This is a genomic window from Sphingomonas yantingensis, from assembly GCF_014199325.1.
GTDB classification, from domain to species: domain Bacteria; phylum Pseudomonadota; class Alphaproteobacteria; order Sphingomonadales; family Sphingomonadaceae; genus Sphingomonas; species Sphingomonas yantingensis.
On the sequence record NZ_JACIJJ010000005.1, the window covers coordinates 1 to 115,343 of the forward strand.

Annotated in this window: 87 protein-coding genes, 2 tRNA genes, 1 other RNA gene and 1 pseudogene (1 of these 91 running past the window's edge); 46 read left to right on the plus strand and 45 right to left on the minus strand. The window is 67.8% G+C overall.

What is annotated here, in order from left to right; all coding sequences use genetic code 11:
* Nucleotides 1-170 precede the first annotated feature (170 nt).
* The gene (locus tag FHR19_RS15250) at nucleotides 171-1,076 is read left to right on the plus strand and encodes a helix-turn-helix transcriptional regulator (protein ID WP_246359578.1); all 906 of its coding nucleotides are present in this window, start codon (nucleotides 171-173) and stop codon (nucleotides 1,074-1,076) included.
* Nucleotides 1,077-1,111: 35 nt separating this feature from the next.
* On the opposite strand, the gene FHR19_RS15255 is transcribed toward FHR19_RS15250, so the two are convergent.
* The 3 genes from FHR19_RS15255 to FHR19_RS15265 form a co-directional block, all read right to left on the minus strand.
* A complete protein-coding gene (locus FHR19_RS15255; protein ID WP_221228580.1) occupies nucleotides 1,112-1,615 on the minus strand; it encodes a VOC family protein in 504 nt (167 codons plus the stop codon).
* A gap of 84 nt (nucleotides 1,616-1,699) precedes the next feature.
* Nucleotides 1,700-2,869: a DUF1214 domain-containing protein gene (locus FHR19_RS15260; RefSeq protein ID WP_184030239.1), complete on the minus strand. Its 1,170-nt coding sequence runs from the start codon at nucleotides 2,867-2,869 to the stop codon at nucleotides 1,700-1,702.
* Between the two features lie 11 nt (nucleotides 2,870-2,880).
* On the minus strand, nucleotides 2,881-4,035 hold the full coding sequence (locus FHR19_RS15265; protein ID WP_184030241.1) for a sulfotransferase family protein: 1,155 nt from the start codon (nucleotides 4,033-4,035) through the stop codon (nucleotides 2,881-2,883).
* Here FHR19_RS15265 and FHR19_RS15270 point away from each other — a divergent pair.
* Both FHR19_RS15270 and FHR19_RS15275 read left to right on the plus strand, forming a co-directional pair.
* Nucleotides 4,006-5,655: an MFS transporter gene (locus FHR19_RS15270; RefSeq protein ID WP_184030243.1), complete on the plus strand. Its 1,650-nt coding sequence runs from the start codon at nucleotides 4,006-4,008 to the stop codon at nucleotides 5,653-5,655. The two genes, FHR19_RS15265 and FHR19_RS15270, sit on opposite strands and share 30 nt — an antisense overlap.
* A 174-nt stretch (nucleotides 5,656-5,829) precedes the next feature.
* The gene (locus FHR19_RS15275; RefSeq protein ID WP_184030245.1) at nucleotides 5,830-6,837 is read left to right on the plus strand and encodes an alcohol dehydrogenase catalytic domain-containing protein; all 1,008 of its coding nucleotides are present in this window, start codon (nucleotides 5,830-5,832) and stop codon (nucleotides 6,835-6,837) included.
* 706 nt (nucleotides 6,838-7,543) lie between these two features.
* Here FHR19_RS15275 and FHR19_RS15280 read toward each other — a convergent pair.
* The 5 genes from FHR19_RS15280 to FHR19_RS15300 all read right to left on the minus strand — a co-directional run bounded on the left by FHR19_RS15280 (nucleotide 7,544) and on the right by FHR19_RS15300 (nucleotide 13,124).
* Nucleotides 7,544-7,620 (minus strand) — tRNA-Arg (locus FHR19_RS15280).
* A 44-nt stretch (nucleotides 7,621-7,664) separates the two neighbouring features.
* Nucleotides 7,665-9,134 carry a PepSY-associated TM helix domain-containing protein gene (locus FHR19_RS15285; RefSeq protein ID WP_184030247.1) on the minus strand — a complete coding sequence of 490 codons (1,470 nt, stop codon included), beginning with the start codon at nucleotides 9,132-9,134 and terminating at the stop codon, nucleotides 7,665-7,667.
* Nucleotides 9,135-9,144: 10 nt separating this feature from the next.
* Nucleotides 9,145-9,708 (minus strand): hypothetical protein, encoded by a 564-nt coding sequence (locus tag FHR19_RS15290; RefSeq protein ID WP_184030250.1) that lies wholly within the window; start codon nucleotides 9,706-9,708, stop codon nucleotides 9,145-9,147.
* Between the two features lie 93 nt (nucleotides 9,709-9,801).
* The gene (gene uvrA / locus FHR19_RS15295) at nucleotides 9,802-12,726 is read right to left on the minus strand and encodes an excinuclease ABC subunit UvrA (protein WP_184030253.1); all 2,925 of its coding nucleotides are present in this window, start codon (nucleotides 12,724-12,726) and stop codon (nucleotides 9,802-9,804) included.
* A gap of 65 nt (nucleotides 12,727-12,791) precedes the next feature.
* Nucleotides 12,792-13,124 (minus strand): GCN5-related N-acetyltransferase, encoded by a 333-nt coding sequence (locus FHR19_RS15300; RefSeq protein WP_184030256.1) that lies wholly within the window; start codon nucleotides 13,122-13,124, stop codon nucleotides 12,792-12,794.
* Nucleotides 13,125-13,329: 205 nt separating this feature from the next.
* Between FHR19_RS15300 and FHR19_RS18010 the strand changes: the two are divergent.
* Nucleotides 13,330-14,396 (plus strand): annotated as a pseudogene (locus FHR19_RS18010) (DNA methyltransferase); the annotation flags it as partial.
* Between the two features lie 96 nt (nucleotides 14,397-14,492).
* Nucleotides 14,493-15,041, plus strand: a complete 549-nt coding sequence (locus FHR19_RS17765; protein ID WP_246359579.1) for a restriction endonuclease — start codon at nucleotides 14,493-14,495, stop codon at nucleotides 15,039-15,041.
* A 4-nt stretch (nucleotides 15,042-15,045) separates the two neighbouring features.
* Here the strand turns inward: FHR19_RS17765 and FHR19_RS15310 are convergent, their stop codons facing one another.
* Nucleotides 15,046-16,230 carry an acetyl-CoA C-acyltransferase gene (locus tag FHR19_RS15310; RefSeq protein WP_184030259.1) on the minus strand — a complete coding sequence of 395 codons (1,185 nt, stop codon included), beginning with the start codon at nucleotides 16,228-16,230 and terminating at the stop codon, nucleotides 15,046-15,048.
* Between the two features lie 96 nt (nucleotides 16,231-16,326).
* On the opposite strand from FHR19_RS15310, the gene FHR19_RS15315 reads away from it, so the two are divergent.
* From FHR19_RS15315 to FHR19_RS15340, 6 genes are all read left to right on the plus strand, one after another.
* Nucleotides 16,327-17,058 carry a prepilin peptidase gene (locus FHR19_RS15315; protein WP_184030263.1) on the plus strand — a complete coding sequence of 244 codons (732 nt, stop codon included), beginning with the start codon at nucleotides 16,327-16,329 and terminating at the stop codon, nucleotides 17,056-17,058.
* A 277-nt stretch (nucleotides 17,059-17,335) separates the two neighbouring features.
* The gene (locus FHR19_RS15320) at nucleotides 17,336-19,099 is read left to right on the plus strand and encodes a M14 family metallopeptidase (protein ID WP_184030266.1); all 1,764 of its coding nucleotides are present in this window, start codon (nucleotides 17,336-17,338) and stop codon (nucleotides 19,097-19,099) included.
* 394 nt (nucleotides 19,100-19,493) lie between these two features.
* A complete protein-coding gene (gene rplJ, locus FHR19_RS15325; RefSeq protein WP_184030269.1) occupies nucleotides 19,494-20,009 on the plus strand; it encodes a 50S ribosomal protein L10 in 516 nt (171 codons plus the stop codon).
* A gap of 56 nt (nucleotides 20,010-20,065) precedes the next feature.
* Complete coding sequence (rplL, locus tag FHR19_RS15330; protein WP_184030271.1) at nucleotides 20,066-20,440, plus strand: 50S ribosomal protein L7/L12; 375 nt, start codon at nucleotides 20,066-20,068, stop codon at nucleotides 20,438-20,440.
* A gap of 386 nt (nucleotides 20,441-20,826) precedes the next feature.
* Nucleotides 20,827-22,347 (plus strand): L,D-transpeptidase family protein, encoded by a 1,521-nt coding sequence (locus tag FHR19_RS15335; protein WP_246359567.1) that lies wholly within the window; start codon nucleotides 20,827-20,829, stop codon nucleotides 22,345-22,347.
* A 26-nt stretch (nucleotides 22,348-22,373) separates the two neighbouring features.
* Nucleotides 22,374-22,703 (plus strand): hypothetical protein, encoded by a 330-nt coding sequence (locus FHR19_RS15340; RefSeq protein ID WP_184030277.1) that lies wholly within the window; start codon nucleotides 22,374-22,376, stop codon nucleotides 22,701-22,703.
* 118 nt (nucleotides 22,704-22,821) lie between these two features.
* Here the strand turns inward: FHR19_RS15340 and FHR19_RS15345 are convergent, their stop codons facing one another.
* Complete coding sequence (locus tag FHR19_RS15345; RefSeq protein WP_246359568.1) at nucleotides 22,822-23,793, minus strand: alpha/beta hydrolase; 972 nt, start codon at nucleotides 23,791-23,793, stop codon at nucleotides 22,822-22,824.
* Nucleotides 23,794-23,905: 112 nt separating this feature from the next.
* On the opposite strand from FHR19_RS15345, the gene FHR19_RS15350 reads away from it, so the two are divergent.
* The 3 genes from FHR19_RS15350 (at nucleotide 23,906) to FHR19_RS15360 (ending at nucleotide 27,293) form a co-directional block, all read left to right on the plus strand.
* The gene (locus FHR19_RS15350; protein ID WP_184030279.1) at nucleotides 23,906-25,111 is read left to right on the plus strand and encodes a saccharopine dehydrogenase C-terminal domain-containing protein; all 1,206 of its coding nucleotides are present in this window, start codon (nucleotides 23,906-23,908) and stop codon (nucleotides 25,109-25,111) included.
* Nucleotides 25,112-25,258: 147 nt separating this feature from the next.
* Nucleotides 25,259-26,431 carry a carboxynorspermidine decarboxylase gene (locus FHR19_RS15355; protein ID WP_184030481.1) on the plus strand — a complete coding sequence of 391 codons (1,173 nt, stop codon included), beginning with the start codon at nucleotides 25,259-25,261 and terminating at the stop codon, nucleotides 26,429-26,431.
* 46 nt (nucleotides 26,432-26,477) lie between these two features.
* Nucleotides 26,478-27,293, plus strand: a complete 816-nt coding sequence (locus FHR19_RS15360; RefSeq protein ID WP_184030281.1) for a hypothetical protein — start codon at nucleotides 26,478-26,480, stop codon at nucleotides 27,291-27,293.
* 63 nt (nucleotides 27,294-27,356) lie between these two features.
* Here the strand turns inward: FHR19_RS15360 and FHR19_RS15365 are convergent, their stop codons facing one another.
* Nucleotides 27,357-28,559, minus strand: a complete 1,203-nt coding sequence (locus tag FHR19_RS15365) for a type III PLP-dependent enzyme (protein ID WP_246359569.1) — start codon at nucleotides 28,557-28,559, stop codon at nucleotides 27,357-27,359.
* Between the two features lie 158 nt (nucleotides 28,560-28,717).
* Between FHR19_RS15365 and FHR19_RS15370 the strand changes: the two genes are divergently transcribed.
* Both FHR19_RS15370 and FHR19_RS15375 read left to right on the plus strand, forming a co-directional pair.
* On the plus strand, nucleotides 28,718-29,698 hold the full coding sequence (locus tag FHR19_RS15370; RefSeq protein WP_246359570.1) for a threonine ammonia-lyase: 981 nt from the start codon (nucleotides 28,718-28,720) through the stop codon (nucleotides 29,696-29,698).
* Nucleotides 29,698-29,871 carry a hypothetical protein gene (locus FHR19_RS15375; protein ID WP_184030287.1) on the plus strand — a complete coding sequence of 58 codons (174 nt, stop codon included), beginning with the start codon at nucleotides 29,698-29,700 and terminating at the stop codon, nucleotides 29,869-29,871. The genes FHR19_RS15370 and FHR19_RS15375 overlap by 1 nt, the downstream gene beginning before the upstream one ends.
* 118 nt (nucleotides 29,872-29,989) lie before the next feature.
* On the opposite strand, the gene FHR19_RS15380 is transcribed toward FHR19_RS15375, so the two are convergent.
* Nucleotides 29,990-31,390, minus strand: coding sequence for an APC family permease (locus FHR19_RS15380; RefSeq protein WP_184030289.1), 1,401 nt, complete (start codon nucleotides 31,388-31,390; stop codon nucleotides 29,990-29,992).
* 180 nt (nucleotides 31,391-31,570) lie between these two features.
* On the opposite strand from FHR19_RS15380, the gene FHR19_RS15385 reads away from it, so the two are divergent.
* Nucleotides 31,571-32,185 carry a superoxide dismutase gene (locus FHR19_RS15385; RefSeq protein WP_184030291.1) on the plus strand — a complete coding sequence of 205 codons (615 nt, stop codon included), beginning with the start codon at nucleotides 31,571-31,573 and terminating at the stop codon, nucleotides 32,183-32,185.
* A gap of 135 nt (nucleotides 32,186-32,320) precedes the next feature.
* Here the strand turns inward: FHR19_RS15385 and treY are convergent, their stop codons facing one another.
* The 5 genes from treY to glgB are packed head-to-tail and all read right to left on the minus strand — an operon-like array spanning nucleotide 32,321 to nucleotide 42,500.
* Nucleotides 32,321-34,672 carry a malto-oligosyltrehalose synthase gene (gene treY / locus FHR19_RS15390; protein WP_184030294.1) on the minus strand — a complete coding sequence of 784 codons (2,352 nt, stop codon included), beginning with the start codon at nucleotides 34,670-34,672 and terminating at the stop codon, nucleotides 32,321-32,323.
* The gene (gene malQ, locus FHR19_RS15395; protein ID WP_184030295.1) at nucleotides 34,669-36,552 is read right to left on the minus strand and encodes a 4-alpha-glucanotransferase; all 1,884 of its coding nucleotides are present in this window, start codon (nucleotides 36,550-36,552) and stop codon (nucleotides 34,669-34,671) included. The genes treY and malQ overlap by 4 nt, the downstream gene beginning before the upstream one ends.
* A complete protein-coding gene (gene treZ, locus FHR19_RS15400; protein ID WP_184030298.1) occupies nucleotides 36,549-38,255 on the minus strand; it encodes a malto-oligosyltrehalose trehalohydrolase in 1,707 nt (568 codons plus the stop codon). The genes malQ and treZ overlap by 4 nt, the downstream gene beginning before the upstream one ends.
* Nucleotides 38,252-40,354, minus strand: a complete 2,103-nt coding sequence (glgX, locus tag FHR19_RS15405) for a glycogen debranching protein GlgX (RefSeq protein WP_184030300.1) — start codon at nucleotides 40,352-40,354, stop codon at nucleotides 38,252-38,254. The genes treZ and glgX overlap by 4 nt, the downstream gene beginning before the upstream one ends.
* A 4-nt stretch (nucleotides 40,355-40,358) precedes the next feature.
* Nucleotides 40,359-42,500: a 1,4-alpha-glucan branching protein GlgB gene (gene glgB / locus FHR19_RS15410; protein ID WP_184030302.1), complete on the minus strand. Its 2,142-nt coding sequence runs from the start codon at nucleotides 42,498-42,500 to the stop codon at nucleotides 40,359-40,361.
* A 132-nt stretch (nucleotides 42,501-42,632) separates the two neighbouring features.
* Here glgB and glgC point away from each other — a divergent pair, with 132 nt between their 5' ends.
* Nucleotides 42,633-43,901 (plus strand): glucose-1-phosphate adenylyltransferase, encoded by a 1,269-nt coding sequence (glgC, locus tag FHR19_RS15415; protein ID WP_246359571.1) that lies wholly within the window; start codon nucleotides 42,633-42,635, stop codon nucleotides 43,899-43,901.
* Complete coding sequence (glgA, locus tag FHR19_RS15420) at nucleotides 43,898-45,349, plus strand: glycogen synthase GlgA (RefSeq protein ID WP_343053293.1); 1,452 nt, start codon at nucleotides 43,898-43,900, stop codon at nucleotides 45,347-45,349. The genes glgC and glgA overlap by 4 nt, the downstream gene beginning before the upstream one ends.
* Nucleotides 45,350-45,459: 110 nt before the next feature.
* On the opposite strand, the gene FHR19_RS15425 is transcribed toward glgA, so the two are convergent.
* The 3 genes from FHR19_RS15425 to FHR19_RS15435 form a co-directional block, all read right to left on the minus strand.
* Entirely contained in the window at nucleotides 45,460-45,711 is a 252-nt protein-coding gene (locus FHR19_RS15425; RefSeq protein ID WP_184030304.1) for a DUF2934 domain-containing protein, read from the minus strand.
* A gap of 82 nt (nucleotides 45,712-45,793) precedes the next feature.
* Nucleotides 45,794-45,868 (minus strand) — tRNA-Gln (locus FHR19_RS15430).
* Between the two features lie 58 nt (nucleotides 45,869-45,926).
* On the minus strand, nucleotides 45,927-47,030 hold the full coding sequence (locus tag FHR19_RS15435; protein ID WP_184030306.1) for a branched-chain amino acid aminotransferase: 1,104 nt from the start codon (nucleotides 47,028-47,030) through the stop codon (nucleotides 45,927-45,929).
* Nucleotides 47,031-47,088: 58 nt separating this feature from the next.
* On the opposite strand from FHR19_RS15435, the gene FHR19_RS15440 reads away from it, so the two are divergent.
* Together FHR19_RS15440 and FHR19_RS15445 are read left to right on the plus strand one after the other, a co-directional pair.
* The gene (locus tag FHR19_RS15440; RefSeq protein ID WP_184030309.1) at nucleotides 47,089-47,592 is read left to right on the plus strand and encodes a MarR family transcriptional regulator; all 504 of its coding nucleotides are present in this window, start codon (nucleotides 47,089-47,091) and stop codon (nucleotides 47,590-47,592) included.
* Nucleotides 47,593-47,678: 86 nt separating this feature from the next.
* Nucleotides 47,679-48,146, plus strand: coding sequence for a DUF1203 domain-containing protein (locus tag FHR19_RS15445; protein ID WP_184030312.1), 468 nt, complete (start codon nucleotides 47,679-47,681; stop codon nucleotides 48,144-48,146).
* Here FHR19_RS15445 and FHR19_RS15450 read toward each other — a convergent pair.
* A complete protein-coding gene (locus FHR19_RS15450) occupies nucleotides 48,143-49,162 on the minus strand; it encodes a YihY/virulence factor BrkB family protein (RefSeq protein WP_343053294.1) in 1,020 nt (339 codons plus the stop codon). The genes FHR19_RS15445 and FHR19_RS15450 overlap by 4 nt on opposite strands.
* Before the next feature lie 237 nt (nucleotides 49,163-49,399).
* On the opposite strand from FHR19_RS15450, the gene FHR19_RS15455 reads away from it, so the two are divergent.
* The 6 genes from FHR19_RS15455 to FHR19_RS15480 all read left to right on the plus strand — a co-directional run bounded on the left by FHR19_RS15455 (nucleotide 49,400) and on the right by FHR19_RS15480 (nucleotide 61,379).
* Nucleotides 49,400-51,598 (plus strand): BamA/TamA family outer membrane protein, encoded by a 2,199-nt coding sequence (locus FHR19_RS15455; protein WP_184030315.1) that lies wholly within the window; start codon nucleotides 49,400-49,402, stop codon nucleotides 51,596-51,598.
* Nucleotides 51,598-55,797, plus strand: a complete 4,200-nt coding sequence (locus FHR19_RS15460; RefSeq protein ID WP_184030318.1) for a translocation/assembly module TamB domain-containing protein — start codon at nucleotides 51,598-51,600, stop codon at nucleotides 55,795-55,797. Before FHR19_RS15455 ends, FHR19_RS15460 begins: the two co-directional genes overlap by 1 nt.
* Before the next feature lie 95 nt (nucleotides 55,798-55,892).
* On the plus strand, nucleotides 55,893-57,365 hold the full coding sequence (locus FHR19_RS15465) for a flavin-containing monooxygenase (protein ID WP_184030491.1): 1,473 nt from the start codon (nucleotides 55,893-55,895) through the stop codon (nucleotides 57,363-57,365).
* 71 nt (nucleotides 57,366-57,436) lie between these two features.
* Nucleotides 57,437-58,192 (plus strand): trehalose-phosphatase, encoded by a 756-nt coding sequence (gene otsB / locus FHR19_RS15470; protein WP_184030321.1) that lies wholly within the window; start codon nucleotides 57,437-57,439, stop codon nucleotides 58,190-58,192.
* A complete protein-coding gene (locus FHR19_RS15475; protein WP_184030324.1) occupies nucleotides 58,189-59,985 on the plus strand; it encodes a glycoside hydrolase family 15 protein in 1,797 nt (598 codons plus the stop codon). The genes otsB and FHR19_RS15475 overlap by 4 nt, the downstream gene beginning before the upstream one ends.
* Complete coding sequence (locus tag FHR19_RS15480) at nucleotides 59,982-61,379, plus strand: alpha,alpha-trehalose-phosphate synthase (UDP-forming) (protein ID WP_246359572.1); 1,398 nt, start codon at nucleotides 59,982-59,984, stop codon at nucleotides 61,377-61,379. The genes FHR19_RS15475 and FHR19_RS15480 overlap by 4 nt, the downstream gene beginning before the upstream one ends.
* Nucleotides 61,380-61,382: 3 nt before the next feature.
* Here the strand turns inward: FHR19_RS15480 and FHR19_RS15485 are convergent, their stop codons facing one another.
* The 4 genes from FHR19_RS15485 to FHR19_RS15500 form a co-directional block, all read right to left on the minus strand.
* Nucleotides 61,383-62,444 carry an SDR family oxidoreductase gene (locus FHR19_RS15485; RefSeq protein ID WP_184030329.1) on the minus strand — a complete coding sequence of 354 codons (1,062 nt, stop codon included), beginning with the start codon at nucleotides 62,442-62,444 and terminating at the stop codon, nucleotides 61,383-61,385.
* A gap of 76 nt (nucleotides 62,445-62,520) precedes the next feature.
* The gene (locus FHR19_RS15490) at nucleotides 62,521-62,877 is read right to left on the minus strand and encodes a DUF952 domain-containing protein (RefSeq protein ID WP_184030331.1); all 357 of its coding nucleotides are present in this window, start codon (nucleotides 62,875-62,877) and stop codon (nucleotides 62,521-62,523) included.
* A complete protein-coding gene (gene gyrA / locus FHR19_RS15495) occupies nucleotides 62,867-65,659 on the minus strand; it encodes a DNA gyrase subunit A (protein ID WP_184030333.1) in 2,793 nt (930 codons plus the stop codon). Before gyrA ends, FHR19_RS15490 begins: the two co-directional genes overlap by 11 nt.
* Nucleotides 65,660-65,902: 243 nt before the next feature.
* Entirely contained in the window at nucleotides 65,903-66,586 is a 684-nt protein-coding gene (locus FHR19_RS15500; RefSeq protein ID WP_184030335.1) for an SDR family NAD(P)-dependent oxidoreductase, read from the minus strand.
* 171 nt (nucleotides 66,587-66,757) lie between these two features.
* Between FHR19_RS15500 and FHR19_RS15505 the strand changes: the two genes are divergently transcribed.
* The 4 genes from FHR19_RS15505 (at nucleotide 66,758) to FHR19_RS15520 (ending at nucleotide 71,506) form a co-directional block, all read left to right on the plus strand.
* Nucleotides 66,758-68,023, plus strand: coding sequence for a YfgM family protein (locus tag FHR19_RS15505; RefSeq protein ID WP_184030337.1), 1,266 nt, complete (start codon nucleotides 66,758-66,760; stop codon nucleotides 68,021-68,023).
* A gap of 152 nt (nucleotides 68,024-68,175) precedes the next feature.
* On the plus strand, nucleotides 68,176-70,077 hold the full coding sequence (locus FHR19_RS15510) for a glycoside hydrolase family 127 protein (protein WP_246359573.1): 1,902 nt from the start codon (nucleotides 68,176-68,178) through the stop codon (nucleotides 70,075-70,077).
* A 126-nt stretch (nucleotides 70,078-70,203) separates the two neighbouring features.
* Nucleotides 70,204-70,896 (plus strand): molybdate ABC transporter permease subunit, encoded by a 693-nt coding sequence (modB, locus tag FHR19_RS15515; RefSeq protein ID WP_184030342.1) that lies wholly within the window; start codon nucleotides 70,204-70,206, stop codon nucleotides 70,894-70,896.
* A complete protein-coding gene (locus FHR19_RS15520; RefSeq protein ID WP_184030344.1) occupies nucleotides 70,886-71,506 on the plus strand; it encodes an ATP-binding cassette domain-containing protein in 621 nt (206 codons plus the stop codon). Before modB ends, FHR19_RS15520 begins: the two co-directional genes overlap by 11 nt.
* 104 nt (nucleotides 71,507-71,610) lie before the next feature.
* Here FHR19_RS15520 and rpoC read toward each other — a convergent pair whose 3' ends face one another.
* Nucleotides 71,611-75,894 (minus strand): DNA-directed RNA polymerase subunit beta', encoded by a 4,284-nt coding sequence (rpoC, locus tag FHR19_RS15525; RefSeq protein WP_184030346.1) that lies wholly within the window; start codon nucleotides 75,892-75,894, stop codon nucleotides 71,611-71,613.
* A gap of 139 nt (nucleotides 75,895-76,033) precedes the next feature.
* Nucleotides 76,034-80,179 carry a DNA-directed RNA polymerase subunit beta gene (gene rpoB / locus FHR19_RS15530; RefSeq protein ID WP_184030348.1) on the minus strand — a complete coding sequence of 1,382 codons (4,146 nt, stop codon included), beginning with the start codon at nucleotides 80,177-80,179 and terminating at the stop codon, nucleotides 76,034-76,036.
* Between the two features lie 291 nt (nucleotides 80,180-80,470).
* Here rpoB and FHR19_RS15535 point away from each other — a divergent pair, with 291 nt between their 5' ends.
* The 3 genes from FHR19_RS15535 to FHR19_RS15545 all read left to right on the plus strand — a co-directional run bounded on the left by FHR19_RS15535 (nucleotide 80,471) and on the right by FHR19_RS15545 (nucleotide 84,748).
* Nucleotides 80,471-81,832 carry a hypothetical protein gene (locus tag FHR19_RS15535; protein ID WP_184030350.1) on the plus strand — a complete coding sequence of 454 codons (1,362 nt, stop codon included), beginning with the start codon at nucleotides 80,471-80,473 and terminating at the stop codon, nucleotides 81,830-81,832.
* Nucleotides 81,833-81,911: 79 nt separating this feature from the next.
* Nucleotides 81,912-83,330 carry a M16 family metallopeptidase gene (locus tag FHR19_RS15540; RefSeq protein WP_184030352.1) on the plus strand — a complete coding sequence of 473 codons (1,419 nt, stop codon included), beginning with the start codon at nucleotides 81,912-81,914 and terminating at the stop codon, nucleotides 83,328-83,330.
* Nucleotides 83,330-84,748: a M16 family metallopeptidase gene (locus FHR19_RS15545; protein WP_184030354.1), complete on the plus strand. Its 1,419-nt coding sequence runs from the start codon at nucleotides 83,330-83,332 to the stop codon at nucleotides 84,746-84,748. Before FHR19_RS15540 ends, FHR19_RS15545 begins: the two co-directional genes overlap by 1 nt.
* On the opposite strand, the gene FHR19_RS15550 is transcribed toward FHR19_RS15545, so the two are convergent.
* Nucleotides 84,693-85,694, minus strand: coding sequence for an acyltransferase family protein (locus FHR19_RS15550; RefSeq protein ID WP_184030356.1), 1,002 nt, complete (start codon nucleotides 85,692-85,694; stop codon nucleotides 84,693-84,695). The genes FHR19_RS15545 and FHR19_RS15550 overlap by 56 nt on opposite strands.
* Before the next feature lie 74 nt (nucleotides 85,695-85,768).
* On the opposite strand from FHR19_RS15550, the gene FHR19_RS15555 reads away from it, so the two are divergent.
* Nucleotides 85,769-87,010, plus strand: a complete 1,242-nt coding sequence (locus FHR19_RS15555; protein WP_184030493.1) for a threonine synthase — start codon at nucleotides 85,769-85,771, stop codon at nucleotides 87,008-87,010.
* A 151-nt stretch (nucleotides 87,011-87,161) separates the two neighbouring features.
* Here FHR19_RS15555 and FHR19_RS15560 read toward each other — a convergent pair whose 3' ends face one another.
* Nucleotides 87,162-87,818 (minus strand): alpha/beta hydrolase, encoded by a 657-nt coding sequence (locus tag FHR19_RS15560; RefSeq protein WP_096341832.1) that lies wholly within the window; start codon nucleotides 87,816-87,818, stop codon nucleotides 87,162-87,164.
* Nucleotides 87,819-87,923: 105 nt separating this feature from the next.
* On the opposite strand from FHR19_RS15560, the gene FHR19_RS15565 reads away from it, so the two are divergent.
* The 5 genes from FHR19_RS15565 (at nucleotide 87,924) to ffs (ending at nucleotide 91,728) form a co-directional block, all read left to right on the plus strand.
* Nucleotides 87,924-89,030 carry a cysteine desulfurase family protein gene (locus FHR19_RS15565; RefSeq protein WP_184030358.1) on the plus strand — a complete coding sequence of 369 codons (1,107 nt, stop codon included), beginning with the start codon at nucleotides 87,924-87,926 and terminating at the stop codon, nucleotides 89,028-89,030.
* Nucleotides 89,027-90,109, plus strand: a complete 1,083-nt coding sequence (locus FHR19_RS15570) for a cysteine desulfurase family protein (protein ID WP_184030361.1) — start codon at nucleotides 89,027-89,029, stop codon at nucleotides 90,107-90,109. The genes FHR19_RS15565 and FHR19_RS15570 overlap by 4 nt, the downstream gene beginning before the upstream one ends.
* Nucleotides 90,106-90,444, plus strand: coding sequence for a 2Fe-2S iron-sulfur cluster-binding protein (locus FHR19_RS15575; RefSeq protein ID WP_184030364.1), 339 nt, complete (start codon nucleotides 90,106-90,108; stop codon nucleotides 90,442-90,444). Before FHR19_RS15570 ends, FHR19_RS15575 begins: the two co-directional genes overlap by 4 nt.
* Nucleotides 90,445-90,508: 64 nt before the next feature.
* Nucleotides 90,509-91,594, plus strand: coding sequence for a catalase family protein (locus tag FHR19_RS15580; RefSeq protein WP_184030367.1), 1,086 nt, complete (start codon nucleotides 90,509-90,511; stop codon nucleotides 91,592-91,594).
* Between the two features lie 36 nt (nucleotides 91,595-91,630).
* Nucleotides 91,631-91,728: signal recognition particle sRNA small type (gene ffs, locus FHR19_RS15585), an RNA gene on the plus strand.
* Nucleotides 91,729-91,733: 5 nt separating this feature from the next.
* Here ffs and FHR19_RS15590 read toward each other — a convergent pair.
* Nucleotides 91,734-92,666 carry a cupin domain-containing protein gene (locus FHR19_RS15590; protein WP_246359574.1) on the minus strand — a complete coding sequence of 311 codons (933 nt, stop codon included), beginning with the start codon at nucleotides 92,664-92,666 and terminating at the stop codon, nucleotides 91,734-91,736.
* Between the two features lie 14 nt (nucleotides 92,667-92,680).
* Entirely contained in the window at nucleotides 92,681-94,000 is a 1,320-nt protein-coding gene (locus tag FHR19_RS15595; RefSeq protein ID WP_184030373.1) for an MFS transporter, read from the minus strand.
* A gap of 104 nt (nucleotides 94,001-94,104) precedes the next feature.
* Between FHR19_RS15595 and FHR19_RS15600 the strand changes: the two genes are divergently transcribed.
* The 3 genes from FHR19_RS15600 to FHR19_RS15610 are packed head-to-tail and all read left to right on the plus strand — an operon-like array spanning nucleotide 94,105 to nucleotide 96,398.
* Nucleotides 94,105-94,971: a cupin domain-containing protein gene (locus FHR19_RS15600; RefSeq protein ID WP_246359575.1), complete on the plus strand. Its 867-nt coding sequence runs from the start codon at nucleotides 94,105-94,107 to the stop codon at nucleotides 94,969-94,971.
* 18 nt (nucleotides 94,972-94,989) lie between these two features.
* Nucleotides 94,990-95,406: a hypothetical protein gene (locus FHR19_RS15605; protein ID WP_184030379.1), complete on the plus strand. Its 417-nt coding sequence runs from the start codon at nucleotides 94,990-94,992 to the stop codon at nucleotides 95,404-95,406.
* 11 nt (nucleotides 95,407-95,417) lie between these two features.
* Nucleotides 95,418-96,398, plus strand: coding sequence for an SMP-30/gluconolactonase/LRE family protein (locus tag FHR19_RS15610; RefSeq protein ID WP_184030382.1), 981 nt, complete (start codon nucleotides 95,418-95,420; stop codon nucleotides 96,396-96,398).
* A gap of 3 nt (nucleotides 96,399-96,401) precedes the next feature.
* Here FHR19_RS15610 and FHR19_RS15615 read toward each other — a convergent pair whose 3' ends face one another.
* The 3 genes from FHR19_RS15615 to FHR19_RS15625 are packed head-to-tail and all read right to left on the minus strand — an operon-like array spanning nucleotide 96,402 to nucleotide 99,160.
* Complete coding sequence (locus tag FHR19_RS15615) at nucleotides 96,402-96,926, minus strand: gamma carbonic anhydrase family protein (protein WP_184030385.1); 525 nt, start codon at nucleotides 96,924-96,926, stop codon at nucleotides 96,402-96,404.
* Entirely contained in the window at nucleotides 96,926-97,240 is a 315-nt protein-coding gene (locus tag FHR19_RS15620; RefSeq protein WP_184030389.1) for a hypothetical protein, read from the minus strand. Before FHR19_RS15620 ends, FHR19_RS15615 begins: the two co-directional genes overlap by 1 nt.
* A 12-nt stretch (nucleotides 97,241-97,252) precedes the next feature.
* The gene (locus FHR19_RS15625) at nucleotides 97,253-99,160 is read right to left on the minus strand and encodes an outer membrane protein assembly factor BamB family protein (protein ID WP_184030392.1); all 1,908 of its coding nucleotides are present in this window, start codon (nucleotides 99,158-99,160) and stop codon (nucleotides 97,253-97,255) included.
* A gap of 138 nt (nucleotides 99,161-99,298) precedes the next feature.
* Here FHR19_RS15625 and FHR19_RS15630 point away from each other — a divergent pair, with 138 nt between their 5' ends.
* The gene (locus FHR19_RS15630; protein ID WP_184030395.1) at nucleotides 99,299-100,483 is read left to right on the plus strand and encodes a CaiB/BaiF CoA transferase family protein; all 1,185 of its coding nucleotides are present in this window, start codon (nucleotides 99,299-99,301) and stop codon (nucleotides 100,481-100,483) included.
* A complete protein-coding gene (locus FHR19_RS15635; RefSeq protein WP_184030398.1) occupies nucleotides 100,480-101,259 on the plus strand; it encodes an enoyl-CoA hydratase in 780 nt (259 codons plus the stop codon). Before FHR19_RS15630 ends, FHR19_RS15635 begins: the two co-directional genes overlap by 4 nt.
* A gap of 125 nt (nucleotides 101,260-101,384) precedes the next feature.
* Here FHR19_RS15635 and FHR19_RS15640 read toward each other — a convergent pair whose 3' ends face one another.
* The 9 genes from FHR19_RS15640 to FHR19_RS15680 form a co-directional block, all read right to left on the minus strand.
* Nucleotides 101,385-102,860 (minus strand): NAD-dependent succinate-semialdehyde dehydrogenase, encoded by a 1,476-nt coding sequence (locus tag FHR19_RS15640; protein WP_184030401.1) that lies wholly within the window; start codon nucleotides 102,858-102,860, stop codon nucleotides 101,385-101,387.
* 16 nt (nucleotides 102,861-102,876) lie between these two features.
* The gene (locus tag FHR19_RS15645; RefSeq protein WP_343053295.1) at nucleotides 102,877-104,097 is read right to left on the minus strand and encodes an iron-containing alcohol dehydrogenase; all 1,221 of its coding nucleotides are present in this window, start codon (nucleotides 104,095-104,097) and stop codon (nucleotides 102,877-102,879) included.
* Entirely contained in the window at nucleotides 104,094-104,483 is a 390-nt protein-coding gene (locus FHR19_RS15650; protein ID WP_184030403.1) for a c-type cytochrome, read from the minus strand. Before FHR19_RS15650 ends, FHR19_RS15645 begins: the two co-directional genes overlap by 4 nt.
* A gap of 16 nt (nucleotides 104,484-104,499) precedes the next feature.
* A complete protein-coding gene (locus FHR19_RS15655; protein ID WP_184030405.1) occupies nucleotides 104,500-106,278 on the minus strand; it encodes a GMC family oxidoreductase in 1,779 nt (592 codons plus the stop codon).
* Nucleotides 106,278-107,072 carry a gluconate 2-dehydrogenase subunit 3 family protein gene (locus FHR19_RS15660; RefSeq protein ID WP_184030407.1) on the minus strand — a complete coding sequence of 265 codons (795 nt, stop codon included), beginning with the start codon at nucleotides 107,070-107,072 and terminating at the stop codon, nucleotides 106,278-106,280. Before FHR19_RS15660 ends, FHR19_RS15655 begins: the two co-directional genes overlap by 1 nt.
* Complete coding sequence (locus FHR19_RS15665) at nucleotides 107,069-108,373, minus strand: MFS transporter (RefSeq protein WP_343053296.1); 1,305 nt, start codon at nucleotides 108,371-108,373, stop codon at nucleotides 107,069-107,071. The genes FHR19_RS15660 and FHR19_RS15665 overlap by 4 nt, the downstream gene beginning before the upstream one ends.
* The gene (locus FHR19_RS15670) at nucleotides 108,370-109,779 is read right to left on the minus strand and encodes an amidohydrolase family protein (protein ID WP_184030410.1); all 1,410 of its coding nucleotides are present in this window, start codon (nucleotides 109,777-109,779) and stop codon (nucleotides 108,370-108,372) included. Before FHR19_RS15670 ends, FHR19_RS15665 begins: the two co-directional genes overlap by 4 nt.
* A 75-nt stretch (nucleotides 109,780-109,854) precedes the next feature.
* Nucleotides 109,855-110,595, minus strand: a complete 741-nt coding sequence (locus FHR19_RS15675; RefSeq protein WP_246359576.1) for a GntR family transcriptional regulator — start codon at nucleotides 110,593-110,595, stop codon at nucleotides 109,855-109,857.
* A 64-nt stretch (nucleotides 110,596-110,659) separates the two neighbouring features.
* Complete coding sequence (locus tag FHR19_RS15680; RefSeq protein WP_184030412.1) at nucleotides 110,660-111,346, minus strand: class I SAM-dependent methyltransferase; 687 nt, start codon at nucleotides 111,344-111,346, stop codon at nucleotides 110,660-110,662.
* A gap of 176 nt (nucleotides 111,347-111,522) precedes the next feature.
* Between FHR19_RS15680 and FHR19_RS15685 the strand changes: the two genes are divergently transcribed.
* The gene (locus FHR19_RS15685; protein WP_184030415.1) at nucleotides 111,523-112,656 is read left to right on the plus strand and encodes a ThuA domain-containing protein; all 1,134 of its coding nucleotides are present in this window, start codon (nucleotides 111,523-111,525) and stop codon (nucleotides 112,654-112,656) included.
* 19 nt (nucleotides 112,657-112,675) lie between these two features.
* On the opposite strand, the gene FHR19_RS15690 is transcribed toward FHR19_RS15685, so the two are convergent.
* Entirely contained in the window at nucleotides 112,676-113,197 is a 522-nt protein-coding gene (locus FHR19_RS15690) for a Ros/MucR family transcriptional regulator (protein WP_184030417.1), read from the minus strand.
* Between the two features lie 248 nt (nucleotides 113,198-113,445).
* Nucleotides 113,446-115,343: the 3' portion of a S9 family peptidase gene (locus FHR19_RS15695; protein ID WP_184030419.1), read on the minus strand. Its footprint extends 205 nt past the window's final position; the window shows 1,898 of its 2,103 coding nt (coding positions 206-2,103); its start codon lies off the right edge, out of view — the gene reads right to left on this strand; its stop codon occupies nucleotides 113,446-113,448.

The following is a 115,343-nucleotide window of genomic DNA, read 5'->3' on the forward strand; positions in this document are numbered from 1 at the left end:
AGCATCACCGGCTTCTCGCACTCGGCCACAACCTCGCGCAGGATGTGGATGCTCTCGGCTTCGAGCCGCTGAAGGTGGTTGAGGTCGGTCATCGGGCGCTCCCTAGTAATGCGACGTACCTCACCCGATGGCCTTGCGTGCGCACCTCCCATATGGGAAGTTTGGCTGCGATGGTTTTATCTCGCATCGACCAAGACGAATTGCTGGGCGCGCTGTATGCGCTCGACGATATCCAGCCGTTCGCTGCCTTTCTCGAGCGGCTCCGTCGCCGCACGCACGCCAGGGAAGCGGTCCTGCTCACACGCAGCGTCACTTCCGGGTGGAAATCGCATGTGTCCCGCATATCGAACGCGACCGCGCTTCCCCCTGTGCCGCGCGGGTTGCTCCAGACGTTGCGATCCGGGCGCCTTTATGATTTCGAGGAACTCGGCGAAGGAGGATCCGGTCGGATCATTCGCGCATCGAACCATCGGAACGATGTCTGGATCGGGATCCGGGGCGGGGCGTCAGACTGTTTCGGGGCCCCCGACGGGGCGTTGCTGTCGGCGTTGTCGTCCCACGCGGCAATTGCCGTCTCCAACATGGCGCGGCTGCGCGACAGCCAGATCGAACTTGCCGCAGCAAATGCTGCGTTAGACAGGGCCGGCGTGGGGTGGGCGGTGCTGGACGAATATGGAGAAGCCGTCACCGGCCAAAACCACGACGTGTCGTCACGGCAGCGAGCCGCGCTGGTCAACGGTGTGAACGATGGAGCACGCGTTGCCGTCGCGGGGCAGGCGATAGCGATCCCGTTTGCGGCCGGTGGTCGCGGTGCGGCGCTCGCTCTGTTCCGCGAACCCGTGCAGTCGATCGACCGGGCCGCTGCCTTCGCCGCTGCATACGGGCTGACGGGCGCGGAGTCGCGGATGGCGATCGCGCTGGCAGAAGGCGCGTCGATCGTCGAAGCGGCCGCAAGGCTCAATCTCACCGAGCAGACCGCCCGCCACTATTCGAAGCGATTATATGCGGCGACCGGGGCGCGTGGTCAGGCCGAACTGGTGCGCCTCGTCTGGACCAGCGTGGCGGCGCTGGCCTGACGACATTCCGACCGGGACCGGCTGACGAGCGCCGCCTAACCCTTCACGGCGGATGGAAATCCCGGGAATCCGGGCACGCCGGCGAACATCGCCTGGCCGTGCGCGCCAAGCCGGACATATTCGAGGTAGTGACCGAGTTCCGCGACGGTGTCGGCGTAGAGATAGGCGGCGAAATCCGGCACCTCTCCTTCCATGACGATCGCGCTGCCGTTCTCGACCACTCTCTGCCGCATCGCATCCCAGTCCGCGGCTTCGTCGATCAGCAGACCGACGTGATGGAAACGGCATACGAACGACGTCGCATCGGCGATCCAGTCCGCATACAGCGCGCGTCCGTTCTCACCGGGCTGGATCAGCTCGATGTTGGTCTTTCCGGCATAGCCGAGCGCGACATGGATCTTGCCATCGGCATCGGGCGTGTCGCGCATGATGTGGAATCCGCCGACGCCGTAACGCGACGTGAACATCTCCACCGCGCGATCGATTTCGTTGGTGACGTAGGCAAGCTGAAAGGCGTTCTGGAAAAGCGGGTAAGACATCTGGCGTCCTTTCCTGAGCTGGTTGGCGCCGACAGGTCGTTAGCCGCCGCCGCCCGATTTCGATTTCGTTGCGCCGGGCGCGGCCTACCAGCGGCGGCGTTGCTGGGCGCCGCGACTGCGATTGCGGATCGCGTCCGCCCGCGCCCCGGGCGAGACGCTGGGCGTGTCGGGCGGTAGGTGATCGCGGACTTCGGACAGCTTGACGCGCCGCAGGACGGGGGTCGGTGCATCACTGGACCGATACCATCGGCCCACCAGCGTACCGGTCGGATGGCCGAGCGTATCCAGCCAGTTCGGCACCCCCGGATCCTGCGAGGCGACGACGGCGCGGAACATCCCGTCAGCGTTCAGATGCGCCTGATGCCCGTTCAGGCTGGACTGCGCGTTCACATATTCGATCGTGTTCCAGATTTCGTCGTTCAGCTGCACGTTCCAGTAGCGTACCTGGCGCGGGACTTCCGTTTCGACGATCAGCGCCTCGTCCGGCCCGATCTCGAAGATCGCCTCCCAGTAAACCTGCGCCTTCACGCCGCCCATTTCCTGAAACGGCGCGACATGGACGGTATTGGGCGCATGTCGCTCCTTGATGCCGTTGACGAAGTTCAGCCAGAATCGGCTGAGCCGCTCGGCGAACGCCATCATCCCGTCGAGACGCTGTTCGATTTCTTCCGTCGGCATCCGCCTCTTGATCGGGTCGTTATCGAGCCGCTCGATCGACAGGCGGGCATCGGCTTCGTTCCCCCAGTCGTAGCTCCGCTGGCGAATGAGCACATATTCCGAATCGGGTCGGATCTGGAGCCATGCGCCTGAATGGCCTTCGGGTTTCTCCACCGAGAGGACGATGTCGACCTTGCCGTCGGGCCCGGGCGCCAGATCGTCGACATCCACCTCGAGATGCTGCTGGCCCAGTTCCTCGACCATGCCCATCATATTCTTGCCGATCGTGATGGTCAGCAGATGGACCGAGCCCCGATCACCCGAGATGCGATAGACTCCGTCGCCGCTGATATGCGCAACGACATAGGCGTCGTCGGGGTTCGGCTGAAGGAGGTAGACCGAGTTCAGGAACGGTGCGAAGTCGGGATGTTCGGGGCTGGACTGGAAATACAGGAAATAGCCCAGCGACAGGTTCATCATGATCTGCCGGTGCAGTTCTGCCCGCACCTGTTCGTCGTCGGGGGCCCATGTGCGCGCCCAGAGTTCGCCGGCATGTTCGATCTGCTTGAGCCGATCAGGCCATGGAAGAACCGTCATCGTCCGCCTCCTTACGCAAAGCCGTAGCGTTCGCGATACGCCGCATAGCGCTCCACCAGGCTGCCCGTGCTCCCGCCCCAGTCCTCGGGCGTGAAGCGCTGCATCGTCGTCGACCTGCGCGGATTGGCGGCGAGCCAGTCGCGCATCGCGGTTTCGGCCGCGCTACTGAGCGTCAGGTCGAAATGATCGTAGATCTTGTGGACGACGCTCATCTGGTCGCGCACGAACTGCCCGAAATCGATATCGATGGCGCGGCCCGGGATCGTCGCCTTGACGGCATCGGCCCGTTCGACCGCCAACGCCCACATTTCCTGCTCGCGCGCGAAGACCTTGGCCATGTCGGCGTGCTCTCCGACATAGAAGCGATGCGCGCCCGCGAGCAGGTTCACGATCGACGGTACCGCCTGAAGCGGATCGCGATGGGTCTGCACGATCATCGCGTCCGGGAAGACGTTGAGCACCTGCTGGAGGGAGAAGGTGTCCGTCGGGTTCTTCAGCAGCCAGGTGCGATCCGGATCGTTCGCGCCGATCAGGCGGAGGTTGTCAGCGAAATGGCGATAGCTGAACGTGTCGTCCGTCGCCTTGTACCAGGCGTCATATGCCGGAATGCTCGTCTGCGACGGAAACATGTTCGAGCAGAAGCTCTGCGGCAACAGGTGGAGCGATTCCTCGACCGTATCGACGGCCATGCCGTGATCCTCGATCACTTCCGGCGCGACGGCGGCCATCGCTGCCAGCTTTGCACTGGCGCGCTCGAAATCGGGGTTGCCGGGCCAATCCCGACGCGCGGGGCGCGGCTGGGGCGCGAAGGTGATCCAGTGTTCGATTCCCTGGAATTGCGGATCCATCGACAGCAGCTTGTGCAGTGCGGTCGTGCCCGATCGAACGATCCCGGTAATGATGAGCGGGCGAGCGATCGGCCGCGCCATCGCGTCGCGCTGCTGCTTGAACCCCGCGACCGAGCGTAGGCGGCCGGTCAAATAGTCGACGATCTGCTCGCGCATCGCCGAGGCGCCCGCGTCCGACAGGCCGATCCCGTCCAGTTCCCCGAGCAGGCGGTCATATCCTTCACGATAATCATCCGCCCCGAAGTCGTCGTGGCCGGCTCGACGAATTGCCTCCTCTCGCAACCTGTCATGTGCGGTAGCGAAAGCGTGGTCGGTCATCGAAGCTCTCCATCCGGGCGGCGTGCGAGCGCCAGGCCGCACGTTGATGTTCTTTTTTGCGTGGACGACCCGACCGCAAAGTCCGGCCGATTACAACGGCGGAGATCGGTTGATCGTTCTGACGATATGTCTGTCGGCCGATACGCACAGCCGTCTTCGCGCCTGCGCCCCATGCATCACGGTTGCGATAGACAATTCGTCGGCATGATCGTCGCGAAGAAACGCGCTTTAAACTCGATCCAAGAACAATCGGGAGAAACCGCGCATGCTTCTATCCGATGCAATGGCCCCGATTGCGGCGTTTCGGAGCCGGCGATCCCACGATTGCCTGTTTGCCGAGCGCGGGGGCGGGGCGAGTTGCCCCGCCCGCCCGAAGCGGATGAAGGCGCGGTCGTTTTGAACGAGCCTCGGTCGCAGCGCGCGATCATCGCATCCGAATGGCGCGAGGGGTGGAGCACCGGCGTCGCGACGATGCTCGGCATGGGATTGGGCGCGGCGATCATGCCCACGGTGTTCAGCCTATTCGTCCGGCCGCTCGGCGAGGCTTTTGGCTGGACGCCGGGACAGATCGGCCTGGCGCAGAACGCAGCGCTGCTGTCCGCCATCGCATCGCCCTTCGCCGGCCGGCTGATCGATCGCATGGGCGCGCGGCCCTTCATTCTTTGCGGCCTGGCGGGGATGGCGGCGGCCTATCTGGCGCTGGCGGCGATGCCGGGGCGGCTCGCGCTTTTTTACATGCTCTGGGCCACGGCAACGGTTGTCGGCGTTGCGACGTCGGGGCTCGGCTTCTCGCAAGTCATGGGCCTCGTCTTTCAAAAATCGCTCGGCTTCTCGTTGGCGGCCGGTCGAACGGGTCAGGCGCTGGCGGGCATCGCCCTGCCGCCCGCCCTTTACGCCGCCATTGACGCATATGGGTGGCGCGCGGGTTACGCGCTGATGGCGGCGTTGATCCTCCTGGTCGCGTTGCCGGCGGTTTGGCGGTGGCTCGGGCGTACAGCACCGGCACCTCAGGCGCCTCGCGAAAGCCACCGGCGCCGTTGGACACGCCTGTTTTCCGACCGACGCATCATCATCGTCGCGCTGGCGGCCGCCCTCGCTTACGCCGCTTTGATCGCGATCGTCTCGCAGCTTCAGCCGCTACTTGTCTCGAAGGGCATCGCGCCGGCGTCGGCGGCAGCGATGATGGGGTTGATCGGAGCGTCCAGCTTCGCCGGAGCGTTCGTGACAGGACTGCTCCTCGACCGGTTCTGGGCGCCGGCGGTCGCGCTGGCGATGATGCTGGCCGCGGCATCGGGCGCGGCGCTGCTGCTATGGCGCGGCGGCGACCCGCGCTACGCGGCGGCGGGGCTGCTCCTGCTGGGGCTGGGGCAAGGGGCGGAATTCGACATCGTCGGCTTCGTCGTCGCGCGCTACTTCGGCATGCGCGATTTCGGTGGCCTGTTCGGTATCGTCGTCTTCTCGATCGCGGTGGGGGTGGCGGTCGGTTCCTCGCTGATCGGATTGTCGTTCGACGCATTTCACAGCTACGATCCGGCGCTCGGCGTTGCGGCGGGCGCTCTCGTGCTGTCGGGCTCGGCCTACCTCCTGCTCGGGCGTTATCCCGACCGTCCCGACGGCTGAGGTGCGGACCGGGCCATCGACACAGTCATCGCAGGCGCGATGCACGGTTCGTCACAAGCGGTGCTATGCAGGCGGCGGAGAGGATTGGTCGACAGCCGCGGCGTAGCCGGTTGCGACAGGTTCAGCGGGGTAGTGACCATTCCGTTTCGTGCGCTTTCAACGAGGAACAACAGCATGCGCGCTGCCGTATTCAAAGGTGCCGACCGTCCCTGGGCCATCGAAACCCTGCCCGATCCCGAACCCGGCGTGGGCGAGGCCGTCATCAAGGTCGGTCGGTGCGGCATCTGCGGCACCGATCTGAACATGACGTCCGGCAACGGATACGACTTTCCCTGCGGTTCGGTGCTGGGGCACGAATTCTGCGGCGAGGTCGTGGCACTCGGCCAGGACACCCATTCGTTGAAGGTGGGAGACATCGTGACGGCGATGCCTGCCGCGGGTTGCGGGCATTGCGACATGTGCCGGATCGGGATGCAGGTCATGTGCGCGACGCCGACCCACTATATGGGCGGGTTCGGCGAATATATGCGCATTGCGGAGCGCGCGTCCGTCAAGTTGCCGTCCGCGCTGTCGCTTCTGGACGGTGCGTTGGTCGAGCCGCTGGCGGTCGGCTTGCACGGCGTTTCGCTGGCACGGCTGAAGCCGAACGCACGGGTGCTGGTGCTTGGCGGCGGTACGGTCGGTTTGACGGCCACCTTCTGGGCGCGGCGGCTGGGTGCCGGACGGCTGGTCACGGCATCTCGCTCGAAGCGACGTGAATCGCTTGTGCTCGCGATGGGGGCCGATGCTTTCGTCACTCTGGGCGAGGGAGAGGGCGAACGCATTGCCGAGGCGCTTGGCGGTCCGCCGGACTATGTCTTTGAGGCGATCGGTGTTGTCGGCGCGCTCCAGCAAGCGGTGAACCTGGTGAAACCGAATGGCGAGGTCATCTCTCTGGGCTTCTGCATGGCGCCCGATCCCGTCATTCCCGGCATCGCGACGTTCAAGCAGGTGAAGCTGACATTCTCGATGGCGTGGACGCTGGAGGAGTTCCAGACCGCCGTCGATCTGCTCGATCGGGGCGATGTCGAGGCGCGGGCCATGGTGTCGAACACCATTCCGCTTGAGGCTTTGCCGGGCATGATCGAGACGCTGCGGGGGCCGCACAACGAAACCAAGGTACAAGTCGACCCATGGAGCTAGGCGGCAGGCGTTCTTCCTAAAGACGATGAACCGCAATTACTGATTTGCTGCGCCGGCGAGCCACAAACTGACTCGATAAAACTCCGAACAGCAAAGGCAAATGACAGATGTGCAGATCGCGGCATCGGAGAGGAGCAAGCGGGAACGGTGCGTCGTGCGACTGCAAGTCGCTTCATGCGTTTCACTCGCCGAAGCATGAGCTAGTCCAGGAGACGCAATCGCTCCGGCGGCGCTAATGGCGAAGGTAAGTGGAAAGCGGAATGGCCGCTTTCCTGTGATCGAGCGCGGTAAGTTGCTGCTCGTTCAGTTGAGCCGGCGTAGGGACGTCTAGCCGTCGCGAAGGGTGGTAAGCGGGACGGCCCTTTTCGATTGCACACAGGCGAATAGCAGAGGGCCGTTCACGAAAGATGTGGGGCGGGTCGGCTTCCATTCCGGTCGCAAGCTGCCATTCACCTCAACGTTGGTTAGCAAGAACAGCGGCTCCGCCTTCGAAAGGAGTTGCCGTTTGCTGCAACGGATACCTGCGCCGTGATCGAACACCATTCGGCGGTAGCCCTAAACGCCGTTGCGGCTTTGCGGCCATGCCGGAAGAGCCGCCAACTGGTCGACGCTGTTATTTACGGCATGGGCAAAGAAGCCCAGTCCGCCACTGCACGGGTCGCGATTTGAAAAATAGGCGCAGCCTTACGGCCCAAGGACACATGGCTGGCGACCCCGGCAGGGTTCGAACCTGCGACCTAGTGCTTAGAAGGCACTTGCTCTATCCGACTGAGCTACGGGGCCGGCGCGCATCGGGCTAATCGGCCGGGCGCAGCGCCGCAATCCCCTTATTCGGCAGGCGCCATTTCGGGCGTGCGGGCCGGGCGCCACTGGCGCAGCGCCGGCCACAGGAACCACGCACCGCCGCCGAGAAGCGACAGGTCGAGCAGGTAGAGCGGCACGATCGCGCTTTCCATCATCGCCAGATGGATCGCCCCCGCCGCGACCGTCGACAGGCCGAGCGCGAGGCGCAGCGATCGCGCCCATGCCTCGGCGCGGGGGACGAGGATGCTCGCGGCGATCAGGAGGGCAAGGCCGATCCAGAACAGCGCCACCATCGGCGCCTGCGGCCCGGCCGCCGCGCGCGCGGCCAGCGCCACCATCAGGAGCAGCGGTGCGCCCCACAAAGTCGCCGCCCACATCGCCTCCAGCCGGGGGCTGGCGCGCCCGCGCTGGCGGCGCTTGACCAGCCAGATCGACATGCCGGTGCCGCAGATCACCGTCACGGCGGCGCCGAGCAGTACATAGACGAGGCGCACCGGCCACCCGCCGAACGACCCGAAATGCAGGTCGTAGGTGGAGGCGGCGAACTGCTGCCCGATCGGCCCGTCGCTCAGCCCCACCTTGTGCGTGGGCTGGCCGTTCGCGTCGAAGGCATAGGTTTCGCCATAGATCAGCCGGCGCGGATGCTTGGCGAGGATCGTCAGATATTGCCCGCGGGTGCCGGGTTCGTGAAGGATGACGTAGCTCGGCTCGACGCCCGGATGCGCGGCGGTCAGGTTCGCCATCGCGCGGTCGATGCGGGCGAGCGGCGCCTTGCCCTCGGCATGGGCAGGCTCGCCGCCGAAGATCGGGGCGTAGGCCTTTTCCACATCGCCGCCATACCACTGGTTCGCGACCGCCCAGAAGCCCACGCCCGCCAGCCCGATCATCGCGCCGGTGAGCGCCAGCGCCAGACCGAAGGGCAGCGTCCAGACGCCCAGCCGATTGTGCCAGTCGGCAAGCGCTAATTGCGTCTGCCCGCGTGCGCGCAGCCGGAACGCGTCGCGAAAGATGCGCGGATGCGCGAGCACGCCGCCCAGCGTCAGCGCGGTCATCATCACGCCGAGCGCGCCGACGATCGTCAGGCCGAGCGTGCCGGGAACGTGGAGGTAAACGTGGAGGTTGATGAGGAACTCGGTCCAGCCATGCGCCTCCTTGTCGGCGATGGCGCCGGTCCCGTCGACATAGACCGCCTGGTTGTCGGTGGTGACGACCGCGCGGGGGAGGGCGCCGTTGGGCAGGCGGATATAGAAATGCTCGGTCGGCTTCCTGCCCGCCTCGCTCGCCAGCACGTTGCGGGCGGCGGTCTGGAGCGCGGCCGGCGTCATCATGCTCGCTTCGGCGACGTTGGGCTGTTCCCAGCGCTGGATCTCCTCGCGCAGCACGACGATCGTGCCCGACAGGCAGATCAGATAGAGCAGCCCGCCCGCAAGCAGCCCGATCGCGGCATGGCCCGACAGCGCGCGGCGGACGAGATCGGCGGAGGGAAAGCGCATCTGTTGATCCTCAGCCGAGCAGCCAGAAGGTCGCGCCGGAAACCGCGCCGATCGCAGCTAGCGGGCGCAGCATCGCCGCAGCGCGCGGCTGGAGCAGCAGGACGACCCCGAAAACGCTCCAGATCAGCGGGGTGACGAACAGCGCGGTCGTGATGGTGTCCGCCTCCACCGCCCCGGATGCACGCGCCCCTGCGGCAAGGGCGAGGCCGACGAGCAGCGATACCGCGCCGGCGAGCGGGACGGCGATCAGGAAGATCGCGATACGCCGACCCACGTCGCGCCAGTCGGCGGCGTGGAGGCGGACGCTCGGCTCGGTCTCGGCAATGCGGGCAGCGCGGGTCGGGGCGGTGGAGGCAATCGCCTCACGCAGCAGAAAGCCGAAGGCGACGAGCGTGACGGGGAGGGTGCCCATCGCCAGCCCCCACGCGCCGTCGCGCACGACAAGAACTGCCAGCGCCGCCCCGATCGCCGCCCACCCGGCCAGCGTGAGCCGGAGCTGCGCCGGCTCCCGCGCATCCCAGGCGAAACGAAGCGCGACCGTGCCCGCTGCGGCAAGGAGGAGCAGGGCAGTCATCAGCATGAGGAACGGCGGCGGCTTGGCATGCCGTCTTATGACGCGCGACTCTTTTGAGAGCAAGTCGCAATAGCAGGATTTTGGGACGGGAGCCTATTCCGCCGCCACCGCCTCGCCCCCCCCGCGCGCCAGCAGCGGCGCGAGGTACCGCCCCGTATAGCTGCGCGGCTCCTTCGCCACCTCTTCGGGCGTGCCGACCGCGACGATCTCGCCGCCCTTGACGCCGCCTTCGGGGCCCAGGTCGATCAGCCAGTCGGCGGTCTTGATCACGTCGAGATTGTGCTCGATCACCACCACGGTGTTGCCCTGGTCGACCAGCGCGTGGAGCACTTCAAGGAGCTTGCGCACGTCCTCGAAATGGAGGCCCGTGGTCGGCTCGTCGAGGATGTAGAGCGTCTGGCCGGTGGAGCGGCGCGCCAGTTCCTTGGCCAGTTTCACGCGCTGCGCCTCGCCGCCCGACAGCGTGGTCGCCTGCTGACCGACCTTTACGTAGCCGAGGCCCACTTCGGCGAGCATCGCCATCTTCTCGCGGATCGGGGGGACGGCCTTGAAGAACTCGACTGCGTCCTCGACGGTCATGTCGAGTACGTCGGCGATCGACTTGCCCTTGAACTTCACCTCCAGCGTCTCGCGGTTGTAGCGCGCGCCGTGACACACGTCGCAGGTGACGTAGACGTCGGGGAGGAAGTGCATCTCGATCTTGAGCACGCCGTCGCCCTGGCACGCCTCGCACCGCCCGCCCTTCACGTTGAAGCTGAAGCGGCCGGGCTTGTAGCCGCGCGCCTGCGCCTCGGGCAGGCCGGCGAACCAGTCGCGGATCTGGGTAAAGGCGCCGGTATAGGTCGCCGGGTTCGACCGCGGTGTGCGGCCGATCGGCGACTGGTCGATGTCGATCACCTTGTCGCAATGCTCAAGGCCGGTGATCTTGTCGTGCTTGCCCATCAACACGCGCGCGCCGTTCAGCGCGCGCGCGGCGGCGGCATAGAGCGTGTCGATCGTGAAGCTCGACTTGCCCGACCCCGACACGCCGGTGACGCAGGTGAAGGTGCCGAGCGGGATCGAGGCGGTGACGCCGGTCAGGTTGTTGGCGGTCGCGTTGTGGACGGTCAGCTTCTTCTTGTTGCCCTTGCGCCGCTTGGCCGGCACCGTGACTTCTCGCGTACCGTTGAGGTAATCGGCGGTGACGCTGCCCTTGGCCTTCAGAATCTGCTTTAGCGTCCCCTTGGCGACGATCTCGCCGCCATGCACGCCCGCGCCGGGCCCCATGTCGATGACGTAATCGGCAGTGCGGATCGCATCCTCGTCATGCTCGACGACGAGCACGGTGTTGCCGAGGTCGCGCAGCCGCCGGAGAGTCGCGAGCAGCATGTCGTTGTCGCGCTGATGCAGGCCGATCGACGGTTCGTCGAGGACGTAGAGCACGCCCGACAATCCGCTGCCGATCTGCGACGCCAGCCGAATGCGCTGGCTCTCGCCGCCCGACAGCGTGCCCGACGTGCGGTTGAGGTTGAGGTAATCGAGGCCGACATTGTTGAGGAAGCCCAGCCGCTCGTCGATCTCCTTCAGGATCGCGCGGGCGATCTCGCGTTGCTGGTCGGTCAGCTTTTCGGGCAGCGCCTTGTACCATTCGAGCGCGTCGAGCACCGATAGCCGCGTGATCGCGCTGATGTCGGTGCCGGCGATCTTGACCGCCAGCGCCTCGGGCTTCAGCCGCGCGCCGCCGCAGGTCTCGCACGAATGCGCGGCCTGATACTTCGACAGTTCCTCGCGCGTCCACGCACTCTCGGTCTGGAGCATCCGGCGGTTGAGGTTGCCGATGACGCCCTCGAACGGCTTCTTCACGTCATAGGATTTGCGCCCGTCGATGAAGGTCAGCGTCACCGCCTTGCCCTTCGTCCCCGTCAGGATCACCGCCTGATGCTCGGGCGACAGATCCTTCCACGGCGTATCGAGGCTGAACCCGAACTCGCGTGCGAGGCTGCCGAGGACCTGCATGTAATAGGGGCTGGGCGGATTCGACTTGGCCCAGGGCACGACCGCGCCCTTCTTGATCGACAGGTCGTGGTTGGGGACGACGAGGTCGCGGTCGAACTCCAGCCGCTCGCCAAGCCCGTCGCACGCCGGACAGGCGCCTTGGGGGGCGTTAAACGAGAACAGGCGCGGCTCGATCTCGGGGATGGTGAAGCCCGAAACGGGACAGGCGAACTTCTCGCTGAACACGATCCGGTTGGGCGGGATGCCCGCGCCCTTCATCGCGCCGGCATCTGTCGCCTCGTTCTCACGCCCCGGCACGACGCCGTCGGTCAGGTCGACATAGGCAAGGCCCTCGGCAAGCTTGAGCGCGGTCTCGAAACTCTCGGCAAGCCGCGTGGCGATGTCCTCGCGCACGACCAGCCGGTCGACCACCACCTCGATGTCGTGCTTGTACTTCTTGTCGAGGGTCGGCGCTTCCTCGATCAGATAGGTTTCGCCGTCGATGCGGACGCGCTGGAAGCCCGCCTTCTGCCACTCGGCCAGTTCCTTGCGATACTCGCCCTTGCGCCCGCGAACGACGGGGGCAAGCAACAGAAGCCGCGTCCCCTCCGGCAGCGCCAGCACGCGGTCGACCATCTGGCTGACCGTCTGCGCCGCGATGGGCAGGCCGGTGGCGGGCGAATAGGGGATGCCGACCCGCGCCCAGAGCAGACGCATGTAATCGTAGATTTCGGTGACGGTCGCGACGGTCGAGCGCGGATTGCGGCTGGTCGTCTTCTGCTCGATGCTGATCGCCGGCGAGAGGCCCTCGATATGGTCTACATCGGGCTTCTGCATCATCTCGAGGAACTGGCGCGCATAGGCGCTCAGCGACTCGACGTATCGCCGCTGCCCCTCGGCATAGATGGTGTCGAAGGCGAGGGACGACTTGCCGCTGCCCGACAGGCCGGTGATGACCGTCAGCGTGTCGCGCGGGATGTCGATATCGACGCCCTTGAGATTGTGCTCGCGCGCGCCGCGCACGGAAATGTGGGTCAGGGTCATGCGATCCGTTCTAGCTTCGTTCCGGGGCGAGGGCCAGTGCGAGAGATAGGGGTGGACGGCCCCGGTTACGAGGGGTGCACGCCCCGCCAGACGAGCGACCGGCGGTTGAGGTCGGCTAGGTCAATGGTCCCGGCGACGGCCCCTTCGCCGAGCGCGACGGCGCGGGCGAGGGCGGCGGCATCGGCATGGGCATAGGCGGGGCGGCGGGAAACGAAGTCGTACCACACGCCGCCGAACGCATTGTCGAGCAGGATGCGCTGGAAACAGTGATCGGCGCGCACCGGCCAGCCTCGTTCGGCGGCGAGGGCGGGCAGGACGCGGCGCGTGAGGTCGAGCCAGCGCGCTTCGAGGGGAGTGCGGTCATCCACCTTGCCACGAAAGTGCTCCGTTTCGGACATTGCTAGGTTCCTCGGAAACCTTGGCATTCTGTCGTGAGACGGCAGATCCAACCGATCAGGTGGAAGTTGAGGTCGTGCGGCTTTGGCGAACGTCCGAGGATGACCACACGTTCAACAGTAAGAGCCGAATCGGATGAAGTTCGATATATGTTCTCATTTTGAAGATGTAAAGTTCCGGCCTCTCTATCAAAAGCGGGGTAGGTCGATGGTGTCGCTCAACCAGCTATTTTATGGCGACAATCTATCGATCTTGCGGGACTATGTCGCTGACGAGTCTGTCGATCTGGTTTATCTCGATCCCCCGTTCAATTCGAACGCTAACTACAACATCTTATTCAGGTCGCCGACTGGAGCCGCCGCCGACGGCCAGATCGAGGCGTTCGAGGATACTTGGCGTTATGGGACGGAAGCGGCCAACGCCTATCATGAGGTGATCCAAAGCGGTCGGTCGGATATCGCCGAACTGCTGCGATCGATACAGGGCTTCCTCGGCCAGAACGACATGATGGCCTATCTGGCGATGATGGCGGTCCGCCTGATCGAGCTTCACCGCGTCCTCAAGCCGACGGGCAGCCTGTATCTCCACTGCGATCCCACGGCGAGCCACTATCTGAACCTCTTGCTGGACGGCCTGTTTGGCCCCCGAACTTTCGCTCGGAAATCAGTTGGCGGCGATCGTTCGCGCACAACGACGCGCGCCAAGGCCGCGCTCAGTACGGCAATATCCGCGACACCATTCTGTTCCACACCAAGGGTAACGAATGGACGTGGAACTGGCAGTATACGGCCTACGATGACAGTTATGCCGACAGCGCCTACCGCCACATCGATCCCGAAGGTCGCCGCTATCGCCGGGGCGACCTGACCGCCGCCAAGCCGGGCGGCGATGTATCCTATGGATGGCCAGTCAAACGTCTGGTGGGCGGCGGGTGGGAAGCCGACATCGACGCAGAGTTCGAGACGCCGAAAGACGGCTGGGAGTATCGACAGGTACCACCCTACAAAGGACGCTTCTGGGCGTTTTCCCGCGCCAACATGACCCGCTTCGCCCGGGAAGGCCGGCTCGTCTACGCATCGTCAGGAATGCCCGAATACAAGCGCTACCTCGACGAACAGCTTGGCGTGCCGCTCCAGAACGATTGGGACGACCTGCCGCCAGTCTCCGGCCGGGAGCGACTTGGCTATCCGACGCAAAAGCCGATCGCCCTCCTCGAACGCATCGTCGCGGCCTCATCCAATCCAGGCGATGTCGTGCTCGACCCGTTCTGCGGATGCGGCACAGCGGTCCATGCCGCACAAAAGCTGGGGCGGCACTGGGTTGGGATCGACATAACCTATCTGTCGATCGGCCTGATCCAGCGTCGGTTGATGAATGCGTTCCCGGACATCAACTTCAATATCATCGGCGAACCAAGCGGCCTCGACGACGCTCGCCATCTTGCCGCCGTCGAGCCTCATCAATTCCAATACTGGATCACGCAGAAAATCGGGGGTCAGCCTTATCGCGGGGGGCGGAAGGGGGCCGATCGCGGAATCGACGGCTATATCTACTACACGTGGAATGCGGTTGGCGCCGGGAGAGCCGGCACCGCGGCGGCGATCATCTCCGTCAAGACCGGGCGGAATGTCGGGGTCGCCATGGTGCGCGATCTGTGCGGCGTCCTGGAACGCGAGAAAGCCGACATCGGCATTTTCGTCTCCGTCGCGGCGCCCTCGCGCGACATGGCGCGCGAGGCGGCCGCGGCGGGCATCTGGACCGATCCGATCACGAACGAAAGCTATCCGCGCATCCAAATCCTCACGCTCGATGATGTATTCGCCGGTCGGATCCCGAAACTGCCGCTGCTCGACCGTCAGGCGGGCTATCGCCGCGCCCCGCGCGAGGCGGTTTCGCGGCAACAACCAAGCCTGTTCTAGGCGCTCAGATCAGCTCCACCGCCATCGCCGTCGCCTCGCCCCCGCCGATGCAGAGCGAGGCGAGGCCGCGCTTCTGGCCGTGGGTCTGGAGCGCCGAGAGAAGGGTCGCGAGGACCCGCGCGCCCGATGCGCCGATCGGATGGCCGAGCGCACAGGCGCCGCCATGGACATTGAGCACGTCGTGGCCGATCGACAGGTCGCGCATCGCGATCATCGCGACGACGGCGAACGCCTCGTTCACCTCGAACAGGTCGACGTCGCCGGTCTGCCAGCCGGCCTTTTCCAGCGCCTTCTGCATCGCGAAGACGGGCGCCGTCGTGAAGAGCGCCGGCGCGTGCGCATGCGCGGCGGTCGAGACGACGCGCGCGACGGGGGTCAGCCCGAACTTCTCCGCGAGCGACGCGCGCGTCATCACCAGCGCCGCGGCCCCGTCGCTGATCGACGAGGCGTTGGCGGCGGTGATCGTCCCGTCCTTGGAAAAGGCGGGCTTGAGGGTCGGAATCTTGGCGACGTCGCCGCGCGCGGGCTGCTCGTCGAGGCGGACGGTATCCACGCCCTTGCGGGTCTTGATCTCCACCGGCACGATCTCGCGATCGAACGCGCCCGATTGCTGCGCCTTCTGCGCGCGCTCGAGGCTCTGGATCGCGAAAGCGTCCTGCGCGGCGCGGGTGAACTGGTACTCGGCGGCGGTCTCCTCGGCGAAGCTGCCCATCAGGCGGCCGGGCTCGTACGCGTCCTCCAGCCCGTCGAGATACATGTGGTCCTTGAGCACGTCGTGGCCGATCCGCGCGCCGCTACGATGGCGCAGCGACAGATAGGGGGCGTTGGTCATGCTCTCCATCCCGCCCGCGACGATCCAGTCGGCGCTGCCCGCCGCCAATGCCTCGGCCGCCATGATCGCAGCCTGCATCCCCGATCCGCACATCTTGTTGACCGTCGTTGCCTCGACATGTTGCGGCAGGCCGGCATCCAGCGCCGCCTGACGCGCGGGCGCCTGCCCGAGCCCGGCGGGCAGGACGCAGCCCATGTAGATGCGCTCGATTGCCTCGCCCTTCAGCCCCGCACGCTCGACAGCCGCGCCGACCGCCGCGGCGCCGAGCTGCGTTGCGGTTGCGCCGGTCAGGCAGCCCTGGAAGCTGCCCATCGGCGTGCGGGCATAGCTGGCGATGACGACGGGATCAGCGGACATAGGGGCTCTCCGGGATTTGCTTTGCCCGCGATCTAGGGCCGAATGATCGCGATTGAAACCTTGGCGAGCGCGGGGCGGAACGGGTAGGGGCGGGAGATGGTTCCGCCGCTCCTCTGGCCCGTGCTGCTCGGTGTATTGGGTGCGGTGTTCGGCAGCTTCATCGCGGTGATCGCGATCCGCTGGCCGGCGGGGGGGCGCGCGAACGGGCGGTCGCGCTGCGACGCGTGCGGGGTCGAATTGCGAGCGCGGGAACTGGTGCCGCTGCTCAGCTTCCTGATCCAGCGCGGGCGTTGCCGGCATTGCGGGGCGCGGATCGGGCGCTCGCATGTCGTCATCGAGGCGCTCGGCCTCGCAATCGGGATCGTCGCCGGGGCGGTCGCGCCGGGGATCGAGGGTGTGGCGGGGGCGGTCCTCGGCTGGCTGCTGCTCGCGCTCGGCGCGATCGACTTTGCCGCCCTCTGGCTGCCGAACCGGATGGTCGCGGCGCTCGCACTGGCGGGTCTGGCGAGCGGCGCGATCGGCCTGCCGCCGTCATGGACCGAGCGGCTGATCGGCGGGGCCGCGGGGTTCGGCGTGCTGTGGCTGGTCGCCGCGCTCTATCGCCGGGTGCGCGGGCGGATGGGGCTGGGCGGGGGCGACCCCAAGCTCTTTGGCGCGATCGGCCTGTGGCTCGGCTGGCGAGCGCTGCCCGGCGTGCTGCTGGCGGCGTGCGTCATCGGGCTCGCCTGGGCGGTCGCGACGCGGATGCGCGGCGATTCGCGATTGCCGCTCGGCACGCTGCTGGCGGCGGCGGCTTGGCTGTTCTGGGTGGGGGCGGCGCTGGCCTAGCGCGCAAAAAAGCGGGCGCGATCCGGGTTTGCTGTCCGTTGGATCGCGCCCGCCACTTGGCCGCTATATCGCGAAAATCCGAACGGATCATTAACCGATACGCGGCTTTGCGCCCAACCGAGCGGATGAAAGGGAGCTAAACCCGCTTGCTGGACGAACGGCAGTCTTCGCCGATTTTGTGCGACCCGCCATCCCCTTAATTGAGCAAGCCCGTCGAAAGATGGGACGCTTGCGGCGAGCCATTTGCGCGGGCGGCCGGCGCGGCTATGCCCCTCGCATGCGCTCGCTCCTGACCCTCGCCGCCCTGATTGCCATCCCCGCCGCCGCACAGGACATGGCGCCGCTCCCGCCCGAGATGCCGTGGCGGGGGGCGAGCGAGGCGCTGGTCGCCCGGCCCGGCAGCCGCTGGATCACGCCGGCGGAGGCAGCAAACTTCGACCGCACGCCCGATTACGCTGCGACGCGCGCATTTGCCGAGAAGCTGGTTGCCGCCTCGCCGCTCCTGAAGCTCGAGGTGTTCGGGCGCAGTCCGGAGGGGCGCGACCTGTTCTTCATCCGCGCGAGCAAGGGGCCGGGCAAGCCCGTCGTGCTGGCACAGGCGGGCATCCATGCCGGCGAGATCGACGGCAAGGACGCCGGCCTGATGCTGCTCCGCGACATCGCGTTCGGCGGCAAGGCGGCGCTGCTCGACAAGGCCGATCTCGTGCTCGTCCCGATCTTCAACGTCGACGGGCATGAGCGCGCCTCGCGCTACAGTCGCCCGAACCAGCGGGGGCCGATGGTGCAGGGGTGGCGCACGACCGCGCAGAACCTCAATCTCAACCGCGATTACCTGAAGGCCGACGCGCCCGAGATGCAGGCGATGCTCGGGCTGATCCGCCGGCTCGACCCGGTGCTGTACCTCGACCTACATGTCACCGACGGCGTCGATTACCAGTATGACATTACCTACGATTTCAACGGGCTTTACGGACGATATGCCGCGAGCCCGGCGATCGGGCGCTGGCTTGACACGCGGCTGCGCCCGGCGTTCGACCGCGAGCTGACTGCGGCGGGGCATCTGCCGTCACTCTATATCGATGCGCTCGACAACCGCGCGCTGGGCAAGGGCATCGCGCACAATGCCGATGCCCCGCGCTTCTCGACCGGCTGGGGCGACGTGGCGCGCGTGCCGACGGTGCTGCTCGAAACGCACAGCCTGAAGAACTACCGCCGCCGCGTGCTCGGCACCTATGTCTTCATCGAGACGGCGCTCAGGACCGCGGGCGACGAGGCGGCGGCGCTTCGAAAGGCGATCGCCGCCGATCGCGCCGCGCGGCCGACGACGATGGTCACCGAGTGGAAGGACGATCCAAAGCCCCTGTTCACGATGGCGTTCAAGGGCATCGCGCAGGAGACGTACCGCTCCCCCGCCTCGGGCCGAGACGAGGTGCGCTGGACCGGGCGGCCGGTGACGATGCAGGTGCCGGTGATGGGCCAGTCGCCCGCCGCGAAGGTCACACTGCCCCGCGCGTGGTGGATTCCGGCAAGCGCGACCGCGATCCAGAAGGTCGCCGGGCTTCAGGGCCTGAAAATGGAGATGATCGACAAGCCGCGCGAGATCGACCTCGACATGGCACGCGTGCTCGACCCGAAGCTGGCGGCGGCGAACGAGGGGCGGGTGCCGTTGTCGGGCCGGATCGTGCACGAGCGCCGCCGCGTGACGATGCCGGCGGGCTCGGTGCGCGTGACCGCCGACCAGCCGCTCGCCCTCGTCGCCGCAGCGCTGCTGGAGCCCGAGAGTGCGGACGGGGCGGTGGCCTGGAACCTGACGCCCGCGATGCTCATGCGGACCGAATATATCGAGGGGTACGCCATCGCTCCGCTCGCCGACGCGATGCTGGCGAAGGATCCGAAGCTCAAGGCCGCGTTCGAGGCGAAGCTGGCCGCCGATCCGAAGTTCGCGGCCGACGGACAGGCGCGGCTGGCCTGGTTCTACGAGCGGACGCCTTATTATGACGACCGCTACCTTTTGTATCCGGTCGGCCGCGAGGTTCGCTAGAAGATCACCTCCGTCACCCCGGACTTGTTCCGGGGTCCACGTCTCGGCTTGAGCTACCGCTGCCGGGCATGTGGCAACGTGGACCCCGGAACAAGTCCGGGGTGACGTATCGGTTTGGGTTGACTCTCGATCACGATCCGCTAATGGCCCGCGCTTCGCCGGGTGCCCAATTTGGGGACACGGCGTCCGTCCGAGACAGCAGGGGATGGGGTTCGCCCGTCTTAATATCCTGCCGAGACGGGGAATGTGTTTCTGCCGCTCCGTTCGCGGATCGGGTCAGCCGCCGGGCAGTGTCCGGCCATGACGACCATGCCCCCTTGGACGAGGGGACCGGGCAGCCGCCCGATCCTCGACGTAACCGGACCCCGATGGGGTCCATTGTGAGGAGACCGGCATGGATCGTTCGCAAAAGACCGAAGCCGTTGCCGAGCTGAACCGCACCTTCAACGAGGTTGCCGTGGTGGTCGTCACCCGCAACCTGGGGCTTACCGTCGCCCAGTCGACGCAGCTCCGGAACAAGATGCGCGAAGCCGGTGCGAGCTACAAGGTCAGCAAGAACCGCCTTGCCAAGATCGCGCTCGAGGGCACCGAGTACGCAGGGATTTCCGACCTGCTGACCGGTCCCGTCGCACTCGCCACCTCGACCGATCCGGTCGCGGCCGCCAAGGTCGCGTCGGATTTCGCCAAGACGAACGACAAGCTCGAGATCGTCGGCGGCGCGATGGGCAAGCAGGTGCTCGACGCGGAAGGCATCAAGGCGCTGGCGTCGCTGCCGTCGCTGGACGAACTGCGCGCCAAGCTCATTGGCCTGGTGCAGGCGCCCGCGACCAAGCTCGCCACCATTACGCAGGCACCGGCGGCGCAGATCGCCCGCGTGCTCAGCGCCTATGCGGAAAAGGACGCCGCCTGAATTTCGGGCGGTTCGGACACTGACCACATTCAACCCATTCAAAATTGGAGTTTACCATGGCTGACCTGAACGCGCTCGTTGAGTCGCTGAGCGAACTGACCGTCCTCGAGGCCGCCGAGCTCTCGAAGATGCTCGAAGAGAAGTGGGGCGTTTCGGCCGCTGCGGCCGTTGCCGCTGCGCCCGCCGGTGGCGGCGCCGCCGCTGCCCCGGTCGAAGAGAAGACCGAGTTCGACGTGATCCTCACCGGCGACGGTGGCAAGAAGATCAACGTCATCAAGGAAGTCCGCGCGATCACCTCGCTCGGCCTGACCGAAGCCAAGGCCCTGGTCGAGGGCGCGCCGAAGGCCGTCAAGGAAGGCGTGTCGAAGGACGAGGCCGAGAAGATCAAGAAGCAGCTCGAGGAAGCCGGCGCGACCGTCGAGGTCAAGTAATCTCGAACGGCTCGCCCGCATCCACGGATGCGTCGAGACAGGGAAGGGGCGGTCCGGCAACGGGCCGCCCTTTTTCGTTTCGCGGACGGAGGGAAGAAGGAAGAAGCGGGACCCCGGGTCAGGCTCGGGATGACGTTATTGGACGGGACCTCTCCAAACCAACCTCGTCACCCCGGACTTGATCCGGGGTCCCGCTTCTTCACTTCTTTCAACCCTTGCGACGAAGAACCGGGATCTCGGATCAAGTCCGAGGTGACGTGCGTATTTCCGCCGGGTGCCTGCAAGAAATGCACCGCCCGGCCCGGGTTCGCCTTTGCGGGGGACGGCCGGGGCCGCTATGTGGGGCGGGACAGGCGCGCGTACCGGCGCCGATGCGAGGCGGGTTGATGGCTGGCGACAAGATGAAGCGGTTCGGGATGGTTCTGGGTACGGCGACGATGCTCGCCGGCACGGCGCAGGCGCAGCAGTCGCTGCTGCCGGCCGATATCGTGCCCGAGACGCAGGACGCGCCCGCGGCCCCCGCCGCCCCGCGCATCCAGGTGCCGACCGTTCCCGTGCCGTCGCCCGCCGCGCAGCGCCCGCTCCCCAAGCTGTCCGGCGAGCAGGCGGCGCTTCTTGCCCAGTTGCTCGGCAAGGATACCAACGAGCAGGGCCTGCGCTTTTCGGGCCGGGCGGCGCCCGCGCCCGCCGACAACGACGCGCTGGTGCGCGCCGCGCTCGACCACGCCCATGCCGTGCGCGCCGGGCGACTGGACACGGCGGATTTCCAGGCGGACTGGGCGCTGCGGCCACAGCCCTATGATCCCTATCCCTCGTTCGTGCAGGCGGTGCAGGCCGATCGCCTCGGCCAGTGGTTCGCCGAACTGCCGCCGCCCTGGGCGGGGTATGAGGGGCTTCGCAAGGGCCTGGCCACCTATCGCGGTATCGCGGCGAAGGGCGGGTGGAAGGCGATCCCCGCCGGTCCCGACATGGGGATGGGCGCCAAGGGCGCGCGCGTCGCCGCGCTGCGCGAACGGCTGGCGATCGAGGACAGCGCGGTTTCGGCCACCGGCGCAACCTATGACGAGGGGCTGCGCACCGCGGTCCAGCGTGCCCAGCGCCGCTATGGCCTCAACCCGACCGGCGTCGTCTCGACCGGCACGCTCGCCGCGCTCAACGTGCCCGTCGCCACCCGCGTACGCCAGATCATGGCAAATATGGAACGCTGGCGCTGGCTGCCGAGCGAACTGCCCAAGGACCGCATTCAGGTGAACATCGCCGCCGCCGTCATGACGGTGTTCGAGGGCGACCAGCCGGTCATGTCGATGAAAGCGGTGACCGGCAAGCCTGGCGGCGGCGAGACGCCGATGCTGTCGTCCAGCATCCATTCGGTCGTGCTCAACCCGCCGTGGAACGTGCCCGCCGGCATCGCCAAGCGCGAGCTGTTTCCCAAGGGCATGGGCTATCTGAAAGCCAATGGCTTTCGCGTGATCGGCGAGGGGCCGGACGCGCGGCTTCAGCAGGCGTCGGGCGACACCAGCGCGCTCGGCCGGTTCAAGTTCGACTTCGACAATCCGTTCGCGGTCTATTTGCACGACACGCCCGCCAAGGGCGGCTTCTCGCGCTTCGACCGGCTCGCCAGCCATGGCTGCATCCGCCTCGAAAAGCCCAATGCGCTGGCCAAGCGGCTGCTGCGCGACGTGCCCGAATGGAACGAGGCGGCGATCGACGAGCTGACCACCACCTCGACCAAGACGGTTCGCGCGCGGCTCAATACGCCGGTCGCGGTCTATCTGCTCTACTGGACCGCGTTCGCCAGCGGGAACGGGCAGATCAACTTCCGCGACGATCCCTATGGCTGGGATGCAAAGCTCGCCGACAAGATCGAGAACCGCTCGGCCGTGCAGACGCAGGTCGCGTCGCGCTGATGACCCCTGACTGGAGACTGTCCTTGATGCGCCTCAAGATTCGCCCGGCCCTCATGCTTCTGCCGCTCGCGCTGGCGGCCTGTTCGGGTGAGCCCGAGGTGCCCGCGCCCGAGGGGCCGGACGCCAACCTGACCGAGGCGATGCCGACGCCCGAGCCGCTGCCGAGCGCGACGCCCGAGCCGGTCGCGACGCCCTCGCCCGAGCCGACCTTCGACGCCGCCCCGCCGCCTAAGGTGGCCGAGGATCAGCAGATGATCGACGATGCCGAAGCGACGGGGATGACCGCGCGCGTCACGCGCGACGAGCAGCGTCCGACTGACGAGGAAACGCCGGTCCCGGTCGAAGAGAAGCAGTAAGGTCGAGAAGAAGAAGCGGGACCCCGGATCAAGTCCGGGGTGAAGGTGCTTTTGGAGGGCGAACCTCTCAAACCACGTCATCCCGGCCTTGAGCCGGGATCCCGCTACTTCTTCTAAATCACCCCCCGTTCGCCATCCGCATCGCCCAGCTGGCGTAGAGCGCCCCCCAGCCATGCGCCGGGTGCTTCGGATCGAGCGCCATGCCGAAGCCATGGCCGCCCTTGTCATAGAAATGCGCCGCCACCGACACGCCGGCGGTGCGCGCCGCGGCGATCATCGCGGTGCTCATCTCCAGCGGCACGATCGGATCGTCGGCGGCGTGCAGCAGGAACAGCGGCGGCGTGCCGGCATCGACGCGGCGTACTGCATCGTAGCGCGCCGTCGCCTCGTTCATCGGCGAGGGGCCGAGCAGGTTGGCGCGCGACCGGCTGGGCGATCCCGATTCCGCCAGCGTCGTCACCGGATAGACCAGCCCCGAGAAATCGGGCCGCGTCCAGGCGCGGTCGGTCGCATCGACGGGCTCGTAAACGGGATCGTTATACGCCGTCGACAGCGACGCGGCGAGGTGCCCGCCTGCCGAAAAGCCGAGGATGCCGAGCTTCTTCGGGTCGATCCCGAACTCGGCGGCCCGCGTACGGATGATCCGCATCGCGCGCTGCGCATCCTGAAGCGGCACGTCGGCGCGGTTCGCCCAGCCCTCACCCGGCAGGCGATAGACCAGCGCGAAGACCGTGAAGCCGAGCGGGTTCAGCACCTTGGCGACATTGTGCCCCTCATTCTCGACCGACACGAACTGGTATCCGCCGCCGGGGATCGAAAGGATGCCGATGCCGTTGGGATTGGCGGGGCGATAGACCGACAGGGTGGGCTTCGCGATCCCGCGCAGCCACAATTCGCGCCCGTCGGGGCCGTAGCGGACGAGGGTGGGGAGCTTTGCCGGCGTCCCCGGTGCCTTGCCCGGCCACAGGTCGAACGTTTCGCGCGGGGGCCAGGGCAGGTCGCTCGGTCGGTCGGGCCCGGTCTGTGCCCGGGCGGTCCCGGCCGCGACCAGACCCGCGGCGGTCATGCCCAGCATCGTGCGTCGGTCCATCGTCATCCCCTCAATTGTCATCGCCGCTTCATACTGAAGCGCGAGGCTTTGCATCCGGTGGCCGGGTCCCATATGGGACCGCCATCCCCTTACTCGCGCGAAAGGCGACGATGTGAAAGACGTTCTGGTGATCGGTGCGGGCGGCGTTTCGTCGGTCGCGGTGCATAAGATGGCGAAGAACCCCGGCCTGTTCGGCAAGGTGACGCTCGCCAGCCGCCGCAGGTTCAAGTGCGACGCGATCGCCAAGTCGGTTCAGGAGCGTTTCGGCGTCGAGATCGCGACCGCCGAGGTGGACGCCGACGACGTGGACGCGACCGCGCTCCTGATCGATCAGGTGAAGCCCAAGCTCGTCGTCAACCTCGCGCTCCCCTATCAGGACCTCAATCTGATGGAGGCGTGCCTCAAGACCGGCGTCGATTATCTCGACACCGCCAATTACGAGCCGCGTGACGAGGCCAAGTTCGAATATGGCTGGCAATGGGCGTATCAGGACCGCTTCAAGGAAGCCGGTCTGATGGCGCTGTTGGGCTCGGGCTTCGACCCCGGCGTTACCAGCGTGTTCGCGACCTACATCAAGAAGCATCTGCTCGACACGATCGCGACGCTGGACATCCTCGATTGCAATGGCGGCGATCACGGCCAGCATTTCGCGACCAACTTCAACCCCGAGATCAACATCCGCGAAGTGACCGCGCCCGCGCGTCACTGGGAGAACGGCGATTGGGTCGAGACACCCGCGCTGTCGGAGCGTCAGGTGTTCATCTTCGACCAGGTCGGCGCGAAGAACATGTACCTGATGTACCACGAGGAGCTCGAAAGCCTCGTCAAGCACATCCCCGAGATCAAGCGCGCGCGCTTCTGGATGACGTTCGGCGAGCAGTATCTGACGCACCTGCGCGTGCTCCAGAACGTCGGCATGACCTCGATCGAGCCGGTGATGTACGAGGGGCGCGAGATCATCCCGCTCCAGTTCCTGAAGGCGGTGCTCCCCGAACCCTCGACGCTCGGCGAGACGACCAAGGGCAAGACCAACATCGGCGACATCGCGACGGGGACGAAGGACGGGGCGGAGAAGACCGTCTATGTCTACAATGTCTGCGACCACGAGGACGCCTATGCCGAGACCGGCAACCAGGCGGTAAGCTATACCACCGGCGTGCCCGCGATGATCGGCGCCGCGCTGATGCTGAACGGCCAGTGGCGCGGCACGGGCGTGTTCAACATGGAAGAGTTCGATCCCGATCCCTTTATGGACATGCTGAACGCGCACGGCCTGCCCTGGCAGGTCAAGGAACTGCCCGAGCCGTTGAAGTTCTGATCCAGGCGTCACCCCGGACTTGTTCCGGGGTCCACCGTTCCGCAGGCGCCGCCGCCCGCAGCTCGTGCGGGGCGGTGGATGCCGGAACAAGTCCGGCATGACGAGTATGACGACATGAAGCCCGACGACACCTGCGCCGCCTCGCCGATGACGACCAAGTCGGGCGGGGCGGGCGCCTTTGCCCGCTTCGACCTCGGCCGCGTGCCGAGCCCCTGCTTCGTCGTCGACAAGGCGGCGATCGAGCGCAACCTGTCGATCCTCGCCGACGTCCGCGACCACGCGGGGGTGAAGGTATTGCTTGCGCTCAAGGCATTCTCGATGTGGTCGCTGGGCGATCTGGTCGGGCGCTATCTCGACGGCACCGCCACCTCGGGCCTATGGGAAGCGCGCCTTGCCGCCGAGCACTATAAAGGCGAGGTCGCGACCTTCTGCGCGGGCTACAAGGCGGGCGACATGGTCGAGGTGGCGACGCTGTCCGACCACATCATCTTCAACTCGCCCGGCCAGCATCGCCGCTTCGCCGATCTGCTCGCCGCCGCGCGGCACGGCGGCGCGTCGTTCGACGTGGGCCTGCGCCTCAACCCCATGCATGCCGAGGGGGAGGTGCCCAAATACGACCCCGCCCAGCCGCATTCGCGCCTTGGCCACCCCGCCGACCAGCTGACCGCGGCGGACATGGAGGGGGTGAGCGGCCTTCATTTCCACACGCTGTGCGAACAGGACTTCCCGCCGCTCCGCCGGACGTGGGAAGCGCTGCGCCCGCGGATCGAGCCGTATCTCGGCCAGCTCAAATGGCTGAACTTCGGCGGCGGGCATCACATCACCCGCAGCGACTATCAGCGCGACGATCTGGTCGATTTCCTGAAGGCGGTGAAGGCCGACACCGGCCTTGAGGTCTATCTGGAGCCCGGCGAGGCGATCGCTTTCGACGCCGGTATCCTTGTAGGCGAGGTGCTCGACGTGCTCGACAACGGGATGCCCGTCGGAATCGTCGACATTTCTGCCACCTGCCACATGCCCGATGTGATCGAAGCGCCCTATCGCCCGGCGATGCTGGGCGAGGTGGAAGGCGGCGTGCCGGTGCGGCTCGGCGGCCCCTCCTGCCTAGCGGGCGACATCCTCGGCGACTATCGTTTCGCCGAGCGTCCCGAGCCCGGCACGCGCATCGCCTTCCTCGATCAGGCGCATTATTCGATGGTCAAGACGACTACTTTCAACGGCGTGCCCCTGCCGGCGATTGCGCTATGGGACTCGCGCGACGACAGCCTGGAAATGGTGCGCGAATTCGGGTGGGAGACGTTCCGGGATCGGTTGTCCTAAGCCTTAGACAATTACCGGCCTCCGCGTTCTACGGCAATTCATAGCAATGAGTGACGGCAAGACCTCTCGTGACGTGATGCTGCAGCGGCTTCAAATGAAGCGCGCGACATCGATACTCGGGATGGTTGTCATGTTCGCCCTGCTGGCGGCGCTATGCGCCATGCTCGTCTTCGTTTTCACCTCGGACGACGGGGTCGCCTGGATCAAATGGCCCGGCGGATCATCGCGCTCGGTTTCCCTATGGTACTTTGAGGTCGGGGCCGCGGCTGTCCTGTTGCCGGCGATCGCTCTTCTGGGCTGGCGGCTCGCCTTCGGCCTCTATCTGTTTTCGATTGCTGCGCGACCCGCGTCGATCGACCTTTCACTGGAAGCGGGCGAGACGATCCGGTGGGAGGGCCACCAGGGGATCCGGGCTCTCGGTCGCCTTCACTGGATGGGGATCGCCGTAACGGCGGCGGTCGCGCTGCTGTGTGTCGTGTCGCTCTGGCGCGGCTGGTCGACAGCGGAAAGTACGAGTGAAGGCGCGTTCGGCACGTTCATCGTACTGATGCTCGGCGGCTTTTCGGTGATCGGCATCATCGTGATATACGGCGGCGAGGTGATGCGGCTCGCGCTAGACCGCATGGCGATCACCGACCGCCGGATCATGTGGACCGATCGAAGGGGCCGGGTCGGACGAGAACTGTGGGGGAGCGAACTGATCGGAGCCGGGATCGTCGAGGGTGACGAGCGACGCGGCTGGGTGACGGTGACGACAAGGCGCGGGCGGCGCGTGCGGGAGCTGGACCTTCATGGCGTGCCCCGTCCACAGGCGGCCGTCGCGGCGATCGACGCACTGATGCGCGACCAACCTCAAGCCTGAAGATACGAAAAGGGCGGCGGAAGCATGATGCCTCCACCGCCCCTCCTACACTGGTGATTACAATCAGCCGCGCCGTGCGCCCAACCGTACGACGTTGCCGCTGTCGGCGTCGTCCTCGAGGCCGGCGTATAGCGTCGCCATCGGCTCGTCCGAGACCTCGATGGTCTCATCGGTGCCGAAACCGTTGAAGGCCGTGCGCATCGCCGAGCCATAGGCACCGAGCATCCCGACCTCGATATAGTCGCCGGTATCGACGTCGGCTGGCAGGTCGAACGGCCCGGCCATATGGTCGAGATCGTCGCAGGTCGGCCCGTAGAAGCTGAACGCGACGTCCTTCGCCCGGCTTTCCTCGGCGCGCAGCAGCGTCACCGGGAAGCGCCACGCGACGTGCGCCGCGTCGAACAGCGCGCCGTAGGCACCGTCGTTGATGTAGAGCTCGTCACCGCGGCGCTTCTCGACGCGCACGATCAGCGAGCTGTACTCGGCGCACAACGCACGGCCGGGCTCGGCCCAGAGCTCGGCCGAATAGCTGATCGGCAGGCTCTCGAACGCACGGTGGATCGTCTCGAAATAACGCTCCAACGGCGGGGGCTCCATCCCCGGATAGGCCGAGGGGAAGCCGCCGCCCACGTCGATGACGTCGACCGTCACCGCCGCCTCGACGATCGCCATGCGGACGCGTTCCATCGCTTGAGCATAGGCATCGGGCGACATCGCCTGGCTGCCGACATGGAAGCAGATGCCGAGCGTGTCGGCCGCCTGGCGTGCGGCGAACAGCAGCGCCTTGGTCTCGCCCGGACCCGCGCCGAACTTCGACGCAAGGCTGAGCTTCGACAGCTCCGACGACACGCGGATGCGCACGCACAGCGTCAGGTCGTCGGCACCCTTGGTGGCGCGGACGATCTTCTCAAGCTCCTCGATCGTGTCGAGCGAGAAGGTGCGGACGCCGTGCGTGAAATACGCCTCGGCGATCGCCTCCTCGGCCTTGACCGGGTGCATGAAGCAGAGCGTCGACTCGGGCAGCGTGCGCGCGACGAGGCGCACTTCGCCGATCGAGGCCACGTCGTAATGCGTGACGCCGTTGTCCCAGAGAATCTGGAGAAGGTCGGGCGACGGGTTCGCCTTGACGGCATAAAGCGTCCGACCCGGGAACTTCTCGACGAAGAACCGAGCCGCACGAGCCGCAGCGTGCGGACGAACCAGCGTTACCGGCTGAACCGGTCGAAGGGTGTGAGCTACCCCCAGCGCGCGATGATGCTTGGCCAATTCAAGGGACCTCCAATTGCCTTTCGGCATACGGTGAAAAAAGCTGCCTTGCGGTTGGAAGTCCCATGGGGCAGCGGAGGGCGCACATAGGGTCCACACCCCTGGGTGTAAAGCGATTCTGCGCAGCTTTTTGGGCGATGGGACGATTTGTGACGTTTATGCGACAACCCACTCGCGCTGGCGTCCGCGACGCCGCCGCCAAGATCGCCGCGGTGGTGCCGCCGACCCCGCTGCTGACCGCCGACATTCACGGGCAAGTCGTTGCGTTCAAGGCGGAATGTCTGCAGCCGATGGGCGCGTTCAAGCTGCGCGGGGCCTGGCACCGGCTGACCGCGATCGCAGCGGAGGACAGGGCGCGCGGGGTCGTCGCCTTTTCCTCGGGCAACCATGCACAGGGCGTGGCGTGGGCGGCGAGAGCATTGGGCATGCCCTGCGTTATCGTGATGCCGGCGGACGCGCCCAAGGTGAAACGGGACGCGACGCTCGCCATGGGCGGTGAAGTGGTGAGCTACGATCGCCGGACCGAAAGCCGTGAGAAGATCGCCGCTTACCTCGCCCATGCGCGCGGCGCGGTGCTGGTGCCGAGCTTCGACGACCCCTGGATCATCGAGGGGCAGGGAAGTGCTGGGATCGAGGCGGCGCGTCAGGCCGAGGCGCAGGGCTTCGGCCCCATTGGGCGGGTGGTAGCGCCCTGCGGCGGCGGCGGGCTGGCCGCGGGCCTCGCGCTCGCGCTGCCCGAGGCCGCGGTCGTGACGGCGGAGCCGGTCGGCTGGGACGACATGGCGCGGAGCCTGAAGGCCGGATGGATCGAGCCAGTCGGTGACGATGCGCCGCCGACCGCGTGCGACTCGCTCCAGACGATGCGGGTGAGCGAACGGACGTTCGAGGTGCTGGCGCGCCGCGACGCGCACGGCGTGGCGGTGAGCGAGGCGGAGGTGCGCGCCGCGCAACGTTGGGCCGCGGCAAAGCTTAGGCTGGTGGTCGAGCCCGGCGGCGCGGTGGCGCTCGCCGCGTTGCTGTCGCGCAGGGTCGAGCCGATGCCGGGGACGCTGGTGATGCTGTCGGGCGGCAATACCGACCCCGAGGATTACGCCCGCGTGCTGGCCGGCGAGGCGGTGTTCGTGGGGGAGCCCGCCTGATGCCCGCGCCCACCGCCACCGTCTCGACGCTGCTCGGGATCGCGATGCTCGGCGTCTTTGCGCTGCTGATCGGCGCCATTGTCCTGTGGCGCCGCGGCGAGCGGCAGAAGCCGGTGCTGATGGCGCTGGCGGCGCTCGTCACGCTCGCCAACGTGCTGATCTGGACGGTTTAGGTCGGGACACTACATTCGAGAGCCGTCACCCCGGACTTGATCCGGGGTCCCGCTTCTTCTTCTTCGGGCCGAGCAAAGAAGCGGGACCCCGGCTCAAGGCCGGGGTGACGAGTGAATTCTATCCCGCTCGGAGCCGGCTGTAGCGCCGCCCGTACGCCAGATAGATCGCCAGCCCGATCATCGTCGCGATCACGAACCGGCCCTGCGTCGTCGCGGGCAGGCTGGCGAAGAGGTAGAGGCAGCCGATAATTGCCAGCGTGCCGACCAGCGTCGGTGCCGGGCAGCGGAACAGGCGCTTGGCGTCGGGTGCGGTGCGGCGCAGCACCATCATGCAGACCGCGACCGCAATGAACGCGACCAGCGTGCCTGCATTGGCGAGCTCCGCCAGCTCGTCGATCGGGAAGAAGCCCGCGATCGCCGCGCTGACGAGGCCGGAGAGCAGCGTGATCCGCACCGGCGCGCCCTTGTCGCTCAGCTTCGCCAGCCCCTGCGGCAGCAACCCGTCGCGCGCCATCGCGAGGAAAACGCGGCTCTGGCCGTACATGAAGACGAGGATGACCGACGGAAGCGCCACGATCGCGGCGAGCGCAATCGCGCGTGCGGCGGTAACCTGGCCGACCGAACGCAGGACGAGCGCCAGCGGTTCGGGCGAGTTGGCGAGCTGGAGATAGGGCATCGCCCCGACCGCGGCGAGCGCGATGACCATGTAGATGGTCGTGCACGCGATCATCGACCCGACGATTCCGATCTTGAGATCGCGCGTGGGATTCTTCGCTTCCTCGGCCGAAGTCGCCACCGTGTCGAAGCCGTAAAAGGCGAAGAACACGATCGCGGCCGCCGCCATCACCCCCTTGCTGGTGCCATTGACGGTGTGCGAGCCGAAGCCATAGGGCATGAACGGCGTCAGGTTCTCCGCCTTGAACGCCGGCAGCGCGTAGATGACGAAGATGGTCAGCGCGATCAGCTTGATCGCGACGAGGACGATGTTGAGCGTCGCACTCTCGCGCGTTCCCGCGATCAGGAGGCCCATGACGGCGAGCGCCACGAGGACGGCAGGCAGGTTGAGGATCCCCCCGGCATGCGGCCCGGCGAGCAGCGCGGTCGGCAGGTCCAGCCCCGCCGATTGCAACCACCCCACTAGATAGCCCGACCATCCGACCGCCACGGTCGAGCAGACCAGCGAATATTCGATGATGAGCGCCCAGCCGACGATCCAGGCGAACGTCTCGCCGATCGCGGCATAGGTAAAGGTATACGCGCTGCCCGCCGCGGGGATCATCGTCGCGAGCTCGGCGTAGGCGAGTGCGGCGCACGCGCAGACCGCCCCTGCGATCAGGAAGGCCAGGATCACCGCCGGCCCCGCCCGCTCGGCCCCGACGCCAGTCAGCGTGTAGATGCCGGTGCCGACGATCGCGCCGACGCCAAGGGCGATCAGGTGCGGCCAGCCCAGCGTCTTCTTCAGGCCCCCGCCGGGCGGCGCGGCCGCCTCCAGCCCCTTTCGCGGTCCCAGGATCGACATGTTGCACTCCCCGTTGATCGTATCGTTGGCGACCTTCCTTTCACGCTCGTCCCATCGGATCAACCGACTGACATTTTTAAGCATGGCCGGCACGGTTGCGAAACGAGTTTGGCGGACCCATTGAGGATGCACGGCGTTCTCTCGCCGAACCCAATCGCCAACCCCCAGGAGGGATTATCCATGGCCTTCGAACTGCCGCCGCTGCCCTATGCCTATGACGCGCTGGAGCCTGTGATCGACAAGGAGACGATGACGTTCCACCACGACAAGCATCATGCGGCCTACACCAACAAGCTGAACGAAGGCGTCGAGAAGGACGGGCTTCAGGGCAAGTCGATCGAGGAGATTATCGCCAACATCTCGTCGGCGTCGACGGCGGTGCGCAACAACGGCGGCGGTTACTGGAACCACGACTTTTTCTGGAAGACGATGGGCGCCAAGGACGAGCGCGGCGAACCCTCCGCCGAGCTTCAGGCAGCGATCGACCGCGATTTCGGCGGGCTCGACAAGCTGAAGGAAGAGTTCAACACCAAGGGTGCGGGCCAGTTCGGTTCGGGCTGGGCGTGGCTGATCGTTGACGAGAGCGGCAAGCTCAAGGTCACCTCGACCCCCAATCAGGACAATCCCCTGATGGACGTGGCCGAGGAAAAGGGCACGCCGCTGCTTGGCAATGACGTGTGGGAGCACGCCTATTACCTCACCTACAAGAACGACCGCCCCGGCTATCTGAAGGCGTGGTGGGACGTGGTGAACTGGAACACGGTGTCGAAGAGGTTTGCCGACGCGACGGCGTAACCAGCGTGCGGGGGGAGGGCCAAACGTCCTCCCCTCCACGGCATCCCGGACTTGATCCGGGATCTCGCTTCTTCACTTCTTCACCACGGCGAGAAGAAGCGGGACCTCGGATCAAGGTTGGGGTGACGAGAGGAGTCAGGCGACCTCTACGTGCAACGGCCGCTCACTCAGCAGATCGGCCACGGCGCGCGAGCCCGACGGCGTCTCGACCGCCGTATCCCCCCACCAGTCACAGTCGACCATCGGCCGCCCGGCGACGCCGCCCCCGGCGCGCAACGGGACCACCACCAGCAGCGCGGCATCGCCCGCCCGCCGCTCGAACGCGAGCACGTGGGCCGCGCGTTCGCCGGTTATCGCAAGCGGGGCCACCGGCGCTGCGAACAACTCGGGATGGTCCGCATGCAGGCGAAGCGCGTGAGCGATCAGCGCCTGCTTGACCCGGCCGCTTTGCCAGTCCGCGTCAGGCCACGCGGTGATCTCCCGCCGCGTCGCGTAATCCACCGGCCGGCGATTGTCGGGATCGACGAGGCTCAGGTCCCAGAACTCGGCGCCCTGATAGGTATCGGGCACGCCGGGGAGCGTCAGGCGCAAGGCCGTCTGGACGAGGCCGCCCAGCGCACCCGCCGGTGCGATCCGGTGCGCGAAGGCGGCGACGGCCGGCTCGGCGATCAACGCCGCGGCGACTGCGATCGCCCGCGCCTCATACGCCTCGTCCGGCGCGGTCCAGGATGAGCGCAGCTTCGCCTCGCGCAGCGCCTTGCGCGTCCACTCGCCGATGCGCTCCGCGAAGTCCGTGGCGGGATCGCCCGCCATCGGCCAAGCACCCACGATCGTCTGCAGGATCATATACCCATCGGCCGCGTCGATCCCGCGGTCGGCAAGCGCCAGCCCCTCGACCATCGCCCGCCATTCGCCGGGCATTTCGCTCAGCACCGCCAGCCGCGCGCGCACGTCCTCGCCGCGCTTGTGGTCGTGCGTCGCGGTGGCGAGCATCGCGTTCGGAAAGTCCCGCGCACGGCCTGCGATGCGATCGAGGAACGCGGCGGGACCTTGCGCGAACCGCGCGGGATCGAAGCCGACATCGGTGCGCGAGAGCAGGCGGCCGTAGCGGTAGAAGGCGGTATCCTCGACCGCCTTGGCCGCGAGCGGGGCGGCAAGCTGCTCGAACCGGCGCGCGGCGTCGCGCGCTTCCGGCCGGGTCAGCATCCATTCGATGAGGCGCGCTGGCAGGTTCTCTTCGCCCGGCGCGGTGACGGCACGCGTCGCGGCGGCGCGCAGGCGCTGGCCGTTGTCTTCGTCGCTGCCGGCATAGCTGCGATAGGCGTCGAACGCGATCAGTGTAGCCATCAGCGCGCGGCGGATCATGCCCTTCGTCACGTCCCGCCCAGCGATCGCATGGAAAGCCTCGGCGACGGTATCGAGCTGGCCGGGGAAGGTCCGTTCCAGCGTCTCGATCCGCGCCGCATGTTCCTCGGCATGGAAGTCGCCGGGGCGACCGCTCAGTTCGGTCCAGAGCGCGGTCAGTGGCGCTTCGCCCGCCGGGTCGTGGAGGAGGGCGGCGACCTCGTTCATGAAGTCGTAGCCGCTGGTGCCGTCGGTCTGCCATGACCGAGGTAGCGCCTCGTCGGCGGCGAGGATCTTCTCGACCACCAGATAGCCGCCGGGCCGCCGTTCCTCCATCGCCGCGCGCAGGCGCCGGCAGTAGCCGGGCGGATCGGACAGGCCATCGACATGGTCGATGCGCAGCCCGTCGATCAGCCCCTCTGAAAAAAGCAGCAGCGGCAGCGCATGGACCGCGACGAACACCGCCTCGTTCTCGATCCGCAGCGCGGCGAGCTCGGTAATGTCAAAGAAGCGCCGCCAGTTGATCTCGTCCGCCGCGGTCCGCCACCAGGCGAGGCGGTAATGCTGGCGTTCGAGCAACTTGTGCAGGCGATCGGGGTCGTCATAGGCGCGTGGATCGGCGGCGACCGCTTCGCGGTCCTCGGGCCGGATGGGGAAGCGGTGCGCGTCGTGGGCGATGATCGCCGCGCCGTCGTCTCTGACCCGCAGCGCACCGGACGCCAGTGCCTTTTCATAGGGCTCACCAAGAAATGGCGCGAGGAGCTTGCCGGTGGGCGCCCAGTCGATGTCGAAGAAGCGGGCGTAGCGGCTCGCCTGACCGTGTTCGAGCACGTCGAGCCACCAAGCGTTCTCGTCGCCCCCGACGCCCATATGATTGGGGACGATATCGATGATGATCCCGATGCCTCGCGAGCGAAGTGCCGCCGCCATCGCGCGAAAGCCGTCCTCGCCGCCCAGCGCCGGGTTGATCGTCGTCGGGTCGACCACGTCGTAGCCGTGCATCGACCCCGCCTTCGCGGTAGTGATCGGCGAAGCATAGAGGTGGCTGATGCCGAGGTCGGCGAGATAATCGGCAAGGCCGGCGGCGTCGGCGAAGGTGAAGCCGGCGTGGAACTGGATGCGATAGGTGGCGCGCGGGGTCATCGCCGGCGTTCCTTCTTGATGCGGTCGATGCGCGCGGCGACGTCGAGCCTCGCGAACAGGTCGGCGGCGGGGGCGGGCAGGCGGCGGCGCCAGTTGGGATGCTCGTCCACCGTACCGGGCAGGTTGGGCGCCTGGTCGAGGCCGAGCAGGTCCTCGACCGGCACGATCGCGAGTGCCGCGGGCGTGGCCGCGACGAAGGCGGCGGCGGCATCGACCGCGGGGTCGGGCGTGTCGGGCAGCGCGCCGTCGGCCACGCCTCCGTCGGTGGCGGCTCGCCAGAACGCCTCGCGTTCGGTGGCGCGGCCTTCGAGATCGGGCTCTTTCCCGGCAAGATCGGCGCGCCATTGAAGATCCGTGCCCCGCCACCAGCCGGCGACGGGCGCGAGGTCGTGCGTGCTCGTCATCGCCACCACGTCGGCGTCGTAATCGGCAGCAGCGACGAAACCGCCGTCCTTGGTCCGCTCGAACGGTAGCACGCGCATGCCGAGGATGCCGCGGTCTGTCAGCGCCTCGCGCAGGCCGGGCGGGACGACGCCCAGATCCTCGCCGATCACGATCGCCTTCGCCCGCGCGCTCTCGAGCGCGATCAGGCGAAGAAGCGCATCCTCGGGCTGGCGCAGATACGCGCCGTCGAGCGGAGAGGCGCCGTTCGGCACCACCCACAGCCGGCGGAGGCCGAGCGCATGGTCGATGCGGATGCCGCCGGCATGCGCCATCGCGCTGCGCAGCAGGTCGATGAACGGGCGGTAGTGCTTGGCTTTCAAAGCGACGGGCGAGAAGCTGGTAATCCCCCAATTCTGCCCCGCCGCCTGAAACGCGTCGGGCGGCGCGCCGATGCCGATGCCGAGCATCAGCTCGTCGCCCGCGGTCCAGGCATGGCTGCCGCCCACGTCGATGCCCACCGCGATGTCGGTGACCAGGCCGATGCGCATGGCCCCGGCCGCCTCGGCGGCGCGGGCGAGCGCGGTCTCGGCGCGCCACTGGGCATAGAGGTGGAAGTCGATCTCGGCCTCATGCTCGCGCGCGAAGGCGGTTACGGCGTCGCCGTCGGGGTCGTGATAGGTGGCGGGCCAATCCTGCCAGCCGCGCTTGCCGAAATGCGTGAACAGCGCCTCGAACAGCGCATGTCGGCGCAGGTCGTCGCCGGCCTCTGCCCGATACTGGTCGAACGCCGGATCGGGCTTCGCGAACTCACGGCGTAGGGCGGCCATCCGCGCGTCGACCGCACTCGGCCAGTCGATCAGGTCGCCGCCGGGATCGGGCGCATCCACGGGCGCGTACCAAGGGTTGAGAAAGCGGCGGCTGGACGGCGAATAGGGACTGTAGCGGCCCGGATCGGCGGTGAAGAGCGCGTGGACGGGGCTGAGCATCAGCGCGTCGGCGCCCGCCCGCGCGGCCTCGCCCGCGAAGTCGGCAAGCGCGGCGAAGTCGCCGATCGCGCCGTCCCCGCGCAGCGAATAGAGCTGGACCGCGGTGCCCCACAGCCGCTCGCCGGCATCGAGTGCCGCGCCGCGCGGCGGGGCGACGATCAGCTCGATCTCGCCGCCGCGATGCTCCAGCCGATGATAGCCGATCGCCTGCACCGGGCTGCCCGGTCGCACGTCGATCACCGATCCGCTTTCGAGGATCAGCCGCGCCGGCCCCTCGAACCCGGTCAGCGGCGTGCCGGCATCGACGACGCGGCACGTCTCGGCCGTGTCGGCGCGCAGCCGCGCGAGGCTGTCGGCGCATTGCCCGGCGCTGTCGCAATCGAGGCCGAGACCCGACAGGACCGCGCGCAGGCTTTCGACCGACACGCGCTGCGGCTGGCCGTCGGCATCTTCCCAGTCGATCAGGACGCCCGCCGCTTCGGCAAGCTGGCGGACGGCGTCGTCGCTCATGCGAGCCATGCGGCGAACGACGCGGGCGGCAGCGTGTCGCCCACCTCGCCGAGTGCGAACAACCGCTCGCCTTCGCCCGTCGCCGCGACCGGCGCGTCACCCAGGTTGATCGCCAGCGTCAGTACCGCCTCCCCCAGCCGCCAGCGCGCGCGGACGGCGCGATCGCCGATCACTTCCGCGCCGATCGCCATCGCGTCGGCGAGCAGCGGCACGATCCGTTCCCGCCGGATCGTCAGCAGGCCGCGGTAGAGCGCCTCCCAAGCCACGGCGTCGGGGCCGGGCAGGGGGCGCGACGCCTCGAACGTCGTGCGGGCATTGGGGTCGGGAATCGCCTCTCGGGCATCGGCATCTCCGAAGCCAGGATGGCCGGCAAATTCGCCGCGGCGACCGTTGCGAACGGCATCGGCAAGCTCGTCGTGGAAATCGGTGAAGAACAGGAATGGCGCCTCGGAGCCGACCTCGTCGCCCATGAAGGTGAGCGGGATTTGCGGGCAGAGAAGGAGCAGCGCTGTCGCGGCACGCAGCCGCGCGGGGTCGGTCAAACGCGTCAGCCGCTCGCCCATCGCGCGGTTGCCGATCTGGTCGTGGTTCTGGAGGAAGCTGACGAACCGGATCGGCGACAGATGGCCGCTCGATGCGCCCCGCGGCTTGCCCTTTTGGTTGGGCGAACCCTGGCCCTGGTAGATGAAGCCTTCCGACAGGCAGCGCGCAAGCTTCTCCTCGGGCGCTTCGGCGAAGTCGCGGTAATAGCCGTGCGTTTCGCCAGTCAGCAGGACGTGGAGGACGTTGTGAAAGTCGTCGTTCCACTGTGCGTCGTAGCTGCCGGCCAGCCGGTCGGGGTCGTTGTGCTCGTTTTCGAGCACCAGATGGACGTGGCGGTCGGGGAAGGCGGTGCGGACCTCGTCTGCCAGCCGGTCGAGGAACGCGTTGTCGCCGACCGCGTGGACGGCGTCGAGGCGTAGCCCGTCGAACCCCATCTCCCCCAGCCAGTAGAGCGCATTGTCGATGAAGAACCGCGCGACTGGCTCGCGCGCGAAGTCGATCGCGCCGCCCCAGGGGGTGTGGACGTCGGGTTTGAAGAGATTCGGCGCATAGGCGGGGAGGTAATTCCCGTCCGGCCCGAAATGGTTGTAGACGACGTCCAGGAGGACCATCAGTCCGCGCGCATGGGCCGCGTCCACCAGTGCCTTCAGCTCTTCGGGCGAGCCGTAGGCGGCATTGGCGGCATACGGCAGCACGCCGTCATAGCCCCAGTTGCGCATGCCCCCCGTCGCGGCGAGCGGCATCAGCTCGATCGCGGTGAAGCCCGTCGCGGCGATCGCGTCCAGCCGATCGATGACGCCGGCATAGCCGCCGAGCACACCGACATGCACCTCCTGGATCACCGCGTCCGTCCACGGCCGCCCGCGCCAGCCAGTTTCGCGCCATTCGTAAGCGGCCGGGTCGGTGACGACGCTACAGCCATGCACGTCGCCCGCCTGCCCGCGGCTCGCCGGATCGGGCACCGCCGTTCCGTCGGGCAGGCGGAAGCGGTAATGCGCACCCGGCCCGGCATCGGTGTCGGCTGCGAACCAGCCGTCCGCTTCCCGCGTCATCGGCAGCGGATCGGCGCCCTCGATCTCCAGCGTCAGCGTGTCGACGCCCGGCGCCCAGATCGAAAAGCGCGTGCCGCCGCCCGCGAGCGGTTCCGGCCCCCACCTCATTCGACGGGGCCGCTCGCGTAGATCAGCACCGCGGCGCGGTCCTTCACCTCGATCTCGGCGGCGTCGAGGTCGACCTCGCCGATCTCGGTATCCGCGCTGTCGATCAGCAGGCGGCGATGATGGTGAGGCTCGGGCAGCTTGAAGGTCAGCGGCGTCTCCGACCCGTTCATCAGCATCGTGATCGCCTCGAAACTCCCGTCCTCGCGGATCGCGGCGCGGCGCATCACCAACGCCTTACCAACCGGGTTTTGCCAGTCCTCGGGCGACAATTGCTGCCCGCGCTCGTCGAACCAGTCGATGTTGCGGATGCCGGGCGCGATCTCCTCGCCGTAAAGGAACGTCGCCGACCGAACGAGCGGGTAGTGCTGGCGGATCAGGATCAGGCGGCGCACGAAGTGGGCAAGGTTCTGGCCCTCCGCGCTCGCCGCCTGTTTCCAGTCGAGCCAGCTGATCTCGTTGTCCTGGCAATAGGCGTTGTTGTTGCCCATCTGCGTCCGCCCGAACTCGTCGCCCGCCAGCAGCATCGGCGTGCCGAGCGAGGCGAGGAGGGTGACGAGCATCGACCGGCGCACCCGCTCGCGCACGGCGGTGATCGCCGGGTCGTCGGTCGGCCCCTCGACCCCCCAGTTGCACGACAGGTTTTCCGAATGGCCGTCGCGATTGTCTTCGCCATTCGCCTCGTTGTGGCGATGTTCGTAGCGGGTGATGTCGGTCAGCGGCTGGCCGTCATGGCTGGCGACGAAGTTGACGCTGGCCCAGGGCCGCCGCGCGCGCCGGTCGAACAGGTCGCCGGAGCCGAGAATGCGGGCGGCAAACTCGGGCCGCACGCCCGCATCGCCCTTCCAGAAGCGGCGGGTGCTGTCGCGGAACTTGTCGTTCCATTCGGCGAAGCCCGGCGGGTGGTTGCCGAGCTGATAGCCGCCCGGCCCGATGTCCCACGGCTCGGAGATGAGTTTCACCCGGCCGAGCACCGGGTCCTGCCGCAGTGCGTCGAAGAAGCTGGCGCCGGGATCGAACGCGCCGTCGCCGGTGCGGCCCAGCGTCGCGCCCAGATCGAAGCGAAAGCCGTCGATGCGATAGCTCTCGGCCCAGTGGCGCAGCGAATCCATCACCATCTGAAGCACGCGCGGCTGGTCGAGATTCAGCGTGTTGCCGGTGCCGGTATCGTTCACACAGTAGCGCGGATTGTCCTTTTGCAGCCGGTAATAGGTCGCGTTGTCGAGGCCGCGGAAGCACATCGTCTGCCCCATCTCGCTGCCCTCGGCGGTATGGTTGTAGACGACGTCGAGAATCACCTCGATCCCGGCGGCGTGAAAGCGGCGGACGGCGAGGCGCAGGTCGTCGGCATCGCCGCGCCCCAGATAGCGGGCCTCCGGCGCGAAGAAGGCGAGGCTGTTGTAGCCCCAGTAATTGACCAGCCCCTTTTCCTTCAGGAACCGGTCCTGGACGAAGCCGTGGACGGGCATCAGCTCGATCGCAGTGATGCCGAGCCGCTGGAGATGCGCGATCACGTCGGGGTGGCTGAGCGCGCGGTACGTGCCGCGCTCGGTCGCGGGCACGCTCTCCATCAGGCGGGTGAGGCCCTTCACATGCGCTTCGTAGATCACCGTTTCGGACCAGGGCGTGTTGGGCCGGCGATCGTCACCCCAGTCGAAGCTGTCGGCGACCACCACCGACTTGGGCATCGCGGGCGCGCTGTCGCGGCGGTCGAAGCTCAAGTCGGCGCGGGGGCTGGCGACGCGATAGCCGTGCAGCGCATCGCTCCACCGCACGCGGCCGAAGGTGCGTTTGGTATAGGGGTCGAGCAGCAGCTTGTTGGGGTTGAAGCGGTGGCCCTGCTCGGGCTCGTACGCCCCGTGCGCGCGAAAGCCGTAGAGCATCCCCGGCCGTGCGTCGGGCAGGTAGCCGTGCCAGATCTCGTCGGTCCATTCGGGCAGTTCGAGGCGTGCGATCTCCTGTCGCCCCGTCTCGTCGAACAGGCACAGCTCGATCTTCTCGGCATGGGCGGAAAAGACGGCGAAGTTGACGCCCAGCCCGTCGAACGTCGCGCCCAGGGGGTAGGGGGCGCCGCTTTCGAGGCGATCGGGAATGCGGGTCAAGGGGTCATGCTCCGTGATGGCGAAGGACGATGGTCGCCAGCGGCGGCAGCGTCAGCTCGATCGAATGGTCGTGCCCGTGGGCGGGATGCGGCTGTGAGTTGTAAGCGGCGGGCGTGTCGAGGCCGCTGCCGGCATAAAGCGGGTCGTCGGAGTTGAGCGCGAGCGCCCAGCGGCCCGCCTCCACCCCGATCCGGTATCCGTGGCGCGGCACCGGTGTCATGTTGACGACGCAGAGGAGCGCCGGCGCGCCATAGGCCGAGCGACGGTGAAAGGCGAAGACGCTGTTCGCCGCATCGTCGCCCACCGCCCAGGCGAAGCCGCGCTCGTCGGCATCGCTCTGGTGCAGCGCGCCCTCCGCCCGATAAAGCGCGTTGAGGTCGCGGACGAGCGCCTGAACGCCGGCATGGTTCGGATCGCCGAGCGCCGCCCAGTCGAGTTGGCCGTCATGGCTCCATTCGTGCCACTGCGCGATCTCGCCGCCCATGAAGAGCAGTTTCTTGCCCGGATGTGCCCACATGAAGGCGAGATAGGCGCGGAGATTCGCGAATTTCTGCCACGGGTCGCCGGGCATCTTGGCGATCAGCGATCCCTTGCCGTGCACCACCTCGTCATGGCTGAGCGGCAGGACGAATCTCTCGGAAAAGGCATAAACCGGGCCGAAGGTCATCAGGCCGTGGTGCCAGCGGCGGTTGATCGGGTCCTCTTCGACATAGCGAAGCGTGTCGTTCATCCACCCCATGTTCCACTTGAACGTGAAGCCGAGGCCGCCGTGATCGGTCGGCGCGGTCACGCCGGGGAAGGCGGTCGATTCCTCGGCGATGGTGATCGCGCCGGGGCATCGCGCGGCCACCGCCTCGTTCATCCGGCGCAGGAAGGCGATCGATTCGAGATTCTCGCGCCCGCCATGGACGTTAGGCACCCACTCGCCCTCGCGCCGGCTGTAGTCGCGGTAGAGCATCGAGGCGACGGCATCGACACGCAGCGCATCGACGTGGAACTGCTCCAGCCACCAGAGCGCCGAGGCGATCAGCATCCCCGCCACCTCGCGCCGGCCAAGGTTGAAGATGAGCGTGTTCCAGTCGGGGTGATAGCCCTCGCGCGGGTCCTCATGCTCGTAGAGCGCAGTGCCGTCGAAGCGGACGAAGCCGTGCGCGTCCGAGGGGAAGTGCGCGGGCACCCAGTCGATGATGACGCCGATCTCAGCCGCGTGGCAGCGATCGACGAACCGCGCGAACCCCGCCGCGTCGCCATAACGGGCAGAGGGCGCGAAGGGCGACAGCGGCTGATACCCCCACGACCCGCCGAACGGATGCTCGGCGATCGGCATCAGCTCGACATGCGTGAAGCCCATGTCGGTCAGGTACGGGATCAACTGATCGACCAGCGCGTCCCAGTCATGCTCGCCGCCATGCCACGGCCGCCGCCACGATCCGGCGTGCATCTCGTAGATCGAGATGGGCGCGCCGGGATGCTGGCGATCGCCGCGGCCCGCCATCCACTCGGCATCGGTCCAGGCATAGTCGGGGGCCGGCGCGACGATCGAGCCGGTCGCAGGGGGCAGTTCGGCTGCTCGCGCCAGCGGATCGGCCTTTTCGCGCAGCACGCCATCGGCGCCCAGCACCGCATATTTGTATCGCGCGCCCGCACCGACGCCGGGGACGAACAGCTCCCACACCCCGCCATCGTGGCGCAACCGCATCGGCAGCCGCCGCGCGTCCCAGCTGTTGAAGTCGCCGACGACACTGACGCTACGCGCGTTCGGCGCCCAGACCGCGAAGCGCGTCCCCTCGAAACCGTCCACCGACTCAACATTGGCGCCGAGCCGAAGCGGCAGGTCCCAATGCGATCCCTCGCGCAGCAGGTGAAGGTCTAGGTCGCCGAGCTGCGATGGGAAGGCGTATGGGTCCGCTGCCTCGCTGATCGCGCCGCCCGGCCAGGTCGTGCGGAGGTGATAGGCGCCGATGGGCGCGGGGCCGGTGAAAAGGCCCGCAGTCCCATCGGCTTGCATTTCGATCTCGCGATCGCCGGCAACCAACGTCACCCGCTCGGCGCCCGGTTGAAAGGTGCGAACGATGCTATCGTGCCGGCCGAGAAACGCGAACGGATCGCGCAGCCAGTGCAGTTCGCTCGAAAATGCTTGCCCCATGCGACCCCCAATCGCCTAAGTTCCCCGAACGCTGCGCATGCGAAGAAGTGCCATCGCCCTCGATTTATCGCAAAGGCCGTGGAACTTGCGTCGCCCCGCCGCGCTCTACGCCGACAGGCGAGGGGGGGAACGATGCCGCCAAGTGCAACATTACGGGGTCTGGTCACGCGCCAGGCGATGGCGATCGTGCTGGCCGGGGGCCGCGGCAGCCGGCTGATGGAATTGACCGATATCCGCGCCAAGCCCGCGGTCTATTTCGGCGGCAAGACGCGGATCATCGACTTCGCGCTGTCGAACGCGCTCAATTCGGGCATCCCGCGCATCGGCGTGGCGACGCAGTACAAGGCGCACAGCCTGATCCGCCACCTTCAGAACGGCTGGAGCTTCTTTCGCAACGAGCGCAACGAAAGCTTTGACATCCTGCCCGCCAGCCAGCGCGTGTCGGAGGAGAACTGGTATCTCGGCACCGCAGACGCGGTGTACCAGAACCTCGACATCATCGGCTCCTATGCGCCCAAATACACGCTCGTGCTGGCCGGCGACCATATCTATAAGCAGGACTACGGCGTCATGCTCGAGGAGCATGTCGACAGCGGCGCCAGTGTCACCGTGGGCTGCGTCGAGGTGCCGCGGATGGAGGCGGTCGGCTTCGGCGTGATGCACGTCGACGAGAACGACCGCATCGTCGACTTCCTCGAAAAGCCCGCCGATCCGCCGGCGATGCCCGGCCACCCCGACCTCGCGCTCGCCAGCATGGGCATCTACGTCTTCGAGACCGAGTTCCTAGCCGAGATTTTGCGTGAGGATGCGGCGGACCCGAACAGCAGCCACGATTTCGGCAAGGATATCGTCCCCCGGCTGGTCCGCGACGGCAATGCTCGCGCGCATCATTTCAGCAAGTCGGCGCTGCGCTCCGGACCGGAGGCGGAGCCTTACTGGCGAGACGTGGGGACGCTCGATGCCTATTTTGCGGCGAACATCGACCTGACCAATACCGTCCCCGCGCTCGACCTTTACGACCGCGAATGGCCCATCTGGACCTATTCGGAAATGACCGCGCCGGCCAAGTTCGTCCATGACGAGGACGGGCGTCGGGGCGAGGCGATCTCGTCGCTGGTGTCGGGCGACTGCATCGTGTCGGGCGCTTCGCTGCACCATTCGCTGCTGTTCACCGGCTGCCGAATCAACAGCTATTCGGCGATCGACAATGCGGTGCTGATGCCGCGGGTGAAGGTCGGGCGGTCGGTGCGGCTCAAGAACGTGATCGTCGATCGCGGGGTGGAGATCCCCGAAGGGCTGGTGGTGGGCGAGGATCCGGTCCTCGACGCCGCGCGCTTCCGCCGGACCGATGCCGGCGTGTGTCTCATCACCGCCAAGATGATCGAGGCGCTGAACGCGTGATCCGCCTGCTGTCGGTCGCGTCCGAAGTCTATCCGCTGGTCAAGACCGGCGGCTTGGCCGACGTCGCGGGCGCACTGCCCGCGGCGCTGGCGGGGGAGGGGGTCGCGACGACGACGCTGATCCCCGGCTATCCCGCAGTGCTGGATGCAGCGGGCGATGGCGAGCGGCTGCATAGCTATGTTGACCTGATGGGCGGGCCGGCGACGCTGGTACGCGCGCAGGCGGCGGGGCTCGACCTCTTCGTCCTCGACGCACCCCACCTGTTCGAGCGGCCGGGCAACCCGTATCTCGGCCCGGACGGACGGGACTGGGAGGACAATGCACTGCGCTTCGGCGCCTTCGCGTGCGCGGCCGCCGATCTGGGGTCGGGGCGGGTCGCGGGCCTCGAATATGACGTGCTCCAGCTCCACGACTGGCAGGCGGGACTGGCGGCGGCGTATCTTCACTACGACCCGCCGGTGCGCCGGCCCGGCGTCGTCGCGACGATCCACAATCTTGCATTCCAGGGCGTGTTCCCCGCCTGGCTGCTCGGACCGCTGGGACTGCCGGCGGAGGCGTTCGCGCTCGATGGGATCGAGTATCACGACCAGATCAGCTTCCTGAAGGCGGCACTGATCTTCGCAGACCGGATCACCACCGTTTCCCCCACCTATGCGACGGAAATCATGGGTGAGGCGGGGGGCATGGGTCTGCATGGGCTGCTCGCCGGGCGCGGTGGGGTGGTTTCGGGCATCCTCAACGGCATCGATACCGCAGTCTGGAACCCGGCGACCGATCCGGCGCTGGCGGCGCGCTTTGATGCGAGCGATCTGGCCGCCCGCGCGGCCAACAAGGCGGCATTGCAGCGTGAATTCGGGCTCGACGGGGACCCGGCCGCGTTCCTCATTGGGTCGGTCGGGCGGCTGACCGAGCAGAAGGGCATGGACCTGCTGCCCCCGTTGATGCCCGACCTCGTCGCTCGCGGTGCGCAGTTCGCGATGCTGGGGAGCGGCGATGCCGGGCTGGAGGCGGCGTTCGACGCGCTGGCCGATGCGCATTCCGGCGCGGTCGGTGTCCGTATCGGCTATGACGAGGCGCTGGCGCATCTGATCGAGGGGGGCTGCGACGCGTTTCTGATGCCTAGCCGGTTCGAACCGTGCGGCCTGACGCAAATGTATGCGCTGCGCTATGGCGCGGTGCCGATCGTCGCGCGCGTCGGCGGGCTCGCCGACACGGTGATCGACGCCAGCCCCTACGCCCTGGCGCAGTGTGTGGCGACGGGGTTTCAGTTTGCAGCGGGTTCGGCGGCCTCTCTCCACGCCGCGCTGACCCGGGCCATGGCGATGTTCGCCAACGATCCGGCGGCGTGGTCGCGGCTCCAGCGTAACGGCATGGCGACCGACGTGTCATGGGGAAGCGCGGCGCGCGAATATGCCGCGCTGTTCGATGTGATCAGGCCGAAGGGGTAGCGTCCCTTATCGCCATCCCGGCGAAAGCCGGGATCACCCGCCGATAGCGGGCGATAAAAGCCGACCGGAACCCCAGCCTTCGTCAGGATGACGAGTGAGAGGTTTGCGGATCAGCCCGCGGTCGGCTTCGGCTTGCGCGCCCGCGTTGGCTTGGCCTCATCGGTCGGCGCAGTGGCCTTCTTCGGTGCACGCTTCGTCTTCGGCTTTTCGGCAGCCGGCGCTGGCTGGTGGGCGTCCACCTCGGCGGCGGCATCGTGCCAGTGGGCGTCGTGGCGACCGTCGGGGCGGCCCTCTGCCTCCCACTTTTCATAAGCGCGGCGGGCGACGCGGGTGTCGCGATCCTCGGGATGCTGGTCGCTCATTCGCATTGCCTTTCCGATGGTTGGCGTGTCTTCGCCAAAACCGGCGACACGCCGTTTCGTTTCGTCTCCGGCGATCACGGGCTGGCTGGGGCGGGAGGATTCGAACCTCCGAATGACGGTACCAAAAACCGTTGCCTTACCGCTTGGCGACGCCCCATCAGCGCCCGTGGCGAGCGCGCGCTTATACCGTTCCGTTCGCGCCTGAAAAGAGGGGATCAGAGGATGCGGCGCACCCAGCCGTGCGGATCGGGCGCCTGCTGCTTCTGTATCGCCACAAGCTGCTCTCGCAGGCGGCTGGTCAGTTCGCCCGGCCCGCCATTGCCGATGCGGAAGTCGCGCGTGCGCCCGCGGACGCGGCCGATCGGCGTAACCACCGCGGCGGTGCCGCAGGCAAAGCTCTCGCGAAGGTGCCCGCTTGCGGCATCGGCCTCCCACGCGTCGATCGTGTAGGGGGCCTCGCGTACCGTAACCCCCGCGTCGCGGGCGAGGGTCAGGATCGACTCGCGGGTGATGCCGGGCAGGATCGTCCCGGTCAGTGGCGGCGTCTGAATCGAACCGTCCTCGAACACGAAGAAGGTGTTCATGCCGCCCAGCTCCTCGACCTGCGCGCGCTCAACCGCGTCGAGGAACACCACCTGGTCGCATCCCTCGCGGATCGCCTCGGCCTGTGCCTGGAGGCTGGCGGCATAATTGCCGCCGCATTTGGCCGCGCCCGTGCCGCCGGGGGCGGCGCGGGTGTAGTCCTCGCTCACCCAGACCGTGATCGACGGCGCACCGCCCTTGAAATAGGCGCCCGCGGGCGAGGCGATGACCATGTAGAGATATTCGGCCGAGGGCTTCACGCCGAGGAACACCTCGCTCGCGATCATGAACGGGCGAAGGTAGAGCGAGCCGCCCTCGATCGCCGGGATCCATTCGCGATCGGCGGCGACCAGCGCGTCGATCGAGGCGAGGAAGAGGTCCTCGGGCAGTTCGGCCATTGCCATCCGCCGCGCGGACTCGCGGAAACGGCGGGCATTGGCGTCGGCGCGGAACAGCGTCACGCCGCCATCGTCGGTGCGATACGCCTTCAGCCCCTCGAAAATCTCCTGTGCATAGTGAAGCACGGCGCAGGCGGGATCCATCTGAAGCGGCGCGCGCGGCTGGACGGCCATGTCGTGCCAGCCCTTCTCGGCGTTCCAGCGCGCGACCGCCATGTGGTCGGTGAAGACGCGGCCGAACCCGGGGTTCTCCAGCATTCCCGCGCGGGTCGTCGCATCGACCGGGCTTGCATGGCGCTCGAGCGGGAAGGTCGTGTTGTCGTCGAGCGTCAGGGTCATCACATCCGTCCAGTCACAAGGTTGCGGGACGCTAGGAGCGCTGGCAGAACAGGTCAACATGGCTGTCCCGACCGCGCCCGAACCGTTCCGCCCCGCCTCGCCCCTGTTCCTGCGCGAGCCGGAAATCCGCAAGGGCGTCGAGCTCCTCTATTTCGGCTACAGCCACCTCACCCGCGCGATCGACGAGGGGCTGGCGGCCAAGGGCCTGGGCCGCGCGCATCACCGCGCGCTCTATTTCATCGCACGCCAGCCGGGGCTGACGGTCAGCCAGCTCCTGGCATTGCTGGCGATCACCAAGCAGTCGCTGGGCCGCGTCCTCACCGAACTGACCGAACGCGGGCTGGTCGAGATGCGCCCCGGCGACCGCGACCGGCGTCAGCGGCTGCTCCGGCTGACCGCCGAGGGTGCGGCGCTGGAGGCGGCGTTGTTCGAAGCGCTGCGCGAACGCCTGTCGGCGGCGTATCAGAGCGCGGGGCAGGGGGCGGTTGGCGGCTTCTGGGCGGTGCTCGAAGGGCTGGTGCCCGCGGACGAGCGGGCGAAGGTGGCGGCGCTGGGGCGCTAGTTCGATCGCAAGCGGCGGGACGCGCGCGATCCGGTAAGCTGCGATTGTCGCCGCCGCCGATCAAGGCGGTCACCGGAGCACACATCATGTCCTTTCGTATTCGCGGGCTCGACCCCGCGCCGTTTCTATCCCTTTATGGCCTCTCGGACCCCGAGCTTGCGGATCGCGGTGCGCGCCGCGTCTTCGTCGATGCATCGCCGGGCTATCCCGATCGGATCGAGGTGCGCGACATGGCGATCGGCGAGGCCGCGCTTCTCCTCAATTACGAGCATCAGCCGGCGCCGACGGCCTATCGATCGGCCCATGCGATCTTCGTGCGGGAGGGGGCGACGGCGCCTCTCGATCTCGTGAACGCGATTCCCGCGGTTATCGCACGCCGCCCGATTTCGCTTCGGGCGTTCGATGCGGCGGGGGAGATGCTCGATGGCGAGCTGTGCGACGGTGGCGCGCTGATACCGCTGATCGATGCTTGGCTCGCCCGGCCAGAGGTCGACTATCTGCACGCACATTACGCGAGGCGCGGCTGCTATGCTGCCCGGATCGAGCGTGCCTAATATTGTCCCCGTCGCGGCTTGATCTGGCGCTTGCTGGGCAGTGTGTCGGCCATGCGCGCGCCGCGCTTGCCGAGGGGGCGTTCGGCCCCCGTCGTCGTGTCGATCGCGGTCTGGCGCTCAGCCTCGGCATTCAGTTCGGCACCGATCAGCACGGCGAAGCTCGACACGAACAGCCACATGAGCAGCACCACGACCGCGCCCAGCGCGCCATAGGTCGCGTTGTAGTCCGCGAAATTGGCCGCATACACGCCGAAGCCAAGCGTCGCGGCCAGCCACAGCAGGGTCGCCGTCACCGACCCGATCGTCAGCCATTGCCAGCGTGCGGGCGCGCGATCGGGGCCGAAGCGATAGACGAAGCCGAATGCCGCGCTCGCGATAAGTGCGGCAATGATCCAGGTGATGATCTGGAGCGTGACGACGCCGGCCGCGCCCAGATAGTCGGTCAGGAACTTGAGATAGCCGAGGCCCACGGCCGACAGCAGCCCGACGATCGCCGCGACGATCGCGCCGACCGTCAATGCCGCGGACAGCAGCGTGGTGACGACGATGTTGCGGCCTTCCTCCTCCTCATAGATCACGTTCAGCGCCTGGATGATTGCGCTCGACGCGCGCATCGCGCCGTAGATGGCGAGGAACAGCGCGATGGCCAGGCCGAACCCCGCCTTCGACGACGCGGTGGAGACGACGGCGATCAGCTGGTCCGAGATCAGCCGCGCGGCGTCGGCGGGGACGAGTTCGAAGATCGTCTGCATGTGCTGAACGACGGTCTGTGGATCGGCGAACAGGCTGTAGCTCATGACGATCGCGCCGAGCAGCGGGGCGATCGACAGGAACGCATAGAAGGCGACGCCCGCTGCCATCAGCGACAGGTTGTGATAGCCCGTCATGATCCAGACGCGGCCGAGGATCGAGCGCCACGCGTGCCACGGATGGTGCCAGGGCTGGGTCGATTGCGCGCCGGGCCGGGCATCCGCAACATCGCCGTCGGTCCGTCGGTCGATTGCCGTGTCCTTCACTCGCGCCCCTTCGTTTCGCAGCCGTTCGATCCGCAGAGAACGTCCAAGGCGCCAAGGGGATGCAGCTTTCGTCCTGATCTTTCGCCGATTTTCACGATCGTTTTGGGAGCGAAACGCGTTCTGGTTCGTTCGGATGTTCACTTGGGGGATCTTTCGAGCCCCGGTCAGGGACGGCGGGGCGGCGTGGCGAAGCGGGGTTTGAAGGGCGTTCGGATTGCGCTGTGTGCAGGCGCGGCGATGATTGCGGTTCCTGCTGCGGCGCAGATTACACCTGATCCGACCAAGCCGGGCCAGTCGGCGCCAGCGCCCTCGTCCGAGGCGCCGCAGGCCGAGCAGCAGCCTGCCGCGCCGATCGTTCCCGACGAGCAATTCGAGGCCGAGCTGCCGACGCTGTCGAACGATCTCAATGCGCCGCTCGAACCCATGCAGTTGTTTGAGACGCCCGCCGCCCCTCGGCCCGCGCAGCCGTCACGTCCAGGCGCCGCCGCCACGCCCGCGCCGGTCGCGCCGCAAGTCACCGACCCCGCCGCGATCCCACCGCAGCCGCTGCCCGCCGAGACCGAGCTTGCGCGCCCGCTGCCCCCCATCTCGACGTTCGACGTGACCCCGCCGGTCGAGGTCGCCAGCGGCGCGGCGGACCCGCGCACGGTCGAGATCCGCTATACGACCGTGGTGGAGGGCCTGAAGGAAGTTGGCCTCGACGACGAGTTCAAGGGGCTGTCCGCGCTTCAGGAAGGCAAGGGCAAGGCGGCCAACGCGACGATGGTGTCGGCCCGCGCGCGCGAGGATGAGCAGCTTGCCGTCCGGCTGATGCGCTCGCTCGGCTATTATGACGGGACCGCGGTCTCGACGGTCGAGCAGAACCCGGCCAACTCGGGCAATCTGCGCGCGACGATCAGCGCGACGCCGGGCTCGCGCTATAAGCTGGGCGACATCACCGTAAGGGCGAACGCGACGATCCCCGACGGGCTCGTCCGCCGCGAGCTGCCGCTCAAGTCCGGCGATCCGCTCGAGGCGGCGCGCATCCAGGGGGCGGAGGCGAACGTCTCGCTCAAGCTACCGCAACAGGGCTATCCCTTCGTCAAGGTCGGGCAGCGCGACATCCTGCTCGACGAGCGCGATTTCACCGGCGACTACACGCTGCCCGTCGATACCGGGCCGCGGTCGTCGTTCGGCACGATCTCGACCGAGGGCGACCTCGCGTTCGACCTCGACCATGTGAAGGTGTTCCCGCGGTTCAAGCCGGGGCAGCTCTACGACGCGCGGATGGTCGACGACCTGCGCGAGGCGCTGATCGCCACGGGCCTGTTCTCCACTGTCTCGGTCGAGCCGCAGCGGACGGGCGTGCCGGGGCCGGACACGACCGAGCAGGTCAACCTGCTCGTCCGCCAGAATGCCGGGCCCGCCCGGCGGCTGACCGCGGAGGCCGGCTACGGCACCGGCCAAGGCCTCCGCCTCGAGGGATCGTGGCAGCACCGGAACCTGTTCAAGCCCGAGGGTGCGCTGATCGTCAACGCGGTCGCCGGCACGCAGGAGCAGGGCGCGGGCGTCACCTTCCGCCGCTCGAACGCGGGCAAGCGCGATCGCACGTTCCAGGTCGGCGCCGCCGCCAACCGCTCGAACTACGACGCGTTCGAGGCGTTCACCGGCACGCTGTCGGCGCGCTGGAGCTATGACTCCACCCCGATCTGGCAGAAGAAGTGGACCTATTATTACGGCGGCGAGCTGATCGGCACGAACGAGGACGTGTTCGACTTCGGCCGCAACGAACGCGTTCGGCGGACCTACGGCATCGCCGCGATCCCGCTGTTCCTCGGCTATGACAGCTCCGACGACCTGCTCAATCCGACGCGCGGGTTCCGCGTGAAGCTCAATCTGTCCCCGGAAACGTCGGTGCAGGGATCGGTGCGGCCGTATCTGCGCTCGATGCTGGAGGTAACGGGCTATTTCCCGGTCATGGACAACCTCGTCATCGCCGGGCGCGCGCGCGCCGGGTCGATCGCGGGGATCGCGCGCGACGACCTTGCCCCGTCGCGGCGCTATTATGCCGGCGGCGGCGGATCGGTGCGCGGCTTCGGCTTCCAGGAACTCGGCCCCCGAACGGAGGAGGCCAATCCCGATTTCAATCCGGACGAGGAGGTGTCGGACGACAACCCGCTAACCGTCTTCCGCCCGGTCGGCGGCCGCAGCCTCAATGAATTCGCGCTCGAGGCGCGGTATCGCTTCGGCAATTTCGGGATCGTGCCGTTCCTCGACGCGGGTCAGGTTTACGATTCGACCCTGCCCAAGGGCCGCGATCTACGCTTCGGCGCGGGCATCGGCGGGCGCTTCTACACCAATTTCGGACCGATGCGCGTCGATGTGGCGACGCCGATCGCACGAAAGCCGGGTGAATCGCTGATCGCCCTCTACATCTCGATCGGGCAGGCGTTCTGATGGCCGAGGAGATGGCTCCCCCCGCCGATACGGTCGTGGTCGTCGAGCGTCGCCCGCTGTGGCAGCGCATCCTGAAATGGATCGGCATCGCGCTGATCGTGATCGCGCTCTTGCTGCTGGCGGTCGTGCTGGGGCTCAACACCTCGCCCGGCAAGCGTTTTTTGGCGGACAAGATCGGCGGGTTCACCACCGCCTCGGGCCTCAACGTCAAGGTCGGGCGCATCGACGGGTCGATCTATGGCGCGATGGTGCTGCGCGACGTGCGCGTCAGCGATTCCAAGGGCGTGTTCGCCAACTCGCCGCAATTGAACGTCGACTGGCGACCGTTCGCGTTTGCGAGCAACCATGTCGACGTCCGCAGCCTGACCAGCCCGCTGATCCGCGTCGCGCGCTTGCCCGAATTGAAGCCGGTGCCGAGCGATCCGAACGCGCCGCTGCTCCCCGATATCGACATCGACGTGAATCGGCTGGCGATCGATCGCATCGATCTGGCCCCGCCGGTTGCGGGTAAGCGCTATCTCGCGAAGCTCGACGGCGCGGTCCACATCGCCGACCGCCGCGCGCAGCTCACCGCGAACGGCGCGACGCTTAATGGACCCGGTATCGCGGGCGGCGACCGGGTGACGGTGAAGCTCGACGCGGTGCCCGATGCCGACCGGTTCGACCTCGACGTCAAGCTCGCCGCGCCCGCCAACGGTCTCGTCGGATCGATGGCCTCGCTCAAGGCGCCGCTGAATGCGACGATCGACGGCGCGGGCACGTGGAAGAAGTGGCAGGGGCGGCTTGCTGGCACGCTCGGCGGGTCGCAACTCGCTGACCTCGCGATCACCGGCCGCAACGGCTTCTTTCAGGTGCGCGGCGCGGCGCGTCCGGGGCTTTATCTTCAGGGCCCGGTCGAGCGGCTGACGAGCCCGAACCTACAGATCGCGCTCGACGCCCGGCTGCTCGAGGGGCGGCGGATGGACACGCAGCTACGCCTGCGCTCCTCGGCGCTCGTGGTCGCGACCACCGGCCTGCTCGACCTTGGCCGCAGCCGGTTCGAGAATTTCCGTGCCGAGGGGCAGTTGCTGATTCCCGGCGCGATCGCCGAGAATCTCAACGGCAATGCCGTCCGCGCCGCCGTCGCGCTGAACGGCACGTTTGCGACGCCGACCGTCGATTACAAGCTGACCGCCGCTGCCCTCGGCTTCGGCGAGACGGTGGTCGAGCGGCTCTATGCCGAGGGCAAGGCCGTGGTGAACACCGACCGCATCCTCATTCCGGTCAACGCCCGCGCCGCCCGCATCAACGGCCTCAACGCCGCGGTCGGCGGGTTGGTCACCAACGTCGCGGTCAATGGCGACCTGGCGGTCAACGGCGACCAGATCCTTTCGGACAATCTGCGTATCCGGTCCGACCGGATCGACGCGACCGCGATCGTCGTCGCCGACATGGGCACCGGTCGCTACACCGGCGCGCTGAAGGGCCGGGTCAATGATTACGAAGTCGCCTCGATCGGCATCGTCGATCTGCAGACCGACGCCGACCTCGTGATGACGCCCGGCGGATATGGCATCAAGGGCCGCGTCGTCACCCAGACCAAGCGGCTGTTCAACGACGGCGTGCGCAACTTCCTGGGCGGCAACGCGACCGCGCGGGTCGATGTGGCGCTCGGGCCGAACGGCGTCGTGACCTTCCAGAACCTGCGCCTAAACGCGCCGCAGTTCCGCATTCTGAACGGCCGCGGGCGCTACGACTTCGCCGGGCCGCTGCTGGTCGAGGCGAATGCCGTTTCCACCCAATATGGCCCGCTGACCGCGCGCGTGTCGGGCAGCGTCGCGCAGCCCGTTGTCCTGCTGCGCGCCCCGCGGCCCGGCGTCGGCGTCGGCCTCGTCAATCTGGAGGCGCGGGTGCGCGGACAGGGCGATGCCTATGCCATCGCCGCCACCGGCGGGACGAATTACGGGCCGTTCAACGCCAACGTGCTGCTGCGAACCAGTCCGCGCCTGACCGCCGACATTCGCAACACCGTGTTCGCGGGGATCACCTTCAACGGCAGCGTCGCCGCAACCGCGGCGGGGCCGTTCGCGGGCGCGCTCGATTTCGCCGGGTCGGGCGTCACCGGCCGCGCGGACCTCAACGCCGTGGGCAAATATCAGGCGGCCACGATCGCCGCGCGCGCGTCGAACGCGGCGATTCCCGGCGACATGGGGCTGACGATCGGACAGGCAATCGCGAACGCACGCGTCGTCCTTTACGACGACGCCCCCGCCGTCACCTTTGACGCGCAGGTCGCGAACCTGCGGCAGGGCGAATATGTCGTGACCAAGGCCCGCGCGCGCGGCGATTATCGCGGCGGCAACGGCTATGTGCAGGCGGTAGCGCGCGGCACGACGGGCGTCCCGTTCGAGGTCGCGGCCAATGCGCGGCTCAGCCCCGCGCTCTGGGTCGTGGCGCTCAAGGGCAAGGGCAACGGCATCGGTTTCAAGACCGCCAGCCCGGCACGCATCGACGTCGTGGCCGGCGGGGGCTATCGCCTGCGCCCGACGCGCATCGACTTCGACCGCGGGTCGGCGCGCATCGCCGGGCGTTACGGCAACGGCTATGCGCTGCAGGGCCGGCTCGACAGCCTCGACCTTCAGATCGCCAATGCGCTCGTCCCCGGCCTCGGCCTCGGCGGCAGCGCGACGGGCAGCTTCGAGGTGAACCAGGCGGCTGGCGCGGCGACGCCGACCGGCAATGCCCGCATCCTCGTCAGCAACTTCACCCGCTCGGGCCTGTCGACCGTGTCGACGCCGGTCGATATCCAGTCGATCGTCAACCTGACCGGCGGGCGCGCCGATATCCGCGCGCTCGTCCAGCGACAGGGGGCGGCGATCGGCCGCGTGGCGGTGCAGACGGGCACGTCGGCTGGCGCTCCGCTGACCGGCGGCATCCGCTACAACGGCCCGGCCGAGGTGCTGTGGTCGCTGGGTGGCGTGCCCAACCAGCAGCTTGCCGGCCCGATCGGCATCGCCGCGGACGTGAGCGGCACGCTCGGCGCGCCGCGCGTCACCGGCCTCGTCCGCGCCAACAACCTCGTCTACGAGAACGAGACCTATGGCACGCGCCTGTCGGCGATGCGCCTCACCGGGCGGTTTACCAACGACCGCTTCGTGCTCGAGGATCTGCGCGCGACGGCGGGTGAGGGGACGGTGACGGCGCAGGGCTATGTCGGGCTAGCGGCGAACAGCGGTTTTCCGATCGACGTGCGCGCCAACCTCAACAATGCGCGGCTTGCCCGCAGCGACATGATCGGCGCGACCGCGACCGGCGAGGTTCGCGTGACCAACGGCGCGAACGGTGGCCTGATCGAGGGCGATATCCGCATCCCGGAGGCGCGCTATCAGGTGATCCGCCAGGGCTCGGCTGAGGTGCCCGAACTGACCGGCGTCCGTCGCCGCGGCGCCCCGCTGGAGGCCGCGAATGCCCAGCGCGGCAGCACGACGCCGCCGCCGTCGGCCGGGCTCTTCCGCCTCAACATGCGGGTCAGTGCCGACAACCGCCTCTATGTCTCGGGCATGGGGCTGGAGAGTGAGTGGCAGGCGGACCTGCGCGTCACCGGCACGTCGGCAGCGCCGCGCATCCGTGGTCAGATCGAAGCGATCCGCGGCACCTACAGCTTCGCCGGCAAGCGTTTCAATCTCGACCGCGGGCTCATCACCTATGAGGGGAACGAGCTCACCAACCCGAACATCACCATCGCCGCCTCGACCACCGCGGAGGGGGTGACCGCGACGATCAACGTGACGGGCACGGCGCAGCGGCCGCGACTGTCCTTTACCTCCACCCCCGCGCTCGCGCAGGACGAGGTGCTGGCGCGCATCCTGTTCGGACGGTCGGTCACGAACCTGTCGGCGGTGCAGGCGATCCAGCTGGCCAGCGCGCTCAATTCGCTGCGCGGGTCGGGTGGCGGGCTCAATCCGCTCGGCTCGCTGCGACAGGCGGGCGGGATCGATCGCCTGCGGATCCTCGGCGCGGACGAGGCGAGCGGGCGCGGCACGGCGCTGGCGGCGGGGCAGTATCTGACCGACGACATCTATGTCGAGATCATCACCGACGCCCGCGGCTTCACCGCCACCCAGCTCGAAATCGCGCTGACCAAGGCGCTGTCGCTCCTGTCGCAGACGGGCAGCTTCGGCGGGTCGAGCGTGAACCTGCGCTACTCGAAGGATTATTGAGGTCATTCCTCCCCTCCCCGACAAGGGAGGGGAGCAGGTTGTCGCTTCCCACCTTCGCCGCGATCGAATATCCGGTACGGGCGGGAGAGCGATCGATGGCCGATGAATGGTTCGATGTCGTGGTGGTGGGTGCCGGTCTGTCGGGCATCGGCATGGCGCGGCATTTGAAGGTCGAGTGTCCCGACCTAAGCTTTGCGGTGCTGGAAGCGCGGGCGCGGCTGGGCGGCACCTGGGATCTCTTCCGCTATCCGGGCGTCCGGTCGGATTCGGACATGTACACGCTCGGCTACAGCTTCCGCCCGTGGACCGGGGAGAAGGCGATCGCCGATGGCGGGTCGATCCTCTCCTACCTCCACGACACTGCGCGAGAGAGCGGGATCGAGGGACATATCCGCACTGGTACGCGCGTCGTCGCCGCGGACTGGTCGGGCGCGGACGCCGCCTGGACGCTGACAGTGGATCAGGGCGGCGAGCGGCGGACGATCGGCTGTCGCTTCGTCGTGATGTGCACCGGCTATTACAATTACGAGCGCGGCCATACGCCGGCGTTCGAGGGTGCGGAGACATTCGCCGGACGGATCATGCATCCGCAATTCTGGCCCGAGGACCTCGATGTCGCGGGAAAGCGCGTCGCGGTGATCGGCAGCGGTGCGACCGCGATGACATTGGTTCCCGCACTCGCTGACCGCGGGGCAACGGTGGCGATGGTGCAGCGGTCGCCGACCTATGTCGTCGCGCGCCCGGCAACCGACCGGTTCGCCAACGGCCTTCGCCGCGTCATCGGCGCGCGAAGGGCGACGAATACGATCCGCTGGCGCAACGCGCTGATCGGCCAGTTCTTCTTCGAGCGGATGCGCAAGCATCCCAAGGCTGCAGCCGAGCGGCTGATCGGCTGGGTCCGCGATCATCTCGGCCCCGATTACGACGTCGCGACCCACTTCACGCCGCGTTACGACCCGTGGGACCAGCGCCTGTGCCTCGTCCCCGACGGCGACCTGTTCGAGGCGATCAAGGCGGGCCGGGCCGAGGTCGTGACCGGCGCGATCGAGCGGTTCGAGCCCGGCGGCATCGCCATGGCGGACGGGACGAAGGTGCCCGCCGACATCATCGTCACCGCCACCGGCCTCGAACTCAAGCTGATGGACGACATGCCCGTCACCGTCGACGGCGCGCCGGTCGAGTTCGCAAAGACGCTGAATTACAAGGGCATGATGTTCAGCGACGTGCCGAACCTGGCCTATACTTTCGGCTATACCAATGCGTCTTGGACACTGAAGGCGGATCTGACCGCCGCCTATGTCTGCCGGCTGCTCAAGACGATGCAGGCGCGGGGGGTGCGGTCGGCCACCCCGCGGGTGGGTGAGGGGGAGGCGGGGGACGAGGCGTTCCTAGACTTCACCTCGAGCTATGTTCAGCGCGCGATCGACAAGTTTCCCAAACAGGGGCGGCGCGCGCCGTGGCGGCTGCACCAGAACTACCTCAAGGACCTGATGGCGCTGCGGTTCGGGCGGGTCGATGATGCGATGGAATTTTCGCATGCCGAGGCCAAGGGCAAACGCGCCGCCTGACAATCACGATAAAATGCCGCATTGCGGAACCGCGTTCGGGGGCGAAACATTCCCCGGTGCGGGAGGCATTTTTGACCGACACCACCACCCTGTTGCCCGTGCCGCCGCGCGACCTGCTCGCCGGGGCCAGCCTGTTCCTCGATTTCGACGGCACGCTCGTCGAGCTTCAGGACCGGCCCGACCTCGTCCACCCGGACGCCGACCTCATCCGCCTGCTCGCGCGGGTGGGCCATGCGCTCGACGGCCGGCTGGCGATCGTGACCGGCCGCGCGAGCGAGCGGATCGTCGAAATGTTCGGCGGCATCCCCTTCGTCATCAGCGGCAGCCACGGGGTCGAGTTCCGCTATCCGGGCGGTCGCACGTCGGGTCCCGACCTGCCGCCCGGCCTGCCGCAGGTGATCGACCGGATGCGCACCTTCGCCGCCGGGCATGAGGGGGTGCTGGTCGAGACCAAGCCCTACGGCGCCGGCCTGCATTATCGGATGGCGCCGCGCGTCGAGGCCGAGGCACAGGCGCTTGCCAAGGACCTCGCGGTCGCACACGGCCTTACCGTCCAGCCCGGCAAGATGATGGTCGAGCTCCGCGCCGCCGCCGGCGACAAGGGCGCGGCGATCGAGCGGCTGATGGGGGAAGCGCCGTTCGCGGGCAGCCGCCCCGTCTTCCTCGGCGATGACGTGACCGACGAGGACGGGTTCCGCGCGGTCGCCGGTCTTGGCGGCGCAGGCATCCTGATCGGGGCCGAGCGCGACACCGCCGCTCGCTATCGACTGGACGGCGTCGAGGCCGTCCGCACCTGGCTCTCGCGCGCAGTGGAGGCATATCTGTGAACCCGACCCTCGATCTCTGGCCGATCGGCAATTGCCAGGTATCGGCGCTGATCGACACCTCGGCGCGCTTCATCTGGGGCTGCGTGCCGCGGGTCGACGGCGACCCGGTCTTCTCCGCGCTGCTGGGCGGCGCCGATGCGGGGGACGAGGATACTGCCGGACTCTGGGCGATCGACCTTCAGGACGTCGACCGGACCGAGCAGCATTATCGTCGCAACACGCCGATCCTGGTCAGCCGCATCACCGACGTGAACGGCAGCGCGATCGAGGTGATCGATTTCTGCCCGCGGTTCGAGCGGCTGGGGCGGATGTATCGCCCCGTCGCCTATGTCCGCATCGTCCGCCCCGTCGCGGGGTCCCCACGCATCCGCATGCGGCTGCGCCCGACGCGAAGCTGGGGCGAGACCGCGGTCGACCGCACCTCCGGCTCCAACCATATCCGCTTCCTCCTCGAGGGGATGCAGCTTCGCCTGACGACCAACGCGCCCGTCGGCCAGTTGATGGACGAGCGATCGTTCCGCGTCGAACGCCCGCTCTATTTCTTCATGGGGCCGGACGAGAGCTTCGGCGGCGACATCGCCACCGCGGTCGAGGAGATGCTGACCTATACCGAGCAGCATTGGCAGCACTGGTCGCGCGGCCTCGCCACCCCGCTCGAATGGCAGGACGTGGTGATCCGCGCGGCGATCTCGTTGAAGCTGTGCCAGCATGAGGAAACGGGCGCGATCGTCGCGGCGCTGACGACGTCGGTCCCCGAACATGCCGGATCGGAGCGGAACTGGGACTATCGCTACTGCTGGATCCGCGACGCCTATTACACCGTCCAGGCGCTCAATCGCGTCGGCGCGCTCGACGTGCTGGAGGGGTATCTCGGCTATCTGCGCAACATCGTCGACGATGCCAAGGGCGGGGCGATCCAGCCGCTCTATGGCGTGCTGGGCGAGAAGAGCCTGCCTGAGGTGTTCGCCCCCAACCTCGCCGGCTATCGCGGCATGGGGCCGGTGCGCGTCGGCAACCAGGCGGCCGAGCAGATCCAGCACGACGCCTATGGCCAGATCGTCCTGTCGAACGTGCAGGCGTTCTTCGACGAGCGCCTGTTCCGCATGGCCGGGGTCGAGGATTTTGAGGCGCTGGAGCGCGTCGGCGAGCGAGCGTGGGAACTCTATGACAAGCCCGATGCGGGCCTGTGGGAGCTGCGCACGCGCCAGTCGGTCCACACCTATTCGGCGGCGATGTGCTGGGCGGCGTGCGACCGACTGGGCAACGCGGCCAACCGGCTCGGCCTGCCCGACCGCGCCAAGTTCTGGAACGATCGCGCGGCGGTCATGCGCGACCGGATCGAGAGCGCGGCGTGGCGCGAGGAGACGCAGCGACTGTCGGCGACCTTCTCGGGCGACGACTTGGACGCCAGCCTGATCCAGCTCCTCGACCTTCGCTTCCTGTCGCCCGACGATCCGCGGTTCCGCGGGACCCTCGACGCGGTCGAACAAGGGTTAAGGCGCGGCAGCCACATGCTGCGCTACGATACCGAGGATGATTTCGGCTTGCCCGAGACGGCGTTCAACGTCTGCACCTTCTGGCTCATCGAGGCGCTGCACTTCACCGGGCGCGACGCCGATGCGCGCGAATTGTTCGAGGAGATGCTGTCGCGCCGCACCGCCTCGGGCCTTCTTTCCGAGGACATCGACCCCCAGACGGGCGAGCTTTGGGGCAATTACCCGCAGACCTATTCGCTGGTCGGCATGATCAACTGCGCCGTCCTGCTCAGCAAACCATGGAGCTCGATCCGTTGAGTCGCCTCATCATCATCTCCAATCGCGTGTCGGCACCCACGGATTCGCATTCCGGGGCGCAGGGCGGGCTGGCGGTGGCACTGTCGGCGGCGCTTCGTGAATACAAGGGCATCTGGTTCGGCTGGTCGGGGGAGACGGTCGACCAGTTCACCGGGCACATCAACTTCCAGCGCGCCGGCGGGGTGACGACCGCGACGGTCGATCTGGAGGAGCAGGACGTCGAGGAATATTATAACGGCTACGCGAACCGGACGCTGTGGCCGCTGTTCCATTATCGCATCGACCTCGCCGAATATGAGCGCGACTTCGCCGGCGGGTACAGCCGGGTCAACGACCGCTTCGCCGCCACCGTCCGCCCGCTGATCGAGCCGGACGACGCGATCTGGATCCAGGATTACCATATGTTCCCGCTGGGCAGCGCGCTGCGCGAGCGGGGGTGCCAGAACCGGATCGGCTTCTTCCTCCACATCCCGTGGCCGCCGCGCCGGCTGCTGGCGGTGCTGCCAGAGGCGGCGGCGCTGGTCGGCCACCTGTTCGCCTATGACGTGATCGGTTTTCACACGCAGGAATGGCTCGACAGTTTCTGCGACTATGCGATCGACGAGATGGGTGCGGTGCTAGACGGCGATCAACTCCGCCTCGGCGATCGCAGCGTACAGGTGATGGCGAACCCGATCGGCATCGACGCGAAGGAGTTTGCCGAGGCGTCGCGGACGCCCACCGCCCGGCTCGCCTATCGCCGGATGCGCGACAGTGCGGTCGGCCGCGACCTGATCGTCGGGGTCGACCGGCTCGACTATTCAAAGGGACTGGAGGAGCGCTTCCTCGGCTACGAACGCTTCCTCCAGGAGCATCCCGAGGAGCGCAAGGAGGTGTTCCTGCTTCAGATCGCGCCGCCGTCACGCGGGGCGGTGGGTAGCTATCAGAAGATCCGTGCGACGCTGGAGGGACTGTCGGGGCGGATCAACGGCGCCTATGCCGACACCGACTGGGTGCCGATCCGCTACGTCAATCAGGGCTATCCGCGCGAGCAGCTGGCCGGCATCTATCGCGCGGCGAAGATCGGGTTGGTGACGCCCCTGCGCGACGGCATGAACCTGGTCGCCAAGGAATATGTCGCGGCACAGGACCCGGAGGACCCCGGCGTCCTCATCCTCTCGCGCTTCGCGGGGGCGGCGGCGCAGATGGGGGTCGGCGCGATCCTCATCAATCCGTACAGCGCCGAGGAGATCAGCGACGCCATCATCGCCGCGCTCAAGATGCCGCGGTTCGAGCGGGTCGAACGCTGGCGCGCGATGATGGACAATGTCGAGGCCGAGGACGTGGTGTGGTGGCGCAAGCGCTTCACCGATGCGCTGATCGGCGAGCCAGCGACACGCCAGCCCGCCGATTAACACTCAGGGGATCAGCCGGTCCGCGCGCAGCCGCTCGAACAGCGCGAAGAATGCCTCGTCGGTCGGCTGATAGTCGAGGAAGCCGAGCTTGCGGCTCTTCGACATATCGGTGACGACCTCGATTGGGCGGCCGAGATCGGCATCGGTGTGCCAGGGGGAGGCGAGGCGGTCGAGATCGGGTTCTGCCAGCCCCTCGCGCTCGGCGATCGCGCGCCAGGTGTCCGCCATCCCGCGCATCTGATCCTCCAGCGGGCGAACGGTGCCGTCGAAGGGGGCGGCCTCGATCCCGAACCAGTCGGCGATGCGGCCCCACATCCATTGCCAGCGAAACACGTCGCCATTGACGATGTTGAACGCCTGATCGTGCGCGGCGGGCGTCTCCGCCGCCCAGACGAGCTGCCGTGCGAGCTGCCCGGCATCGGTCATGTCGGTCAGCCCCTCCCACTGCGCGGCCGATCCCGGGAACACGAAGGGGCGACCGAGCTCGCGGCAGAGCGTGGCATAGACGGCGAGGGTTGTGCCCATGTTCATGGCATTGCCCACCGCCTTGCCGATCACAGTGTGCGGGCGATGCACGCTCCAGGTGAAGCCGTCGCGCGCGGCAGCGGCGAACACCTCGTCCTCCTGCGCGTAATAGAAATTGTCGACGTCGAGCCGGCCCTGTTCCTCGCGGAACGGCGTCTGCGGTAGCGCGCCTTTGCCATAGGCCTCGAACGGGCCGAGATAGTGCTTAAGCCCCGTCACCAGCGCGACGTGGCGCGGGCCGGTCGCGGGCGGCAGCGCGTCCAGCAGGTTGCGGACCATCGCGGCGTTGACGCGGATATTCTCCGCCTCGCTATCCTGCCGCAGCCAGGTGGTGATGAAGACGGCATCGGGCGCGATACCTGCCAGCGCCGCGCGGGTGCCGTCCGCTTTCAGCAGGTCCGCGGCGACCGGCGATACGCCAGCCTGCTCGACCGGACGGCGGGCGAGGCCGTGCACCTGCCACCCGCGTTCTGCCAGCAAGCCCGCAACCGCGCTGCCGACGATCCCGCTTGCGCCCACCACCAATGCCGTCTTCGTCATCAATCATCCCGATCCGCTGATCGCCGAACACCGGCGAGCTTGGGTCGGATAACGATGAAGCGGCGGCTGCTATCCCTCAACCCGCGACGGGCAGGCGCACTTTTCCGTCGTCCCCGCGCTCCAGCGGGCCGTACGCCACCACCGCGTCGAGCGGCAGCGCGGCATAGAGATGCGGGAACAGCGCGCCGCCGCGGCTCTCCTCCCACTTCACCGCGTCGCCGAGCGCATCCAGATCGACGGCGGCGACGTGGAGGTCGCTTTGCCCGGCGAAATGCTTGTCCACCGTTTCGGTCAGCTGGTCGGCAGTCGACAGGTGGACATAGCCGTCGGCCACATCCACCGGCGCGCCGGCGAACGAACCCTCGGCCTCCAGCGCCGTCATCTGATCGGCGGTCAGCACCTTGTAGGCGAGGGTGGGGACGTCACTCGCCATCGTCGTCTTCCTCGACGCGCTCGCTGATCGTGTCGGGGCCGGTGCCGTCGTCGAGCTGGATCGACTTGTCCGCCTCGACCTCGGCGATTTCCTGAAGCTCCTCGGCCACCGCCGCCTCGGCCGGGTTCTCGGGCTCAGGCTCCTCGTCGATGCGGGCGACGCCGACGACATGCTCGTTGTCGGCGACGTTGAAGAGGCGCACGCCCGCCGATCCGCGGCCGATGACGCGGAGCGACGCGAGCGGCATGCGGATCATCTTGGCCTGATCGGTGACGAGCATCAGCTGGTCGGCGGTCGAAGCGGGGAAGCTCGCGACGACGGGGCCGTTGCGACGGATATTGTCGATGTTGGTGATGCCCTGACCACCGCGCCCGGTGCGGCGATACTCGTATGCCGAGGACAGCTTGCCGTACCCGTTGGCGCAGACGGTGAGGATGAACTGCTCAGCCTCCGCCAGCTCGGCGAGCCGCTCGGGATTGGCGGGCTCGCCTTCGCGCTCCGGCTTCCACGGGGCGAAGCGCAGATAGTCCTCGCGCTCTTCCTGGCTCGCGCCCGAACGATGCAGCACGGACAGCGAGATGACGTTGTCGCCATCAGCCAGCCGCATGCCGCGCACGCCGGTCGAATTGCGGCTCTGGAACTCGCGCACGTCCTCGCTCTGAAAGCGGATCGCCTTGCCCAGCCGGGTGGCCAAGAGCACGTCGTCGCCCTCTTCGAGCAGCGCGACGCCGATCAGGCGGTCGTCGGCATCCTCATCCTCAAACTTCATCGCGATCTTGCCGGCGGTGGGCACGTTGGCGAAGGCGTCCATCGAGTTGCGGCGGACATTACCCTTGGCGGTCGCGAACATCACGTGGAGCTTGCCCCACTCAGCTTCGTCCTCGGGCAGGGGCAGCACGGTCGAGATCGTCTCGTCCTTCGCCAGCGGCAGCAGGTTGACCATCGGCCGCCCCCGCGTTGCCGGGCCCCCTTCGGGCAGGCGCCAGACCTTCATGCGGTAGACGCGGCCGAGCGTGGAGAAGAACAAAACCGGCGTGTGCGTCGAGGTCACGAAAAGGTTGGTGACCGCGTCCTCATCCTTGGTCGCCATCCCCGCGCGGCCCTTGCCGCCGCGCGCCTGGGCGCGGAAGGCGTCGAGCGGGGTGCGCTTGATATAGCCCTGCATGGTCACGGTGACGACCATGTCCTCGCGCTCGATCAGGTCCTCGTCCTCGATCCCGTCGGCCGCCGCCGCGATCTCGGTCCGGCGCGGGGTGGCGAAGGCGTCGCGTACCTCGACCAGTTCGCCGCGCATCACCTCGTAGAGCTTGACGCGGTTGCCGAGGATCTCGAGCAGCTCGGCGATCGACGCGGCGAGCTCGGCCAGTTCCCCGCCGATCTCGTCGCGGCCGAGTGCGGTCAGGCGGTGGAGGCGCAGGTCGAGGATCGCGCGGACTTGAAGATCGGACAGGCGATAGGTGTCGCCCTCGACTTCCTCGTCCATCGCCTCGACCAGGCGGATATACTGGATGATCTCGCCGATCGGCCATTCGCGCATCAGGAGCGCGTGACGCGCCGCCGCCGGGCTTTCCGACCCGCGGATGATCTTCACCACCTCGTCGAGGTTGGTGACCGCGATGACGAGGCCGAGCAAGATGTGCGCGCGGTCGCGGGCCTTGGCCAGCTCGTACTTCGAGCGGCGGGTGATGACCTCCTCGCGGAACTTGACGAAGCTCTCGATGATGTCGCGCAGGTTGAGGAGTTCGGGGCGCCCGCCGCGGATCGCGAGCATGTTGGCGGCGAAGCTCGACTGGGCGGGGGTGTGGCGCCACAGCTGGTTGAGCACGACCTCGGGCGTCGCGTCGCGCTTCAGGTCGATGACGATCCGCACGCCCTCTCGGTTCGATTCGTCACGGATGTCGCTGACGCCCTCGATCCGCTTGTCCTTCGCGGCCTCGGCGATCTTTTCGACCAGCGCGTTCTTGCCCTGCTGGAAGGGGATTTCGGTCAGCACGATCGAGCGCCGCTCGCCGCGCTGCTCGAAGGCGTGGCGCGAGCGCAGGATGATCGAGCCGCGGCCGGTGCCGTGGGCGCTGCGGATGCCCGAGCGGCCGAGGATGATCGCGCCGGTCGGGAAGTCGGGACCGGGAACGATCTCCATCAACTCGTCCGCCGTCACCGCGCCCTGGCTGTCGACATAGGCGAGGCAGGCGTTGACGACTTCGCCGAGGTTGTGCGGCGGCACGTTGGTCGCCATGCCGACGGCGATACCACCCGCGCCGTTGACGAGCAGGTTGGGGAACCGCGCGGGCAGGACGGTCGGCTCATGCTCCGACCCGTCGTAATTGGGCTGGAAGTCGACGGTATCCTTGTCGAGGTCGGCCAGCAGCTCGCCAGCGACCTTGTTCAGCCGCGCTTCGGTATAACGCATCGCGGCCGGCGGATCGGGGTCCATCGAGCCGAAATTGCCCTGGCCGTCGATCAGCGGCACGCGCATCGACCAGTCTTGCGTCATGCGCGCAAGGGCGTCGTAGATCGCGGTGTCGCCGTGCGGGTGATACTTACCGATCACGTCACCGACGATGCGCGCCGACTTGCGATAGGGCTTGTTGTAGGTGAAGCCGCTCTCGCTTGCCGAGAACAGGATGCGGCGATGTACGGGCTTCAGCCCGTCGCGCACGTCGGGCAGCGCGCGCGATACGATGACCGACATGGCATAGTCGAGATAGCTCGACTTCATCTCGTCGACGATCGAGATGGGGGAAATGTCCGAAGGGTCGGCGAGCAACGTCTCGTCGGTCAAGGCAGGCTTTCGCTTTCGTGTGGGTGGTTGCGTACGGTCCTAGACCCGTACGACGCCCCGAACAAGCCTCGCGCGCCCGCGTGCGCGGGGGAGGGGCTTAGGTGGAGCGCAGGCTGTCGTGATCTTCCTGAACCCCGGCCTCCGAGCCGGGGTCCCGCTTCTTCTGCCTGCCTCGCGACGAAGAAAGGAGCGGGACCCCGGATCAAGTCCGGGGTGACGATGGGGTTGGGTGCGCGTGTCAGATCAGAACGGCACTTCCGAGCCGTCCCACGCGAAGACCTTGCCGCTGTCGTGCGGCTTCAGCCCTTCGAGCACGTCGAGGAGCTGCATCGCCGCGCGGTCGGGGGCGAAGAGGCTGCCCGGCGCGACATTGCCCTGGAACGGCTTGGAGAGGCCGGTGTCGACGGTGCCGGGATGCAGGCCGACGACGATCGTCCGTTCGTATTTCCGCCGCGCCTCGATCGCGATGTTGCGCAGCATCATGTTGAGCGCGGCCTTCGACGCGCGATAGCCGTGCCAGCCGCCCAGCGCATTGTCGCCGATCGAGCCGACCCGTGCCGACAGTGCGGCGAAGGTCGGCGTCCCGGTCTTGGGGAACAGCGGCACGAAATGCTTGGCGACCAGCGCCGGGCCGATCGCATTGATGGCATAGACGCGCGCCAGCCAGTCGGCGTCGAGTTCCTTCAACGCCTTTTCCGGCCCGCGCTCGCCATCGTGGAGGATGCCGGTGGCGACGATGACGAGGCTCGGCGCCGGCCCCTGCGCCACCTTTTCGGCGGCGGTAGCGATGCTCGCCTCTTCGGTCAGGTCGAGACCGTCCTTGCGCGAAAAGCGCCAGACGCGCTCGTGATTGCCCTCTTCCTCGATCGCGTCGGCAAGCGCGCCGCCGATACCGCCCGAGGCGCCGATGATGACTGCACTACCCATGGTCCGGCGCTAGGCGGCGTGTTCCGCACGGTCAATTCCGGCCTTAGGGATAGGGTGCGTTCAATGTGCGTTCAGTGGCCGGGTGCCACCGGCGGACGCGAACGCGCGCCCGCTTGTCTGGCGGCGCTCGGGCATTTAGGGGCATCGGACCCCGAGAGGAGATTTCTGAAGATGTCGATCGTGTCCAAGGCCGCGCTGACCGCGATGCTGGCGCTCGGCGGTGTCGCCGTCGCGACCGCGGCGCCGGCGGCCCCCGTCCAGAAGCAGAAGAAGGGCAAGGAGGGTGAAGCCCCCGCGCTCAAGGTGGGCGAAGAGTTCCGCAAGGCGGCGATGGCTGCGCAGACCGCGCTGCAGGCGAACGATCTCGCCACGGCCGAGACACAGCTCGCCGCTGCCGAGGCGCAGATCAAGAACGACGATGAGAAGTATTTCGCCGCACAGCTTCGCCTGCCGCTGTCGGCGCGTCAGAAGAACAATGCCGGCATGAAGACCGCGATTGACACGCTGATCGCCGACCCGCGTACCGCCGACAAGGCCAAGCTCGCCTTCGTCCGCGGCGACATCGCTCGCCAGGAAAAGGACTATCAGGGCGCGCTGCGCTACTTCCAGCAGGCGCAGCAGCTCGGCTATAGCGATACCGAGAATCTGACGCTCAGCATGGCGCAGACCCAGTTCGACCTGAAGAACACCCAGGGCGGCATCGCCGAGCTCGAAAAGGCGGTCCAGGCCAAGAAGGCGGCGAACCAGCCGGTGCCCGACGCCTGGTACGATCTGGCCGTCGCCAAGCTTTATGCAGCCAAGGATTCGGCCGGCGTCAGCAAGTGGCTGCGCATGCAGCTCAACGATTATCCGAACGCCAAGAACTGGCGCCGCTCGCTGCTCGTCTATCGCGACAGCGCGCAGCTCGACAATCAGGGCAAGCTCGACCTGTTCCGCTTGATGCGCGTGACCAAGGTGCTCGCCGACCAGAACGACTATGCCGAATATGGCGACATCGCTTACCGCGTCGGCCTGCCGTTCGAGACCAAGTCGGCGATCGAGGAAGGGCGTGCGCAGGGCAAGATCCAGCCCACCGGCCTTGCCCAGCTGCTGAACGACGCGAACACCGCGATCAAGACCGAGGGTTCGCTCGCGGCGCTCGAGCCCAAGGCGAAGTCCGCGCCGAACGGCAAGGCGGCGGCGCAGCTCGCCGACGCGTATCTGGGTAGCGCGAACTACGCCAAGGCGGTCGAGTTCTACAAGCTCGGCCTGCAAAAGGGCGGCGTCGATACCGAGACCGTGAACCTGCGTCTAGGCAACGCGCTGGTCGGTGCGGGCAATCGCGCCGAGGCGGCGACTGCGTTCGACGCGGTCAAGACCGCGCCCAAGGCCGAAATCGCGACCTTCTGGAAGCAGTGGCTCGCGGCCAATGGCGGCGGGGCCGCGCCCGCCAACTGATCGGTCTCGACCGATGAGATGAAGGGGCCGGGGGGTGACTCCCGGCCCCTTTTTGGTGCCTTGCCGCTGGAAAGCTGATGTAATAGTCAGACTAAAAGCGGAGAGGCGATATGATCGGATCAGGTAGGCACGGCGCATCGCGCCGTGAGTTCATGGCCAGTGCGGGCGCCGGCGCCGTGATGCTCGCCAGCGCCAATGCGGCGGCGGCGTCAGCCGGGCCCGTGCCAGCCTCCGCAGCGGTGCCGCCGATGCTCGCGGCGTTCGACATGGCTGATGTCGATCTGCACGACGGCCCGTTCCTCCACGCCCAACGGATGACCGAGGCCTATCTCCTCCGCCTCGATCCCGACCGGATGCTCCACAATTTCCGCGTCAATGCCGGGCTGAAGCCGCGCGCACCAGTCTATGGCGGGTGGGAGTCGGAGGCGATGTGGGCGGACATCAACTGCCACGGTCACACGCTCGGCCACTATCTCTCGGCCTGCGCGCTGGCGTTCCGCAGCACGCGCGACCGGCGCTATGCGCAGCGGATCGAGCATATCGCGGGCGAGCTTGCGGCGTGCCAGGCGGCGGCAGGGAGCGGCCTCGTTACCGCGTTTCCCGACGGCCCCGCGCTGCTGGCGCGGCATCTGGCGGGGCAGCCGATCACCGGGGTGCCGTGGTACACGCTGCACAAGATCTATGCGGGCCTGCGGGATGCGGCGCTGCTGGCGGACAGCGCCGCGTCGCGCGCCGTGCTGATCCGGCTGGCCGACTGGGGCGTCGCCGCCTGCCGGTCGCTGTCAGATGCCGCGTTCGAGGCGATGCTCGATGTCGAGCATGGCGGGATGAACGAGGTCTATGCCGACCTGTTCGCTATGACCGGCAATCCCGCCTATCGCGACCTGTCGCGCCGCTTCTCGCACAAGGCGATCCTCGACCCGCTGGCGAAAGGGCGCGATCACCTCGATGGCTTACACGCCAATACGCAGGTGCCGAAGATTACCGGCTTCCACCGCGTCTACGAAACGACCGGCGATGCGAAGTACCGCGATGCCGCGCGCTTCTTCTGGCGGACGGTCGCGCGTACCCGATCCTTCGCGACGGGCGGGCATGGCGACGGCGAGCATTTCTTCGCACCCGTCGATACCGCCGCGCACGTCTTCTCGCCCAAGGCGTCGGAGACGTGCTGCCAGCACAACATGCTGCGCCTGACGCGCGCGATGTTCCTCGACGAGCCGCAGGCCGAGTACGGTGATTATTACGAGCGGACGCTCTACAACGGCATCCTCGCCTCGCAGGACCCCGACAGCGGCATGGCGACCTACTTTCAGGGCGCGAAGCCGGGGTACATGAAGCTTTATCACACCCCCGAGCACAGCTTCTGGTGCTGCACCGGCACGGGGATGGAGAACCACGTCAAATATCGCGATTCGATCTACTTCAAGGGCGACCGCGCGCTGTACGTGAATCTGTTCATCCCCTCCGCGGTTCGCTGGGCGGAGGCGGGGGCGACGCTGACGCAGGTCACGCGATTTCCCGACGAGGCGGCGACCCGGCTGTGCTGGTCGATGAAGGCGCCGCGGACGCTGACGCTGGCGCTGCGCCATCCGGGCTGGAGCCGCACGGCGGTGGTTCGCGTCAACGGGGCGGCGGCGATGCGGTCGGATGCGCCGGGCCGTTATCTGGAAGTCGCGCGCGAGTGGCGCGACGGGGACGAGGTGACGCTCGAGCTCTCCATGGAAGCGGGGTTCGAGCCGATCCCGGCGGCGCCCGATGTCGTTGCCTTCACCTATGGCCCGCTGGTGCTGGCCGGGGCGCTCGGGCGACAGGGGTTGAAGCCCGGCGACGATATCGTCGTCAACGAGCGCAAGTTCGGTGAGTATAACGACGCGCCCGTCGCGGTGCCACGATTGGCGGGCGATCCGGCGGTGCTGGCGCGCAGCATCCGCCCGGCAGGGGCGCCGCTCACCTTCACGATTGCGGCGGCGGGCGGGGAGGCGGTGCGGCTGGTCCCCTATCACCGCATCGCGCACGAGCGATATGCGACGTACTGGAAACTGGGCCGGGCCTGAAAAGAAGCGGGGCCCCGGGCCAAGCCCGGGGTGAGGATTCCCACCCCGCACGTCACCCCGGCCTCCGAGCCGGGATCCCGCTTCTTCCTTCTTCCACCCGACGAAACCCCGCCGTACACAGCCGACGTGCCGCTCACCCTCTCCGCCGACGAATGGGAAGTCGTTCGCCTGTCGCTGCTGGTCGGCGGGGTGGCGATCGCCGCGACGCTGCCGATCGCGTTCGGGCTGGCCTACCTCCTAGCGCGGGGGCGCTTCCCCGGTCGCGTGCTGCTCGACGGCATCGTCCATCTGCCGCTCGTCCTGCCGCCGGTCGTCACCGGCTGGCTCCTGCTGATCGCGTTCGCTCCCGCGGGTGTGCTGGGCGGTCCGCTGGAGCGCTGGTTCGGGGCAAGCGTGCTGTTCCGCTGGACCGGCGCGGCGATCGCGGCGGGGGTGATGGCGCTTCCCCTGATGGTGCGCGCGATGCGGTTGTCGATCGAGGCGGTGGACCGGCGCGTGGAGGGCGCGGCGCGGACGCTGGGAGCAGGGCGGCTCGACGCCTTCCTGACCGTGACGCTGCCGCTCAGCCTGCCCGGCGTGCTGGCGGGCGCGGTCCTCGGCTTCGCGCGCGCGCTTGGCGAGTTCGGGGCGACGATCACCTTCGTCTCGAACGTGCCGGGAGAGACGCGGACGCTGCCGATCGCGATTTATTCCGCGCTCCAGATTCCCGGCGGTGATGCGCAGGTCTGGCGGCTGGCGGCGATCTCGGTCGCGCTGTCGCTGGCGGCTTTGGTCGCGTCCGAAGCGCTGACCCGGCGGCGGGGTGGCCATGGCCTTTGACCTGTCGCTGGTAAAGCGCCGCGGCGAGACGCTGGTCGCCGCGCATGTCGAGGGCGGTGAGGGGGTGACGGTGCTGTTCGGCCCCTCCGGTGCGGGCAAGACCAGCGTGCTCGACATGGTGGCGGGACTGCTGCGCCCCGACGAGGGGCATGTCCGCGTCGGCAGCGAGACACTGTTCGACAGTGCCACGGGCATCGATCTGCCGCCCGAGCGGCGGCGGGCGGGCTATGTCTTCCAGGACGGGCGGCTGTTTCCGCATATGAGCGTTGCGGCGAACCTGCGCTACGGCGAGCGGCGCGCGCCCGTTGAAGCGCGCTGGATCGAGTTCGGCGCGGTCGTCGAGTTGCTTGGCATCGGCCACCTGCTCGCCCGCCGCCCGCGCACCTTGTCGGGCGGCGAGGCGCGGCGGGTGGCGATCGGCCGCGCGTTGCTGTCGGGGCCGCGCTTCCTCCTCCTCGACGAGCCGACCAGCTTCCTCGACCGCGCGCGGCGCGAGGAAGTGGCGCGTGCGGTGGAGGATGTGCGCGACCGGCTGAAGCTGCCGATTCTCCTGGTGACGCACGATCAGGACGAAGCGTCTCGCTTGGGCAATCGGATCGTCAAAATGTAACCTTTCACCCCGGATCAAGTCCGGGGTGACGGTGCTCTCCGGGCAAAGAAAAAGCCGCCGCCGGGCATCCCCGACGGCGGCTTTTCTCATTTAGGCCCGAACGATCAGTCGTTCAGATACTCGCCCGCATCGGCGTCGGTGCCGTGACCCGAGGGGGCCACGTCCGCCAGTGGATCATTGCCGGCGCCCTGCGAATCGCGGGGCGAGCGCGCCAGTTCGGCGGCGTGCTCTTCCTCGGCCGAGTTCGGGGCGATGATCGTCGCCTCCGCCATCCGGCGCTGCGCGACGCGAAGCGCGGCGTCGCGCGACGATGCCGCCACGCGCATCCGGTTCATGCCCGCGCCGGTGCCCGCCGGGATGAGGCGGCCGACGATGACGTTCTCCTTCAGCCCGTTCAGCGAGTCGATCTTGCCCTGCACCGACGCCTCGGTGAGCACGCGGGTCGTCTCCTGGAACGAAGCGGCCGAGATGAACGAACGCGTCTGGAGCGAGGCCTTGGTGATGCCCAGCAGGACCGGCTTGCCCTGGGCGGGCTGCTGGTTCTTGTCGAGCTTCGAATTGGCCTCGTCCATCTCGTCGCGGTCGAGCTGTTCACCCTTCAGCAGCGTGGTGTCGCCGCCGTCGGTGATCTCGACCTTCTGCAGCATCTGGCGAACGATCACCTCGATGTGCTTGTCGTTGATCTTCACGCCCTGCAGTCGATAGACTTCCTGGATTTCGCTGACCAGATACTCGGCCAGCGGCTCCACGCCCATCGTCTCCAGAATGTCGTGCGGATCGGGCGACCCGCCGATCAGGTTGTCGCCGCGCTTGACGTAGTCGCCTTCCTGCACGTCGATGACCTTCGACTTGGGGACGAGATACTCGACCACCTCGCCGCCATCGTCGGGCTGGATGCCGATCTTGCGCTTCGCCTTATAGTCCTTGCCGAACAGGACGCGGCCCGAGACCTTGGCGATGATCGCCGAGTCCTTGGGCGTCCGCGCCTCGAAAAGCTCGGCGACGCGCGGCAGACCGCCGGTGATGTCGCGGGTCTTGGCCGATTCGCGGCTGGCACGGGCAAGCACGTCGCCCGCCTGCACCTGCGCACCGTCCTCCACCGACAGCACCGTGCCGGGGGCGAGCATGTAGCGGCCCACATCGCCTGAATTCTCGTCGAGCAGGGTCAGGCGGGGACGCAGGTCCTCCTTGGCCTTGCCGCGATATTCGGTGACGACGCGCTGCGAGATACCCGTCGCATCGTCGGCCTGCTCGGTCAGCGTCTTGCCTTCCATCAGGTCCTGATACTTCACGATACCGGGGTTCTCGGTGATGACCGGCATGGTGAACGGGTCCCACTCGGCCATGCGATCGCCCTTGGTGACCACGTGACCGTCGTCGAACAGCACGTACGCGCCGTACGGGATGCGGTGCGTCGACAGCTCGCGGCCGTCCATGTCGAGGATCGCGATCTCGCCCGAGCGCGACAGCGTCACGCGGCGACCACGCTGGTCGACGATCAGGCGCAGGTCGCGGAACTCGACGGTGCCGTCGACCGGCGCCTCGAGGTTCGACTGCTCGTTGAGCTGCGCCGCGCCGCCGATGTGGAACGTCCGCATCGTGAGCTGCGTGCCCGGCTCGCCGATCGACTGGGCGGCGATGACGCCCACCGCCTCGCCGATGTTGACCGGCGTACCGCGGGCAAGGTCACGCCCGTAGCACTTGCCGCACACACCCTGCTTCGCTTCGCAGACCAGCGGGCTGCGGATCTTCATGCCCTGGATGCCCAGCGCCTCGATCTGCGCGATCATCGGCTCGTCGAGGAGCGTGCCCAGCGGGATCACGACCTCGTTCGACTTCGGATCGACGACGTCCTCGGCCGTGGTGCGGCCCAGGATACGCTCGCCGAGCGAGGCGATGACCGAGCCGCCCTGAACGATCGCGCGCATTTCGAGCGCGCGCTCGGTGCCGCAATCGTCCTCCATCACGACGCAGTCCTGCGACACGTCGACAAGGCGGCGGGTCAGGTAGCCCGAGTTCGCCGTCTTGAGCGCGGTGTCGGCAAGACCCTTACGAGCACCGTGGGTCGAGTTGAAATATTCAAGGACGGTCAGGCCCTCCTTGAAGTTCGAGATGATCGGCGTCTCGATGATCTCGCCCGACGGCTTGGCCATCAGGCCGCGCATACCGGCCAGCTGCTTGATCTGCGCCTGCGAACCGCGGGCACCCGAGTGGGCCATCATGTAGATCGAGTTGATCGGCTTCTCGCGGCCGGCCATCTCGCCGTCCTCGTAGCGCTTCACCGCCTTGATCTCGTCCATCATGGCCGCCGCCACCTGGTCGCCGCAACGGCTCCAGGCGTCGATCACCTTGTTGTACTTCTCCTGCTGGGTGATGAGGCCGTCCTGATACTGCTGCTCGTAATCCTTCACGAGCGCGCGCGTCTCATCGACCAGCCCGACCTTGGCGTCCGGGATAATCATGTCGTCCTTGCCGAACGAGATGCCGGCGCGGAACGCGTGACGGAAGCCGAGCGCCATGATCGCGTCGGCGAACAGCACGGTCTCCTTCTGACCGGTGTGGCGATAGACCTCGTCGATCACGTCGCCCACGTCCTTCTTGGTGAGGAGGCGGTTGACGATCTCGAACGGCACCTTGTGGCTCTTCGGCAGGGTCTCGCCCAGCAGCATGCGGCCCGGCGTCGTCTCGAAGCGCTTGAGGTACTGGTTGCCGTCCTCGTCGGTCTGCGGGACGCGGCTGACGATCTTGGTGTGGAGCGTCACCGCGCCGTTGAACAGCGCCTGGTGCACTTCCTCCATGTCGGCCAGCACCATGCCCTCACCCGGCTCGCCGGTCTTTTCCAGCGAGAGGTAATAGAGGCCCAGCACCATGTCCTGCGACGGCACGATGATCGGCTTGCCGTTCGCCGGCGACAGGATGTTGTTGGTCGACATCATCAGGACGCGCGCTTCCAGCTGCGCTTCCAGCGACAGCGGAACGTGCACGGCCATCTGGTCGCCGTCGAAGTCGGCGTTAAATGCCGAGCAGACGAGCGGGTGCAGCTGGATCGCCTTGCCCTCGATCAGCACGGGCTCGAACGCCTGGATGCCGAGGCGGTGGAGCGTCGGTGCGCGGTTCAGAAGGACCGGGTGCTCGCGAATGACTTCGTCGAGGATGTCCCAGACTTCCTTGCGCTCCTTCTCGACCCACTTCTTGGCCTGCTTGAGCGTCATCGACAGGCCCTTGGCGTCCAGACGGGCGTAGATGAACGGCTTGAAGAGCTCGAGCGCCATCTTCTTGGGCAGGCCGCACTGATGCAGCTTCAGCTCCGGACCGGTCACGATGACCGAACGGCCCGAATAGTCGACGCGCTTGCCGAGCAGGTTCTGACGGAAGCGGCCCTGCTTGCCCTTGAGCATGTCGGACAGCGACTTCAGCGGACGCTTGTTCGCGCCCGTGATCGTCCGGCCGCGGCGGCCGTTGTCGAACAGAGCGTCGACCGCTTCCTGCAACATGCGCTTCTCGTTGCGGACGATGATGTCCGGCGCGCGCAGCTCCATCAGCCGCTTCAGGCGGTTGTTGCGGTTGATGACGCGGCGATACAGGTCGTTGAGGTCCGACGTCGCGAAGCGACCGCCGTCCAGCGGCACCAGCGGGCGGAGTTCCGGCGGGATGACCGGCACGACGTCGAGGATCATCCACTCCGGACGGTTGCCCGAATCGATGAAGCTCTCGACGACCTTCAGCCGCTTGATGATCTTCTTGGGCTTGAGCTCCGACTTGGTGGTCGCCAGCTCTTCGAGCAGGTCGCGGCGCTCACCTTCGAGGTCGAGGTCCATGAGCATCATCTTGACCGCCTCGGCGCCGATCCCGGCCGAGAACGCGTCCTCGCCATACTGGTCCTGCGCGTCGAGCAGCTCGTCCTCGGTGAGGAGCTGATACTTCTCGAGCGGGGTCAGGCCAGGCTCGGTGACGATGTAGCTCTCGAAATACAGCACGCGCTCGAGCTGCTTGAGCTGCATGTCGAGGAGGAGGCCGATGCGCGACGGCAGCGACTTCAGAAACCAGATGTGCGCGACCGGGGCGGCCAGCTCGATATGGCCCATCCGCTCGCGGCGGACCTTCGAGACCGTAACCTCGACGCCGCACTTTTCGCAGACGATGCCCTTGTACTTCATGCGCTTGTACTTGCCGCACAGGCACTCGTAATCCTTGATCGGACCGAAGATGCGCGCGCAGAACAGGCCGTCACGCTCGGGCTTGAACGTGCGATAGTTGATCGTCTCGGGCTTCTTGATCTCGCCGAACGACCACGAGCGGATGCGCTCGGGCGAGGCGATGCCGATCTGGATCTGGTCGAAGGTCTCCGGCTTGGCGACCGGGTTCGCGAAGTTGGTCAGTTCGTTCATTTCTAGTCCCTCGTCCAACTCCCCTCCCTGACAAGGGAGGGGCTGGGGGTGGGTTGGGTGCCTCAGGCGTCCCGTATGGGGAGAGGCACCCACCCCTCGATCCCCTCCCTGCGTGCAGGGAGGGGAGGGTCTGCTTGGCTTACTCCGCCGCCTCGGCCAGATCGTCGCCTTCGTCCATCGACTTCAGTTCGACGTTGAGGCCCAGCGAGCGCATTTCCTTGACGAGAACGTTGAAGCTCTCGGGAATGCCGGCCTCGAACGTGTCGTCACCCTTGACGATCGCCTCATAGACCTTGGTGCGGCCGACCACGTCGTCGGACTTCACCGTCAGCATTTCCTGCAAGGTATACGCCGCGCCGTAAGCCTGGAGCGCCCAGACCTCCATCTCGCCGAAGCGCTGGCCGCCGAACTGCGCCTTGCCGCCCAGCGGCTGCTGGGTGACGAGGCTGTACGGCCCGATCGAACGCGCGTGGATCTTGTCGTCGACGAGGTGGTGGAGCTTGAGGACGTACTTGTACCCCACCGTCACCTTGCGATCGAAACGATCGCCGGTGCGACCGTCATAGAGATCGACCTGACCCGATTCGTCGAGGCCCGCCAGGCGGAGCATCGCCGTCACGTCGGCTTCGACCGCGCCGTCGAACACCGGCGTTCCCATCGGCACGCCCTTGCGGACATGACCGGCGAGGTCGGCGATCTGTTCGGGCGTCCGCGCCGCGATCTCGTCGGCGTAATTGTCGCCGTAGATCTCGCTCAAGAGCTCACGCACCGCCTCGGGCGGCTGGCCCGCCTCGGGGTTCGGGTTCGCCTCGCGCCAGCTGTCGAGCGCCGCACCGATCTTGCGACCGAGACCGCGCGCGGCCCAGCCGAGGTGCGTCTCGAAGATCTGCCCGACGTTCATGCGGCTCGGCACGCCCAGCGGGTTGAGCACGAAGTCGACCGGCGTCCCGTCCTCGAGGAACGGCATGTCCTCCTGCGGCAGGATGCGGCTGATGATGCCCTTGTTGCCGTGACGGCCGGCCATCTTATCGCCCGGCTGCAGCTTGCGCTTGATGGCCACGAACACCTTGACCATCTTGAGCACGCCCGGCGGCAGCTCATCGCCGCGCTCCAGCTTCTCGCGGCGATCCTCGAACTTTTCGCGGATGCGCTTGGCCGCCTCGTCATACTGGGCCTTCACGCCCTCGAGATTGGCCTGCACGGCGTCGTCGGCGACGGCGAACTTCCACCATTCGTGGCGCTCGACGCTCTCGAGCAGAGCGTCGTCGATGACCGCGCCCTTCTTGAGACCCTTGGGCACCGCGGTGGCGGTCTGGCCGATCAGCATGTCCTTCAGGCGCGACCAGGTCGCACGGTTGAGGATGCCGCGCTCGTCGTCCGAGTCCTTCTTCAGGCGCTCGATCTCCTCGCGCTCGATCGCCATCGCGCGCTCGTCCTTGTCGATGCCGTGACGATTGAAGACGCGGACGTCGACGATCGTACCCGACACGCCCGGCGGCAGGCGCAGCGACGTGTCGCGCACGTCCGATGCCTTCTCGCCGAAGATTGCGCGCAGGAGCTTTTCCTCCGGCGTCATCGGCGATTCGCCCTTCGGCGTGATCTTGCCGACCAGGATGTCGCCCGGCTCGACCTCTGCACCGATATAGACGATGCCCGCCTCGTCGAGGTTGCGAAGCGCTTCCTCGCCGACGTTCGGGATGTCGCGGGTGATGTCCTCCGGCCCGAGCTTGGTGTCGCGGGCCATGACCTCGAACTCCTCGATGTGGATCGAGGTGAAGACGTCGTCCTTGACGATACGCTCGCTGATGAGGATCGAGTCCTCGTAGTTGTAGCCGTTCCAGGGCATGAACGCGACGAGCACGTTGCGGCCGAGCGCCAGCTCGCCGAACTCGGTCGAGGGACCGTCGGCGATGACGTCGCCCGCCTTCACCATGTCGCCCACCTTCACCAGCGGACGCTGGTTGATGCAGGTCGACTGGTTCGAACGCTCGAACTTCATCAGCGTGTAGATGTCGACGCCGCTCTCGCTGGCGTCCACATCGCCGGTCGCACGGATGACGATACGCGCCGCGTCGACCTGGTCGACGATACCGTCACGCTTCGCCGCGATCGCCGCGCCCGAATCGCGGGCCACGGTCTCTTCCATGCCGGTGCCGACGAACGGCGCCTCGGCCTGGAGGAGGGGGACCGCCTGACGCTGCATGTTCGAGCCCATCAGCGCGCGGTTGGCGTCGTCGTTTTCCAGGAACGGAATGAGCGAGGCCGCGACCGACACGAGCTGCTTGGGGCTGACGTCCATCAGCGTGATCTGCTCGGGCAGCGCCATCAGGAACTCGCCGCCCTGACGGGCCGAGACGAGCTCTTCCGAGAAGCGGTTCTCAGCATCGAGCGCTGCCGACGCCTGTGCGACGGTATGCTTCTGCTCCTCCATCGCCGACAGATAGACGACCTCGTTGGTCACCTTGCCGTCGATGATCTTGCGGTACGGCGTCTCGATGAAGCCGTACTTGTTGACGCGGCTGAACGTGGCGAGCGAGTTGATGAGGCCGATGTTCGGCCCCTCAGGCGTCTCGATCGGGCAGATACGGCCATAGTGCGTCGGGTGAACGTCGCGGACCTCGAAGCCCGCACGCTCACGCGTGAGACCGCCCGGCCCGAGCGCCGACACGCGGCGCTTGTGCGTCACTTCGGACAGCGGGTTGGTCTGGTCCATGAACTGCGACAGCTGCGACGAGCCGAAGAACTCGCGCACCGCGGCGACCGCGGGCTTGGCGTTGATGAGGTCGTTCGGCATGACCGTCGACACGTCGACCGAGCTCATGCGCTCCTTCACCGCGCGCTCCATGCGGAGCAGACCGACGCGGTACTGGTTCTCAAGTAGCTCGCCGACCGAACGCACGCGGCGGTTGCCGAGGTTGTCGATATCGTCGATCTCGCCCTTGCCGTCCTTCAGGCCGACCAGCGTCTTGATGACCGCGAGGATATCCTCGCTGCGCAGCGTCGTCACCGTGTCCGGCGCGTCGAGGTCGAGGCGCATGTTGAGCTTGACGCGGCCCACGGCCGACAGGTCGTAGCGCTCGGGGTCGAAGAACAGGCCCGCGAACAGCGACTCCGCGGTCTCCAACGTCGGCGGCTCGCCGGGACGCATGACGCGATAGATGTCGGCCAACGCCTGTTCGCGCTCCTCGGCCTTGTCGGCCTTGAGCGTGTTGCGGATCCACGGGCCGGTCGAGACATGGTCGATGTCGAGCAGCTCGACGCGGTCGATGCCGGCCTTGTCGAGGAGTTCGAGGTTCTCGGCCGACACTTCGTCGCCCGCCTCGATATAGATCTGGCCCGTCGTCTCGTTGATGAGGTCGAACGCCGAATAGCGGCCGAAGATTTCCTCGGTCGGGATCAGCAGCTCAGTCAGGCCGTCCTTCGCCGCCTTGTTCGCGGCGCGCGGGCTGATCTTCTGGCCGGCGGGGAAGATGACTTCGCCCGATTTGGCGTCGACGATGTCGAACATCGGCTTGGTGCCGCGCCAGTTCTCCGCCGCAAACGGAATCTGCCAGCCGTTCGGGCCGCGGACGTACGTCACGCGGTTGTAGAAGTGGTTGAGGATGTCCTCGCTGTTGAGGCCGAGGGCATAGAGCAGCGACGTGACCGGCAGCTTGCGCTTGCGGTCGATGCGGACGTTGACGATGTCCTTGGCGTCGAACTCGAAGTCCAGCCACGAGCCGCGATACGGAATGACGCGCGCGGCGAAGAGGTACTTGCCCGACGCGTGGGTCTTGCCGCGGTCATGGTCGAACAGGACGCCCGGCGAACGGTGCATCTGCGACACGATGACGCGCTCGGTGCCGTTGACGATGAAGGTGCCGTTGCCCGTCATCAGGGGCATGTCGCCCATGTAGACGTCCTGCTCCTTGATATCGAGGACGCTGCGCGCCTCGGTATCGGGATCCACCTCGAACACGATGAGGCGCAGGGTGACGCGCATCGGCGCGGCATAGGTGATGCCGCGCTGACGGCATTCTTCCTGGTCGAACTTCGGGCTTTCCAGCTCGTAGTTGACGAAATCGAGTTCGGCGGTGCCGGCGAAATCGCGGATCGGGAACACGCTGCGCAGCGTCTTCTCAAGGCCCGAGACGTAGCCGATCGAGGGATCCGAGCGCAGGAACTGCTCGTAGCTCTCGCGCTGCACCTCGATCAGGTTCGGCATCTGCACCACTTCGTGGATGTCGCCGAAAACCTTGCGGATGCGGCGCTTCATCGTGCCGCGTTCGATTGCCTTGGATGCCATAAGCTGCTGTTCGCCTCGCTCAGCCGGAATGTCGGGCGCAAATGCCATTCGGGACGCAAAAAGCCGCGTATCCCGCATGGGACCGCAGCTTGATGGGGCGTCCTGAAATATCCTTTAAGACCAATCCCTATGGCGCGCTGCGCGACGGCGCACCCTATCCCGGTCTTGAAGGCAGAGGCGCGATATAGGCGGCGGGGGTGAGGCTGTCAAACCACGCGCAGCCCAAAAAGCCGCGGCGGGATGCGCGGGGGACTAGCGGCGGGGGCCGGAACAGCGATAAAGCGCGGCCCCATGTTCCGGTTCCCACTGTTGCTTGCCGCCGCGATCCCCGCGGCCATGCCCGCCGCCGCGCAGGATACGCCGCCGCAGGTCAATCCCTCGCAGGCCAATCCCTCGCAAGAACGCATCCTGCCGCCGATCGACTATTCGCTGCCGCCGGGCGAGGGGCAGCAGCAGCCGGCGCCCGCGCCGACGCCGACGACGGCCGCGCCGCGGGTGACGCCTACGGCGACGCCGACGCCGCGCGCCACCCCCACGCCGCGCGCGACGCCGACCCCGCGGGCAACACCGACGCCGCGCGCGACGGAAACGCCTAGGCCCGAGGCGACGCCGACCCCGGCACCGACCGAGGCAGCACCAGTGCCGGTCGAAACGCCGGTCGCGGTAGAGACGCCGACCGCGGAGGCGACTCCGGTGGCGGAGGCGACGCCTGTCACTGCCGCGCCCGCCGCTGCCGAGGGCAGCGGCGGGACGATCTGGTGGATCGTCGGCGGGGTCGTGGTGCTCGCAGGCCTGGCCTTCTGGTTCCTGCGCCGACGCGGCGCGAACGACGGCTTCGTCGAGGCGGCGGCGGTGCCGGAGCCCGCGGCCGCCCCCGTGCCGCCGCCTGCGCCGCGCGCCGTGGTTCCGCCGCCGGCGCCGCGCCCCGTCACGCCGCCGCCCGCGCCGCGTCCGGCAGCCCCGGTCGCCGCACCGCCCGCAGCACCTCGCCCGCCCGCGCCCCCGGCCGAGCCGCCGCAGTTCCTCTCGCGCCCCGCGGGCACGCCGCTCACCCCGCGGTCGGACATTCCCGCCGGCACGATCACCGCCTTTCGCGCGCCCGCGCCCGTCGCCGGCGGCGGCACGCTGACCGCGTTCAGCCGCCCGGCGCCGCAATTAGGCATCGAGCTTCAGCCGATCCGCGCGGGGCTTCAGGAGGATGCCGGCTTCGTCGAGTTCCAGTTCGCGATCCTGAACCAGAGCGATCAGGCGGTGTCGGACATGCTCGTCTCCGCCTGGATGCTGACCGCCAGCGCCGAGCAGGACGAGCGCATCCTTGCCCACCTGAACGAGCCGGTCGATCCGGCGCAGCACAGCCGCTACGCGCTTCGCCCGCAGGAGCATCGCGAGCACCGCGCGGCGATGGGCGCGCCGCTGGACGAACTCAACGTGGTCGAGGCGGCGGGGCGGCGGTTCTTCGCGCCGATCATCCTCGTCGATGCGCGCTACCGCGCCGAAGGCGGTGGGCAGGGGCGCAGCACCGCCGCCTTCACCGTCGGGCGTCCGAGCCCCACCACCGGCAAGCTCGTCCCCATCTATGTCGACCGCGGCCCATTGATCGTCGAGGGGCTTACCGCGCGCCCCTATCCCATCCGCCGGACGCAGGCGGCGTGACGTAACGAATGCCACGAAATGCCGCTTGCGGGCGGTCGCTGTCTTGCTAAGCTGATACAGTTACCTTTGGGGGAGTATCATGAAGCTGAGGCAGATGACCGCCGCGCTGGCGCTTGCCGCGTGCTGGCCGGGGATGGCCGCCGCGCAGAGCCGGGCTGCACCCGCCGCCGCGCCCGCGCGGCTCAATATCGACATGCAGTACTTCACGCTGCCCAACGGGCTGCGCGTCGTCCTGTCCAAGGATGCGATCGCCCCTACCGTCACCGTGGGCGTCTATTACGGCATCGGTTTCCGCGTCGAGCCGCGCAACCGCACGGGCTTCGCGCACCTGTTCGAGCATCTGATGTTTCAGGGATCGGGCAACGCACCCAAGGGCGTGTTCGACACGACGATCACCGGCGTCGGCGGCATCAACAACGGCTCGACCCGGTTCGACTTCACCAATTATTTCGAGATCGTCCCCTCGAACGCGCTCGAGCGGATCCTGTGGCTCGAGGGCGACCGCATGGCCCGCCCCGTGATCGACGAGACGGTGCTGAAGAACCAGCAGGGCGTCGTCGGCAACGAGGTGAAAGTCAACGTCCTCAACCAGCCCTATTCGACCTGGCCGTGGATCGACCTGCCGATGCTCGCCAACGAGAATTGGCACAACGCGCATAATTTCTACGGCGACCTGACCGAGATCGAGGCGGCGACCGTCGCCGATGCCAAGACCTTTTCGGACAGCTATTACCGCCCGTCGAACGCCGTCCTCGTCGTCGCGGGCGACATCGACTATGCCGCGACGCGCGCGATGGTGACGCGCTATTTCGGTGCCATCCCCGCCAAGCCCCGGCTGCCCCAGCCCGACATCAGCGAGCCGCGTCAGACCAAGGAGAAGTTCAAGAGCCGTGTCGACCGCCTCGCGCCGCGGCCGGGCTATGCCGCGGGTTACAAGGTGCCGCCGCGCGGCACGCCCGAATGGTATGCGATGGGCCTGATCGACCAGATGCTGGTGCAGGGCGAGGACAGCCGCCTCTATGCCGAACTGGTGCAGAAGCGCGGCATCACCGGATCGATCGACGGCGGCATCAACGCGCTGCTCGGCACGATGTACAATTACAACGGCCCGATGCTGTGGAGCTTCAGCTTCAGCCACGATCCGTCGAAGTCGAATGCGGAGATCACCGCCGCGATCGACGGCGTGATCGACGGGCTGCGCACCCGGCCGGTGACGCAGGCCGAACTCGACCGCGCGCGCACCAAGATCCGCTCGGACCTCTATGCCACGGTCGATGGGCAGGGCCGGGTCGGACTGATCGACCTGCTCGCGGTTCACGCGCTGTTCGACAACGACCCGACCAAGGTCAACCGGATCGAGGACGGCTTTGCCAAGGTGACGCCCGCCCTCATCCAGAAGGTCGCGCAGGAATATCTGCGCCCGACCAACCGCTCGATCTACGTCATCGAACCCGGCGCGGCCCAGCCCGCCGCCGCGGCCAAGGGAGCTGCCAAGTAATGCGCTCGCTCGTTTCCACCGCCGCGCTGAGCCTGGCCGCGCTGGTCGCCGCCACGCCGGCACTCGCGCAATCCTATCCGCCCGCGCCGCCGATCGGCAGCCCAAAGCCGTTCAACGTGCCCGCCAGCGAGACCTACACGCTGCCCAACGGCATGATCGTCACGCTCGTGCCTTATGGCGCAGTGCCCAAGGCGTTCATGATGCTCGACGTCTATGCCGGCGGCGTGAACGAGGACGACAAGGTCTGGCTGTCGCAGCTTGCCGCCGAAATGACCAAGCAGGGGGCGGCGGGCAAGACCGCCGGCCAGATCGCGACTGCCGCCGCCGACATGGGCGGCAACCTCAACGTCTCGCCCGGCGAGGAGAAGACGAGCTTCGCGATCGACGTGCTGTCGGAGCATATCGGTCACGCCGTCGCGCTGCTGAGCGACGTCGCGACGCGGCCCGACTTCCCCGCAGCGGAGTTCGACCGGGTCAAGGCCGACGCGGTCCGCCGCCTCGCGCTCACCATGTCGCAGCCCGGCACGCTCGCCACCGCGGCGCTGTTCAAGCGCTATTACGGGGCCACGCATCCCTATGGCCGCTACGTGCCGACACAGGCGCAGCTGTCGGCGTACACGCTGGCCGATGCCAAGCGCTTCTACGCCGCCAATTTCGGGGCGAAGCGCGCGCATCTCTACATCGCCGGCCGGTTCGACACCGCCGCGGCGAAGGCGGCGATCGAGCAGGCGTTCGGCGGTTGGGCCGCGGGCGCCGATCGCGCCCGCGTGCCCTATACGCCGATCACCGGCCCGGCGGTGCTGCTCGTCGATCGCCCCGGCGCGCCGCAATCGACGCTGCGACTCGCCTTCCCGGCGCCTGCCGGCGCTTCGGCGGGCGACGTGCCCGAACGCGTGTCGAACGCGCTGCTGGGCGGGGCGTTCAGCTCGCGCATCACGCGCAACATCCGCGAGGACAAGGGCTATACCTATTCGCCCGGCTCCTCGATTCAGTTCTGGCCGGGGGCGGGCACCTGGGTCTTTCAGGCCGACGTGACGAGCACCGCGACCGGTGCTTCGCTGACGGAGGTCTACAAGGAGATCCGCCGGCTCCAGACCGAAACCCCGCCGGCCGAGGAGGTTGCGGGTTCGCGCAACTATCTGGCTGGGCTGTTCGCGATCCAGAACGCGACGGCGGCCTCGCTCGTCAATTCGATGGCGCAGCGCGACGCGCTGGGTTGGCCGAAGGACTGGCTCCAGACCTATGTCCCCGCGGTCCTCGCGGTGACGCCGGCGCAGGTGCGACAAGCCGCGGTCGCGTCGCAGCCGCTGGACAAGGCGACATTGGTCGTCGTCGGCGACCTCACCAGCGTCGAGCCGCAGCTCAAGGCGTTGCCCGAACTGAAGGGCGTGACGTTCCAGCGCGTGACCGTGCCCTGATCCGCGCCGGGTCGAGCGCCCGCGCGATCGGCCGCTCGACCCGGCGATGGACTATCAAGCTGGCGGCGATGCCGAGGATCGCCGCCGGCAGCATCAACGCCGCGGGCGGCACCGCCCCGGCGGTCAGCGCGAACAGCGGCTTCATGACGAGCAGGTGCGTGAGATAGATCGCGTAGCTGGCATCGCCCAGCGCCTCCAGCCGGGGGCGCCGCGTGACGGGCTCGCGCGAAAGCGTCCAGACCATCGCCGCGATCGTGAGCGTTCCGGCAAAGAAACGGATGCGATCCATCAGGCCGGCATGCAGCGCCAGCATGAAGATGAGGCAGAGGCCGCCGCCCATAGCCACCGCGCGCATCGTCGCCCGTCCGCGCCATACCTCGCCGATCCACATGCCCGCCGCGAACTCGATCAGGATGGGGCTGGTCCACGCGCTGCGCTGTGCCGAGCCGATCGCGGCGAGGGTGAGCAGCAGCGCCGAGAGGAGCGGCGTGCGCCACCGCACCGGCAGCATGAGGGTCGCGGCGAACAGCAGGTAAAAACTCATCTCGTAATGCAGGGACCAACCGGGGGCGAGCAGGGGAAGGCCCATGGCGGTCGGCCCCGCATTCCCTTGCGGCAGGAAAGCGAGCGCGCTGGCGATGCGGCCCGCGCCGGGCGCCATCCCCGCGACCGCCAGCCCCGTCGCCATCACCAGCGTCGCCAGCCAGTAGAGCGGCACGACCCGCCGGATGCGGGCGAACAGGAACGGGGTGGGCCGGCTGTTCTCATCGGTGATCGCGACCATCATGAAGCCGCTCAGGACGAAGAACAGGTCGACGCCGAACGCGCCGGGGATGAACGGCACGCCGCCCATCTCGCCGGCATGGAACGCGACGACGCCCAGCGCCGCGATCGCGCGCAGCTGTTGCAGCCCCATCAGCCGCGCCGGTGGTTCCGTCCGCCCCATGTGCACGGGCTATCCGACAAAGGTGAACCAAGCCTCGCTTGACCGTTGCGGCGCCGATGCCTCATTCGGATCAGATGATCTGGAACGACAACCTGACCGCCGAGCGCCCGAGCTTCGTCACGCACCTGGAATGCGGACTGACGGGGGAGCGGTACGAGGCCGATGTGGTGCAGGGCCTGTCGCGCGCCGGCCGGCCGCTATTGGTGCGCTACGACCTCGACAGCGTGCGCGCGGCCCTGACGAAGGACGTGCTGGCGGGGCGCCCGCGCGACCTGTGGCGCTGGCGCGAATTGCTGCCGGTGCGCGACAAGGCCAACATCGTCAGCCTGGGCGAATGCGAGACGCCGCTGATCCCGCTGACGACGGCGGGCGAGCGGCTGGCGGCGCGCGCGCCCTTGGTGAAGGACGAGGGGCGGCTGCCGACCGGCAGCTTCAAGGCGCGCGGCCTCGTCATGGCGATCAGCATGGCAAAGGCGCTGGGCGTCCGGACGATCGCGATGCCCACCAACGGCAATGCGGGCGCGGCGGCGGCGGCCTATGCCAGCCGGGCGGGGATCGAAAGCGTGATCCTCTGCCCCGACGACACGCCCGAGATCAACGTGCGCGAGATCGCCGCGCAGGGCGGTCGCGTCTACCGCGTCAACGGCCTCATCGACGATTGCGGCGCGATCGTCGCCAGGGGGTGCGCCGAGAATGGCTGGTACGACCTGTCGACGCTCAAGGAGCCGTACCGGATCGAGGGCAAGAAGACGATGGGGCTGGAGCTGGCCGAACAGCTCGGCTGGGAGCTGCCCGACGCGATCTTCTATCCGACCGGCGGCGGCACCGGCCTGATCGGCATGTGGAAGGCATTCGACGAGCTGGAAGCGATCGGCCTGATCGGCTCGCGCCGCCCGCGCATGTATGCGGTGCAGGCGTCTGGCTGTGCCCCCATCGTCCGCGCGTTCGAGGCTGGCGAGCGCCACGCGGAACGCTGGGAGGACGCGCATACCGTCGCCGCCGGCATTCGCGTGCCCAAGGCGGTGGGCGATTTCCTGATCCTCGACGCGGTGCGCGAAAGCGGCGGCAAGGCACTGGCGATCGGCGACCCCGCGATCGTCGCGGCGACCGAACGTGCCGCGATCGAAGACGGGCTGCTCCTCTGTCCCGAGGGCGGCGCGACGCTGGCGGCGTACGAACAGGCGCTGGCCGATGGCGAGGTCGGGCGCGACGAACAGGTGGTGCTGTTCAACTGCGCGACGGGGCTGAAATACCCGATGCGCGATCGGTCGAAGACGCTGGACCGGCACGGGACGATCGACTTGCCGAGCCTCTAGCCTCCCGTCATCCCGGGCTTGACCCGGGATCCCGCTTCTTCTTCTTCTCGGCCGTTGAAAAGGCAGCGGGACCCCGGATGAAGTCCGGAGCGACGGTCACAAATCTGGTGGCACCCGCCCGTCGCATCGGCCGGGACGGGCGCCCTGCCCATCAACGGATCGGTGAGTTGGGGTCGAGCCGCATGTCGAGATAGCGGTCCACGCTGCCCATCAGCTGCGGCATCTCGTGCTCGAAGAAGTGGTTCGCGCCTGGGATCGTGTCGTGGTGGATGGTGATGTGCTTTTGCGTGCGCAGCTTGTCGACCAGCTTCTGGGTTGCGCTCGGCGTCACTACTTCGTCCGCATCGCCCTGGATGATGATGCCCGAGGAGGGGCAGGGGGCGAGGAAGGTGAAGTCGTACATGTTCGCCGGCGGCGCGATCGAGATGAAGCCGCGAATCTCCGGCCGGCGCATCAAGAGCTGCATGCCGATCCACGCGCCAAAGCTGACGCCCGCGATCCACGTCGTCTGCGCTTCAGGGTGGAAGCTCTGCACCCAGTCGAGCGCGCTCGCCGCATCCGACAGCTCGCCGATGCCGTTGTCGAACGTCCCCTGGCTCTTGCCCACGCCGCGAAAATTGAAGCGCAGCGTCGCGAAACCGCGGCGCTGGAAGGTTTTGTAGAGCTCCTGCACGATCCGGTTGTTCATCGTGCCGCCCGACTGCGGGTGCGGATGCAGGATCATCGCGACGGGCGCGCGCGGGCGGGGGGCGGGGGCGAAGCGCCCCTCGAGACGGCCTTCGGGGCCGGGAAAGATCACTTCGGGCATCGGTTTCCTGTACGACTGTCGGCGCCGCGAAAGCTGGCGCCCACCAATGCGACGGCTATATAGACCGGGCGGCCCGACAAGCAACGCCGCCGGGAGACGAAGCGCTTGGGCAATCGCCTCTATCTGGATCACGCCGCCGCCACGCCGATGGTCGAGCCCGCGATGGCCGCGGTCGCCGCGGCGATGACCGACTGGGCCAATCCGTCGAGCCCGCATGCCGAGGGGCGGGCAGGGCGCGCGGTGCTGGAGGCGGCACGCACGCGGCTCGCCGCCGCCTATGGCTGGGCGGGTGAGGTCATTTTCACGGGCGGCGCGACCGAGGCGTTGGGCATCGCGCTGACCCGCGCGGAGGTGTCGCGGGTGCTGGTCGGCGCGACCGAGCACGAGGCGGTCTTGCGCGCCGCGCCTGAGGCAGAGCGGCTGCCCGTTACCGAGGACGGCACGTTGGACCTCGCCGCGCTTCAGGCGGCGCTGTCGGCCGACCCGTCTCCGGCGCTGGTCGCCGTCCAGTGGGGGAACAACGAGACGGGCATCCTCCAGCCGCTCGCCGAGATCGCACGGATCGTTCATGCCGCCGGCGGACTGCTGCTCGCCGATGCCGCGCAGATGCCGGTCGGCTGGGACGACGAGGATTTGCCCCAGCATCATGCCGATTTCATCGCGCTATCGGGGCATAAGCGCGGCGGGCCGCCGGGGATCGGCGCGCTGCTGATCCGCGATTTCGCTGCGCTGCGCCCCTCCGGCGGGCAGGAGCGCGGCTATCGCGGCGGGACCGAGAATGTGCCGGGCGCGCTCGGCTTCGTCGCGGCGGTGGACGTGCCCGAGGACCTGATCGACCTCGCCGAGCTGCGCGAACGGCTGGACCACCGGCTCGCCGCAGTAGGCGCGGAGCGGGTGGGGGCGGAGGCGGAGCGGCGGACGCCGACGATCGCCGCCTATCGGATGCCCGGCGTGGCGGCGGCAACGCAGCTCATCCGCTTCGACCTGATGGGTATTTCGGTGTCGGCGGGCGCGGCCTGCTCGTCGGGGACGATGCGGCCGAGCCATGTGCTCGCTCAGATGGGCGTCGCGCCGGAGGCGGCGGGCGAGGTGATCCGCGTCAGCTTCGGCCGGACGACGACGACCGAGGACGTGGACCGTTTCGTCGACGCCTGGACGACGATCCGGCGCGAGGCGGGTGGCGCAGTGGCGGAGGGCGACCTCCTCATATGATCTATCTCGACCATCAGGCGACGACGCCGCTCGCGCCCGAGGCGCTGGCGGCGATGCTGCCGTGGCTGGAGCGCCAGCACGCCAATCCGCACAGCCCCCACGCCCCCGGCCGCGCCGCGCGGGCGGCGGTCGAGGTGGCGCGCGATGCCATCGCCGCGCAGATGCCGCCGGACGGGCGCGTCGCGTTCACGAGCGGCGCGACCGAGGCGCTCAACTGGGCGATCAAGGGCACCGCCGGCCCGATCGTGACGATCGCGACCGAACATGCCGCGGTGCTCGATACCGCTGCCGCAACGGGGCGGCCGGTGAGGGGGCTGCCGGTCGGGCGGGACGGCATCGTCGACATGGACGCGGCCCGCGCGGCGATCGTGCCGGGGACGGGGCTGGTCGCGGCGATGCTCGTCAACAACGAGATCGGCGTAGTCCAGCCGATCGCCGAACTCGCCGCGCTCGCGCATGATGCCGGCGCGCTGATGCTGTGCGATGCGGTGCAGGGCTATGGCCGGACGCCGATCCCGGAGGGCTGCGACCTGATCGCGGTGTCGGCGCACAAGATCTATGGGCCGAAGGGGATCGGCGCCTTGTGGATACGCGACGGCATCGACCTTGCGCCGCTGTTGCACGGCGGCGGGCAGGAAGCCCCGGGGCGGTCGGGCACGCTCAGCCCTGCGCTCTGCGCCGGGTTCGGCGCGGCGGCGCGGCTGGTGAGGGCGCGGATGGAGGCGGACGCGGCGCACGTCGGGCGTTTGTTCGACCGGGCGCTGGCGGTGCTGGGCGATGGCTGGACGCTCAACGGATCGGCGATCGAGCGTTGGCGCGGCAACCTCAACGTGCGCCGGGACGGGCTGGACGTGGCGCGCCTCATGTCCGAATGCCGCGATATCGCCTTTTCCGCGGGCTCCGCCTGTGCCAGCGGATCGGGGCGGTCCAGCCACGTCTTGCGCGCGATCGGCTTGACCGAGATCCAAGCGCGGTCGAGCATTCGGATCGGCTTCGGCCGCGACACCACGGAGGAAGACCTGATCGACGCCCTCACCCGCATCGACGCCGCCGCCCGGGCGCAGCGGATCGCCGCATGACGCGCATCCGCTTCGTCGCCGCCGATGGCGAGACCGTGCGCGAGGTGACGGGGGTACCGGGCGACCGCCTGCTCGACCTCGCCCAGAATGACGGCCAGCCGCTGGAGGGGACATGCGAGGGGCAGATGTCATGCTCGACCTGCCACGTCATCGTCGCGGCAGAGGATTTCGACCTCTTGAAGCCCGCAAGCGAAGAGGAGGAGGACATGCTCGACCTCGCCGCCGGGGCAACGCGGACCAGCCGGCTCGCCTGCCAGATCTGGATCGAGGACGGGTGGGAAGCGCTGACCGTCCGCATCCCGCCCGAACGCCGCGACATGCGCGGGCGCGGCTGAACACGGAACCGCGGTTCCTTACAGGGATTAGGAAGGCTCTCCCTTCCTGCCGCTGGAGGCTCTCATGTCCGGTTACGTCGCCTATTCCCCCGCCCTCGAGACGATCGGCGAGGACGAGCACGAGACGGTTGAGGGGCTGAAGGAGCAGTTCGGCCACATCCTCGATACGACGCTGGCTGACTATGGCCGCGGCGTGCGGTCGGTTCATGCCAAGGGCCACGCGATCGCGCGCGGGCGGTTCGTCGTGGCGGCAGGCTTGCCGCCCGAACTGGCGCAGGGGCTGTTCGCCAAGCCCGGCGAGTATGAGGCGGTGTTCCGCATCTCGACCAATCCGGGCGACATTCTCGACGACGCGATCTCGGTCCCGCGGGGCATGGCATTGAAGGTGCTGGGCGTCGAGGGCGAGCGGCTGCCGGGCAGCGAGGGGGAGGCGACGCAGGACTTCGTCATGGCCAACGCCCCCGCCTTCGCCGCAAAGGACGCGAAGGCGTTCCTCGGCAACCTGAAACTGCTGGCGAAGACCACCGACAAGGCGGAGGGCGCCAAGAAGCTGTTTTCCGCCGCGCTTCAGGGGATTGAGGCGGGGCTGGAGAAGCTTGGCACCGAAAGCGGGCTTTTGAAGACGCTGGGCGGCGCGCCTCAGGTGCATCCGCTCGGCGCCACCTATTTCAGCCAGACGCCGTACCGCTTCGGCGATCATGTCGCGAAGTTCCAGCTTCGCCCGGTTTCGCCAGACCTGCTCGCGCTGGTCGGCGAGCGGATCGACGTGAAGGGGCGGCGCGATGCGATCCGCGAGGATACGGGCGAGGCATTGGCGCGGCACGGCGGCGTCTGGGAATTGCGCGTCCAGCTTTGCACCGACGCCGAGGCGATGCCGATCGAGGACGCGACCGTCGTCTGGGACGAGGAAGCGAGCCCCTGGCGCACCGTCGCCCGGCTGGAGATCGACCCGCAGCCCGGCTGGGGCGAGCGCCACGAGGCGCTGGACGAGGCGCTGTCCTTCCGCCCGTGGCATGGCCTTGCCGCGCACCGCCCGCTCGGCAACATCAACCGGGCGCGCAACGAAACCTATCGCTTCTCCGCCGACACGCGGCGGCGGGCGAACGGGTGCCCGCTGCACGAGCCGGCGGCGCTCGCCGAGATCGCCTGACCGCTTGCCAACCCGATCCCGCGCGGCCATATGCGGCGCGGGAGTCGGGCGGACGCAGCTGTCGCCAACTCGGTCAGGTCCGGAAGGAAGCAGCCGTAACGACCTCGTTGCGGGTCGTTCCGGCTCCCACCGCTCCCATTCACTGTTTCCCTTGTGACTCCTCGGTGTAGGCGTGCCCGCCCGCCGGATAGGGATTGATCGCGACCCGCGTGCCCCATTGCCCCTCCGGCCCGCCGAAGCTGGCGCGGTGCCAGTGGCCCTGCGGCGCCGAGATGATGTCGCCGGCGGCGGCGGTAAAGACCGGCTGCCCCTCGACCTGAAGCGTGACGTTGCCCTCCATCACGAACCAGAATTCGTCATAGCCGACATGGAAATGACCGAGGTTCGAGGCCGGCGGCGTCGGCGTCGCGCGGCCGCGGATGTTGTTCACGAACAGGTGCTGGTCGGCGATGAACGCGCCGGGCCGTGCGCCCTTGCCGACAATCTCACCATAATAGTCGAGGAACGGGCGGTGGCGGTCGTCGAACCCGCCGGGGCCGCCGGTAACGATCCGCTTTTCATACGCCCAGCCCGAAACCTTGGCCGGGGCGGGCGTGTCGGCAGGATAGAGCGGCATGTCGCTGGCGGCGTTGAGCTGGAAATAGAGCGCGGGCGTGTCGCCTACGCTTTCGAGCGTGAACGAGACGCGAAAGGGCACGTCGATCTCGAACCCCTTGCGCGCGGTGAAGGCTCCCTGCCCCGCCATCGTCACGCGCAGCTCGCCCTCCCACACGATGATCGCGGTGCGGTTGTCGGAATAGGCCAGCGTCGTCGTCCGCCCGCCGGGGGCGAGCTGATGCCAGTCGGCGACCAGGTCCTTGTTGCGGATGACGGCCTGCGTCCAGTTCGGCTTGCCTCGGTGGAGCGCCTTGACGTCGGCCAGCTTCCACCATGGGCGATTGGGCGCGCGCCACGGGGTCGCGGGCGTCTTCTTCGGCGTCCAGGCGGCGAGCGGCGGGGGCGGGGCGGGGCGTTGCTGCGCGGGGGCGGCGACGGCGATCGCCGTCAGGGCGGCGGCGGCTGCGAGCTTCATCGTCATTCCCCTGTTCAGACCGCGACCGGCACGGGTTCGATGCCGAGATCGTCGCTCGGCGCGGGCTCGATCAGCCGGTTCGGATCGACCACGGCCCAGGCGAGCGTTCCGGCGAGCACGATCACCGCTCCCGTCCCGAACGCAGCGACCCAGCCATATTGCGCGGCGATCCACGGCGTCAGCGAAGAGGTAATTGCCCCGCCGACCTGACACCCGACGTTCATCAGGCCCGAGACAACCCCCGTGTGCCGCCCGGCGATGTCCGCCGTCACCGACCAGAAGCTGCTCTGCGAGACGTAGATCGCCCCGCCGCCGAGCGCGAGGACCGCGACCGCCAGCGGGGCGCTGTCCACCCGGCTGCCGATCAACAGGAATATGCCCGTCAGCACGAACGCGACCATCGCCAGCCCCGATCGCCCGGCATAGAGCCCGCGCCGCTTCGAGATCGCATCGTTCAGCACCCCGCCGCCGAGGCACCCGACCGTCATCGCAAGGAACGGCGCCATGCCGTAGAGCGCGCTCGCCTTCAGATCGAGGCCCCGCGCCTCCGCCAGATAGATGAAGAACCAGGAGAAGAAGATCCAGATGACGTAGCCGAACGCGAAATAGCTGAGGAACAGGCCCCAGACGTTGCGGCTGGACAGGATCGCGCGCCACGGGATCGCGACATGCGCGGCGGGTGAGGCGGGGGGCAGGCCGCCCTCGATATGCGCCAGTTCGGCGAGCGAGACCCGGCCATGCTCCTGCGGCCGGTCGCGCGCGACGGCGTACCAGATGACCGCCACGACGATGCCGATCGCCGCGCAGACGTAGAAGGACGCGCGCCAGCCGCCCATGACGATGATTGCGGTGATGAGCGGCGGGGTCAGGCCGGACCCCGCGCCGACGCCCGCGAAGATCAGCCCGTTGGCCTTGCCACGCTCGCTCGCGGGGACCCAGCGCGAGACGAACTGGTTGGCGGACGGATAGACCGCCGCCTCGCCGATGCCGAGCGCGAAGCGGACGATCGCCAGCATCAGGATCGCATGGGCAGCATCCGGCGGCACCAACGCCGTGGCGATACTGAATAGCCCCCACCAGACCAATGCCCAGGTGAGTAGCAGCCGCGGACCGTAGCGCGCCGCGAGCCAGCCCGCCGGCACCTGAAACGCGGCATAGCCGATCAGGAACGCGCTGAAGACCCAGCCGAGCTGGATCTGATCGATCCCGTATTCCTGCCGCATCTGAACGCCGGCGACCGAGATATTGGTGCGGTCGAGAAACGCGATCGCGCTGATGACGAACAGCAGGAAGACGAGTCCCACCCGCACGCGCGTCCGCCGCTCTGTCGGCATCACCCTCTCCCTTGCTGACCGCAAAATATCCTATATGATTCTGGTGTAGAGCGGTTATATTCTTGCGTAAAGGCCTGAAGGGTCGATCGAGGGGAGGCGCGATGATGCGCACGGCATTGGCGACGGTGATGATGCTGACGTTGCCCGCCTCGGCACAGACGCTTGATGCGCGGATCGGGCGGCACGATCCGGGCAAGCTGCGTGACCTCAGCGCGGTGCATGGCGGGGCGGGGACGATGCGCTTTGCGGGCCTGCTGGGACCCGACGCGCTGTCGACCAACCTGATCTTCGTCCACCGCGGCGTGATCGCGCCAAAGAGCAGCATCGGCCAGCATTTTCACAACCAGTGCGAGGAGATGTTCGTCATCCTCGATGGCGAGGCGCAGTTTACGGTCGATGGGCGTACCTCGACGATCAAAGGGCCGGCGGCGGTGCCGGATCAGATGGGTCATTCGCACGCGATCTACAATCCGACCGACAAGCCGCTGCAATGGCTGAATATCAATGTCGGCATCACCAAGGCCTATGACAATTTCGATCTTGGCGACACGCGTGAGGGGGCGGCGCTCGACCGGGTGCCGCAATTCATCTCGATGCGGTTCGACCGCGCGCTGCTGAAGCCGCTCGCAGGCGGCACCGGCGCGTCGTGGCGCCGTGCGCTGGGGCCGGAGATCTTTGCGACGACGTGGAGCTATGTCGATCACTTGCTGCTCGCGCCGGGCGGCCGCGTGCCGTCGGCTGCGAAGGCCGGCATGAGCGAGATGCTCTACGTCATCGGCGGGGCAGGCGAGGTGGAAGTGGCCGGCGAGCGTGCGGCGATCCGGGCGGGCGATGCCATCCCTGTCGAGGTGGGACGCGCGCGCGCAATCCGCCAGACGGGTGCGGTCCCACTCGAACTCATGATCGTCGGCGTGGCCAGGGATCAGGCCGCCAAGGCTGCCTTCGCCGCCGCCGCCCGCCCAGCGCGCTGAACCTCAGGGAGAGTGAAAATGAAGCGACGTAAACTGCTGCAATTGCTGGGTCTCGCCGGTGTCGCGAGTGCAGTCCCTGCCGCCGCGTTGCCACAGGCGCGCGGACGCAAGCCGATCGTCCTCTATTGCGACCTCGCCATCGACCCGGCGCGCGAGGCCGAGATGCTCGACCATTTCCACAAGCGCTTCCGCCCCGCGGCGGAAAGCTTTCGCGGGCGCGGGTTCCTCGACCTCAAGATGCTGAAGATCCGCTCGGTGATCCAGGGACAGCCGGCCCCCGCGAACGGCATCAACTATCGCTTCCAGTTAACCTATGAGAGCGAGGAACAGCGGCAGGTGTGGGTGAAGTCCGATCTGCACCAGCGCGTCTGGCCGCTGATCGAGAATACGGTCACGAACAAGGACTATCTCGTCCTGCTGACCGACGCGGTTTGAGGAGCCTGCCCATGCGTTTCGCCCTATCGCTTGCCGCTGCTGTCGTTTGCGCCCCGCCGGTCCTCGCCCAGGAGGCGCCGCGGATCGAACGCGCCGATGCAGCGCTCGACGCGCTGATCGCGCCCGATGCGAAGGTCGAGCGGGTCGCCACCGGCTTCACCTTCGTCGAGGGGCCGTTGTGGCATCAAGGCAAGCTCTGGTTCTCCGACGTCAACGGCGACAAGCTGCGGACGGTGACGCGCGACGGCAAGGTGGTCGAGGTGCTCGCCAATTCGGGCGGCCTTCCCAATCCGCCCGCGGGCAAGAGCATCGGCTCCAACGGCCTCGTCCCCGCCGCGGACGGGCGCGTGCTAATGGCACAGATGGGCGCACGCCGAATCGTCAAGGTGGACGCCGCGGGCAAGATCGAACCGTTCCTCGACCGGCTGGACGGCAAACGGCTGAACAGCCCCAACGACATGGTCTATGCCCCGGACGGGTCGCTGTGGATCACCGATCCGCCTTTCGGCCTGTTCAACGGGATGGACAAGGACCCGGCCAAGGAACTGCCGTTCAACCCGGTGCTGCGCTATGCGAACGGCCGGCTGACCGCGCCGATCACCGACCTGGTCCTGCCCAACGGGATCGGCCTGTCGCCTAGGGGCGACACGCTCTACATCGCCGATTTCGGGCAGGCGACGATCTTTGCCTACAACATCGCGGCGGGCGGCAAGCTGGGCACGCGGCGGACGGTGTTCACCTTTCCCAAGGAACCGGGCGGCGGGGCGGACGGGCTGAAGGTCGACAAGCGCGGCAATCTCTGGGCGACGGGGCCGGGGGGCATCTGGATCATGACGCCCGCGGGCAAGCAGCTCGGCCGCATCCGCCTGCCCGAAGTCGCCGCGAACATCGCGTTCGGCGAGGGTGGGAACGCGGCGTGGATCACCGCGTCGACGAGTGTGTACCGGGTGCCGATCAAGGGCGTGGGAATAATGCCGCGGTTCGCGAAATAGCGTTCAATCCACGCGTGTCAGGTTCGCCTTGAAGTGCGCCTGGCGCGCGGCATAGCCGGCCGCCGAGACCTTGAGCGCGGCGAGCGCCTCTGGCGGCAGTTCGCGCACGACGCGGGCGGGCGAGCCGACGATCAGGCTGCCGGGCGGAAAGTTCTTGCCCTCGGTCACCAGCGCGCCCGCGCCGACCAGGCAATCGTCGCCGATCACCGCATTGTTGAGCACCGTCGCGCCCATGCCGATCAGCACGCGGTCGCCGACCGTGCACCCGTGCAGGATCGCGTGGTGGCCGATCGTGCAGTCCGCGCCGACCGTCAGCGGTACGCCGGGGTCGGAATGCAGCATCGCCCCTTCCTGCACATTGGTCCGGTCGCCGAGCACGATGGGCGTGTTGTCGGCGCGGATGACGGCGCCGAACCAGATGCCGACCTCACGACCCAATTGAACATCGCCGATCAGGTCGGCGGAGGGGGCGACCCAGCTGTCGTCCGGCACCTGCGGCGCATGGCCGTCGATCGCGTAGCGCGGCATCAGTGCTGCGCGGGTGCGGGCGAGGCGGGCGCCGAACCGTCCGGCCCGGCGAGGTTGGCGGCGAGATAGTCGGTCAGCACCTTCTGCTCCTCGGGCTCCAGTTCCGCGCCGCGGTCGATCATCGACTGCACCGTCGCGGCCCAGGCGGCGGGGGTCTTTCGAACGCCCGTCACCTGTGCCGTCGAATGGCAGAAGCCGCAACGCCCCTTGATGAGGTCGAGGCCGGGGCCGGGCGGCGGGGCGGCCTGTTGCCCCGCCACGGCGGTGCCGATGCCGGCAGCGGCGATCAGGAGGGCGACGGCTAGGTTACGCATGGGACACCTCGTTCAGGGAAGCGCGTAGACGACGACCTCGTCGGCGGTCGCGGGCTGGAAGGCGAAGCCGCCGGTCGCGACGACGCCGAGCGCCTGTCGCCCGCCGGGCAGGGCAAAGGTCATCGGCGTGCCGTAGTTCGAGGCTGGCAGGCGGTCCTTCCATAGGAGCCTGCCGGTCCTCGTTTCGAACGCGCGGATCATCGAATCGCGGGTGGCGCCGATGAAGGTGAGGCCGCTCGCCGTGGTGATCGGCCCGCCCGCGCTGATCCCGCCCGCGTCCTTGAGCGCGGGGTCCTCGTTATCGCCGAGGACGCTGCGCCAGGCGACGTCGCCGGTGTTGACGTTCACCGCGACCAGTTCACCCCAGGGCGGCTTGCTGCACGGATTGCCCGTCTCGGGATCGAGGAAATAGGCATAGCCCGATTTCAGGCCCCAGGTGCCGTCCTCCTGTTTCGCCATCTGCTGCGGGCTGGCGAGATTGTTGATGTTGACGACATATAGCCCGCTGGCCGGATCGAAGGCGCCGCTACCCCAGTCGATCCCGCCGAAGCTGCCGGGGAAGAACGCGACCGCGGATTCGGCCCGCAGCGGCTGGAACATCTTCGAGGGCGCGACCTTCATGTCCGCGACAATCTTGTCGCAGGTGGCGCGAAGCGCGGGCGGGCCGGCGACCATCTCGTCCATGCGGAACGACAGGCGGCTCAATGGCGCGGGCTTGGCGGGCATCGGCTGCGTCGGCCAGGGGTGCTCGCCGGTGTCGTTGTCGGTCGGCACCGGCACCTCGCGCACGTCGTAGAGCGGCTTGCCCGTCACGCGGTCGAGGATGAACATGATCGCCATCTTGTTCATGACGGCGATGGCGGGGATCGTCTTGCCCCCGCGCTTCACGTCGATCAGTGTCGCGGCGGGCAGGTCGACGTCCCAGATGTCGTGATGGACTGTCTGGAAGTGCCAGAGATACTTGCCCGTCGCCGCCTCCACCGCGACGATCGAGTTGCCGTAGAGGTTCTGGCCCTTGCGGTCGCCGCCCCAGCGGTCGAACGTCGGCGTGCCGATGGGGAGGTAGGCGATGCCGCGCTTGTCGTCGACGAGCGTGAAGGTCCAGATGTTGGCCCCCGACCGCTCCTTCCAGCTCTCCCCCTCCCACGTGCCGAAATTGGCCTCGCCGGGGCGGGGGATGGTGTGGAAGGTCCAGACGAGCTTGCCCGTCTGCGCGTCCCAGGCGCGCACGTCGCCCGACGCGCCCTTGACCGGCATCTCCTGAACGCGGCTGCCGGTGATGATGAGGTTCCGGTAGATTGCCGGCGGGCTGCTCATGCCGAGCGGCGCGCGGGTGCCGTTCATCACCTCCGGCGTCTTCATGTCGACGATGCCGTCGGTGCCGAAGCCGCTCGCCGGTTTTCCGGTCGCGGCGTCGAGCGCATAGAGCTTGCCCGTGCGCGTGCCGAAGACGATGCGCGCGGGCGTTTTCCCCTCGCCCGGCCAATAGGCGACGCCGCGGGTCGAGGCCTGGTCGTTGCCGGGAAAGGCGAACACCCATTTCTCGCGCCCCGTTGCCGCATCGAGCGCAACGACGCGGCGATAGGGGGTGGAGAGGTACATGGTGCCGCCGATGACGAGCGGCGTCGCCTCCGACGCGGAGAAGCCGGTCCTGAACTTCGCCGGCACGCCGTCGGGCAGCGGCGCGGTGTCTGCGGCGGCGCCGGCGGGGCGCATATGGTAGGACCATAAGCGCGTCAGGCTGGCGACGTTGGCGGGGGTGATCTGGCGAAGCGGCGAGTGGCGCGCATGGCTTTCGTCGCGGCCATAGCTGGCCCAGTCCCCCTGGCCTTGCGCGGCGAGGGGCGTTGCGGGCAAGGTGCAGGCGGCGATCGCGCCGGACAGCAACAGGGGGAAGGGTCGCGCGGTGCGGATCGTCAAGCCAGCTCTCCTCGTCGTCTGCCCTGACGGAGCCAACCCCGGCGGCAAATCGCGTTGCACCGCAGATTAGACCGACTATAGATCATATACAATATGATCTGAGCGGATTTGTCCGCAGCTTGAAGGAGAGGGACGGCAATGGCCGATCTGCCGCTCGCGGGGCTCCGCGTACTCGACATTTCGCAGGTGATGGCGGGGCCCTTCGCCTGTATGCTGCTCGGCGACATGGGCGCCGACGTCATCAAGATCGAGCCGCCCAAGACGGGCGATTCGACGCGCCATTCGATGGGCTTCCGCCTAAAGGGGGAGGATAGCCCCGGCTTCCTCGCGCTCAACCGCAACAAGCGCAGCATCACGCTCGACCTCAAGAACGATGGCGATCGCGAGGTGCTGTATGCGCTGGTGAAGACTGCCGACATCCTCGTCGAGAATGCGCGGCCGGGCGTCGCCGCGCGGCTGGGAATCGACTATGACACACTCGCCGCGATCAATCCGCGGCTGGTCTATGCCTCGATCTCGGGCTTCGGGCAGACGGGGCCGTGGGCGCAGCGGCCGGGGTTCGACCTGATCGCGCAGGCCATGTCGGGGATCCTCTCGTCGAATGGCTTTCCGGGCATGGAGCCGGCCAAGAATTCGATCGCGGTCGCCGATCTGGGGGCAGGGCTGTTCAGCGTCTACGCGATCCTGTCAGCGATCATTGGCCGGCAGGTGTCGGGCAGGGGCCAGTATATCGACGCCTCGCTGCTCGAAGCGGCGATGGGCCTGTCGATCTGGGAGACGACGGAGCTGTGGGGCACCGGCAAGGCGCCGACGCCGATCGGCTCGGCCAACCGCATGTCCGCGCCCTATCAGGCGGTCGAGGCGTCGGATGGCTGGTTCGTGATCGGCGCGGCCAATCAGGGGCTGTGGCTGACGTTCCTCAAGGTGATCGGCCGGACCGAATTGCAGGACGATCCCCGCTATTCGACCAACGCCGCGCGGGTGCAGAACCGTCAGGTGCTGATCGACGATCTTGCGCCCACCTTCGCCACGCGAACGAAGCAGGACTGGATCGACGCGCTGCTCGCCGCCGGCGTGCCCGCCGCACCGATCCTCGATTATGGCGAGGCGGTGGAAAGCGAGCAGGCGGTGGCGCGCGAGATGGTGCAGATGGTCCCGCACCCGGTCGAGGGCGAGTTCAAGGCGCTGGGCTTCCCGGTGAAGATGCGCGGTACTCCGCAACAGGTCCGGATGCCGCCGCCGCTGCTCAACGAGCATGGGGACGCGATCCGCGCCGAACTGGCCGCGGCGGGGCTGCTGCCGGCGCGCGAGGCGGCGGAATGAGCGGCCGGGTCGTCGTCACGCGCGACGGGGCGGCGGCGCATGTCCGATTCGACAATCCCGCCGCGCACAATGCGCTGACGAGCGAGATGTGGCTGGCGCTACGCGATGCGGCGCTGGGTTTCGCCGCCGATCCGACGGTCCGCGTCGTCACCTTTCGCGGGACGGGGGGCAAGGCGTTCATCTCGGGCACCGATATCTCGAAGTTCGCCGACTTTGCGACGGGCGAGCAGGGCGTCGAATATGAGCGCGGCATCGACGAGTGCATGGCCGCGGTCGACGCGATCCCCTGCACGACGATCGCGGTGGTCGAGGGATGGGCCGTGGGCGGCGGCATCAACATCGCCGCCGCCTGTGACTTCCGCATCGCCACGCCCGACGCGAAGTTCGGCTCGCCGATCGGGCGGACGATCGGCAACTGCCTGTCCGCCGCCAGCGTCGCGCGGATCGGCGGCGCGGTCGGCGTGCAGTTCGCCAAGCGGATGGTGCTGCTGGGCGAAATGCTGACCGCCGAGCAGTTGCTGGCGAGCGGTTTCCTGCTGAAGATGGTTGATCGCGACTTGATCGACGACGTGCTCGATGCACTGGTGGCGCGTGCGGCTGAGAACGCCCCGCTGACGACGCGCACGACGAAGGCGACGATCCGCGCGATGACGTTCGCGGATTTACCGGCGATCGAGGCGCTGATCGCCGAGGTATACGGAAGCGCGGACTTCCGGCGTGGGGTGGGGGACTTCCTCGCGAAGACGAAGCGCGTGCCGGAGTGGGAGGGGCGCTAGACCTCGCCCTCACCCCGAACCCAGTTCCTTCGTCACCCCGGACTTGATCCGGGGTCCCGCTTCTTCTTGCCAGCAGCCTGAAGAAGAAGGAAGCGGGATCCCGGGTCAAGCCCGGGATGACGAGTTCACCAGCTCACCGCGATATATTTCGCTTCGCAATATTCGATCAGGCCGTGGTGCGAGCCTTCGCGACCGAGCCCGCTTTGCTTGACCCCGCCGAACGGCGCGGCGGCGTCGGACACCAGCCCGCGATTGACCGCGACCATGCCGCATTCGATCCGCTCGGCGATCTGCAACGCGCGGCGCAGGTCTTCCGAATAGACATAGGCGGCAAGGCCGTATTCGGTCGCGTTGGCGAGCGCGACGGCCTCGTCCGCCTCATCGAACGGGATCACGGCGGCGACCGGCCCGAACACTTCGGTTGAGAGGATTTCCGAGCCGGGCTGGACGTTTGCGATCACCGACGGGGGATAGAACCAGCCCGGCCGGTCGAGCGTCTGCCCGCCCAGCTTCACCTCGGCCCCGCGCGACACCGCGTCTGCGACCAGCCGCTCGATCTTCTGGATCGAGGCGCGGTTTATCATCGCGCCGCATTGCGTTCCCGGCTCGGTGCCCGGCCCGACCGTCAGTGCGCCCATCGCCGCCGACAGCCGCTCGACGAACGCGTCGTGGATGCCGCGTTGGACGTAGAAGCGGTTGGCGGCGGTACACGCCTCGCCCGCATTGCGCATCTTGGCGACCATCGCCCCCTCGATCGCGGCGTCGAGATCGGCGTCGTCGAAGACGAGGAAGGGCGCGTTGCCGCCGAGCTCCATCGACGAACTGATGACCTGATCCGCCGCCTCGCGCAGCAGGATGCGCCCGACCTCGGTCGAGCCGGTGAAGCTCAGCTTGCGCACGCGCGGGTCGTGAAGGATCGCGCTGCACACTGGGCCGGGATCGCTGGCGTTGACGACGTTGACGACGCCCGCCGGCACGCCCGCGCGGCGCATGATCTCCGCCACGGCGAGCGCGGTGAGCGGCGTCTCCTCTGCCGGCTTCAGGATCACGGTGCAACCCGCCGCCAGCGCTGGCGCGATCTTGCGCGTCGCCATTGCCGCGGGGAAGTTCCAAGGCGTGATGAGCAGCGCGATGCCGATCGGCTGATACTGGACGAGGATGCGGTTGCCACCCGTGGGCGAGACCGACAGTTCGCCGTTCACGCGCACCGCTTCCTCGGCATACCAGCGAAAGAATTCGGCGGCATAGGCGACTTCGCCGCGCGCATCGGTCAGCGCCTTGCCGTTTTCGAGCGAGATGAGGTGGGCCAGCCATTCCTGCTCGGCCATCATCGCGTGAAAGCAGGCGATGAGGATATTGGCACGCTTGCGCGGTGCCGTCGCGGCCCAGGCGGCGGCAGCGGCCTCGGCGGCATCGACTGCGCCCATCGCCTCGTCGACGCTGGCATCCGCGACGCTGGTCAGCACCGCGCCGGTCGCAGGATCGGCAATTTTGATCCGCTTGCCGCTCGCTGACGGGACCCAGGCGTCACCGATGAGGCTGTCGGTGGGGATGGCGAACGGGGCTGGCCGCCCGGCGGGCGTGTAGCTGTTGACGGTCATGATCGGATCGGTCCTGTCAGATCGCGGCGAGGCGCTGGCGCTCGCCGGCAAAGGCCGCTTCGGTGATCGCGGTCATCGCCGCGAGGTCGAGCGGGCGGGGATTGTTCTTGACCAGCCGCTGCGCGCCCAGCGACGCCTCGGCCACATAGGCCTGCTGATCGGCGGCAAGGCCAAGGTCGGCGAGCGTGCGAGGGATGCCGATCTCCGCGAACAGCGCGGCGATCGCGTCAATGAAGCCCTGCGCGCCGCCCTCGACCCCGACCAGCGCCGCCAGTTCGGCGAACGCCGGTTCGGCGGCGGGGCGGTTGAACTGCATGACATAGGGGAGCAGCGCGGCGACCCCCGCGCCGTGCGCGGTGTGGGTCAGGTTGCCGATCGGATATTGCAGCGCATGCGCCGCCGCCGTCCCCGCGGTCCCGAACGCGCACCCGGCCATCAGCGAGGCGAGCATCACCCCCTCGCGCGCTTCCATGTCGCCGCCGTTCTTCACCGCACGGGCGAGGAAACGGAAGAGGTTCGCCACCGCGACCTTTGCGTACGAGTCCGAGATCGCGTTCTTGCCGACGAAGACGTGATCCTCGGTCAGGCGCGGGTCGATCGGCCGCGCGGCGTTGGAGAACGCCTCAACCGCATGGGTCATCGCGTCGGCGCCCGACAGGGCGGTCAGGAACGGCGGGCAGGTAGCGGTCAAGTCGGGGTCGCAGACGGCGACTTCCGGGATCAGATACGGGCTGGCGATGCCGATCTTGGTCCCGCGCGCCTCGTCATGCACGACCGCGACGGGTGTGGCCTCGGAACCGGTGCCCGCGGTCGTCGGCACCCCGATCAGCGGCAGGATCGGGCCGGGGACGGCGAACTCGCCATAATAATCCGAGACCTCGCCGCCATGCGTCAGCAGCACCGCGGCGACCTTGGCATGGTCGATCGCGCTGCCGCCGCCGATGCCGATGACGACGTTCGGCATGAAGTGGCGCGCCGGCGCGACGCAGGCGTCGATCGCGGTGACGGGCAGGTCGGGGATCACGCCCGCGAAGACCTGTACCTCGACGCCGTTGCCCTCAAGATCGGCGAGGATCGCGGCGAACTCGGGCTGCGCGGCCTGCCGCTCGTCGGTGACGACGAGGGCGCGGCGGCCGATCCGGGCGGACGCCGCGCCGATCGCAGCGCGCTGGCCGCGCCCAAACAGGATCGTGCGGGGCAGCCGGGCGGCGCCGAAAACGGGGGGCAGGCCGGTCACTTGGCCGAAACCGTCTTGAGGTAAGCCACGATGTTCGCCTGATCCTGTGGATTGGTGACGGGCGCGGCCATCATCTTGGTGCCGGGGACCAGCTTCGATGGGGCGGCGATGAAGCGGGCGATCGTTGCCTCGTCCCAGGTCAGCCCCGCCTTCTGCATCGCGGGGGAGTAGCGATAGCCGGCGACCGCGCCCGACTTGCGCCCGATCACGCCGGCGAGGCTGGGGCCGACACCGTTCTTGCCGGGTACGACCGCGTGACAGGCGGCGCAGCGTGCGAAGGTCGTCTTGCCCTTGGCGGCATCGCCCGGCGGTGCCGCGGGTGGCAGCGCGGCGGCGGCGGCACCAAGGCCGGCCAGCCCGAGCGCGAGGATGGAAGTGCGAAGCATCAGGGTCTCCAAGGGGTCAGACGAGGCGCCCGGGGCGCTTCAGATATTTCTCGCGGATCGCGTCGGCCGCCCAGAAGGCGAGCGCGCCGACCGGGCCGGTGGGGTTGCGCGCGGCATTCTGAGGCAGCGCACTCGCGCCCAGCACGAACACGTTCGGCACGTCCCACGACTGCATGTATTTGTTGACCGCGCTGGTCCGGGGATCGTCGCCAAAGATGGCGCCGCCGGTATTGTGCGAGGTCTGGTAGGGCACCGAGCTGAACCGCCGCCCCGCCATCGCACGGCCGGGGGTGGCGGTGGCGGGCGCCTTGCCGCTGATCTCGCCGGCGATGCGCTGGCAATGGGCAAAGGTCGCGGCCATGATCTTCTGCTCGTTCGCCTGCCAGTCGAAGGTCAGGCGCAGGAGCGGTCGGCCCCAGGCGTCGCGATAGGTGGGATCGAGGTCGAGATAGTTCTGCCGGTACGACATGACCGCGCCCTGGAACCCGACGCTCATCGTATGCTGGTATGCCTCGACGAGGCCTTTCTTCCACCCCGCGCCCCAGCGCGGCGCGCCGGGGGTGGAGGGGCGATAGGTCAGCGGATCGCCGCTGTTCTGGCCCGCGCTGATCCCCGCGCCGCCGATGTATCCGGCCTTGGCGAAGTCGAAATTGTCGGCGGCGAAATCGTCGATCCAGGTCCCGAGCGCGCCCGACCCCATGAACGGGTTGATCGCGATGTCCTTCGGCACCTCCACCCGGGCACCGCCCAGGCTCTGATAGGCATAGTTGCGGCCGACCACGCCCTCGCCCGTCTGCGGGTCATAGGGCTTGCCGATGCCCGAGAGGAGCATCAGCTGGACGTTGTTCATCACGAACGCACCGACGACGACGAGGTCGGCGGGCTGCTCATACTCACGCCCGCGCGCATCGGCATAGGTGACGCCGGTCGCTTTCTTGCCCGTCGAATCGAGGTTGATCTTGAGCACCATCGCGTTGGTGCGCAGCTCGAAATCCTTGTTGGCGCGCGCGAGCGGGATCATCGCGAAATGCGGGCTCGCCTTGGCATTCGCCTCGCAACCATAGTTGGTGCAGTGGCCGCAATAATGGCACGCGCCAAGCGCCACGCCGTCGGGATTGGTATAGTCGGTCGAGCAGTTGGACGCCGGGATGGGGAAGGGGTGGTGGCCCAGCCGCTTCGTCGCCGCCTCGAACATCGTCATGCTCTGGCTGGGCGTCATCGGCGGCAGGGGGTATTCGTTCTGGCGCCGCGCCTCGAACGGATTGCCGCCGGGCTGGATCTTTCCGCGCAGGTTGCCGGCCTTTCCCGAGACGCCGCAGACTTTTTCGAAGCGGTCGTAATAGGGCTCGATCTCCTTGTAGCCGATCGGCCAGTCCTGGATCGTCATGTCGTCGGGGATCAGCCCACGCCCGTATTTCTCGACCGTGCCGGAGCGCATGCGGTGCTCCCACTCGGCCCAGCGCCAGGTGAGGCCCGACCAGTGCGCGCCCGACCCGCCGACGCCTGATCCCGGAATGAAGAACCCATATTGCCGCATCGGCAGCGCGGTCTGGCCGCGGTCGTTGCGAAAGGTGATCGTCTCCTTCGACAGGTCCTGCGCGAGGTCGAGGCGGCGAGAATATTTGAGCGCGTCGTGCGATTGCGGCGCGAGGAAGTCGGGATTGGTATCCTGGAACTTGCCGCGCTCGAGCATCAGGATCTTGAGGCCCGTCGACGCCAGCTCCTTGGCGACGATGCCGCCGGTCCAGCCGGAACCGACGATCACCACGTCGACGGGGGGAAGCTTGGTCGCCATCAACTGAGGTCCAGGATCGATTGGGGGTCGTCGACGCGAAAGGGTCGCCCGCGCCATTCGGCGATCTTGTCGGCATACATCTCGCCGACGCCGGGATAGCCGACCATCTTCCACGACGCCTTGCCGCGATTGCCGCCATGCAGCGGGTCGGCGAAGAAGCCGTCGGTGACGAGCTGATAGAGCATGTTGAAGAAGACCGGCGTCGGCACCGCCGCCAGCTCGACCTTGTTCGCCTCCAGCGCGGTGACGATCTCGATGCGCTGGGCGTCGGTCACGGTGTCGAAGCTGTTGTCGGTATAGGTCTTGCGCGCCCAGGCGTTGAGGTCGGCGATGCCGTGGCGGACGATATCCGCCGGGGCAAGCGCCATCTGGTAGCCCTGTTCGGGCGTGCCGTCCTGGAAGGGGCCCTGAAGATACATGTTCCGGCCCTGACCCCAGGCCGAATAGAGCTGGCGATCGACGAACGTCGCGACGCCCAGGTCGGTGCCCTTCGCGCTGTATTCGTCGGCGGGGATGATGGTGTCGACGAACGCCTCGACAAAGGCCGCTTCCTCGGCATCGAGGAAGACGTAGCCGAGGCGGGGCACGTCGCCCGCCGGCTTCGGCGCGGCCATGTGGGTGGCCATGTCGTGCGCCTTGGGCGGCGACGGCGGGGCGGGGATGGGGGCGGCGCCCGGTTGCGGGATCGCATCGGTCTGCTGCGCGGCGAGCGGCATCGCCGCCGCGCCCATGCCGAGCCCCGCGAACTTCAGGATCGTGCGCCGGTCGGCGCGCGGGCGGTCGTCGTCGGTCATGCCTGACCCTCCGGGACGTAGAGCGGACGAGAGGCGTCGATGCGCGTGAAGAGGAGCGCCGCGATGACGCAGAGGACGGCGAGCACCGCAAAGGCCGCGAACCAGCCGCTGGCCGCGACGATATAGCCCGTCACCGCCGCCGCGATCGCCGCGCCGCTGTTGCCGAGCGTGTTCATCACCGCCGACACGGACCCTGCATATTCGCCGCCGATGTCGAGCGTCACGGCCCAACTGACGCCGACCGTCAATTCGAGCCCGAACAGGGCGACGCAGAAGAAGAGGATGCTGGCGACGTGCGCTTCCGACGCGGCGGCGAGCGGGATCATCGCCGCGGCGATGGCGAAGCCCGCGATCGCGACGATGCGGCGACCCATCTTGAGCCCCGCGCCCCGCTCGACAAGCCGGTCGCTGAACCAGCCGCCCGCCATGTCGCCGACCACGCCGGCGGCAAGCGGCGCACTGGCGAAGATGCCCATCGTCACGAGGTCGAACCCGCGTTCATCCGCCAGATACTTGGGAAACCAGGTCAGGAAGATGTTGATGCAATAAGCGTAGCAGAAATACATCGCCGACAGCGTCCAGAGCTGCGGACGCGCCAGGAGCTTGCCCCACGGCACGCTGACCCGCGCCTTGCCCTTGCCCAGCGCGCCCTCGATCAGCGCAAGCTCGTCCGCATTGACCGACCGATGCTCGCGCGGGGTGTCGCGATAATACCAGAACCAGAGCGCGGCCCAGCCGAGGCCCACCAGCGCGAACAGGAAGAACGGCATCCGCCAGCCGAAGGCGAGGATCAGCGCCGCGACGAGCGCCGGCGTCACCGCGCCGCCCAGCCGCGCGCCGGCATGCGTCACGCCTTGCGCCCAACCCCGCTCGGCCGGCAGCATCCAGCGCGACAGGCTGCGCGTGGCGATGGGGAACGCGCCCGCCTCGCCCATCCCGAACAGGAAGCGCGTGACCATCATCGACCCGGCGGAGAAGGTCGTGGCGGTGAGCGCGGTGAAGGTCGACCACCAGACGACGACGCCGGTCAGCGCGCGGCGCGGCCCGAACCGGTCGCCCAGCCACCCGCCGGGGATCTGGAACAGCGCATAGGCGATCGAGAAGGAGGCGAAGACCCAGCCCAGCGTCTGGTCCGAAAAGCCGAACTCGCGCTGGATCGACGGTGCCGCGGTCGCGATGACGACCCGGTCCATATAGGTGATGAGATAGGCCAGCACCGTCAGCCACAGCACGACATGTCGCGCGCGCGTGGGCCGCGTGGTCGCCGTTGCGGCTTCAGGGGCGAGCGCGTGGTCGGTCACTGCGGTGCCGGGCCGCAGGCGTCGGCGGCGCGCCCGGTGCAGGTCTGCCAGATCGTCGGCTGCTTCCGCCCGGCGACATAGACCGCGCGGATGCTGCGCGTGTTGCGGATGTCGGCGGTCGGATCGCGGTCGAGGACCAGCAGGTCGCCCCATTTCCCGCGCTCGACCGTGCCGATGTCGCGGGCGTTCAGGAACTTCGCGTTGGTGCCGGTGGCGGCGGTCAGCGCCTGAAGCGGGGTCACGCCCGCCTTGACCATCAACTCGAGCTCCCAGTGCGCAAAATAGCCGGGGAAGCGCGCGGTCGGGCCACTGTCGGTGCCCATGCCGTAGGGGATGCCTGCCTTCGCCATCGTGCCGAAGTTCTTCAGCGCCATGTCAAGGACCGCCGGATACTGGCCGAAATGCTTGCCCGCGGCGAGGCGTGCCTGCCGCTCGGGGCTCTTCAGTGCGGCGATCGTCGCGGGGGCGACGCCGCGGACAAAGAAGGGGTCGTCGACGAAGGGGAGGAGCTTGTAGGTGAACGACGCTTCACGGCTGAGCGTCGAGGCGAGCTGCCATGTCCGCTTCGCCTTCATGTCGGCGATCAGCTTCGGCCCGATGGGCTTGTCGCGGACCTGATGCATGAAGCCGTCGACCCCCTGGCCGACGAGGCCGGCGGCATTCTCGTTGTAGAAGATGTGCCCGACCGCCTTCTTGCCCAGCGCATGCGCGGTGTCGATCGCCGCCTTGCTGATCGGATAGGGCATGCGTTCGGCGACGTCGCCGAACTCGTCGTCCATCCACAGTTTGACGAAGTCGTCGCCCTTGGCGACTTCGCGCCGGACCATCGCGATGGTTTCGGCCGGCGTCGACACCTGCTGGTCGAGGCCGGGGACGCCGCCATAGCTGCCCTTATAGACGACGCCGCGACCCGCGGTGAACGCGCGCGCGCCGTCGATGCGGCCGATGCGGCGCTGGTCGGCGATGATCGTGTGGATCTCGTCGCCGTCGGTGCCGAGCGTGTAGACGGAGGTGACGCCATAGGCGGTGTAGAGCTTCAGCTGCTGCTCGACGTTCGCGCGGTCGTAATATTTGGGGAAGCTCTGCTCGATCCCGTCGACGAGGCCGAGGTGCACGTGGCTGTCGATGATGCCGGGCATCAGGAACTTGCCCCTCAGGTCCTCCCGCGTTGCGCCTTTGGGTGCCTTGATCCGCGCGGCGGGCCCGACCTCGGTCACGCGGCCATCGACGAGGATCAGCGACTGGTCGCGCTGGGCCGCGCGGCCGGTGCCGTCGATCAGCGTGAAATGCTCGAGCACCAGCGTTTCGGCGCTTGCGCCCGAGGCGAGAAGCGCGATGATAGCGATACCGGCGCCGATCCGTCCGACGCCTACCCTTGCCGGGCCGCGTTGCAGTCGCTGCCGCATCCGCCTCTCCAATTTCCTATCCTATAGGATTTGGGTACGCAGCAGGCAGCCGGGTGTCAAGCGATCAAATCGGCGTCAGCCGCTGGCGAGGACGCGGTCCATCCGCTGTTGCGACCGTTCGAGATGGGTGCGCACCGCCTCGCTCGCGGCCGCGCCGTCGCGCGCGATCAGCGCGTCGATGATCGCGCGGTGCTCGGCCGCCGCCTCGGTCGGGGCGTTGGTGCTGTAGAGCGCGCGGAAGATGTGGAGGTGCGCGTGCAGCCGCTCGACGGTGTCGGCGATGAGGCGATTGCCGCTCAGCGCCGCGATTAGCCGGTGAAGCTGGTCGTCGGCCTCGGCAAAGCGCGAATAGCCGCCCGCCGCGCCGTCCTCGACCCCGGACATCGCCTGATCGATGGCTTCGAGTTCCTCGACCGCATCTTTTGTCATCGCCTCAGCCGCGCGGGCGGCGGCATAGGGTTCGATGAGCTGGCGAAGGGTATAGAGGTCGCGCACTTCTTCGCGCGTCATCTGCGCGCTGGCCCGGTAACCGACGTTCGGCATCTTGTGGACGAGCTTCTCGGCCTCGAGCTGGCTCAGCGCCTCGCGGATCGGGGTCTGCGAGATGTTGAGGCGGCGTGCGACCTGATCGATCGCGATCCGCTCGCCCGGCGCGATCTGAAGCGTCATCAGCGCGGTCAGCAGGTGGTCATAGGCTTGCTGCACCATCGTCGGCGCGGCGGCGGGGCGGCTGGTGCGCGGACGCGGGGCCGCGCCCTCCGCCAGGGTGGCGTTATCGTTCAGAAGGTGCCGCATCGTCGTTTCGCCCATCGTCATCGCCGTATCCTATAGGACCGGCGGCTCGCGCGAAAGGCGATTTGACGCACGTAGAGCGGACCGTTCAGCCGCGGGTCAGGCGAAACACCGATGCCGGCGGCAGGTTGCGATAAGCGATGCCGATTCGCCGCGAAGTGAGGCCCAGTTTCGACAGGATCCCTGCCGGGACGGAGCAGCGGCGGCCATAGGTGAACAGGTAGAAGGCGGCGCCCGGCGCCATGTGCGCGAACGCCCCGGTCAGGATCGCCTCGATCAGCTCGGGCTTCATGTTGCGCAGGCCGAGGCCGCAGACGATCGCGCCGAAGCGCGGCGTGTCGGTGGCGATCGCGGTGCCGAGCTCGCCCGCATCGGCGACCAGGATCGAGGCGTGCGGATGCCGGTCGCGCAGCAATTGCGCGAAGGCGGGGTTCCGCTCGACCAGCGTCAGGTCGCGCTCGTCGACACCGCGCGCGACGAGAGCGCGGGTGAAGACGCCGGTGCCGGGCCCCAGTTCGAGCACGGGACCGGTCCATTCGCCGATCTCGCGGGTGATGAGCGCGACCAGCGCCTCGCCCGAGGGGGCGACCGCGGCGGTGGCGACCGGATTGCGGAGCCACTCACGAAAGAAGCGCGCGCTGTCGTTGCCGCCGCGCCGTGCCTGCTTTCCGCGGCCGATCCGCCCGCGCCGTGCGCCGAGCCGCGCGCGGCTGTCGAGCCCGAGCCACACGCGCTTCCACCGCGGAAGATCCAGGCTGGGGTCGAGGTCGGTCATCGTCGCTCCGTCGAATGGACCCGGCGAAACCGGGCGCGGCAGCGGCTTTAGCCTGTCTTAATGCGCCAAGTCACGATGCAAGCGACGATCGGGTGCGACGAAACGAGGGGCGTTGCGCCGAAGGGAGGCTCGTCTATGCTCCGACTAAAGCCCGCGCAGGGCAGGGAGAGGATGACATGAGCCGAGCAACGCCCCGCCGCCTTCGAGATCTTGCGGTCTTTATCGGGCTCGCGACCGCCGCCATGCCCGTGGCGGCGCACGCTGCGGTGCCCGACTGTCCGCTGGCGACGACGCCCTATTCGATCGACGGGCCGCTGATCGACCTGCTGATCGATCCCCGCGCGCGGCAGGTACTCGATGAGGCGGGGCTGCTCGCCAAGATACCGCCGTTCCTGTCGGGCACGACGCTGCCGACCTTCTCGGCGATCGTGTCGCTCGACGGGCTCGGCGACTACAAGGCGATGCCGGTGGCGGCGCAGGCCGATCTGCGGGCGAAGCTGGCGGCGATCCCGATCGATGCCGCCGCGACGGCGCGTCGATGTGCCCGCTATGTCGACGGCCCGCCCCCGGCGGAGCGGGTGAAGCCGGGCAGGCCGGCGATCCTCGTCTTCGACCGGATCATCGGCTTCAAGGACACCCCCTCGGTCAACGCAGCGACCGAGGCGCTGCGCGCGATGGCAGCGCGCAAAGGGTGGGAGGCGGTGTTCACCGACAATCCCGGCGCTATCACGCCGGCTTACCTGAAGCAGTTCGGCGCGGTCGTCTGGAACAACGTCAGCGGCGACGTGCTGACCGTCCGCCAGCGACAGGCACTGCGCGATTTCGTCGAGAAGGGCGGCGGCTTCGTCGGCTTTCACGGCGCAGCGGGCGATCCGCGCAACATCTGGGACTGGTATTCCGATGTTCTGGTCAGTGCCCGCTTCGCTGGTCACCCGATGGACCCGCAGTTCCAGACCGCGACGATCCGGGTGGAGGATCCGAACAGCCCGCTGATGCGGGGGCTCGGCACCGGCTGGGCACTGAACGAGGAATGGTATTCGTTCACCGCCAACCCGCGCGACAAGGGCGTCCACGTGCTGCTGGCGCTGGACGAGGCGAGCTACAAGCCGGGGAAGCTGGCGATGGGCGACCACCCGATCGCCTGGAGCCGCTGCGTCGGCAACGGGCGCTCCTTCTATTCGGCGATCGGGCATCGGCCGGAGAATTACGCCGACGCGAAGAACGTGACGCTGCTCGAGAATGGGATCGGCTGGGCGCTGGGCGCAAAGGCAGGGCCGGTGTGCCGCGGCGGGCGCGAGGTGTCTCGCTGATCCCCGCCGCGGCGATCGGTCAGTCGGCGGCGGCGTCGCTCTTCTTGCGGCGCCGCGTCGGGGTGGCGGCAGGCGCGGTCGCTTCCTTCGCGGCGCCGGCGCGGGCCTGACGACCCTTGGAGCCCAGGCCGATCTGCTTGGCCATCGCGCGGCGCGCTTCCGAATAGCTCGGCGCGACCATCGGATAGTCGGCCTTGAGGTTGTAGCGCGCGCGATACTCGTCAGGCGTCAGGCCATTGGTCGACAGGTGGCGGCGTAGCGTCCGATAGGGCTTGCCGTCGATCATCGACAGGATGTGATCCTTCGATGCCAGCGACTTGCGCACCGAGACGGCGGGCGTGAAGTCACCCTCGGTCGCGGGCGTCTCGGCATTGTCGGCGGTCTCAGCCGTGCCGCCCGAAAGCTCGTTGATCGTCGAGTGCATCGTGCGAAGGAACGCCGGCACGTCTTCGGCCGAAACACGGTTGTTCTGGTTACCCAGCCACGCGATCGTCAATTCGGTGGCGAGTTCGACGGCATTCAACGTGGTCTCTTCGGACATGACAGGTTCCCGTTCTGGCTGCGACCATTTGCTGGCAAGCACATTGCTTGGCCCATGCCTATGCGCCGTCCGAACAGTAAAGTCGATGCGTCATGTGTTGCTTCTTTGGCGTCAAAGAATACCCGCTGGCGATCTTGTCGACAAAATATTGGGCGGCGGGGTTGTTTCGAGTCCTCAGCGCCTTTGGATCGAACCACTTAAGGTCGTCGGGGCCACGACACACCGGCGTCGTGGCCCGCCCGTTTCGATCAGTTTCCGGCCACGCCGAGCTGATCGAGGACGAAGGCCTGCCATTCGGAGGCGTCGCGATACCGCTCGAACCGGCCCGACTTACCGCCGTGCCCGGCTTCCATGTTGGTGCGGAACAGGAGCGGGGCGGTGCCCGTCTTGGTCGCGCGAAGTTTCGCGACCCATTTGGCGGGCTCATAATATTGAACCTGGCTGTCCCACAGGCCGGTGCCGACGAACATCGCCGGATACGCCTTCGCCTCGACATTGTCGTAGGGCGAATAGCTCAGCATGTAATCATAGTAACGCTTCTGCGCGGGATTGCCCCATTCGTCATATTCGAAGGTCGTGAGCGGGATGCTGGCGTCGAGCATCGTCGTGACGACATCGACGAACGGCACCTGCGCGACCATCACGCGGTAATCGGTGGGCGCCATGTTGGCGACCGCGCCCATGAGGAGCCCGCCGGCGCTGCCGCCCATCGCCGCGACGCGATCCTTTGCCGCGACCTTTTGCGCGACGAGGAAGCGGGTCACGTCGATGAAGTCGGTGAAGCTGTTCTTCTTGTTGAGCAGATGGCCGTCGTCGTACCAGCCGCGGCCCATTTCCTGCCCGCCGCGGATATGCGCGATCGCGTAGACGACGCCGCGGTCGAGCAGCGCGATCCGGCTGGGGTCGACGGCGGGATCGGTCGAATAGCCGTAGCTGCCATAGGCGTACTGGAAAAGCGGCGCGGTGCCGTCGCGCTTAGCGCCCTTGCGATAGACGATCGAGACGGGGATGCGGGTGCCGTCGCGCGCGGGCGCCCAGAGCCGTTCGGTGACGTAGTTGGCGGGGTCGTAGCCGGGAACGGGCGCCACCTTGAGCACGCGGCGCTCGCCCGTCCGCGCATCGACCTCGTACGTCGTCGTCGGGGTCTTCAATGAGCCATAGGTGTAGCGGACCGAGGTCGCGCCCGCCTCGCGGTTGGTGGCGAGCGCCATGCGGTAGGCGGGTTCGTCGGCGGCGACTGCGGTGGAGCGCCCGTCCTGGCCGAGCAGGCGGATCATGCGATTGCCGCCCTGCCGCTGGTCGATCGCGACGAAGCTGTCGAAGGGCTGGAATCCCTCGATGAACACCTTGTCGTCGGCGCGCGTCAGGTCCCGCCAGGCCGCGGTGCCTCCCGACAGCCCGGCATCGGCGACGGTGACGAGCTTGTAGTTCTTCGCCCCCTTGTTCGTGCGGATCACCCAGCGCCCACCGGCATGGTCAGCCGAATAACGGAATTCGCGCGCGCGGGGCGCAAGAACGGTAAAGCGAGTCGGCTGGTCAACCGGTGCGCAGCGTTGCTCGTCGCTGACGGTGCTGGAGACGGTGATGCAGATGAACTTGTCGTCGGCCGTCTTGCCGATGCCCATCTGATAGGTGTCGTCCTTTTCCTCATAGACCAGCTTGTCGGCGCTGGCGGGCGTGCCGAGCGCGTGGAGCATCACGCGGTAGCCGCGCAGCGTCACGGGGTCCTTGGCGACATAGAGCAGCGACTTGCCGTCGCCGATCCAGACGATTTCGGGCTCGAGATTGGTGAGGCCCTGGTCGAGGATACGGCCGGTGGTGATGTCCTTGACCTTCAGCACATACTGGCGGCGGCCGACGGTGTCTTCGGCCCAGGCGATCGTCTTGTTATCCGGGCTGACGGCAAAGGCCGACAGCGAGAAGAAACCGTGGCCCTTTGCCATCGCATTCTGGTCGAACAGCAGCTCGGCGGGGGCATCGGGGGTGCGGCGGCGCTCGACCAGCGGATAGTCGCCGCCCTTCACGAACCGCGTCTGGTACCACCAGCCATTCTCGCGGTACGGGACGGTCGTGTCGTCCTGCTGGATGTGCGAGACGGTTTCTGCATAGAGCGTGTCAGCCAGCGGCTTGAGCGGGGCCATGCGCG

Bases quoted from the DNA above. Each gene is read 5' to 3' on its own strand.
- FHR19_RS15485 (WP_184030329.1), bottom strand. From the start codon at position 62,444: ATGACGAAGACGGCATTGGTGGTGGGCGCAAGCGGGATCGTCGGCAGC.
- FHR19_RS15640 (WP_184030401.1), bottom strand. From the start codon at position 102,860: ATGACCGTCAACAGCTACACGCCCGCCGGGCGGCCAGCCCCGTTCGCC.
- FHR19_RS15580 (WP_184030367.1), top strand. From the start codon at position 90,509: ATGTCCGGTTACGTCGCCTATTCCCCCGCCCTCGAGACGATCGGCGAG.
- rplJ (WP_184030269.1), top strand. From the start codon at position 19,494: ATGGATCGTTCGCAAAAGACCGAAGCCGTTGCCGAGCTGAACCGCACC.
- treZ (WP_184030298.1), bottom strand. From the start codon at position 38,255: ATGAGGTGGGGGCCGGAACCGCTCGCGGGCGGCGGCACGCGCTTTTCG.
- FHR19_RS15490 (WP_184030331.1), bottom strand. From the start codon at position 62,877: ATGGCGAGTGACGTCCCCACCCTCGCCTACAAGGTGCTGACCGCCGAT.
- malQ (WP_184030295.1), bottom strand. From the start codon at position 36,552: ATGAGCGACGACGCCGTCCGCCAGCTTGCCGAAGCGGCGGGCGTCCTG.
- FHR19_RS15550 (WP_184030356.1), bottom strand. From the start codon at position 85,694: ATGGGGCGGACGGAACCACCGGCGCGGCTGATGGGGCTGCAACAGCTG.
- FHR19_RS15555 (WP_184030493.1), top strand. From the start codon at position 85,769: ATGATCTGGAACGACAACCTGACCGCCGAGCGCCCGAGCTTCGTCACG.
- rpoB (WP_184030348.1), bottom strand. From the start codon at position 80,179: ATGGCATCCAAGGCAATCGAACGCGGCACGATGAAGCGCCGCATCCGC.
- FHR19_RS15655 (WP_184030405.1), bottom strand. From the start codon at position 106,278: ATGGCGACCAAGCTTCCCCCCGTCGACGTGGTGATCGTCGGTTCCGGC.
- FHR19_RS15635 (WP_184030398.1), top strand. From the start codon at position 100,480: ATGAGCGGCCGGGTCGTCGTCACGCGCGACGGGGCGGCGGCGCATGTC.
- FHR19_RS15345 (WP_246359568.1), bottom strand. From the start codon at position 23,793: ATGGACCGACGCACGATGCTGGGCATGACCGCCGCGGGTCTGGTCGCG.
- FHR19_RS15385 (WP_184030291.1), top strand. From the start codon at position 31,571: ATGGCCTTCGAACTGCCGCCGCTGCCCTATGCCTATGACGCGCTGGAG.
- FHR19_RS15360 (WP_184030281.1), top strand. From the start codon at position 26,478: ATGAGTGACGGCAAGACCTCTCGTGACGTGATGCTGCAGCGGCTTCAA.
- FHR19_RS15455 (WP_184030315.1), top strand. From the start codon at position 49,400: ATGATTGCGGTTCCTGCTGCGGCGCAGATTACACCTGATCCGACCAAG.
- FHR19_RS15255 (WP_221228580.1), bottom strand. From the start codon at position 1,615: ATGTCTTACCCGCTTTTCCAGAACGCCTTTCAGCTTGCCTACGTCACC.
- FHR19_RS15605 (WP_184030379.1), top strand. From the start codon at position 94,990: ATGAAGCGACGTAAACTGCTGCAATTGCTGGGTCTCGCCGGTGTCGCG.
- FHR19_RS15270 (WP_184030243.1), top strand. From the start codon at position 4,006: ATGTGCGGTAGCGAAAGCGTGGTCGGTCATCGAAGCTCTCCATCCGGG.
- FHR19_RS15575 (WP_184030364.1), top strand. From the start codon at position 90,106: ATGACGCGCATCCGCTTCGTCGCCGCCGATGGCGAGACCGTGCGCGAG.
- FHR19_RS15435 (WP_184030306.1), bottom strand. From the start codon at position 47,030: ATGACCCTGACGCTCGACGACAACACGACCTTCCCGCTCGAGCGCCAT.
- FHR19_RS15460 (WP_184030318.1), top strand. From the start codon at position 51,598: ATGGCCGAGGAGATGGCTCCCCCCGCCGATACGGTCGTGGTCGTCGAG.
- FHR19_RS15505 (WP_184030337.1), top strand. From the start codon at position 66,758: ATGTCGATCGTGTCCAAGGCCGCGCTGACCGCGATGCTGGCGCTCGGC.
- FHR19_RS15265 (WP_184030241.1), bottom strand. From the start codon at position 4,035: ATGACCGACCACGCTTTCGCTACCGCACATGACAGGTTGCGAGAGGAG.
- FHR19_RS15680 (WP_184030412.1), bottom strand. From the start codon at position 111,346: ATGACCGACCTCGACCCCAGCCTGGATCTTCCGCGGTGGAAGCGCGTG.
- FHR19_RS17765 (WP_246359579.1), top strand. From the start codon at position 14,493: ATGAATGCGTTCCCGGACATCAACTTCAATATCATCGGCGAACCAAGC.
- FHR19_RS15300 (WP_184030256.1), bottom strand. From the start codon at position 13,124: ATGTCCGAAACGGAGCACTTTCGTGGCAAGGTGGATGACCGCACTCCC.
- FHR19_RS15545 (WP_184030354.1), top strand. From the start codon at position 83,330: ATGCGCTCGCTCGTTTCCACCGCCGCGCTGAGCCTGGCCGCGCTGGTC.
- FHR19_RS15595 (WP_184030373.1), bottom strand. From the start codon at position 94,000: ATGCCGACAGAGCGGCGGACGCGCGTGCGGGTGGGACTCGTCTTCCTG.
- FHR19_RS15315 (WP_184030263.1), top strand. From the start codon at position 16,327: ATGGTTCCGCCGCTCCTCTGGCCCGTGCTGCTCGGTGTATTGGGTGCG.
- FHR19_RS15425 (WP_184030304.1), bottom strand. From the start codon at position 45,711: ATGAGCGACCAGCATCCCGAGGATCGCGACACCCGCGTCGCCCGCCGC.
- FHR19_RS15370 (WP_246359570.1), top strand. From the start codon at position 28,718: ATGCGACAACCCACTCGCGCTGGCGTCCGCGACGCCGCCGCCAAGATC.
- FHR19_RS15615 (WP_184030385.1), bottom strand. From the start codon at position 96,926: ATGCCGCGCTACGCGATCGACGGCCATGCGCCGCAGGTGCCGGACGAC.
- rplL (WP_184030271.1), top strand. From the start codon at position 20,066: ATGGCTGACCTGAACGCGCTCGTTGAGTCGCTGAGCGAACTGACCGTC.
- FHR19_RS15630 (WP_184030395.1), top strand. From the start codon at position 99,299: ATGGCCGATCTGCCGCTCGCGGGGCTCCGCGTACTCGACATTTCGCAG.
- FHR19_RS15375 (WP_184030287.1), top strand. From the start codon at position 29,698: ATGCCCGCGCCCACCGCCACCGTCTCGACGCTGCTCGGGATCGCGATG.
- FHR19_RS15650 (WP_184030403.1), bottom strand. From the start codon at position 104,483: ATGCTTCGCACTTCCATCCTCGCGCTCGGGCTGGCCGGCCTTGGTGCC.
- FHR19_RS15560 (WP_096341832.1), bottom strand. From the start codon at position 87,818: ATGCCCGAAGTGATCTTTCCCGGCCCCGAAGGCCGTCTCGAGGGGCGC.
- FHR19_RS15340 (WP_184030277.1), top strand. From the start codon at position 22,374: ATGCGCCTCAAGATTCGCCCGGCCCTCATGCTTCTGCCGCTCGCGCTG.
- rpoC (WP_184030346.1), bottom strand. From the start codon at position 75,894: ATGAACGAACTGACCAACTTCGCGAACCCGGTCGCCAAGCCGGAGACC.
- FHR19_RS15690 (WP_184030417.1), bottom strand. From the start codon at position 113,197: ATGTCCGAAGAGACCACGTTGAATGCCGTCGAACTCGCCACCGAATTG.
- FHR19_RS15465 (WP_184030491.1), top strand. From the start codon at position 55,893: ATGGCCGATGAATGGTTCGATGTCGTGGTGGTGGGTGCCGGTCTGTCG.
- glgB (WP_184030302.1), bottom strand. From the start codon at position 42,500: ATGGGGCAAGCATTTTCGAGCGAACTGCACTGGCTGCGCGATCCGTTC.
- FHR19_RS15275 (WP_184030245.1), top strand. From the start codon at position 5,830: ATGCGCGCTGCCGTATTCAAAGGTGCCGACCGTCCCTGGGCCATCGAA.
- FHR19_RS15320 (WP_184030266.1), top strand. From the start codon at position 17,336: ATGCGCTCGCTCCTGACCCTCGCCGCCCTGATTGCCATCCCCGCCGCC.
- FHR19_RS15520 (WP_184030344.1), top strand. From the start codon at position 70,886: ATGGCCTTTGACCTGTCGCTGGTAAAGCGCCGCGGCGAGACGCTGGTC.
- FHR19_RS15590 (WP_246359574.1), bottom strand. From the start codon at position 92,666: ATGAAGCTCGCAGCCGCCGCCGCCCTGACGGCGATCGCCGTCGCCGCC.
- FHR19_RS15440 (WP_184030309.1), top strand. From the start codon at position 47,089: ATGGCTGTCCCGACCGCGCCCGAACCGTTCCGCCCCGCCTCGCCCCTG.
- FHR19_RS15660 (WP_184030407.1), bottom strand. From the start codon at position 107,072: ATGACCGACGACGACCGCCCGCGCGCCGACCGGCGCACGATCCTGAAG.
- FHR19_RS15335 (WP_246359567.1), top strand. From the start codon at position 20,827: ATGGCTGGCGACAAGATGAAGCGGTTCGGGATGGTTCTGGGTACGGCG.
- FHR19_RS15310 (WP_184030259.1), bottom strand. From the start codon at position 16,230: ATGTCCGCTGATCCCGTCGTCATCGCCAGCTATGCCCGCACGCCGATG.
- FHR19_RS15600 (WP_246359575.1), top strand. From the start codon at position 94,105: ATGCGCACGGCATTGGCGACGGTGATGATGCTGACGTTGCCCGCCTCG.
- FHR19_RS15510 (WP_246359573.1), top strand. From the start codon at position 68,176: ATGGCCAGTGCGGGCGCCGGCGCCGTGATGCTCGCCAGCGCCAATGCG.
- treY (WP_184030294.1), bottom strand. From the start codon at position 34,672: ATGACCCCGCGCGCCACCTATCGCATCCAGTTCCACGCCGGCTTCACC.
- FHR19_RS15610 (WP_184030382.1), top strand. From the start codon at position 95,418: ATGCGTTTCGCCCTATCGCTTGCCGCTGCTGTCGTTTGCGCCCCGCCG.
- FHR19_RS15260 (WP_184030239.1), bottom strand. From the start codon at position 2,869: ATGACGGTTCTTCCATGGCCTGATCGGCTCAAGCAGATCGAACATGCC.
- FHR19_RS15250 (WP_246359578.1), top strand. From the start codon at position 171: ATGGTTTTATCTCGCATCGACCAAGACGAATTGCTGGGCGCGCTGTAT.
- FHR19_RS15290 (WP_184030250.1), bottom strand. From the start codon at position 9,708: ATGACTGCCCTGCTCCTCCTTGCCGCAGCGGGCACGGTCGCGCTTCGT.
- glgC (WP_246359571.1), top strand. From the start codon at position 42,633: ATGCCGCCAAGTGCAACATTACGGGGTCTGGTCACGCGCCAGGCGATG.
- FHR19_RS15685 (WP_184030415.1), top strand. From the start codon at position 111,523: ATGAGCCGAGCAACGCCCCGCCGCCTTCGAGATCTTGCGGTCTTTATC.
- uvrA (WP_184030253.1), bottom strand. From the start codon at position 12,726: ATGACCCTGACCCACATTTCCGTGCGCGGCGCGCGCGAGCACAATCTC.
- FHR19_RS15380 (WP_184030289.1), bottom strand. From the start codon at position 31,390: ATGTCGATCCTGGGACCGCGAAAGGGGCTGGAGGCGGCCGCGCCGCCC.
- FHR19_RS15445 (WP_184030312.1), top strand. From the start codon at position 47,679: ATGTCCTTTCGTATTCGCGGGCTCGACCCCGCGCCGTTTCTATCCCTT.
- FHR19_RS15570 (WP_184030361.1), top strand. From the start codon at position 89,027: ATGATCTATCTCGACCATCAGGCGACGACGCCGCTCGCGCCCGAGGCG.
- FHR19_RS15285 (WP_184030247.1), bottom strand. From the start codon at position 9,134: ATGCGCTTTCCCTCCGCCGATCTCGTCCGCCGCGCGCTGTCGGGCCAT.
- FHR19_RS15620 (WP_184030389.1), bottom strand. From the start codon at position 97,240: ATGCGTAACCTAGCCGTCGCCCTCCTGATCGCCGCTGCCGGCATCGGC.
- FHR19_RS15540 (WP_184030352.1), top strand. From the start codon at position 81,912: ATGAAGCTGAGGCAGATGACCGCCGCGCTGGCGCTTGCCGCGTGCTGG.
- FHR19_RS15670 (WP_184030410.1), bottom strand. From the start codon at position 109,779: ATGCGGCAGCGACTGCAACGCGGCCCGGCAAGGGTAGGCGTCGGACGG.
- FHR19_RS15355 (WP_184030481.1), top strand. From the start codon at position 25,259: ATGACGACCAAGTCGGGCGGGGCGGGCGCCTTTGCCCGCTTCGACCTC.
- FHR19_RS15500 (WP_184030335.1), bottom strand. From the start codon at position 66,586: ATGGGTAGTGCAGTCATCATCGGCGCCTCGGGCGGTATCGGCGGCGCG.
- FHR19_RS15535 (WP_184030350.1), top strand. From the start codon at position 80,471: ATGTTCCGGTTCCCACTGTTGCTTGCCGCCGCGATCCCCGCGGCCATG.
- FHR19_RS15675 (WP_246359576.1), bottom strand. From the start codon at position 110,595: ATGACGATGGGCGAAACGACGATGCGGCACCTTCTGAACGATAACGCC.